The sequence below is a fragment of the Leeuwenhoekiella sp. W20_SRS_FM14 genome, assembly GCF_052119605.1.
GTDB lineage: Bacteria > Bacteroidota > Bacteroidia > Flavobacteriales > Flavobacteriaceae > Leeuwenhoekiella.
Genome location: NZ_JBGQOK010000009.1, coordinates 1 through 115,343 on the forward strand (window position 1 = coordinate 1; position 115,343 = coordinate 115,343).

The 115,343-nt window shown below is 35.7% G+C and carries 97 protein-coding genes, 1 other RNA gene and 2 pseudogenes (1 of these 100 running past the window's edge); 60 read left to right on the forward strand and 40 right to left on the reverse strand.

Translation table 11 applies throughout. The features are described from left to right. A pseudogene (locus ACEN25_RS14420) lies at positions 1–751 on the reverse strand (transposase); the annotation flags it as partial. A gap of 277 nt (positions 752–1,028) precedes the next feature. Between ACEN25_RS14420 and ACEN25_RS14425 the strand changes: the two are divergent. From ACEN25_RS14425 to ACEN25_RS14440, 4 genes are all read left to right on the forward strand, one after another. Next, the gene (locus ACEN25_RS14425; protein ID WP_200881130.1) at positions 1,029–1,793 is read left to right on the forward strand and encodes an SDR family oxidoreductase; all 765 of its coding nucleotides are present in this window, start codon (positions 1,029–1,031) and stop codon (positions 1,791–1,793) included. 27 nt (positions 1,794–1,820) lie between these two features. After that, positions 1,821–2,735: a helix-turn-helix domain-containing protein gene (locus tag ACEN25_RS14430; protein ID WP_034669016.1), complete on the forward strand. Its 915-nt coding sequence runs from the start codon at positions 1,821–1,823 to the stop codon at positions 2,733–2,735. A gap of 402 nt (positions 2,736–3,137) precedes the next feature. Continuing rightward, positions 3,138–3,761 carry a hypothetical protein gene (locus ACEN25_RS14435; protein ID WP_441803521.1) on the forward strand — a complete coding sequence of 208 codons (624 nt, stop codon included), beginning with the start codon at positions 3,138–3,140 and terminating at the stop codon, positions 3,759–3,761. 170 nt (positions 3,762–3,931) lie between these two features. Then, on the forward strand, positions 3,932–6,562 hold the full coding sequence (locus ACEN25_RS14440) for an alpha-L-rhamnosidase-related protein (RefSeq protein ID WP_441803522.1): 2,631 nt from the start codon (positions 3,932–3,934) through the stop codon (positions 6,560–6,562). 65 nt (positions 6,563–6,627) lie between these two features. Here ACEN25_RS14440 and ACEN25_RS14445 read toward each other — a convergent pair whose 3' ends face one another. The 3 genes from ACEN25_RS14445 to ACEN25_RS14455 all read right to left on the reverse strand — a co-directional run bounded on the left by ACEN25_RS14445 (position 6,628) and on the right by ACEN25_RS14455 (position 9,174). Next, entirely contained in the window at positions 6,628–7,107 is a 480-nt protein-coding gene (locus ACEN25_RS14445) for a ferritin-like domain-containing protein (protein WP_028375068.1), read from the reverse strand. A gap of 42 nt (positions 7,108–7,149) precedes the next feature. Beyond that, positions 7,150–7,281: a hypothetical protein gene (locus ACEN25_RS14450; RefSeq protein ID WP_441803523.1), complete on the reverse strand. Its 132-nt coding sequence runs from the start codon at positions 7,279–7,281 to the stop codon at positions 7,150–7,152. A 105-nt stretch (positions 7,282–7,386) separates the two neighbouring features. Further along, positions 7,387–9,174, reverse strand: coding sequence for an alpha-amylase family glycosyl hydrolase (locus tag ACEN25_RS14455; RefSeq protein WP_441803524.1), 1,788 nt, complete (start codon positions 9,172–9,174; stop codon positions 7,387–7,389). A 189-nt stretch (positions 9,175–9,363) separates the two neighbouring features. Between ACEN25_RS14455 and ACEN25_RS14460 the strand changes: the two genes are divergently transcribed. Beyond that, positions 9,364–9,825, forward strand: coding sequence for an FKBP-type peptidyl-prolyl cis-trans isomerase (locus ACEN25_RS14460; protein ID WP_441803525.1), 462 nt, complete (start codon positions 9,364–9,366; stop codon positions 9,823–9,825). Between the two features lie 104 nt (positions 9,826–9,929). On the opposite strand, the gene rocD is transcribed toward ACEN25_RS14460, so the two are convergent. Beyond that, the gene (gene rocD, locus ACEN25_RS14465) at positions 9,930–11,210 is read right to left on the reverse strand and encodes an ornithine--oxo-acid transaminase (RefSeq protein WP_441803526.1); all 1,281 of its coding nucleotides are present in this window, start codon (positions 11,208–11,210) and stop codon (positions 9,930–9,932) included. A gap of 266 nt (positions 11,211–11,476) precedes the next feature. On the opposite strand from rocD, the gene rlmD reads away from it, so the two are divergent. The 19 genes from rlmD to ACEN25_RS14560 all read left to right on the forward strand — a co-directional run bounded on the left by rlmD (position 11,477) and on the right by ACEN25_RS14560 (position 33,238). After that, positions 11,477–12,889, forward strand: coding sequence for a 23S rRNA (uracil(1939)-C(5))-methyltransferase RlmD (rlmD, locus tag ACEN25_RS14470; RefSeq protein WP_441803527.1), 1,413 nt, complete (start codon positions 11,477–11,479; stop codon positions 12,887–12,889). Between the two features lie 10 nt (positions 12,890–12,899). Next, the gene (locus tag ACEN25_RS14475) at positions 12,900–13,397 is read left to right on the forward strand and encodes a DUF6452 family protein (protein ID WP_441803528.1); all 498 of its coding nucleotides are present in this window, start codon (positions 12,900–12,902) and stop codon (positions 13,395–13,397) included. Then, positions 13,363–14,103 carry a DUF6048 family protein gene (locus tag ACEN25_RS14480; protein WP_441803529.1) on the forward strand — a complete coding sequence of 247 codons (741 nt, stop codon included), beginning with the start codon at positions 13,363–13,365 and terminating at the stop codon, positions 14,101–14,103. The genes ACEN25_RS14475 and ACEN25_RS14480 overlap by 35 nt, the downstream gene beginning before the upstream one ends. 16 nt (positions 14,104–14,119) lie before the next feature. Beyond that, complete coding sequence (locus ACEN25_RS14485) at positions 14,120–15,037, forward strand: CPBP family intramembrane glutamic endopeptidase (RefSeq protein ID WP_441803530.1); 918 nt, start codon at positions 14,120–14,122, stop codon at positions 15,035–15,037. 21 nt (positions 15,038–15,058) lie between these two features. After that, positions 15,059–15,862, forward strand: a complete 804-nt coding sequence (locus ACEN25_RS14490; RefSeq protein ID WP_441803531.1) for a TrmH family RNA methyltransferase — start codon at positions 15,059–15,061, stop codon at positions 15,860–15,862. Positions 15,863–15,880: 18 nt separating this feature from the next. After that, positions 15,881–17,113: a M48 family metallopeptidase gene (locus ACEN25_RS14495; protein ID WP_441803532.1), complete on the forward strand. Its 1,233-nt coding sequence runs from the start codon at positions 15,881–15,883 to the stop codon at positions 17,111–17,113. Between the two features lie 104 nt (positions 17,114–17,217). Beyond that, the gene (locus ACEN25_RS14500) at positions 17,218–19,434 is read left to right on the forward strand and encodes a RelA/SpoT family protein (protein ID WP_441803533.1); all 2,217 of its coding nucleotides are present in this window, start codon (positions 17,218–17,220) and stop codon (positions 19,432–19,434) included. Between the two features lie 24 nt (positions 19,435–19,458). Further along, on the forward strand, positions 19,459–19,947 hold the full coding sequence (locus tag ACEN25_RS14505) for a Fur family transcriptional regulator (protein WP_441803534.1): 489 nt from the start codon (positions 19,459–19,461) through the stop codon (positions 19,945–19,947). Next, positions 19,948–21,219: an adenylosuccinate synthase gene (locus tag ACEN25_RS14510; protein WP_028375056.1), complete on the forward strand. Its 1,272-nt coding sequence runs from the start codon at positions 19,948–19,950 to the stop codon at positions 21,217–21,219. A 140-nt stretch (positions 21,220–21,359) separates the two neighbouring features. After that, positions 21,360–22,406: a zinc-binding metallopeptidase family protein gene (locus tag ACEN25_RS14515; protein ID WP_441803535.1), complete on the forward strand. Its 1,047-nt coding sequence runs from the start codon at positions 21,360–21,362 to the stop codon at positions 22,404–22,406. Between the two features lie 9 nt (positions 22,407–22,415). Next, complete coding sequence (gene cyaB / locus ACEN25_RS14520) at positions 22,416–22,988, forward strand: class IV adenylate cyclase (RefSeq protein WP_441803536.1); 573 nt, start codon at positions 22,416–22,418, stop codon at positions 22,986–22,988. 131 nt (positions 22,989–23,119) lie between these two features. Beyond that, complete coding sequence (locus tag ACEN25_RS14525; RefSeq protein ID WP_441803537.1) at positions 23,120–24,940, forward strand: OstA-like protein; 1,821 nt, start codon at positions 23,120–23,122, stop codon at positions 24,938–24,940. Then, a complete protein-coding gene (locus ACEN25_RS14530) occupies positions 24,941–26,131 on the forward strand; it encodes an aspartate aminotransferase family protein (RefSeq protein WP_441803538.1) in 1,191 nt (396 codons plus the stop codon). Between the two features lie 116 nt (positions 26,132–26,247). Then, positions 26,248–27,645, forward strand: a complete 1,398-nt coding sequence (locus tag ACEN25_RS14535) for a tetratricopeptide repeat protein (RefSeq protein ID WP_441803539.1) — start codon at positions 26,248–26,250, stop codon at positions 27,643–27,645. 37 nt (positions 27,646–27,682) lie between these two features. After that, positions 27,683–28,663, forward strand: coding sequence for a DUF368 domain-containing protein (locus ACEN25_RS14540; RefSeq protein ID WP_441803540.1), 981 nt, complete (start codon positions 27,683–27,685; stop codon positions 28,661–28,663). Then, positions 28,653–29,669 (forward strand): DUF368 domain-containing protein, encoded by a 1,017-nt coding sequence (locus tag ACEN25_RS14545; protein WP_441803541.1) that lies wholly within the window; start codon positions 28,653–28,655, stop codon positions 29,667–29,669. The genes ACEN25_RS14540 and ACEN25_RS14545 overlap by 11 nt, the downstream gene beginning before the upstream one ends. Positions 29,670–29,749: 80 nt before the next feature. Then, a complete protein-coding gene (locus tag ACEN25_RS14550) occupies positions 29,750–30,481 on the forward strand; it encodes a shikimate dehydrogenase family protein (protein ID WP_441803623.1) in 732 nt (243 codons plus the stop codon). Positions 30,482–30,566: 85 nt separating this feature from the next. Further along, a complete protein-coding gene (locus tag ACEN25_RS14555) occupies positions 30,567–32,597 on the forward strand; it encodes a DUF349 domain-containing protein (RefSeq protein ID WP_441803542.1) in 2,031 nt (676 codons plus the stop codon). A gap of 14 nt (positions 32,598–32,611) precedes the next feature. Next, positions 32,612–33,238 carry a class I SAM-dependent methyltransferase gene (locus ACEN25_RS14560; protein ID WP_441803543.1) on the forward strand — a complete coding sequence of 209 codons (627 nt, stop codon included), beginning with the start codon at positions 32,612–32,614 and terminating at the stop codon, positions 33,236–33,238. A gap of 51 nt (positions 33,239–33,289) precedes the next feature. Here ACEN25_RS14560 and ACEN25_RS14565 read toward each other — a convergent pair whose 3' ends face one another. The 6 genes from ACEN25_RS14565 to ACEN25_RS14590 all read right to left on the reverse strand — a co-directional run bounded on the left by ACEN25_RS14565 (position 33,290) and on the right by ACEN25_RS14590 (position 37,845). Further along, positions 33,290–34,258, reverse strand: a complete 969-nt coding sequence (locus ACEN25_RS14565) for a hypothetical protein (RefSeq protein ID WP_441803624.1) — start codon at positions 34,256–34,258, stop codon at positions 33,290–33,292. Beyond that, positions 34,248–34,313 carry a KxYKxGKxW signal peptide domain-containing protein gene (locus ACEN25_RS14570; RefSeq protein ID WP_441803625.1) on the reverse strand — a complete coding sequence of 22 codons (66 nt, stop codon included), beginning with the start codon at positions 34,311–34,313 and terminating at the stop codon, positions 34,248–34,250. Before ACEN25_RS14570 ends, ACEN25_RS14565 begins: the two co-directional genes overlap by 11 nt. Positions 34,314–34,543: 230 nt before the next feature. Further along, the gene (locus tag ACEN25_RS14575; protein WP_441803544.1) at positions 34,544–35,080 is read right to left on the reverse strand and encodes a 1-acyl-sn-glycerol-3-phosphate acyltransferase; all 537 of its coding nucleotides are present in this window, start codon (positions 35,078–35,080) and stop codon (positions 34,544–34,546) included. Next, positions 35,080–35,835: a 3-deoxy-manno-octulosonate cytidylyltransferase gene (kdsB, locus tag ACEN25_RS14580; RefSeq protein ID WP_441803545.1), complete on the reverse strand. Its 756-nt coding sequence runs from the start codon at positions 35,833–35,835 to the stop codon at positions 35,080–35,082. The genes ACEN25_RS14575 and kdsB overlap by 1 nt, the downstream gene beginning before the upstream one ends. Positions 35,836–35,843: 8 nt before the next feature. After that, complete coding sequence (locus ACEN25_RS14585) at positions 35,844–36,407, reverse strand: DUF4126 domain-containing protein (protein ID WP_441803546.1); 564 nt, start codon at positions 36,405–36,407, stop codon at positions 35,844–35,846. A 4-nt stretch (positions 36,408–36,411) separates the two neighbouring features. Continuing rightward, positions 36,412–37,845, reverse strand: coding sequence for an ATP-dependent DNA helicase (locus tag ACEN25_RS14590; protein ID WP_441803547.1), 1,434 nt, complete (start codon positions 37,843–37,845; stop codon positions 36,412–36,414). A gap of 116 nt (positions 37,846–37,961) precedes the next feature. On the opposite strand from ACEN25_RS14590, the gene ACEN25_RS14595 reads away from it, so the two are divergent. The 4 genes from ACEN25_RS14595 to ACEN25_RS14610 are packed head-to-tail and all read left to right on the forward strand — an operon-like array spanning position 37,962 to position 40,359. Beyond that, positions 37,962–38,609: a hypothetical protein gene (locus tag ACEN25_RS14595; protein ID WP_441803548.1), complete on the forward strand. Its 648-nt coding sequence runs from the start codon at positions 37,962–37,964 to the stop codon at positions 38,607–38,609. Next, entirely contained in the window at positions 38,599–39,396 is a 798-nt protein-coding gene (locus ACEN25_RS14600) for a DUF3822 family protein (RefSeq protein WP_441803549.1), read from the forward strand. The genes ACEN25_RS14595 and ACEN25_RS14600 overlap by 11 nt, the downstream gene beginning before the upstream one ends. Continuing rightward, positions 39,393–39,929 (forward strand): 16S rRNA (guanine(966)-N(2))-methyltransferase RsmD, encoded by a 537-nt coding sequence (gene rsmD / locus ACEN25_RS14605; RefSeq protein WP_028375041.1) that lies wholly within the window; start codon positions 39,393–39,395, stop codon positions 39,927–39,929. The genes ACEN25_RS14600 and rsmD overlap by 4 nt, the downstream gene beginning before the upstream one ends. 46 nt (positions 39,930–39,975) lie before the next feature. Beyond that, complete coding sequence (locus ACEN25_RS14610) at positions 39,976–40,359, forward strand: hypothetical protein (protein ID WP_441803550.1); 384 nt, start codon at positions 39,976–39,978, stop codon at positions 40,357–40,359. On the opposite strand, the gene rnpB is transcribed toward ACEN25_RS14610, so the two are convergent. After that, an RNA gene (rnpB, locus tag ACEN25_RS14615) (RNase P RNA component class A) lies at positions 40,358–40,681 on the reverse strand. The two genes, ACEN25_RS14610 and rnpB, sit on opposite strands and share 2 nt — an antisense overlap. A 182-nt stretch (positions 40,682–40,863) precedes the next feature. On the opposite strand from rnpB, the pseudogene ACEN25_RS14620 reads away from it, so the two are divergent. Beyond that, positions 40,864–42,608 (forward strand): annotated as a pseudogene (locus tag ACEN25_RS14620) (DNA polymerase III subunit gamma/tau). Further along, a complete protein-coding gene (locus ACEN25_RS14625) occupies positions 42,608–43,189 on the forward strand; it encodes a tRNA-(ms[2]io[6]A)-hydroxylase (RefSeq protein WP_441803551.1) in 582 nt (193 codons plus the stop codon). Before ACEN25_RS14620 ends, ACEN25_RS14625 begins: the two are co-directional and overlap by 1 nt. Positions 43,190–43,259: 70 nt before the next feature. Here ACEN25_RS14625 and ACEN25_RS14630 read toward each other — a convergent pair whose 3' ends face one another. From ACEN25_RS14630 to ACEN25_RS14675, 10 genes are all read right to left on the reverse strand, one after another. Further along, positions 43,260–43,799 carry a porin family protein gene (locus tag ACEN25_RS14630; protein ID WP_028375036.1) on the reverse strand — a complete coding sequence of 180 codons (540 nt, stop codon included), beginning with the start codon at positions 43,797–43,799 and terminating at the stop codon, positions 43,260–43,262. A 70-nt stretch (positions 43,800–43,869) separates the two neighbouring features. After that, positions 43,870–44,769, reverse strand: a complete 900-nt coding sequence (locus ACEN25_RS14635) for a Ppx/GppA phosphatase family protein (RefSeq protein WP_441803552.1) — start codon at positions 44,767–44,769, stop codon at positions 43,870–43,872. A 2-nt stretch (positions 44,770–44,771) separates the two neighbouring features. Further along, positions 44,772–46,856, reverse strand: coding sequence for a polyphosphate kinase 1 (gene ppk1 / locus ACEN25_RS14640; protein WP_441803553.1), 2,085 nt, complete (start codon positions 46,854–46,856; stop codon positions 44,772–44,774). Further along, positions 46,856–47,341, reverse strand: coding sequence for a SixA phosphatase family protein (locus tag ACEN25_RS14645; RefSeq protein ID WP_441803554.1), 486 nt, complete (start codon positions 47,339–47,341; stop codon positions 46,856–46,858). The genes ppk1 and ACEN25_RS14645 overlap by 1 nt, the downstream gene beginning before the upstream one ends. Before the next feature lie 11 nt (positions 47,342–47,352). Continuing rightward, on the reverse strand, positions 47,353–47,997 hold the full coding sequence (pdxH, locus tag ACEN25_RS14650) for a pyridoxamine 5'-phosphate oxidase (RefSeq protein WP_441803555.1): 645 nt from the start codon (positions 47,995–47,997) through the stop codon (positions 47,353–47,355). An 88-nt stretch (positions 47,998–48,085) separates the two neighbouring features. Continuing rightward, positions 48,086–49,012, reverse strand: a complete 927-nt coding sequence (locus ACEN25_RS14655) for a ribonuclease Z (protein WP_441803556.1) — start codon at positions 49,010–49,012, stop codon at positions 48,086–48,088. Between the two features lie 175 nt (positions 49,013–49,187). Further along, the gene (locus ACEN25_RS14660) at positions 49,188–49,523 is read right to left on the reverse strand and encodes a ribonuclease Z (protein WP_441803557.1); all 336 of its coding nucleotides are present in this window, start codon (positions 49,521–49,523) and stop codon (positions 49,188–49,190) included. Further along, positions 49,520–50,452: an aspartate carbamoyltransferase catalytic subunit gene (locus tag ACEN25_RS14665; RefSeq protein WP_028375029.1), complete on the reverse strand. Its 933-nt coding sequence runs from the start codon at positions 50,450–50,452 to the stop codon at positions 49,520–49,522. The genes ACEN25_RS14660 and ACEN25_RS14665 overlap by 4 nt, the downstream gene beginning before the upstream one ends. A 39-nt stretch (positions 50,453–50,491) precedes the next feature. Next, positions 50,492–51,031 carry a bifunctional pyr operon transcriptional regulator/uracil phosphoribosyltransferase PyrR gene (gene pyrR, locus ACEN25_RS14670; RefSeq protein ID WP_441803626.1) on the reverse strand — a complete coding sequence of 180 codons (540 nt, stop codon included), beginning with the start codon at positions 51,029–51,031 and terminating at the stop codon, positions 50,492–50,494. A gap of 217 nt (positions 51,032–51,248) precedes the next feature. Then, complete coding sequence (locus tag ACEN25_RS14675) at positions 51,249–51,947, reverse strand: DUF4294 domain-containing protein (RefSeq protein WP_441803558.1); 699 nt, start codon at positions 51,945–51,947, stop codon at positions 51,249–51,251. A 109-nt stretch (positions 51,948–52,056) separates the two neighbouring features. Between ACEN25_RS14675 and ACEN25_RS14680 the strand changes: the two genes are divergently transcribed. From ACEN25_RS14680 to ACEN25_RS14705, 6 genes are all read left to right on the forward strand, one after another. Then, a complete protein-coding gene (locus tag ACEN25_RS14680) occupies positions 52,057–53,142 on the forward strand; it encodes a M42 family metallopeptidase (protein WP_028375026.1) in 1,086 nt (361 codons plus the stop codon). Between the two features lie 138 nt (positions 53,143–53,280). Continuing rightward, the gene (locus ACEN25_RS14685) at positions 53,281–54,357 is read left to right on the forward strand and encodes a DNA topoisomerase IB (RefSeq protein ID WP_441803559.1); all 1,077 of its coding nucleotides are present in this window, start codon (positions 53,281–53,283) and stop codon (positions 54,355–54,357) included. A gap of 176 nt (positions 54,358–54,533) precedes the next feature. Further along, positions 54,534–57,365 carry an excinuclease ABC subunit UvrA gene (gene uvrA / locus ACEN25_RS14690; protein WP_441803560.1) on the forward strand — a complete coding sequence of 944 codons (2,832 nt, stop codon included), beginning with the start codon at positions 54,534–54,536 and terminating at the stop codon, positions 57,363–57,365. A 35-nt stretch (positions 57,366–57,400) separates the two neighbouring features. Then, on the forward strand, positions 57,401–58,090 hold the full coding sequence (locus ACEN25_RS14695) for a TIGR00730 family Rossman fold protein (protein WP_441803561.1): 690 nt from the start codon (positions 57,401–57,403) through the stop codon (positions 58,088–58,090). 118 nt (positions 58,091–58,208) lie between these two features. After that, positions 58,209–61,040 (forward strand): metalloprotease, encoded by a 2,832-nt coding sequence (locus tag ACEN25_RS14700; protein WP_441803562.1) that lies wholly within the window; start codon positions 58,209–58,211, stop codon positions 61,038–61,040. 185 nt (positions 61,041–61,225) lie between these two features. Beyond that, complete coding sequence (locus ACEN25_RS14705) at positions 61,226–63,637, forward strand: alpha-ketoacid dehydrogenase subunit alpha/beta (protein WP_441803563.1); 2,412 nt, start codon at positions 61,226–61,228, stop codon at positions 63,635–63,637. A 10-nt stretch (positions 63,638–63,647) separates the two neighbouring features. On the opposite strand, the gene ACEN25_RS14710 is transcribed toward ACEN25_RS14705, so the two are convergent. The 8 genes from ACEN25_RS14710 to ACEN25_RS14745 all read right to left on the reverse strand — a co-directional run bounded on the left by ACEN25_RS14710 (position 63,648) and on the right by ACEN25_RS14745 (position 71,342). Further along, positions 63,648–65,174 (reverse strand): PH domain-containing protein, encoded by a 1,527-nt coding sequence (locus tag ACEN25_RS14710; RefSeq protein ID WP_441803564.1) that lies wholly within the window; start codon positions 65,172–65,174, stop codon positions 63,648–63,650. Then, complete coding sequence (locus tag ACEN25_RS14715; RefSeq protein WP_441803565.1) at positions 65,167–65,685, reverse strand: PH domain-containing protein; 519 nt, start codon at positions 65,683–65,685, stop codon at positions 65,167–65,169. Before ACEN25_RS14715 ends, ACEN25_RS14710 begins: the two co-directional genes overlap by 8 nt. Before the next feature lie 54 nt (positions 65,686–65,739). Then, positions 65,740–66,579: a 1,4-dihydroxy-2-naphthoyl-CoA synthase gene (locus tag ACEN25_RS14720; RefSeq protein ID WP_441803566.1), complete on the reverse strand. Its 840-nt coding sequence runs from the start codon at positions 66,577–66,579 to the stop codon at positions 65,740–65,742. Between the two features lie 42 nt (positions 66,580–66,621). Further along, on the reverse strand, positions 66,622–67,464 hold the full coding sequence (locus tag ACEN25_RS14725) for a CvfB family protein (RefSeq protein ID WP_441803567.1): 843 nt from the start codon (positions 67,462–67,464) through the stop codon (positions 66,622–66,624). Between the two features lie 169 nt (positions 67,465–67,633). Continuing rightward, positions 67,634–67,975, reverse strand: coding sequence for a DUF2853 family protein (locus ACEN25_RS14730; protein ID WP_028375017.1), 342 nt, complete (start codon positions 67,973–67,975; stop codon positions 67,634–67,636). A 74-nt stretch (positions 67,976–68,049) separates the two neighbouring features. Continuing rightward, on the reverse strand, positions 68,050–69,765 hold the full coding sequence (menD, locus tag ACEN25_RS14735; protein WP_441803568.1) for a 2-succinyl-5-enolpyruvyl-6-hydroxy-3-cyclohexene-1-carboxylic-acid synthase: 1,716 nt from the start codon (positions 69,763–69,765) through the stop codon (positions 68,050–68,052). Positions 69,766–69,795: 30 nt separating this feature from the next. After that, complete coding sequence (locus ACEN25_RS14740) at positions 69,796–70,914, reverse strand: chorismate-binding protein (RefSeq protein WP_441803569.1); 1,119 nt, start codon at positions 70,912–70,914, stop codon at positions 69,796–69,798. Between the two features lie 2 nt (positions 70,915–70,916). Next, positions 70,917–71,342, reverse strand: a complete 426-nt coding sequence (locus ACEN25_RS14745) for a PaaI family thioesterase (protein WP_441803570.1) — start codon at positions 71,340–71,342, stop codon at positions 70,917–70,919. A 90-nt stretch (positions 71,343–71,432) separates the two neighbouring features. On the opposite strand from ACEN25_RS14745, the gene ACEN25_RS14750 reads away from it, so the two are divergent. Together ACEN25_RS14750 and ACEN25_RS14755 are read left to right on the forward strand one after the other, a co-directional pair. Continuing rightward, complete coding sequence (locus tag ACEN25_RS14750; RefSeq protein WP_441803571.1) at positions 71,433–72,083, forward strand: alpha/beta hydrolase; 651 nt, start codon at positions 71,433–71,435, stop codon at positions 72,081–72,083. Between the two features lie 267 nt (positions 72,084–72,350). Next, positions 72,351–73,082: a leucine-rich repeat domain-containing protein gene (locus ACEN25_RS14755; protein ID WP_441803572.1), complete on the forward strand. Its 732-nt coding sequence runs from the start codon at positions 72,351–72,353 to the stop codon at positions 73,080–73,082. A gap of 569 nt (positions 73,083–73,651) precedes the next feature. On the opposite strand, the gene ACEN25_RS14760 is transcribed toward ACEN25_RS14755, so the two are convergent. Beyond that, the gene (locus ACEN25_RS14760; protein WP_441803573.1) at positions 73,652–74,674 is read right to left on the reverse strand and encodes a hypothetical protein; all 1,023 of its coding nucleotides are present in this window, start codon (positions 74,672–74,674) and stop codon (positions 73,652–73,654) included. A 257-nt stretch (positions 74,675–74,931) separates the two neighbouring features. Here ACEN25_RS14760 and ACEN25_RS14765 point away from each other — a divergent pair, with 257 nt between their 5' ends. The 4 genes from ACEN25_RS14765 (at position 74,932) to ACEN25_RS14780 (ending at position 77,487) form a co-directional block, all read left to right on the forward strand. After that, on the forward strand, positions 74,932–75,435 hold the full coding sequence (locus ACEN25_RS14765; protein WP_441803574.1) for an OmpH family outer membrane protein: 504 nt from the start codon (positions 74,932–74,934) through the stop codon (positions 75,433–75,435). Between the two features lie 550 nt (positions 75,436–75,985). Continuing rightward, positions 75,986–76,504 (forward strand): RNA polymerase sigma factor, encoded by a 519-nt coding sequence (locus ACEN25_RS14770; RefSeq protein WP_441803575.1) that lies wholly within the window; start codon positions 75,986–75,988, stop codon positions 76,502–76,504. A 31-nt stretch (positions 76,505–76,535) separates the two neighbouring features. After that, positions 76,536–77,033 carry a hypothetical protein gene (locus ACEN25_RS14775; RefSeq protein WP_441803576.1) on the forward strand — a complete coding sequence of 166 codons (498 nt, stop codon included), beginning with the start codon at positions 76,536–76,538 and terminating at the stop codon, positions 77,031–77,033. A gap of 16 nt (positions 77,034–77,049) precedes the next feature. After that, positions 77,050–77,487 carry a hypothetical protein gene (locus ACEN25_RS14780; protein WP_441803577.1) on the forward strand — a complete coding sequence of 146 codons (438 nt, stop codon included), beginning with the start codon at positions 77,050–77,052 and terminating at the stop codon, positions 77,485–77,487. Positions 77,488–77,543: 56 nt separating this feature from the next. Here the strand turns inward: ACEN25_RS14780 and ACEN25_RS14785 are convergent, their stop codons facing one another. After that, positions 77,544–78,593, reverse strand: coding sequence for a WD40/YVTN/BNR-like repeat-containing protein (locus ACEN25_RS14785; protein ID WP_441803578.1), 1,050 nt, complete (start codon positions 78,591–78,593; stop codon positions 77,544–77,546). Between the two features lie 77 nt (positions 78,594–78,670). On the opposite strand from ACEN25_RS14785, the gene ACEN25_RS14790 reads away from it, so the two are divergent. The 18 genes from ACEN25_RS14790 (at position 78,671) to ACEN25_RS14875 (ending at position 100,847) form a co-directional block, all read left to right on the forward strand. After that, the gene (locus ACEN25_RS14790; RefSeq protein WP_441803627.1) at positions 78,671–79,888 is read left to right on the forward strand and encodes an RsmB/NOP family class I SAM-dependent RNA methyltransferase; all 1,218 of its coding nucleotides are present in this window, start codon (positions 78,671–78,673) and stop codon (positions 79,886–79,888) included. 187 nt (positions 79,889–80,075) lie between these two features. After that, positions 80,076–83,738, forward strand: coding sequence for a phosphoribosylformylglycinamidine synthase (gene purL / locus ACEN25_RS14795; protein ID WP_441803579.1), 3,663 nt, complete (start codon positions 80,076–80,078; stop codon positions 83,736–83,738). 132 nt (positions 83,739–83,870) lie between these two features. Then, on the forward strand, positions 83,871–84,125 hold the full coding sequence (locus ACEN25_RS14800) for a hypothetical protein (RefSeq protein ID WP_441803580.1): 255 nt from the start codon (positions 83,871–83,873) through the stop codon (positions 84,123–84,125). Positions 84,126–84,324: 199 nt separating this feature from the next. Further along, positions 84,325–84,618 carry a hypothetical protein gene (locus ACEN25_RS14805; protein WP_441803581.1) on the forward strand — a complete coding sequence of 98 codons (294 nt, stop codon included), beginning with the start codon at positions 84,325–84,327 and terminating at the stop codon, positions 84,616–84,618. A gap of 189 nt (positions 84,619–84,807) precedes the next feature. Continuing rightward, the gene (locus ACEN25_RS14810) at positions 84,808–85,290 is read left to right on the forward strand and encodes a hypothetical protein (protein WP_441803582.1); all 483 of its coding nucleotides are present in this window, start codon (positions 84,808–84,810) and stop codon (positions 85,288–85,290) included. An 862-nt stretch (positions 85,291–86,152) separates the two neighbouring features. Further along, complete coding sequence (locus tag ACEN25_RS14815; protein ID WP_441803583.1) at positions 86,153–86,482, forward strand: hypothetical protein; 330 nt, start codon at positions 86,153–86,155, stop codon at positions 86,480–86,482. A 13-nt stretch (positions 86,483–86,495) separates the two neighbouring features. Continuing rightward, positions 86,496–87,044, forward strand: coding sequence for a hypothetical protein (locus tag ACEN25_RS14820; RefSeq protein ID WP_441803584.1), 549 nt, complete (start codon positions 86,496–86,498; stop codon positions 87,042–87,044). Positions 87,045–87,247: 203 nt separating this feature from the next. Then, positions 87,248–89,017, forward strand: a complete 1,770-nt coding sequence (locus tag ACEN25_RS14825; protein ID WP_441803585.1) for an AMP-dependent synthetase/ligase — start codon at positions 87,248–87,250, stop codon at positions 89,015–89,017. A 134-nt stretch (positions 89,018–89,151) separates the two neighbouring features. After that, positions 89,152–89,616 carry a MarR family winged helix-turn-helix transcriptional regulator gene (locus ACEN25_RS14830; RefSeq protein WP_028375001.1) on the forward strand — a complete coding sequence of 155 codons (465 nt, stop codon included), beginning with the start codon at positions 89,152–89,154 and terminating at the stop codon, positions 89,614–89,616. Then, positions 89,613–92,021: a 3-hydroxyacyl-CoA dehydrogenase NAD-binding domain-containing protein gene (locus ACEN25_RS14835; protein WP_441803586.1), complete on the forward strand. Its 2,409-nt coding sequence runs from the start codon at positions 89,613–89,615 to the stop codon at positions 92,019–92,021. Before ACEN25_RS14830 ends, ACEN25_RS14835 begins: the two co-directional genes overlap by 4 nt. A 96-nt stretch (positions 92,022–92,117) precedes the next feature. Then, positions 92,118–93,311 carry an acetyl-CoA C-acyltransferase gene (locus ACEN25_RS14840; RefSeq protein ID WP_441803587.1) on the forward strand — a complete coding sequence of 398 codons (1,194 nt, stop codon included), beginning with the start codon at positions 92,118–92,120 and terminating at the stop codon, positions 93,309–93,311. A 48-nt stretch (positions 93,312–93,359) separates the two neighbouring features. After that, complete coding sequence (locus ACEN25_RS14845; protein ID WP_028374997.1) at positions 93,360–93,713, forward strand: four helix bundle protein; 354 nt, start codon at positions 93,360–93,362, stop codon at positions 93,711–93,713. Between the two features lie 51 nt (positions 93,714–93,764). Then, complete coding sequence (locus ACEN25_RS14850; RefSeq protein ID WP_441803588.1) at positions 93,765–95,573, forward strand: acyl-CoA dehydrogenase family protein; 1,809 nt, start codon at positions 93,765–93,767, stop codon at positions 95,571–95,573. Between the two features lie 282 nt (positions 95,574–95,855). Further along, positions 95,856–96,734: a TolB family protein gene (locus ACEN25_RS14855; RefSeq protein ID WP_441803589.1), complete on the forward strand. Its 879-nt coding sequence runs from the start codon at positions 95,856–95,858 to the stop codon at positions 96,732–96,734. Between the two features lie 14 nt (positions 96,735–96,748). After that, entirely contained in the window at positions 96,749–97,930 is a 1,182-nt protein-coding gene (locus tag ACEN25_RS14860; protein ID WP_441803590.1) for an MFS transporter, read from the forward strand. A 51-nt stretch (positions 97,931–97,981) separates the two neighbouring features. Further along, positions 97,982–98,737: a sugar-binding protein gene (locus tag ACEN25_RS14865; RefSeq protein WP_441803591.1), complete on the forward strand. Its 756-nt coding sequence runs from the start codon at positions 97,982–97,984 to the stop codon at positions 98,735–98,737. Between the two features lie 133 nt (positions 98,738–98,870). Then, positions 98,871–99,908: an L-dopachrome tautomerase-related protein gene (locus tag ACEN25_RS14870; RefSeq protein ID WP_441803592.1), complete on the forward strand. Its 1,038-nt coding sequence runs from the start codon at positions 98,871–98,873 to the stop codon at positions 99,906–99,908. Between the two features lie 33 nt (positions 99,909–99,941). Continuing rightward, on the forward strand, positions 99,942–100,847 hold the full coding sequence (locus ACEN25_RS14875) for an aldo/keto reductase (protein ID WP_441803593.1): 906 nt from the start codon (positions 99,942–99,944) through the stop codon (positions 100,845–100,847). Positions 100,848–100,908: 61 nt separating this feature from the next. Here ACEN25_RS14875 and ACEN25_RS14880 read toward each other — a convergent pair whose 3' ends face one another. The 8 genes from ACEN25_RS14880 to ACEN25_RS14915 all read right to left on the reverse strand — a co-directional run. After that, entirely contained in the window at positions 100,909–103,647 is a 2,739-nt protein-coding gene (locus tag ACEN25_RS14880; RefSeq protein ID WP_441803594.1) for an MG2 domain-containing protein, read from the reverse strand. 151 nt (positions 103,648–103,798) lie between these two features. After that, positions 103,799–105,817, reverse strand: a complete 2,019-nt coding sequence (locus tag ACEN25_RS14885; protein ID WP_441803595.1) for a DUF2264 domain-containing protein — start codon at positions 105,815–105,817, stop codon at positions 103,799–103,801. An 85-nt stretch (positions 105,818–105,902) separates the two neighbouring features. Next, positions 105,903–107,096, reverse strand: a complete 1,194-nt coding sequence (locus ACEN25_RS14890; protein WP_441803596.1) for a glycoside hydrolase family 88/105 protein — start codon at positions 107,094–107,096, stop codon at positions 105,903–105,905. Positions 107,097–107,127: 31 nt separating this feature from the next. Beyond that, positions 107,128–108,342 (reverse strand): DUF2264 domain-containing protein, encoded by a 1,215-nt coding sequence (locus ACEN25_RS14895; RefSeq protein ID WP_441803597.1) that lies wholly within the window; start codon positions 108,340–108,342, stop codon positions 107,128–107,130. Positions 108,343–108,354: 12 nt separating this feature from the next. Further along, a complete protein-coding gene (locus tag ACEN25_RS14900) occupies positions 108,355–109,221 on the reverse strand; it encodes a glycoside hydrolase family 16 protein (RefSeq protein WP_441803598.1) in 867 nt (288 codons plus the stop codon). A 3-nt stretch (positions 109,222–109,224) separates the two neighbouring features. After that, positions 109,225–112,599 (reverse strand): VCBS repeat-containing protein, encoded by a 3,375-nt coding sequence (locus ACEN25_RS14905; protein WP_441803599.1) that lies wholly within the window; start codon positions 112,597–112,599, stop codon positions 109,225–109,227. A gap of 41 nt (positions 112,600–112,640) precedes the next feature. Beyond that, entirely contained in the window at positions 112,641–114,557 is a 1,917-nt protein-coding gene (locus ACEN25_RS14910) for a glycoside hydrolase family 97 catalytic domain-containing protein (RefSeq protein WP_441803600.1), read from the reverse strand. A 38-nt stretch (positions 114,558–114,595) separates the two neighbouring features. Then, positions 114,596–115,343, reverse strand: the end of a protein-coding gene (locus tag ACEN25_RS14915; protein ID WP_441803601.1) for a glycoside hydrolase family 2 TIM barrel-domain containing protein. It continues 2,363 nt past the right edge of the window; 748 of the gene's 3,111 nt are visible here — the last part of the coding sequence; its start codon lies off the right edge, out of view — the gene reads right to left on this strand; the stop codon is at positions 114,596–114,598.

Here is a 115,343-nt window from a genome sequence, read left to right on the forward strand (position 1 = left end):
CACTGATGCGTGCATCATGATCGATAAGACTATAATGCGTTTTATTGCTAGTGTATTTACTTCCCTTATTTCCTGCTCCCGGACGCTGATCCTGATCTTTACTCCAACGCTTGTTGCGGGTAGTAATAGCATTCAGTTCCTGCTCATTGGCAGTTATACTTCGCTGGTTTTTATCTGATTTGTCACCTTTACTCTTACGAAAGGGCTGCTCTTTGTCCATCGTACTGATGTGACGAACCCTGCGCAGGTGAGACTCCAGTTCTTCTTCAGGCACTTTAAGTTCCAGAGTGTCCATCTAAGCGTTGGCTTTTACAGGAGCGCTGTCGATAGCCTGAGTATGCCCAATGACCATCCCAGCTTCTACACAAAGTGTAAACACTTTAGTAAAAACAGACTCAAAAACTGCTTCCGGAATCAATTGTCGCGTACGGCTTATGGTTGAATGCCAGGGCAGCTCTTCATCAATATCATAGCCTATAAAATACAGGATGTCAAGCCGCATACTGCAATGATCAATAAGCTTGCGATCGCTGATGATATTCTCTAAATAGCCCACTAAGCACAGCTTAAAAAACACAACAGGATCTATACTCTTTTGACCACTGCTGCCGTAAAAGTCACGAGTAAATTCATAGAGAAAATCCAGGTTCAGCGTATCCTTTAAACGCCGGTAGAAATTTGTGGAGGGTACGCCCTCACTCAACCGAAAACTGTTGAACAACTGCTCCTGATATACTTTTTTTCCTTGCATACCATGAAATTACAACACTTCTCTAAATTAATTATAAACCCTATGTTAGCTTTTTGCTAACTTGTGCAACAGGCACACCGGCTATAGTTCATTGCTTCTGACTTTCCTTTCGGAAAGTCCTCGCGGATTTTCAGTTTGGTGTGTACTTGCAAAGTTTAGTGCTAACCCACGCAACTACTCATAGCCGAGACCGTTAGCGGTAATACTGACCCGTCCTGAATAAAGGCTACATCATAAACCAATTTGACTACTTTTCTTTATTCTACTTATAAGACTTTTGCAGAAAGATAATTTAAAAGAAATGCAAAATAAAATTAAAGATAAAGTAGTTGTTGTCACTGGAGCTAGTAGTGGTATAGGGAAAGCAATTGCAAAAAAACTGGGAAAAAATGGAGTGAAAGTTGTTTTAGGTGCGCGTAGAAAAAATCAGCTAGAAAGCATTGTTAATGAAATTCACAATAATAATGGAGAAGGTGTTTTTTTAGAAACTGATGTAACTAAAAAAACTGATATGGTAGATTTGGTGGCTTTAGCTGTAGATACTTATGGACGTTTAGATGCAATAGTAAACAATGCAGGAATAAGTGAACTCTGTCGCATAGATGAATTAGATGTAGAGGGTTGGGAAAAAATGATAGATGTCAATCTAAAAGGAGTTTTGTACGGAATGGCAGCTGCAATACCTGTTTTTAAGCAACAAAACTCAGGGCATATCATCAACATTATTTCTACATCAGGAATCAAAATTGTACCTATGCAGGGTGTCTATGCAGCGACAAAAAATGCAGTTCGGACTATCTCAGAAGCTTTTCGCCAAGAATCAGATGGAGCTATTCGAATTACCGGAATTTCACCAGGTTTTGTAAAAACTGGATTAGTAGATGAAATGGAAAATCAAGAAATGAAAAAAGTAATATTGAAAAACATGGAGCAGTTTGCCATCAATCCAGAAGCGATTGCCAATGCGGTTATATATGCTATTAGTCAACCCAAAGCTGTGGAAGTTGGAGATATTATTATTCGTCCTTCAGCACAAAATTGATTAATATAAAACGTCAGATAGAAATCAATGAATCAGAAATCAAGCATAACAAATTTTAGCAGTATTTCACAGTTAATGCGTTATTTAGGTCAGTCCGCACCATTACATCCTTTGATAGCATTTGTGGATTATAACCAAACACCAATCAATTCATTTGAAGCAGGTGTAAAGATAAGTCTTGATTTTTACAAAATTTCTTTCAAAGATAAATTCAGCGGACAAGTAAAATACGGACAAGGGCATTACGATTTTGAAGAAGGCGGTTTGGCTTTTTTAAAACCCAAACAAGTAGTTACCATTTCTAATAATTTCGATACTTATGAAGGTTTTGCCTTATACTTTCATCCAGATTTTATTCGTAATTATTCATTAGGAAAAATAATGAATCGATATGGCTTTTTTTCATATGATGTTTCTGAAGCACTTTTTTTATCAGAAAAAGAAAAACACATTATCAGCGATTTGTTTAAAACAATGACTGTGGAATTGGATAATAATATTGACCCTTTTAGTCAGGATGTTTTGGTCTCTCAAATAGAGTTGCTTCTTAATTATAGTAATCGTTATTACAATCGGCAGTTCATTACCCGAAAAAATGTCAATCATAAAATTATGACCGCACTAGACAATTTATTAAACGAACATTTTAAAATGGACAACGGTTTAAAAAATGGTCTGCCGACAGTACAAATTGTAAGCGAAAAATTAAATGTATCGCCCCGTTATTTAAGTGATATGTTACGTTCCCTTACTGGACTTAATACTCAAAAATATATTCAGAATAAAGTAATCGAACAATCCAAAGATTTACTAAGTTCTACTACACTTTCTGTTGCAGAAATTGCTTATAAATTGGGGTTTGAGCACCCACAATCCTTTAATAAGTTATTTAAGACAAAAACTAACCTTTCACCTTTAGTTTATAGACAATCGTTTAATTGAAAAATACTACCGCTAGCATGGGTAACCGTTGCACAAGCCTTTAATTCTTAGAAAATCTCACGTATTTAAACCGCTTTTAAGCGGTTTTCTAGTTTTATATCGTTTGTAAATTAGAAGAATGAAGTCTCTTTAAAATGGACTTATACTCTTGATTTAACGTCATCGTGAACTTTAAAAACAAGCCGAGCATCCCTGCCCCACTTTTGGTGCGTTTTTCAATAAACTTCAGGTATTTCTTGAGGTTGTAGGCTATGGCAGAAAGCTGTAATCATTTATTTATTTATTTGCTTGTTTAATATTCAAATTATCAGAATAAAAACCATATGGCGTCTGTTCAATAAATATGATAATATTATATTTATAAAAATTAAACTTTTTCTAACTTAAAATATAAAGGCAGCTATGTACCGGCAAACTTTTAAATTTTCAAAACTTCTTTTTTTATTAGTGGCTGTAAGTGCTTCACTAACCTATTGCAAAAATAATACTGAAGATAAAGCCAAAATTGAGGAAGTCATAGAATATAAAGATGTTGAACAGACGAGTTCCGTTAAAGATTCTAAGCTCTATAGCTTAACTACAAGTTGCCCAGATATGATACATGCAATAGATTTTTCATCATTATGCTTTACAGATGAGAAAAACCCACCCTATACGACGGGTGACATGTCTTCTATGAATAATAGGTGCCAAATTACACTGGCAGATGGAGCACTCGAATTAGGTATCTTATTTAAAGATTATTCAGGATTAAATTCTGAAGAAATTCAAATGAGAAATGAAGCAGAAAAACAGGCATTCATGCAGATGAATAAGATGGAATTTAAAAATGCCAAATCAATAAAAAATTTAGGTGATTACGCAATTCTTAATGAAGCTTATTTAAATGATCCAGATTTAAAAAGGTTAAGTATTAGACTTAATAACATTTCTATAGTTATTGAATCAAACAAAAACTTTTGTGCAGGCTCTGATGAAGAACTAGAAAAAATGGGGAAATTAGTTTTAGCATCTATAACCAATTAGTTTTTAAAAATTAAAGTACAGTTAGAATAGAAAAGCAATTCAATAATAATAAGTGTGTCTCAATTATATGTTAAGTAAATATTTGAATACTAGTAATTGGGTTAATTTCATATCACTATTAAAAATATATAAGTTGAAATAATAACTACCTGTATTTTAAAACGTAACTCATGTCCACCAACTCTTTCTCCAAAAAAAGTGAACAAAAAATTTATGAGTGCGATGCATTCAGTATTTATAGTGACAGGGTCATACAGGGTCAAAATATAGCTGTTGCAGAATCACGCAAACACTTAACTTCAAATTATAATTCTAAAGCAAACGAGACGTACTCGCGTTTACTTGTATTTAAATTCAGTATTAACCAAAAAGACAATGAGTTACCTATAGGTGAAGATCACTGGTTTATTATAAATTCTGAAAGAGAATTACCTGTAGTTACCTTTGGTGAGCCTTCACCAGCTAAACCTAAACATTGCACTAATTATTTACCTGCTAATTACGAGTTTACTTTTAAGCTTGATGTTTCTCCTGTATTTGAACAGTTTAAAAAGAAAGGATATTATGAGGCATTTGATGGCTCGCGCATTGCTAAGTCAGATTTTAACGGCTTTTATTTAGCAGGAGACTCAAAACCATTAACCTGGGATTTTGTGAATCTTGAAAACAGAGGTTTACAAATGCAGCCCACTTCAGATCCTGCCATATATTCAATTACGGTGCTGCTCAACCCATTTAATGCTTCAAAATTTGAACGTAAAGACTGGCACCTGAAACTTGATAATGACAAAAAGCCACAGTACGAGTCAGATCAGATTCTTGTAGACACTCTTTATAACCTATCATTAGAAGAAGCACTTAAAGCTATAGAGCCTGATAAAACATTACGTACCGGTGCAAAATGGAGCGGAGTCTGGACCCGAGATGTGAGTTACAGTATACTTCTGGCGTTTGCCTTTCACGAACCTGAAATCTCTAAAATAAGTCTTCGGAAAAAAATAAAGAATAAACGCATCGTTCAGGATACGGGTTCTGGTGGTGCCTGGCCCGTTTCTTCAGATCGCACCACCTGGGTTCTCGCGGCCTGGGAAATATATAAAGTTACCGGTGATAAAAAATGGCTTAATGAGATTTACCCGGTTATTAAAAATACACTTGATGATGATTATAAAACACTTTATAATGCTGAAACGGGATTGTATTCTGGAGAATCTTCTTTTTTAGATTGGCGCGAGCAAACCTATCCTAAATGGATGTCTAACGCAGATATTTATGCCTCTCAGAATTTAGGAACTAATGCAGTTCATTACAGAGCACATTGCATTTTTATAGAAATTGCCAAATTAAAAAACAAGGATTTTGAGGTTTATGAGCGGCGCGCTCAAGGCATTAAAAAAGGAATAAACACGCATCTATGGCTTAAATTTAAAGGCTATTATGCGCATTGCCTGTATGGCAAAAATGAACTGATGCCTGCTCCGTTTTTTGAAGCCCTGGGAGAATCACTATCTGTATTATTTGAAATTGCAGATCAGAAAAAAGCCAAATCTATTATCGCGAAATCACCATTAACTCCTTTTGGCACTACATGCATTTATCCACAATTACCGGGTATACCGCCGTATCACAATAATGGGATTTGGCCTTTTGTACAGGCATATTGGAATTTAGCTGCCGCAAAAACAAAAAATGAATCGGTTCTCAATCACGGTCTGGCAAGTATATATAGAGCTTCGGCTTTATTTTTAAGCAATTATGAAAATATGGTTGCCGAAAATGGTGATTTTACCGGTACTGAAATCAATTCTGAACGTATGCTCTGGAGTATAGCAGGAAATCTGGCAATGGTTTACCGTGTGTTTCTGGGAATTCGCTTTGAGCTTGATGGTATTCATTTTAATCCGGTGGTGACAGAGGCGTATCAAGGAACCCGGAAGCTTTGTAATTTCAATTATCGCAAAGCCATCTTAAACGTCACAGTTTCGGGTTTTGGATCAAAAATTAAAAAGATATTACTTAACGGTAAAAAAATACCTAAAGCTTTTATACCTGCTCACGCTACCGGAGCGCAGCATTTAAATATTGAATTGGCAAACATTGCGTTAAGCAATCAACACATCAATAAAGTTGAAAACCACTTCTGCCCTCCTACGGTTCAAACCCATAGAACTACTACGGGTTTGCAATGGAATCCTGTAAGCGACTGCTCTCATTACCTCATCTACAAAAATGGAGTATTTCTTAAAAGTACTAAGAAAACTAAGTTTGACGTACCTGAAGAGTTGTATGCTAACTATCAGGTAAGCGCATATGATAAATTGAAAAATGAAGGCTTTGCAAGTGAACCTATTGTTTTCGCTAAAGCGGAAAAAATCATTCAACTTGAAAATTTTGCAGAAAAATCTGAATTGGCTTATACCAATTATAGCGGAGACGGCTTTGTAGAAATAAGCCATACTACAAACCGAAAGATAAAAGTTACAGTCTTTATGCAAAAAGCGGGTAGCTATTTACTCGATTTTAGATATAGTAACGGCAGCGGCCCTTGGAATACTGATAATAAATGTGCAATACGAAGTCTTAAAGTGAATAAAAAGTTTAAGGGTGTGATGGTCTTTCCACAACGCGGTACAGAAGAGTGGTCAGACTGGGGATTTTCTAATTCTAGGATTGTTAATCTCAATAAAGGAGAAAATGTTATTTGCTTAAAATTTGAAAAATTTAATGCTAATATGAATGGTGAAGTAAACAAAGCTATGCTCGATTTTATGAGACTGAGAGCTCTTGAGTATTGTGATTAAATCAAATAAAAAATAAAAAAGACCGCCGTAAAGGCGGTCTTTAATTTTTAATTGCTAAAAATGTTTTACATTAAGTTTTCCAGCTTTGCAATCGTATCTAATGACTTCTCCACTTCTAACATTTGATTTGTTATCATTGATGTAATTTCGGGAGTAAAGTGATTTTCATTTTCTTTAAGTACATTTTTGTATTCTTCTATACTTGCTTTTTCACCACGTATGCACTCTTCTAATATAGATTCGTCTGTATCTGAACTAAAAGCATCTTTTATATTCATCCAGGTTCTGTGAACAGCTCCTGTTGCGCTTCCAGATTCAATAGGCTTCTCATTTAAGTTAATAATTGCATCACTTAGTTCTGTTGCAAAACGATTTCTTAATGCAGCTCTAACCTTTAAATATTCTTTTAAATGGCCATTTTCTGCTTTAACCATCGCTTCTTTGTAACCGTGTTCTGCATCATAATTCTTTTCAAGTAAACCTTGTAAACTAGATACTAAATTTTCGTGTGATTTTTCGCGTGCTTCTTCTATTGTCGTTTTCATAATTTTTTGGATTTATAGTTAATAATTATATCATAAGAAAATTTAAAGAAGTTTCCGCTTCACTTTTTTAAGATTCGGAACAAACTCTTCTTTAAATGATCGTTTATTCTTAATCCAGTCGTAAGCGTAATATCCTACCTGGGCAAGCGTAATAAGTCTTAATAGCTTTCTCATAATTAATATTTTTAATAAAATTAATTTACTCAAACCACATTATTAATAATATTAATATATTTTAACTCGAAAGCGTTAAAATGTACTAATGCCCTAAGGCCTAATCTATAGCGAATAGATTAATGCAGCATAACCCGGAATATCGAGTTTACCCGTCCAATCGCGATTATCTGTCTCTCCTTCTTCTTTTCTAATGTTCTCAACATCTGTATCAGAGAAGTCATTGTCATAGCCTTTCCAAACACTATTGATTCTCAATTTCCAGTTGATACCATCGTCAATACCTATTCCGTAGTTGCCATATTCTGTATTGCTAAAATTGAGTATTACAAGTACAGGTTGCTCTCCTTCACCACCACGTATATAAGCCAATATTTTTGTTTCTAGATTAAAATGCACAATCGTTAGATTTTGCCCACGTAACCCGTCTGTACCTTCATAAGATCCGGTACGAAGTTTAATAACATCTCCTACTAATCTTGATATACCTTTAAGTCGTTCTTGCTTTTCCCAGTCAAGACCTTCGGTATCCTGAAAATATTCATCTTCAATAAATTCCTGACCCTGAAAAAGCATTGGGATTCCCGGAGCAGTCAATGTTAATACGATTCCTAATAGCGCACGTTTTTTAGCAAAACCACTTTCTGCATCTCCCGGTTGAATCTCTTCCGGAACGCGCGCCTTGCCATTTGCAACCTCATCGTGCGATTCGGTATAAATAATGCGTTTGAAAACATCTCCACTATAGGTATATTCTAATGCATCTACAATGGCCTGTAAATCGCGCGTATCGTCATTAATATCTGTGAGTACTTTACGTACGGGATGTACAAAATTCATATCCCACTGTGAACCGTAGCCAATACCGCCATCTGCTAGTGAATTAGTTACAATCTCCTGTCCTTTTAAATCTTCGGCAATCGTAATGATGTGAGGATACTTATCTTGAAGTTGTTGATTAATTTCACGCATCATCTGGTTTCCTTCTTCAATAACCACATCTTCGCCCAGACCGCCGCCTTCATAACGTATATAAGATGTTGCATCAAGCCTAAGACCATCACAATGGTATTTCTCAATCCACATTAAAGCATTATCTCTCAAATATTGACGTACTTCTTCTCTACCGTAATCGGGTCTTGTGTCTCCCCAGGGAGTCTCACTTCTGTGATCATTATAAAAATAGATCCCTCCCTTGTCATTTGCACTCCACCCGTCAAACTGCCACAGATCAACGTCAGATGGGCCAAAATGATTATATACGACATCCATAATAATAGCAATACCCACTTTATGAGCTTCTTTTACTAGTTTAGCTAAACCGTCTGGACCGCCATAGTCCTGCTCAATTGCAAAAGGATGAGCCGGGTTATACCCCCAGGAAATACCTCCTGCAAATTCTGCAACAGGAAGCAACTCTAAACAGTTAATACCTAAACCTTTTAAATACGGAAGCTTCTCAATTACATCTTCAAATGTGCCTACAGCGTCAGGATTTTTTCTATTAAACGTGCCTACGTGGAGTTCGTATATCACCAGACTATTCCAGGAAGGTATAATAAACTCATCATCTTCCCAGTCAAAATCTAGCGTACGTATTATTGAATTTCCATTACTATTTGTTAGTTCAAAAGCATAAGGATCGTTGCGATAAAGTTTTTGATCGCCATTATGAATTAAAAATTTATATTCATCACGTTCTTTAGCTTTATCTGTAGTTGCTGCCCAATATCCATTTTCTTCAAACTCCATTTCCAAAGCAGTATCACTCCAATCATTAAAGTCGCCGGTAACAAATAATTTATCTGCGTTAGGGGCCCAAACTCTAAAAGTAGTAACGCCATCAACAAGGACAGCTCCCATACCCGGAGATTTTTGTATAGTCGATTTCATATGTGTTAGTTTTTTTTCAAAAGTACCCGATTAATCAAACCTCATATTTTGTTTGTGAATTGATTAACGCCTAGAAAAAAGTTAAATTTTAAAGAAATAAAGGCCTATAGGCTTGCGTGAGATGCCTACATTTTTATTGTTCAGAACAGATTTAAGACTTAGTTTCGCTTCCCTAAATCATTTTATTTTATGAAAACCTTTATATCCCTTATTTGCGCCTTAACACTTTACGTAGGCTGTTCTAGTGATGATGGTGAATCTCAAGCTGAAGCTTTTGCTCGCAATGAAGCCGAAATCACTGCATATCTTGAAACAAATGAGTTAACCGCTACACGTACAAACTCTGGACTTAGATACATTACCAAAACCGAAGGTACCGGTGCGTCACCAACGGTTAATTCTGAAGTAAAAGTTATTTATAAAGGGTATTTTCTGGATGGTACAACCTTTGATCAATCAAAACCTGTAGCTGAGTTTAATGCCGGCGGATTGATTCCTGGTTTTACGGAAGGATTATTACTAATGAAAGAAGGCGGTGAGTCAACATTCTTACTTCCTGCACGTATCGGCTATGGTGCTAACGGAGCGGGATCTAGTATTCCGGGAAATACGGTAATTCTGTTTGATGTTACGTTAATAGAAGTGCTTTAAATGCTTTATATTTAAAGACTTTAAAGCTTGTAATGCAGTTACTAAAACAAAAAAACGGCGACTCTAAATGAGTCGCCGTTTTTTATTACATATTGATTGAGAATCTACTTCTCAAACTCTTTTAGTGTTTTAACAATAATTGAAACGCAATCTAGTAATTGCTCCTCATTCATAACAAGCGGTGGAGCAAAACGTATAATGTTACCGTGCGTGGGCTTTGCTAACAATCCGTTTTCTTTTAAAGCCATACAAATATCCCAGGCTGTGCTGCTTTCCTCGGTATCGTTAATTAAAATCGCATTCAGCAAGCCGCGTCCACGTACCAGATTTACGATAGAACTTTCAGCTATATATTCATTTAACTTAGAACGGAAAAGATCTCCTAAAACACGTGCGTTTTGTGCTAATTTTTCATCTTTAACCACATCAAGGGCAGCCATTGCTACAGCTGCAGCAACAGGATTTCCGCCAAAGGTAGAACCGTGCTGTCCCGGCTTAATAACATTCATTACCGCATTATCTGCAAGAACTGCAGAAACAGGATATGCCCCACCAGAAAGTGCTTTACCCAGTATTAAAATATCTGGACGCACATAGGTTTCCTGGCGCTCGCAGTGTCCTTCACAAGTACAGTTACCGCAAACTGCCAATAGTGCTCCCGTACGGGCGATACCGGTTTGAATCTCGTCTGCAATAAATAATACATTATGCGATTTACATAATGCCTGTGCTTGTTTAAGAAAATCATCAGACGGAGTAAAAACTCCGGCTTCACCTTGTATAGGCTCTACCAGAAAACCGGCTATATTTTTATTTTCTATTAAAGCGCGCTCTAATGCCTTAGGATCATCATACGGTATTTTTATAAATCCGGGTGTGTACGGACCAAAGTTTTTGCGTGCTCCCTCATCATTAGAAAATGAAATTATTGTGGTAGTTCTTCCATGAAAGTTATTTTCACATACAATAATTTGTGCTTCATGCTCCGCAACTCCTTTTTTCTCATAAGCCCATTTACGTGCAATTTTAATTGCGGTTTCAACAGCCTCTGCACCGGTGTTCATCGGTAACAATTTATCAAACTGAAAATAATCTGTAGCGTAAGCTTCATATTTACCCAGCATATCATTATGAAATGCTCGCGAAGTAAGCGTTAAAGTTTCGGCTTGCTTAGTCATTGCTCCTACTATTGCAGGATGACAATGGCCCTGATTAACCGCAGAGTAGGCAGATAAAAAATCATAATAGCGTTTATCTTCTATATCCCAAACATAAACACCTTCTCCACGTTTTAAAACCACAGGAAGTGGATGATAATTGTGCGCGCCGTGTTTTTCCTCAAGAGCAATAGTCTCTTGTGATGTAAGTTTTTGTGCAGTAGTCATTGTGTACTAATTTTATGGTAATCTCTTTACGATTCCTGCTTATGATGTTTTAAGTCTAGAACACCCTTAAAAGGAGAGAAATCATCCTCTTTAAGTTGTTGCAAAATACTAAAAATTAAGACACCTCTAAATAGTATCGCATCCATAGCAGTATATTCATTCAAGCTATGATTAATAAATTTCTCATTCTAAGTTTATAAATTTTATAGATTGAGACTATTAGCAATACAGATGGTAAATCTTCTTATTTATGCTATTTTTGCCCCGTGTCAAGAAAAAAGAACTCCAGAAAAATTTTCCCTAATGTACTCGTGACAGATGCCGGTGCAAAGGGTAAAGCAATAGCTAAAGCTCCAGACGGGCGTGTTATATTTATTAATAATGCCGTACCGGGAGATGTTATAGATGTGCAAACTACAAAACAACGCAAAGCGTATTTTGAAGGTACTGCCATTAAAATTCATGAATTTTCTCCTAAGCGTACAGAACCTGCCTGTAAGCATTTTGGTACGTGTGGCGGTTGTAAGTGGCAGAATATGCATTACGATTACCAGCTGGAGTATAAACAGCGTGAGGTTGTAAATAATTTACAACGTCTGGGTAAAATTGAACTTCCTGAAGTAACTCCTATTGCCGGTAGTAAAGAACAATACTTTTACCGTAATAAAATGGAATTTTCTTTTAGCGACAGCAAATGGCTTACGTTAAAACAAATTCAAAGTGACGAAATTATAGAAGATCGAAATGCTTTAGGTTTTCATATACCTGGAATGTGGGATAAGATTCTAGATATAGATAAATGCTGGTTACAGCGCGACCCTAGTAATGCTATACGAAACGGTGTAAAAGAATTTGCTAACGCAAATGATATTCCGTTTTTTAATACTCGTAATCAAGAGGGCTTACTGCGTACGTTAATGATACGCACCAGCAGTATAGGTGAGCTTATGGTTCTAGTACAGTTTTTTCATGATGAAGAAGCGCCACGCGAACTCGTGATGAATTATCTCAAAAATAACTTTCCTGAAATCACTTCCTTGCTATATGTTATTAATGAGAAAGGCAATGATACTATATATGATCAGGAGGTTATCTGCTTTGCAGGACGTGATCACATTTTTGAAGAGATGGAAGGACTCAAATTTAAAATTAATGCCAAGTCTTTTTATCAAACCAATTCTGAACAGGCCTACGAACTTTATAAAATAACACGTGATTTTGCGGGATTATCCGGAACCGAAAATGTGTATGATTTATATACCGGAACCGGTACGATTGCTCAATTTGTAGCGCGTAATGCTAAGAAAGTTATAGGTGTTGAGGCTGTGCCAGATGCCATTACTGCTGCAAAAGCTAATGCGCAATTAAACGGTATAGAAAACGTTGAGTTCTATGTGGGAGACATGAAAAACGTATTTAACGACACGTTTCTTAAAATGCACGGTCAGCCAGATGTGATTATCACAGATCCTCCTCGTGACGGTATGCATAAGGATGTTGTTGAACAGCTAATAAAAATAAAAGCAGATCGTATTGTTTATGTGAGTTGTAACAGCGCTACACAAGCCCGTGATCTTTCTTTGCTAGATCCTTATTACAAGGTAGAACGCGTACAACCTGTAGATATGTTTCCACAGACCCACCACGTAGAAAATGTAGTGTTACTTAAACTGAAATAACTGGGTTTTAATGATAAAAAAGTGGTTCCTTTTAATGATTTGCGTTTTGTTATTGTCACTATCTTGTGAACGTGATGATATTTGTGCTACCAGCACCCCTACTACACCGCAATTAACGATTGGCTTTTTTGATTCTGATAACGTCAATGAAGCTAAGCCTTTAAATATTACTATTTATAAGCAAGATCGTTCAGACAGCATTGTATACACAGGAGCTTCTACCATTCAAATTCCGTTGAGAACAGATACTACTGCAACGGTACTGGTTTTTGTTAAAAACCCAAATAACCTCGTTGCCGCAGAAGATCCTAATAATGCAGATACCGTTACATTTACCTACGTACCCGAAGAAACTTTTATAAGTAGAGCTTGTGGTTACAGAGTAGTATTTAACAATCTTACTATACAAACTAATCCCGGTCCTGATGGCCGCTGGATAGATGATTTAATTATAAACAACAGAACTATCGCAAATGAAGACACAACACAGGTTTTTATTCGTCATTAGTTTTGTGCTGTTTGGGCTTTCTGCAATGAATGCTCAGCAACAAGGGATTGAAGTAAAAGAGCCTCTAGAAAAAATAGAGTCAGACACATTAACTCCCAGAGTTAAGACAGATAAATATGGTTTACGCGTGGGTATAGATCTTAGTAAACCTCTTAGAACATTATTAGATGACACCTATCAGGGTTTTGAAATTGTAGGAGATTTTAGAATACGTGAGCGTTATTATCTCGCTGCAGAATTAGGTACTGAAACTAAAGAATACAATGAAGCTAACTTTAATGCTAAAACTAAGGGAAGTTATATAAAGGCTGGTTTTAACTACAACATTTACAACAACTGGGTTGGGATGTCTAATCTTATTTATGTGGGGGTACGCGGCGGGTTTTCAACATTTAGCCAGGATCTTTACAGTTACACCATCTATACTACAAACACTTTTTTTGAACCCGACTTACGTACAGATTCCCGTACATATAATAATCTTAATCTAATCTGGGTTGAACTCCAATTAGGAATGCAGGTAGAATTATTTAATAACCTCTATCTTGGTGTAAATGTTCAATTAAAACGAGCATTAACCCAGAAGGCACCAGATGATTTTGCTAATTTATTTGCGCCAGGATTTAATAAAGTAACGACAGATAATGTTTATGGCGCGGGCTACGGTTATTCTCTTTCTTACTTTATACCTATTTTCAAAAAGTAATAGATACTTGTAGACGATGGGATTAGGTTCACGTATTACGGTCATCAACTCATTTATTAAAAACCCAGATGATCTCGTACTACCTGTATCTGTTTGGGAAAAAATAAAGTTGTTACTTTCGGCTGTAATTTATGATTTTGGGATTGCTTTCCTATTTGTAATTTTAATGGGTGCGCTAAGTCCCGTGCTAGAGCCTTATGAAAATCTTTTAAATTCAGAAAGCTATACGATTTGGACTTCCATATTAATAATCTGCATACTCACACCGCTGCTTGAAGAAGGTATATTTCGATTTTCATTAAAATACAAACGCAATTACCCATTAAGAGCTTTAGGGTATTTGCTCAAAAAAGACTTTTCAGGATTCTGGAAACGTAATTTACGGGTTATTGTTTACTTATTTTCTGCTGTTTTTGGCTTTATCCATCTAAGTAACTATACTAATGTTGATCTAACTTTTTTCCTACTCGCTCCCATAATTGTAGGTGCTCAATTATTTGCCGGTATTATATTCAGTTTTTTAAGACTGAAACTCGGGTTTTTATGGGCTGTATTAGGACATTTCTTTCATAATTTTATCTTGATAATGCTTGCCTTTTTATTTTTTCATAACGTCGAACGCGTACTGGTTGACAATGAAAATGTAAATTTTAAAGCTACCGGCATAGCCTTTACCGTTGAGCGCGCATCAACTTTGAGTTTTGACACCCTTAATGACGGAAATATTTTATGTCTAGAAGCTCAAAATTGTAGTTTACAAAAGGTGGTAGACATACTATATCCTTCAGACTCTCTAAAAATTAGAGATAATGATCAGGTAGATTTCCACTTAATTAGTAAAACTTCAAAAGGCTATGCTAAAGAGGAGTTTCTTAAAGTTTTAAAAGAACATTACACCTTTAAGAAAACTAAAGATTCTACCCATACACGCTAAAACCTGTAGTAACTTTGTATTATGGTTAAAGAAATTAGCAGCATTCACAATCCCACGATTAAACAACTGGTAACCTTACAGGAAAAGGCTAAAGAACGTCGTAAAACAGGTGAGTTTTTAATTGAAGGTATACGCGAAGTTAATCTGGCTATACAAGCTGGCTTTGAGTTGACTCGTATTATTTTCTGTGAAAAAATTATTTGTTCTGAAGATTTAAAAGCCTTACAAGTACAACTTAATCAAAATGTTGAACAAATCGCTGTTACTGAAGAAGTTTATAAGAAAATTGCATACCGTTCTGGTACCGAAGGTTTAATCGCCTGCGCTCGATCTAAATCAAATAGTTTAAGTGATTTACAACTTCCCGATAATCCATTAATATTAGTAGCTGAAGCCCCCGAAAAGCCAGGTAATATAGGCGCCTTATTACGCACGGCAGATGCTGCAGGAGTAGATGCTTTTATACTTGCAAATCCTAAAACAGATTTATACAATCCTAATATTATACGTTCTAGTGTGGGCGGCGTGTTTACAGTAAATATCGCTACAGGAACAACACAAGAGGTTATTGATTTTTTGATTGAACATAATATTAACCGCTATACAGCTATTTTGCAGGAAGCTGTTTCTTATGAAACCCAGAATTTCACAAAACCCACTGCACTTGTTGTAGGTACCGAAGCAGATGGCCTTTCTGAATTATGGCGCGAGCAAACTACTCAAAATATTATTATACCTATGCAAGGCAGTCTCGATTCTATGAATGTATCTGTAGCTGCTGCAATTTTAGTTTTTGAAGCGCGCAGACAGCGTGGTTTCAATTAATTTTTTTATTTTTTTTTGATGACTCCTACGCTCGTATTTTATATAATCATTGCATTTATTATAATTAGTTTTCTAATAGATCAGGGTTTAGACTGGTTAAATGCCAGGCATTTTGATGATCCTGTTCCTGCAGAATTAGCTGATGTTTATGACTTAGAAACCTATAGAAAATCACAATCCTATAAAAAAGCAAATGCAAGATTCTCAGCGCTTACGTCTGGTTTTATGCTTCTTATAACCTTAGCTTTTTTTGTAATAGATGGCTTTGCTCATATAGACAAGATTGCCAGATCATTTAGTAATAATGAAATTGTAGTAGGTCTTATTTTCTTCGGAATAATTATGCTAGGCTCAGACCTGCTTACCACCCCTTTCAGTTATTATAAAACATTTATCATTGAAGAACGCTTCGGTTTTAACAAATCTACTCCGGCACTATTTTTCGCAGATAAATTAAAAGGCTGGATAATGACTATTCTCGTGGGTGGTGGATTATTAGCACTTATAATTTGGTTTTATCAAATAAGCGGTAGCCATTTCTGGCTTTATGCCTGGATTGTCTTTGCTCTTTTTGCATTGGTTATGAATATGTTCTATGCAAAACTTATCGTACCGCTTTTTAATAAACAAAAACCTTTAGAGCAAGGTTCTTTAAGAAATCATATAGAAGCCTACTCTGCAACTGTAGGTTTTAAGCTAGATAACATCTTTGTAATAGACGGTTCTAAACGCAGTACAAAAGCCAATGCTTACTTTTCAGGTTTTGGTTCAGAAAAAAGAATAACATTGTATGATACTTTAGTAAATGACCTTGAAGAAGAAGAAATTGTTGCTGTTTTAGCACACGAGGTGGGTCACTACAAAAAAAATCACATCATCATAAACTTAGTTACTTCAATCCTACTCACAGGCTTTACATTATGGCTCTTAGGAGTTTTTATAAGTCAGCCTTTATTTTCAGAAGCATTGGGCGTATCAAAACCCAGTTTTCACGTAAATTTAATAGCCTTCGGAATTTTATACACCCCTATTTCTGGAGTTACGGGATTTTTAATGAGCTTGCTTTCGAGAAAATTTGAATATCAGGCAGATGATTTTGCAAAAGATACATTTTCGGCAGCGCCACTTATTAGTTCTTTAAAAAAACTATCGCGCAATAGCTTAAGCAATTTGACACCGCATCCTTTATACGTTAAGTTTCAATATTCGCATCCTACCCTATTGCAACGCTATCGTAATCTTTCTAAATAATTACAAAAACTCATTTAAGAAAAGCACTCTTTTAAAAGCGTTTTCAGCATTTTTGGTAATGTTTTTGCGTTTGCATTTCTGTTATATAATTGTACTTTTAGAATATGACTCCTGAGGATATAGAAAAAGAAAATAAAGAACTTACCAGACGCTATAAAGAATTATTGCGCATAAGCTATCGCACCCTATCTGACGACGATAAAAAAATGATCAGGAAGGCGTTTGAGGTTGCTGTTGATGCGCATAAAGATCAACGCCGTAAGTCTGGAGAGGCTTATGTATTTCACCCGCTTGCAGTTGCACGTATAGTTGCCAGTGAGATAGGTATGGACGCTACTTCTATTGCTGCTGCCTTACTACACGATGTCGTTGAAGATACGTCTTATACGGTAGAAGATTTAGAAGAACTTTTTGGCCCTACCGTAGCCCGTATAGTAGATGGTCTTACAAAAATATCAAATTTAAAAAAGCATCACGATGCTTCCCTGCAGGCAGAGAATTTCAGAAAAATGCTGCTTACCATAAATGATGATGTACGCGTTATCATTATTAAAATAGCAGACCGTTTGCATAATATGCAAACTATGGACTCTATGCGACCAGACAAACAAGTCAAAATTGCAAGCGAGACGCTTTACATTTATGCTCCACTTGCCCATCGTATAGGTCTTTATAATATTAAAACCGAGCTTGAAGATCTGGGTCTTAAGTATACAGAACCCGAAATGTTTAGAAGCATTTCGCGGAAGATGAAAGAGACTAAAGAGCAACAGGATCAATATATAGAAGAGTTTACTCAGGCCGTTCAAAATTCTTTGGACAAAGAAGTATTAGATTACGAGATAAAAGGGAGACCCAAATCTATTTACAGCATACGTCGAAAAATGCTGAAACAGAATATTCCGTTTGATGAGGTGTATGATAAGTTTGCCATTCGTATTATCTATAAAGGTACTCCTGATAACGAGAAGTTTTTAGCGTGGAAAATTTATTCAATCGTTACAGATCATTTTAGACCCAACCCCACGCGACTACGCGACTGGATTTCTTCTCCAAAATCAACCGGTTATGAAGCGCTTCACATCACCGTAATGGGTTTAAAGGGGCGTTGGGTAGAAGTTCAAATACGATCTGATCGTATGAATGAGATTGCTGAAAAGGGTTATGCTGCACACTACAAATACAAACAAGGTCCTACTACAGAAACTGAAGAAGATCAGACCTTAGACCAGTGGTTAAACCGTTTGCAGGAAGCTTTAGAAAGTAACGAGACTAATGCAGTAGAATTTGTTGAACAGTTTAAACTGAATTTATACAACAAAGAGATATTTGTTTTTACCCCTCAAGGTGAATTAAAATCACTTCCTAAAGCGGCTACACCATTAGACTTTGCTTTTAGTATACATACCGAAATAGGAATGCATACCCGTGGAGCTCGTGTAAATGGTAAGTTAGTACCCTTAAGTCACGAACTTAAAAGTGGAGATCAAGTAGAGATTATTACCTCTGAACATGCCAGACCAAATAATAACTGGCTTGATTACGCAACCACAGCAAGAGCCCGTGCAAAAATAAAATCATCTTTAAAAGATGAGAAAAAAGTTATTGCAGAAGATGGTAAAGTAATTTTGAGTAGAAAATTAAGATCGCAAAAAATTACTTTAGATGAAAATATCATCAATGAGATGGTAATACACTTTAAGCTCAAGACGAGTCTTGATTTGTTTTACAGAGTAGGTATAGGAACCATAGATAATAAAATGATCAAAGAATATGCTGCATCCCGCAGTAATGCCTTTGTGAGTTATATTAAAAATAAAATACGTAAAGCTCCTGTAGCCGAGCACGTAGATAAAGATGAAATTACAGATAAGTACGACATGCTCGTATTTGGAAAAGATGAGCAAAAGCTTGATTATTCTTTAGCTAAATGTTGTAATCCTATACCGGGTGATAAAGTTTTTGGTTTCACTACGGTTTCTGAAGGTATTAAAGTACACAAACAAAATTGTCCTAATGCAATCGCTTTGCAAAGTAATTATGCCTACCGAATCATACCTGCAAAGTGGATAGACTCTTCTGCACAAGAATTTCAAGCAGATTTAGAACTATCAGGAATAGATACATTGGGACTGGTAAATGGCGTTACGCGTGAGATATCAGAACATATGCACGTGAATATGCGTAATTTAAATTTTACCACACACGACGGTATTTTTAAAGGAAATATCACTGTAATCGTTAAGAATAAAGAGCATTTGCGCAAGCTCATAGAAAACCTAAAAAAAATAAACGGTATCGACAAAGTCATACGCCTGTAAATACGTAACTTTGCACCTTCAATTATGGGACCTAAAGCAATAATAAATAAAGATCAGGAAGTCGTTAAAAACGTCTTTACTAAGTTTCTCGAAGACAACGGTCATCGTAAAACTCCAGAGCGCTATGCGATTCTGCAGGAGATTTACAATTATAAAGATCATTTTGACATCGAGACGCTATACATAAGTATGAAGAATAAAAAATATCGGGTAAGTAGAGCTACGCTTTACAATACGATAGAATTATTACTTGCTTGTGGTTTGGTGCGTAAGCATCAGTTTGGTCAAAATCAATCGCAATACGAGAAATCATATTTTGATAAGCAACATGATCACGTAATACTTACAGATACCGGTGAGGTTATAGAATTTTGTGACCCCCGTATTCAGTCTATTAAAAAAACAATTGAAGAGGTTTTTAATATAGATATTAACAAACACTCACTCTATTTTTACGGTACCCGTAAAAAAGAAATTATAACAGATAACACAACCGAAGACAACAACGCATAAATGGCAGTAGATTTACTTCTAGGTCTCCAATGGGGAGATGAAGGCAAGGGCAAAATTGTAGATGTTCTTACAAAAGATTACGATATTATAGCACGCTTTCAAGGCGGTCCTAATGCGGGACACACACTTGAGTTTGACGGTATAAAACATGTCTTACATACAATACCATCTGGTATCTTTCACGAAAATGCTATAAACCTTGTAGGTAATGGCGTTGTGATAGACCCTGTTATTTTCAAGAAAGAACTTGATAATTTAGCTCAGTTTAAGCTAAACATTAAAGAGAAGTTATTAATATCGCGTAAAGCGCACTTAATACTTCCTACCCACCGCTTACTTGATGCCGCTTCTGAAGCTTCAAAAGGTAAAGCAAAAATAGGTTCTACTCTTAAAGGTATAGGCCCTACGTATATGGATAAAACCGGTAGAAACGGTATACGTGTAGGAGATTTAGAATTAGCAGACTGGAAAGATCGTTATGCAACGCTTCGCGATAAGCATATAGATATGATTGATTTCTATGATGCTAAAATTGAATACGATTTAAAAGAATTAGAATCAGAATTTTTTAAAGCGGTAGAAGTTTTAAAATCACTTACATTCATAGATTCTGAAGAATATTTATATCAAGCTCAGGAAGCAGGAAAATCTATTCTTGCTGAAGGTGCTCAGGGTTCATTACTTGACATAGATTTTGGAACCTATCCGTATGTTACGTCATCTAATACTACTGCAGCAGGTGCTTGTACCGGTCTGGGTGTAGCTCCAGGTCAAATAGCAGAAGTATTTGGTATTTTTAAGGCCTATACAACACGTGTAGGATCTGGCCCCTTCCCTACCGAACTTTTTGACGAGGCAGGAGAGACTATGGGTCGCGTAGGTAATGAATTTGGCGCTACTACAGGTAGACCCAGACGTTGCGGATGGTTAGATCTTGTAGCTCTAAAATATGCAGTGCGTGTAAATGGAGTTACCCAATTAATGATGATGAAAGGTGACGTATTAAGTGGTTTTGATACTCTTAAAATATGTACGCAGTATAAATATAAAGGTGAAGTAATTGATCACCTACCTTATAATATCGAGCCTGAGAATGTTGAGCCTATTTATTTTGAGATGAAAGGTTGGGCAGAAGATCTTACTAAAATGAAAGGTGATGAGCAACTCCCGAAAGAGCTTACCGCATATATTGAATATTTAGAAAAAGAATTACGAGTACCTATTAAAATTGTTTCTGTAGGACCAGACAGAACACAAACAATTCACAGATAAATTTAAAAAATCCGAAGTTTGACTTCGGATTTTTTTTTTGCTCTAATTTTCTGAAAACCTTCACAGTAACGCAATTTACATTGCTTTACATTTGTTACCGAATTAATATTCCATTCGGTCAACTACAGAAACTCCAGCCTATGAAAATTTTTCAGTGTTCTAATTGCAATAATCCCATTTACTTTGAGAATACCTCTTGCGAAAAATGCGGAAATAGCCTAGGCTACTTAAATGAATCTGAAGAGATGCTTTCTTTTAATAAAGAAAAGAAACCTCATTTAAATGATACAGGACTAACATATTGCGCAAATTTTAATAATGATGCGTGTAACTGGCTAGTTGGCATTGATTCAGAAAGTGTGTATTGCGAAGCTTGTGCTACAAATCACATGATTCCTAATATTAGTATTCCTGAAAATAAACTCGACTGGCAAAAAATTGAGGCAGCAAAACGTCGTCTTTTTTACAGTTTGCATAAATTAAATTTACCTACTCAATTTGTAATTGAAGGAGAGCCTTTAAAATTGACTTTCGACTTTTTAGCGCCCTTAGCCAATGATCCTGACGCTGTAAAAACAGGTCATAGCAATGGTTTAATCACCCTTAACATACAAGAAGCAAATGCTGCACATAGAGAGTATATAAAAGAACAGTTGCAAGAGCGTTATCGCACACTTCTGGGGCATTTTAGACACGAGGTAGGGCATTTTTACTGGGATGTTTTAATTAAGCCTAATGAAGAGATTCTAAAAGAGTTTAGAACTCTTTTTGGTGACGACACTCAAGATTATGGAGAAGCATTACAAAAACATTACAAAAATGGTGCACCATCAAACTGGAGAGAACACTACATAAGTTCATACGCTACTATGCACGCCTGGGAAGACTGGGCAGAAACCTGGTCTCATTACATGCATATGATGGATATGCTGGAGACTTCATATAATTTTGGACTAGAAATAGATCCTGAACTTAAAAAAGTGTCTAGCTTAGATGTGAGTTGTGATTTTGATCCCTATGATGGAGCCAAAATGGATAAAATAATTAAGCATTATCTACCACTTACTTATGTTTTAAATTCGCTAAACAGAAGTATGGGACATGCAGATGCCTACCCTTTTATACTTTCAGAACCGGTAATTCAAAAACTTACATTCATTCATAAAGTGGTAAATCGTAAAAATTAAATAGCGCTTATGTACGAAGTTGAATTAAAGGCTAAGCTAAATAATTATGAGTTTACAAAAGCTGAACTCTTAAAGCAAAAACCCATTTCAACCTACCCTGTAGATTATTATGATCGGTATTTTGATACAAATAACGCCTTAAATAGTACCGAAAAAGAACTTAGACTACGTACAAAAACAACTATTGATACTGCAGAACCCAGACACTTTCTAACCTTTAAAGAAAGCCCTTTTGATGTAGAAAGTAAATCAAAACCAGAATTTGAAACTGAAGTCTTAGACCCTGAAGCTACAGAAACTATTCTAAACCAATTGGGGTATACTAAAACATTATCTTATACTAAGCATTGTGAAATTTTCAAGTTTACATATAAAGATTTACAATTGGAAGTTGCACTAGTGAGGCTTGATAAGCTAAAAGACACTTTTTTAGAAATTGAAACCCTGACACCTTATCAGGAGAAAACTGACGCTCTTTTTAAAATACTCTACGATTTTTTAGAAGGCATAAAAATTAAAAAAAACCAACTAACAACATCGTATTATGTTGATCTTATTAAAGAAACTGAAAACACAGCTTGATTTGAAACTCAGTTTCATTTTATAATTCTTTAAAGCTGAAAAGTAAATTAGCGTGTCATCTGTTATTCAATTATAATACCTGTGATACGATCTACAGCAGTTTTTCCGTTATATTTGCATCAAAATTAGCTATGCCCAATTTTTTTAAAAACACCATATTAACAATCGTATTTTTTATTACGATTAGTGCTTTTGCCCAGAAGGGAAAAGAGTTGAATATTCAATCTGATATTGAGCAGATTGACGAAGCAAAATACCCCGGAGCCATTGTCATGTATAAAAGTACTAAACAAGTTTATATTCAACATGAGGGTATTGAAATGTGGTGTGATCTTGCTTTTAATTATAAAGATGAAAACTTTGTAAGAGCTATTGGTAATGTGCGTATGAATCAAGGCGATACTATTACCATGCGCAGTAACTACGCAGAATACAACGGTAACACTCAATTTGCATGGGCTTCTGGCGGTGTAAATCTTAGAACACCTACTGCCACCTTAGATACAGACACATTGTACTTTGACCGAATAAAACAACAGGCATATTATCGAAATTCGGGTACCCTTAGAGATACTGCAAGTGTTATAAATAGCAAAATAGGCAGGTATTTTTTAGACCAGGATAAGTATTCCTTTGTTCAAAATGTGGTAGTTACAAATCCTGAATATGTAATTAATAGCGATCAACTCGATTTTTATTCAGAATCTGGTATCGCATACTTGTATGGGCCATCAACAATCACCAGTGATGCGAGCATAGTTTATTGTGAACGGGGCTATTACGACACGCGTAATGATAATGGTTATTTTGTAAAAAACTCGCGTATAGATTACGATAATCGTACGGTTTATGGGGATAGTTTATATTTTGACAGACCTACTAATTTTGCATCTGCGACTAATAATATTCGGGTAATAGATACCGCAAACAAAAGCATTATTAAAGGGCATTACGCCGAAGTCTATAAGGCTAAAGATTCTGTTTTTATAACTAAACGAGCAGTAGCAATTACTGTTCAAGATCAGGATTCTATATACGTTCACGGCGATAGGCTTGTCGTAACCGGTATTCCTGAAAAGCGAATCGTACGCGGTTATTACAATGTACGCCTTTTTAAAAGTGATCTCAGCGGAAAATCAGACTCGATACATATCAACCAGCAAACCGGTCTTACCCAAATGATAGGCAAACCTATTTTGTGGAGCGGTTTAAGCCAAATGACTGGTGATAGTATTCACCTAAGAAGCAATACTGTTACAGAAAAGCTAGATTCTCTACACGTTTTTAAAAATGCGTTTTTAGCCAAGCAGGATACGATACCACTATCTGACACCCCTTCTAAAAGAGGTTACAATCAAGTTAAGGGAGATGATTTATATGGTACCTTTTTAGATAATAAATTGCATCAGTTAGATATTATAAAAAATGCTGAAAGTATAAATTATATGCGCTCAGACGATGGAGTTTTGCAAGGAATTGATAAAAGTAAATCTGCTTCAATAACCGCTATCCTTGAAAATAATGAACTGGTAGAAATAACCAAATGGCGGCAGGTTGATGGTGATGTGTTTCCACTTTCAAAATTTGAAAAAGAAGCTCGTGAATTTCCCGGTTTGAACTGGAGAGGTGACGAACGCTTATTGACTAAAGAAGATATTTTTAAAGGTGAAGCACCATTTACCCTTACCAAAATTGAGGGCATACCTCTACCCGAGATTGAAGAAGACTTTTTTGACAACACAATACCAGATAATAAATTAGGCATTCCCAGCGCGTCTCAGTTAGACCCTTCAGATTTTAAAAATCGTGAAGAAGATTCACCTTCAATAGGGCTACCTGTAAATGATAAAGCGACAATAAAACAAGACTCTCTGGCTCCTAAAAACCCGGCAAAAATCTTAAAAGAACAGCCACCGGTTAAAGCAAAAGACTCTACTCAAACAGAAAATTAAATGAAAGCTGATTTTCTTAAATATCAGGCTCAAACGAGTCCGCACCCGCTTGCTCTAGAAGTTTCCCACGCGACGGGCTCTTACATTTACGATACATCTGGCAAGGCTTATCTTGATTTTGTCGCAGGTGTTTCCGCGGTAAGTGTTGGCCATTCTAACCCCGAAGTTATTAATGCTATAAAAGAGCAATGCGATAAGTATTTACACGTAATGGTCTATGGGGAATATGCACAGGATCCTGCTGTAAAACTAACGCGACTTCTAGCAGAGCATTTACCAGAACCTTTAGAACAAACCTATCTTGTAAATAGCGGGACTGAAGCTATAGATGGTGCCATAAAACTTGCGCGTCGGGTAACGGGCAGAACTGAAATTATAGCAGCTAAAAAGGCGTATCACGGTAATACTTTTGGCGCACTTAGCTTAATGGATTATGAAGAGCGCGTTGCTCCTTTTAGGCCGGTTATAGGCGATATTTCTTTTCTTAACTTCAATAGTTTTGAAGACTTAAACCTCATAACCGAGCGGACTGCCGGCGTGGTTTTAGAAACCATACAAGGTGGTGCCGGTTTTATTCAACCAAAAAGCGGCTGGCTTAAAGCCGTCAAAAATCGTTGTGAGCAAGTAGGCGCATTACTAATTTTAGATGAAATACAACCGGGTTTTGGCCGCACCGGTAAATTATTTGGTTTTGAGAATTTTGAGGTAATTCCTGATGTTGTGGTAATGGGTAAAGGTATGGGAGGCGGAATGCCTATAGGTGCCTTTACAGCCTCAAAAAAACATATGCAATTGTTATCAGACAATCCTAAAATGGGTCATATAACAACCTTTGGCGGTCATCCTGTCATTGCGGCAGCAGCATTAGCAACTCTAAAATTTATACTCGAAACATCTTTAATGAAAGAAGCTCTTGAAAAAGAGAAGCTGTTTCGATCTTTATTAAAACACAAACTCATTACTGAAGTGCGTGGTAAAGGATTAATGCTTGCGGCTATTACAACCTCTGAGGCTGTTGCAAATGACGCCGTGCTTATGGCTCAGGAGGAAGGTTTAATTTTATTTTGGCTTCTTTTTGAGGGAAAAGCAATACGCATTACGCCACCTTTAACAATCTCAAATCAGGAAATTGAAAAAGGATGTCATATATTACTTAAGGTCTTAGACAAAATAGGGACTAAAGAAGCCTAATTTTAAGTTTAGGCTCAATTGTTGATTATTTTGTTAACAACAATACTAAAATTGATTAGGGCTGTTGCTGTTCCTTTTTACTTTTATGTTGGCAGAAATTTTTAAAAAAACCGTGTATGAAGTTTAATCAAGAACACGAAGAAGATAATTTCCCACTCACCCGTTTTGAATCTATGTTAAAGACAAATGATGTTCTTTTCTTCGATTCGGATGATTTTGAAAATATTGTAAACCATTACCTCGAAAATGGTAAAATTGCTTTGGCAAAAAAAGCAGTTAAGCTTGGTCTTGACCAGCACCCCTCATCTTCAAACCTAAAATTATTTAAAATAGAAATTTTAATTTTTGAGGATAAGCTTGAAGATGCAGATCGATTATTGGCAGAATTATATGAATTAGAACCACAGAATGAAGAGGTTTATATTCAGAAAGCGAACATATATTCTAAACAGGATGATCACCTAAAAGCAATTGAGCTTTTAGAAATTGCGCTAGAACTTACCGATGACGATGCAGATATTTATTCCTTAATAGGTATGGAGTATCTGTTTATGGATGATTATCAAAATGCTAAACTCAACTTCATGAAATGTATTGAAGTTGATGAAGACGATTACTCTGCGCTTTATAATGTTATTTATTGCTTTGATTTTCTTGAGCAGCATCAAGAGGCAATAGACTACCTCAATATGTTTTTAGACAAGAATCCTTATTGTGAGGTGGCGTGGCATCAGGTAGGCAAGCAATATTTTGATTTAAAAAATTATCAAAAAGCGTTGGCAGCTTTTGACTTTGCAATTATTAGTGACGATACGTTTATTGGTGCTTATTTTGAAAAAGGTAAAGTACTTGAGAAATTAGGTAAATACAATGAAGCGATTGAAAATTACCAAATTACGCTAGGGCTAGACGATCCTACATCCTTTGCCTACTTACGTATGGGTAAATGTTACCAGAAGTTACACGCAGACGACCTTGCTATAACCTACTTTTTAAAAACCGTAAAGGAAGATCCACTTTTAGATAAAGGATGGATCGCTATTACAGATTTTTATACTAAAAAGATGGACTATCAAAATGCGCTGTATTACATCAACAAAGCCATTAATATAGATGAGGATAATGTATTGTACTGGAAACGATATGCTAAAATAAATAATCGCCTTAAGTTTTATGAAGAAGCAGAACGCGGTTACAGCAAAACATTAGAACTGGGTAATTATGAACTGGATACCTGGTTAACGCGTTGTGACATTTTAATCAATTTAGGAGAATTAGATACAGCCGTGCAAAATCTTATTGAAGCACAAGCTTTTTATGCCGAATCTCCAGAGATTGAATATAGACTTTCTGGTCTCTATTTTACTTTAGGAGAAGATGACAAAGGCCATTTTCACCTGGAAAATGCTTTAAAAATAGATACCGAGTTTGATATTATTCTAGAAGAGTTGTTTCCCTTTGCGTATGCTAAAAGATCTGTATTAGAAAAAATAAAGCGCGCCAAGAATTCTTAATTGTTTTCTTACATTTGAGGCATAACCAATACAACCAATGTCTCAAAACAGATCACTACTTAACTATGCGGTAGTTACTTTAAAAGGCTTAGCTATGGGTGCTGCAGATGTAGTTCCCGGGGTTTCAGGAGGTACTATAGCATTTATTGCCGGCATTTATGAAGAACTAATTGCCACTATAGATAAATTTGATATTTCTTTCTTTAAATATTGGAAGAAACACGGTTTTTCTAATGCGGCTGAAGAATATAACCTTAAATTCTTAGGTGCACTTTTTCTTGGCGTAGCCATAAGTATCTTATCGCTTGCAAAACTCATAACCTATTTACTAGAAGAACAACCACTTTTGCTGTGGGGCTACTTTTTTGGATTAATTGTAGCCAGTATTGTTTATATAGGAAAACAAATACAAAGCTATTCTATAGGTGTTTTTATAACTGGCATCCTAGGTATTGCGTTCTCATATTACATTACAATTGCAGAACCGTTAAGCGCAGGAGCCAGTAACTGGTTTATTTTTTTAAGTGGATTCATCGCAATTATTGCCATGATTTTACCGGGTATATCAGGATCTTTTATTCTTCTTCTATTAGGATCATATAGCATAGTATTAGGTACCGTTCGCAATTTTGTAGATGGCTTAATAGCAATGGACTTTGCGATGATCAAAGACGCAGCATTAAAATTACTTCTCTTCATGTTGGGATGTATAATTGGTTTAAAAGCATTTTCAAAAGTACTTACCTATTTATTTAAAAATCATCAGAATTTAACCCTTGCCCTACTAACCGGGTTTATGATAGGTGCGCTTAATAAAGTGTGGCCCTGGAAAGAAGTACTCTCTTACCGTACAAATTCTCACGGTAAAGAAGTGTCATTATTAGAGAAAAGCATTTTACCTCAGAATTTTGAAGGCAACCCACAAATTATTGCTGTAATTATCCTGGCTGTAATAGGCTTTTTGACTATTTTCTTATTAGAACGTTTTGCCAATTCTAAACAAAAGAATGGAATCTAAACACCGTACCCTATCAGATAAAATCTGGCTGGTTCTAAAAGGTCTCGCCATGGGCGCGGCTAATAAAGTGCCGGGCGTATCTGGAGGTGTGGTCGCTTATGTAGCTGGTTTTTATGAAGAATTTATTTACTCGCTTCAAAAAGTAAATAAAACAGCTTTTAAATTACTTCTGGGAGGTCGTATTAGAAGTTTTGCACGTTACGTTAATGGCAGGTTTCTATTCTTGCTGATTTTCGGAATGATTATTAGTTATTTTAGTGTTTCAAAAATCTTAGATATCGCAATTGAGCATTATCCACTCTATGTATGGAGTGCTTTTTTTGGGATGATTATAGGTAGTGTTTATATAATAGCTAAAGACTTCAATGAATGGTCGCGTGCTAATCTTATTATTTTATGTTTAGGTATTGTAGCAGGTATAGGTATAAGTTTATTAAAACCCGCTACACAGAATGATAATTTAATTTTTGTGTTCTTTTGTGGAATAATAGGTGTCTCAGGGATGACCTTGCCCGGCCTTTCGGGATCATTTATATTAATTTTACTAGGCAATTATGTCCTATTACTCGTAGACTCTGTAAATGCTTTATTTGATACCATTTCAGATCTTATACGCGGTGACTTTTCATTTATTAACAATCCTTTCAGAATACGTTTATTAAAAGTATTGGCAATATTCACTTTAGGTTCTGCAACAGGTTTAGTGACATTATCTAATTTTCTGGCTTTTCTTTTAATAAGATTTAAAAATCAAACAAATGCTGCTATTATTGGTTTTATTACCGGTTCTTTAGGAGTTGTTTGGCCCTGGAAAAAACCCATATTTGAAACAAATACTCTAGGCGAAATTAATTATGATCGCGTAGGCGATCCCATTCTTACCAATTATGATCGGTTTATACCAACACAGTTTTCTACTGAAAATATAATCGCGACAATTTTTATATTTATTGGTATAGTAAGTGTTATGGCGCTAGGTAAATACGGGGAAAACACCCGCGCCTAACCAAATAAAAAGGGTATCTTTGACATTTAATATTGTAATTAATTACTTGTAAAAAACAAGGTGTAATTCTAGTAATGCATATGATTAAATTGGGGCTAATAGGTAAGAATATTGATTATTCTTTTTCAAGAGTTTACTTTAATGAAAAATTCAAAAAAGAAACTATTGAGGGAACTTATTCTAATTTTGATTGTAAGTCTCCCGAAGAAATAAAAGAACTTTTTCAGAAAAGAAAAGATTGTATTGGGTTTAACGTAACGATACCCTACAAGCAAACTGTGGTCCCATTTCTTGATGAGATGAATAAACATGCTAGTGCAATAGGTGCTGTAAATACGATTAAGCGGCAGCAAAATGGAAAATTAAAAGGCTTTAATACAGATTATATTGGATTTAGAAAATCACTACAACCATTCTTAAATCAAAAAAATCACAATCACGCATTAATATTAGGCACAGGAGGCGCGTCAAAAGCAATTGCTTACGCCTTAGAATTAGAAGACATCTCCTATAAATTTGTATCACGTACGCCTAAAAAAGGACAATTTTCATACAACGAACTTAACGGTGCCATTTTATCAAAATACACACTTTTAATAAATACCACTCCGGTGGGAACACATCCTAATATTTCAGAATGTCCTAAACTTCCTTATCGAGTACTTACAAAAGATCATTTACTTTACGATTTGGTGTATAATCCTGCTGAAACGCAATTTTTAAAAAATGGTAGAGAGCAAGGTGCAAAAACAGCCAACGGACTAGAAATGTTGAAATTACAAGCCGAAGCTGCCTGGGAAATCTGGAATTAATCGCTATCAAATAAGGGGCTCTTGCTATTTGAACAGTTAATAGTATCTTTAACTCAATAAATTAAGCACCTTAACATTGAAAGAAATGTCTGAAGAAAACAAAGCATCTAAGACCGAAAAGCAAACCGAAGAGATTAAAGATAAAGCTTTGAAACCAGAGTCTTCTGAGAACGCTGTTCACACAAATGATGATCAACAAGACCACGCTGCTGAAAATCAAGATGATGCACTCACTACAGAGTCTATAGCTGTAATACAAGCTGCAAAAAGCACAGAAGAGGATGAAGACTTTGTAGTTGAAGATGAAGATGAAGATGAAGAAAATGAAGATCTCGAAACTGCACTTAGCAAAGATGTAGAAGACGAGAGCATTTCAGAACGTGATACTATTCCGCATAAGGATTATGATAGCTTAAGTAAAGAAGAGCTCATAAAAGAATTTAAAAACCTCCTCAATAAATACTACGTTCAAGCAATTAAAGAGCACGTAAATGACTTAAGAGCCTCTTTCATCGCAAAATTTGAAGAAGAGCAGGACGAGGCTAAAGACAAGTTTCTTGAAGAAGGTGGGAATATAATTGATTTCAGATATTATAATCCGTTAAAAAAAGACTTCAATTCCCTGTATTACGAATACCGTGATAAACGCAACCATTATTATCAAAATCTAAAGAAAGACCTTAACGCAAATTTAGAGACGCGTACAGCTCTTATTGAAGAATTAAAAGATTTAAAAAATGAATTAGGTGGTGAAGATAGCATCAACACAACCTTTGATAAATTTAAAGATATACAAGATCGCTGGCGTAATGCGGGCAATATTCCACGTGACCGCTACAATCTGGTTTGGAATAATTACCACCATCACGTAGAGAATTTTTACGATTTTTTACATCTTAATAGAGAGTTTAGAGATAAAGATTTTAAGGATAACTTAGATAAAAAATTAAAACTTATAGAGCAGGCAGAAGAACTTACTAAAGAGGCTGACGTAAACCGTGCCTTTAAAGAGTTACAGATGCTTCATAAAATCTGGAAAGAAGAAATAGGACCTGTTTCTAAAGAATATAGAGAAGAAATCTGGGAGAAATTTAGCAATGCCACTAAGAAAATTCATGATGCACGTCAGGAGTATTTTAGAAATATCGACAAAGTTTTTGAGGAGAATTTAGAAAAGAAAGAAGAAGTTATTTCTAAGATTGAAGCAATTGCTGCAAAACCACCTACTTCACACGGCGGTTGGCAAAAGCAGATGAAGGAAGTAAATTTATTGAGAGAATCCTTTTTTGAAATAGGTAAAGTTCCTAAAAAAGATAATGAACCTACCTGGAGGTCATTTAAAAAAGCCACCAGAGAGTTTAATCATAAAAAGAACGGATTCTACAAAGATCAAAAGAAAGAGCAATACGACAACCTTCAGAAGAAAATTGATCTAATACAATTAGCTGAAGACAATAAAGACAATGAAGATGTGCAAACAACCATTGACTTAATGAAACGTATTCAGGCAGATTGGAAAAAAATAGGACACGTACCTCGCAAAGACAGTGATAAAATATGGAAACGCTTTAAAAAAGCCTGCAACCATTTCTTTGATCGCCTCCACGCTGAGAAAAATGAAATTCTTGAAGAAGAGAAAGTTAATCTCGAAAAGAAAACCACCCTATTAGAGAAAACTAAAGCTATTAAACTTGAAGGTACTCCCGAAGAAAACCTTAAAGAAATTAAAGCCATTATAAAAGAATGGAAAGATACCGGTCGTGTACCCCATTCTAAGAAAAGTATAGATCAGGATTTTAATAAAGTGCTAGATGGCTTATTTAAAACTTTAGATCTCAGTAGAAAAGATGCAGAACTTATTAAATATGACAACCGTGTAGCATCACTGGCAGATCAAGATGGGGATCACGCATTAAATAAAGAGCGCTTTTTTATAACTAAGAAAATTGAAGAAAGCAAAGCTGAAATAAATCAATTAGAAAATAATCTTGGTTTCTTTCAACACGTGGCAGACGACAATCCTTTAGTTAAAGAAGTACATAAAAACATTGCTGAGCACAAAAAAACATTAGAAATCTGGAAAGCCAAATTAAAAAAACTAAAAACACTTTACTAATTTAAACCTAAGCGATGCAATGTCTACTATGTAATCACAGTGCTGATTTCTTGGGTAGCTTTCAAAATAGAAATTATAACAGATGCACGAATTGTGCATCTGTTTTTTTAGACCCCTCAGATTTTCCAACCTCTACTAAGGAAAAAGAGCGGTATGATAAGCACGAGAACACTTCAGATAATAGTGGATATTTAAATTTCCTAAAGCCACTTCTCGATGCCGTTCTTAAAGATCAGAATCCAGAAAATATTGGCTTAGATTATGGTTCGGGGCCTAATCCTGTACTTACCTCCTATTTACAAGAACAGAGCTATATTGTAAAGCCTTACGATCCGTTTTATTCAAACGACGCTTCACTTTTAGATACAACCTATGATTATATAATTTGTTGCGAGGTAATAGAGCATTTTCATAACCCCAATTTAGAATTCACTAAGCTGCGTACGCTCTTAAAACCTGACGCTAAATTATATTGTAAAACTAATTTGCTATCTGATTCTATTAATTTTGAAAACTGGTGGTACAAAAATGATTTTACCCATACTTTTTTCTATTCTGAAAAGACATTACAGTTTATAAAAGTCAAATTTGGGTTTAAAGAACTCAACATATTTAAAGAATATTTTGTGTTTAAAACATAAAAAAAGCGCGGTCGTTGACCGCGCTTTGAAATTTATTTAATCGATGATAATTTAATTCTTATATAGGTATAAAGACGATACACCAGAAAGCATATTATTTACCACCGGTGTAGCAGTACCAGATGTATTGCTAGATACTGAAGTAAAAGCTAATACTCTACCTCCACCATTAGCTAGTTCTGCAACATAAACTGCATCTGCATCTGCATCGTAAACAACATTTACAGGGTTACCCAGTAATGTAGAAGCACCCGCTATACGTATTTGATCTGTAAGTGCTAATGTACCACCATTAGCTACCGCATTAAACTTAGAGCTAAAGTTAGTTATTACGTGTATTGCACCATCTGTATCAAAACCTGCTGCTGTATTAGCTGCTTGTGCAATATCTGTCATTACCATAGTATCACCATCAAAATCAAGACCGTGCGTACGTACTATACCTTCTACAACTACTCTTTTAGAAGCAGTGATAGCCGCATCTGAAGTATTACTTGACAGAAAGTTGCTAAAAACTGCTAATTCATTTGTAGTATCAACTACCGCGTACAAATCATTGTTTACAAACTCAATACCCCAAAGTGGGAAATCAACGTTAAGTGTTCTACTTAAAGTAAAACCACTATTAGTACGTTCAAAAACAAATAATCTGTTATTGTTTGTTGTATTATCTGCAACTACATAAAAATTACCGCTTACTGCTAAATCTCTTGGACTTTGTAAGGCAGCAGGACCGGTAATATCAACGTTAAGTGACCCAGTTGCAGAAACAATGTCACTAATACTAATATAAGTTTGTAAAGATGTTTGAGTGGCTCCTCTAGATGCAATTGTAAAACTATCATCTTCTGGCGCGTAATAAATACCTTCTGCATCTGTAGCAGTTGTAGTATATAAAGTAGTTTCGTTAGTTAGTAGATTATACTTTGTAACATTCCCATCAGTGTGACTTGTAGCATATAAATCTGCTGTACCCGTATTCACATCTGTAGTATTATCATCATCATCACTACATGAAATAAATGCAAAAGCACCAAGTGCTCCCAGATAAATAAGTTTTGAAATTTTCATAAATTGAATTTTAGTTTAAAATAATTTTTTGTTCATTTTATAAACGCAGAATTATTTGAAATGGTTTCAATTGAATTTAAGCGAATCCTTAAATCTTTTAGATACTAAATTTCAAATTATTAGCTATCAATTATTTGTAATTACAACTATAATTTTCTTTAACTATTTTTTATGCTATACTTAAGATTGTTTAACGCTACTATCAAGCGTAAAAGCATTTTTATTTGAAAAATACTAACTTTTCTCAGGTATTTTGCCCTGTATATTTTTGAAAAAAAGGCGTAATTGTAACATATCTTTAGAAATATCACCTGTAGGGTAAAATAGTGAACCTATGTGGTGCTCTTTATCTTTAAAATTCATGGTGATTGGTAAAATAGGAACCTGTGCTTTTAAGGCGATATAATAAAATCCGGTTTTCCAGGTTTCTACCTTTTTGCGTGTACCTTCAGGCGAAAGCGCTAATCTAAATAGTTCTTGAGTATCAAATAGTGCTGCAATTTGCTCTACTTGATTTTGACCTTTTACACGGTTCAATGGGGTACCTCCCAGGCTTCTAAAAAACAACCCGAAAGGCCATTTAAAAAGTTCTTTTTTGCCAAGAAAATTAATACGTTCACCCAATGTTCCTCTAAATAAAATTCCCATATAAAAATCATGCCAGCTCGTATGAGGTGCGGCGATAACCACCATTTTATTGACTTCCGAAGGAAACCTACCCCGTATCTGCCAACCTAATGCTTTGTATATTTTCTTAAATAACCATCCCATTAAATCGCTTGTTGAGATTTTAATATAAGTCTTGCCTCTTCTAAATCTTGTGGAGTATCAATACCTATAGCCGGGGTTTCTGAAAAAATCATTTTAATTCTCTTGCCATATTCTAAATAACGTATAGCTTCAATCTTTTCTGCAGCTTCAAGATTACGCATAGGTAATGTATAAAAGTCTAGAACTGCCTGTTTTCTAAAGGCATAAATACCTTTATGCTTGTAATAGGTTACATCAATATCTCTATCTCGAGGAAATGGTATAGGTGCTCTTGAAAAATACAATGCAAAATTCTCGTGATCTACAATAACTTTTACATTATTAGGATTCTCAATTTCTGCTGTAACTGTAATTGGAGTCATCAAAGAGGCTAAATCTATATGTTCTGCTCCCTGCTCATAAAAAACCTGAAGTACATTACGCATATCTGCTTCATTTGTAAAGGGCTCATCACCTTGTACATTAACAACTATATCCACATCTAGATTCTCTACAGCTTCTGCAATACGATCACTGCCGCAGTTATGTTCTTTTTGACTCATTATAACTTTGCCACCATTTTGTAAAATGGTTTTGTAGATTAAGGCACTGTCTGTAACAACATACACATCGTCAAATAAACCTGTCTTAACAGCAGCTTCGTAAGTACGTATAATTACAGGTTTACCCTCAAGGTCTTGCATTAGTTTACCCGGGAAACGAGAGGCCTCATAGCGTGCAGGTATCATTGCTATTACTTTTAATTGTTCAGTCATTGTAAACGTTATATATTGACTTTAGTTTTTCGGTTAGAAAACCATTTTATGCATTTATAAATTAAATAAACCACAAGTATACCTGCAAACAGCGGAATAAAAATGGCTAGTATAGAAAGGAAGATGGAAACTATATTTTCAAATGTTGCAAATAAAGGATTAGCCATACCCAAAGTTGATGTTGAGGATACAGCTCTAACAGCGGCAGTAGAACCGGCAATTAAACCTGCTGTACCACCACCTCCGATAATCGCAAGAGACCACGAAACCCAAGGCTCAAAATCTCCTAAAGTGACAAAAAATAGTACAGTACCTGCAATGCCGGCAAGAGGTACCGCCACAGTGTCTAAAATAGTATCAAACCAAGGTATATAGTAGGCTAACAATTCTAATAAAGTAGCTACTCCTAATAAAATTAATGCCTGTAATGAGCCTAACCAAACCCAGCCTTCATTTAAATTGAGTACATCAAAATAAGCGGCAATGCTCAATGCTAAAAGGGGTAAAAAAATACGAAAACCGGCTGCAGCTGCCAGCCCTACTCCCAGGCAAATACTTATTAAAAAATCCATTCTCCTAATTTTCTATAAACATATCATCTTTAAAACCTATAAGATAAAGTTTTTTTCGAGCTCTGGTTACCGCTGTATAGAGCCATCTTAAATAATCTTTATCCATACCATTAGGAAGGTACGGTTGTTCGACCATAATAGTTTCCCATTGCCCACCCTGTGATTTATGACACGTAATGGCGTATGAGAATTTTACCTGTAGTGCATTAAAAAACTTGTTGTTTTTTACTTTAAGAAACTTCTTATACTTAGATGTCTCATCTGCATAATCTTTCATCACCTCTTGATATAATTGATTTCCCTCTTCATAAGATAGTGAAGGTGTTTCTGAAGTAAGAGTATCTAATAGTAAAACTGTTTCAAAAGGAGCAAGATTTGGGTAATCTGTCATTTTTATTTTTACTTCCGCAAAGCGGAACCCATAAATCTCTTTTATACTGAAAATCTCCAGAATTTCAATAATGTCGCCATTTGCTATAAAACCAGCATCACTTTTAATATCGAGCCAAAAATAATTATTCTTGACCACCATAAAATAATCTCCCGGGCTTACCTCTTCTTCTTTAAAGAGAATTCGAGAGCGTATTTGTTGATTATACAAATTGGCACGTTTATTAGATCTAACAATTATTGCTGTACCTTCATTACCATATTCTTGGTAAGAATCACCTAGAGAGTCCATAATCTCGTGACCATCTATAAGACGTACCACATCGCTCTGATCACTAAGGTCAAATCTAAAATCTTCATACAAGCCCTCATTAAGAAACTCACGCATGCGTGTGGCATTTTTGAGAATACCGCTCGTTTCTGCCTGGCGCATCACTTCATCAAGTTCGATACTAAGTACCTTTTTATTAAACTGAAGCTCTAAATGCCGGGCATCTAAAGCCGGACTCAAATCCATCTTAACGGGTGGTAACTGTGCATTATCACCTATTAAAAGAAGCTTGCACTGATGTCCACTATAAACGTAAGACATGAGATCTTCTAGTAAAGAGCCATTTTCAAATAACTTAGACTCTGATGCAGCATCAGAAATCATTGATGCCTCATCAACTATAAATAATGCATTGCGGTGTTTGTTTTTTTGTAATGTAAAAGATACTCCACCACCACTCTCTTTTTTAGGATAATATATTTTTCTATGTATAGTTTGAGCGGGTTCATCACTGTAATTAGAAATGACTTTTGCGGCCCTTCCTGTGGGTGCTAATTGTATAAAGGACATTTTTATTTTCCACAAGTTCTTAACAATAGTCCCTATTGCAGTCGTTTTACCGGTACCTGCATACCCTTTTAGAAGGTAAATTGTATCATTTTTAGGATCTAATAAAAACTTACTAAGTTGTTGTAAAAGAATGTCTTGCTTTAAAGTTGGGGCGAATGGGAAATCCTTTAGAAGTAGTTTGTAAAATGCTTGATAATCCAGCTCCATAGCTATTTATTGATTCGGGTAAAGATAGTAATGAATTTTTCGGGATATCCTTTAACGATTAAAAAAAAATTGTAGATTTGTCGGTAACCATTATTAAATCTAAAACCACACATCGAATGAAATTAGTATTTCAGTTAGTACTTTGGGTTGTTATCGGAGTATTAGGATACCTTCTTTTTAACTCAGTTTACGGCGAAGTTAAATTTAATGATCTTAAAGTTGTACGTTATCAAAAATCAGTTAACAAACTTAAAGACATTCAAAAAGGACAATTAGCGTTTAAACAACTTAATGGCAAATTTGCCGGTAGCTTTGATGAACTAATTAAATTTCTTGATACCGCAGAGTTTACACTTACTGAACGTCGCGATACGTTAGTTCTTGATGAAGAAGCTACAAAACGTTACCGTGTAGATACACGTAAAGAAATTACTATTATCGATACACTAGGTACAGCCTCTGTTAAAGATTCATTATACCAGGGAACAGATCGATACAAAACGATGATGAATGTTCCTGGAACAGATAAGCAATTTGAAATGGAAGCAGGAACTGTTCTTAAAAACGATGTTCAAATTCCTGTTTTTGAAGCTAAGGTTTCTAAAGATGTAATATTATTTGATCAACCAAAGGATTACGTTGCTAAAGAAAAACAAACAGTTTCTGTTGAAGGTGTAAATGGTGCTTATCTATCTGTAGGTTCTATGACCGAAGTAAGTACAGCTGGTAACTGGCCTCAAAGTTACGGCGACAGTGAAGACTAATTCTCTGGTAAATCCAGAACTTAATATATTATCCATCCAGGTTAGCCTGGATGGATTTTCGTTTTATATATATGATGATAGTTCTGCAAACAGTCCTCTTAGCAAACAATTTCCCTTTAAAAATGTTCATACTGCTGAGCATGCGTTAATAGAAATCCAAAAAATATTTGATCATACGCCAATTCTTCACAATAACTTTAAAAAAGTTGTTGTCATCTATGCAAATGAACTTTTTACAATAGTTCCCAAACATCTATTTGACTCTAAAAACCTAACTGATTATTTAAAGTTTAATACTAAAATTTTAAAGACAGATTTTATTGTTTATGATGAACTGGAAAGGTTGGGACTTATAAATGTATACGTACCTTACACAAACATAAATAATTTCTTTTTTGATCATTTCGGTACATTTACTTATTATCACAGTCAGACTGTTTTGATAAAAAATGTATTGGAGCGCGCAACAAACCTCGATGCATCAACATTTTTTGTTCAGGTTGGTTTAAAAACAATTGATGTAGTGGTTTATGAGGGCAATAAATTACTGCTGAGTAATCATTTTAGATTTGATACAGATATAGATTTTGTATATTATATTCTCTTTTGTTTTGAACAGTTAGGTTTAAATCCTGAAGAAACCACGTTAAAAATCAGCGGTAATATAAATGCAGAAGATTCTAAGTATTTAATACTTTATGATTACGTACGTAATGTACAAATAGCAGAATCTGTAGAACAGGATCAATTGAATTATTCTTTTTTAAAATACAATCTAAATTTATGAGAATTATCAGCGGCAGCTTTAAAGGCAGACGTATAACGGCTCCAAAAAAATTACCGGTACGACCTACTACAGATATGTCTAAAGAATCGCTCTTTAATATTTTACGTAATAGATACAGTCTCACCCGTGTAAATGTCTTAGATCTTTTCTCTGGGACAGGTAACATTAGCTATGAGTTTGCTTCAAGAGGAGCAGAAGCAGTTACCGCTGTCGATGGCAATGCCGGTTGCACAAAATTTATAGAAGAAACAGCAGCTTCGTTTGAAATGAATATTAAAGTGATTAAGTCTGATGTTTATACTTACTTATCACGGGAAACTAATCAATACGATATCATTTTTGCAGATCCTCCTTATGATTTTGAAAAGGAGCAATTTTCAAAAATCGTTGAATATGTAATAGATAATGATTTGCTATTACCAGAAGGCAGTCTAATAATTGAGCATAGTAAAAATACAGATCTACAAGATCACCCTTCATTTTTTGAAATACGCAAATACGGTGGTAGTGCTTTTAGTTTTTTTTCTAAGTAGTTTTTAGTTAACTTAATATAAAAAATAACTATTTAAGAAAATTAGAATGACCCAAAGTCTAAAAACAATTGATCTAAGTTTTTGCAAACTTACTTTCGCAGAAAACTATGTAATTTCTGAAATAAATCAGGGAGTTGTTCTTAATAAAGAGCTTTTTAAAGAAGCAGGCTCTGTTTTATTTGATCACTTTAAAGATGATCAAAACTATGTGTATATCGCTTATAGAAGAGCAGATTATAATGTTAATCCCGTAGATTATATTAATTGCTCAGACTACCCTAATATGCTGGCCGTTGCTGTTGTAACTAACACCGAAGCTAAGCGCAGTACTGCAACTTTTGAAAAGGCGTTTTTTCCTAAACCTTACGAGATTTTTAATACGCTAGAAGATGCGATTGATTGGGTAAAGAATAACTTTGAGAATTTATAAAAAAAGCAGACCTGTAAGCCGGATTCTGTTCTTATTGCAAGCAATAATACCTTATCATTTATCTAGACAAATAATTACTTATTTGTTCTATCTGCCTACCCTCCGGCATCGCACGAGACGCACTTAATTGCCGGTTTACATGGCATTGCACCGCATAGAGTTTACCTGGTTTCACTACAGCATTACCTGTACATACTTTCTGTTGCACTTGTCCTTAAGTTAATAATTACTTACTAACTTAGACGGCCGTTAGCCGCTATGCTTCCCTATGGTGTCCGGACTTTCCTCCCTAAATAATTAGAGCGATAAGGCGGTCTGCTTTGCGCAAAAATACACTTTTAAAACCTACGATAGTTGTTTTAAATAAATTTCACCGAAGACCCATTGTTAATAAGAAAATCGCAAAAAACACAAATCTGTACTGTATATTGACCTAGCTATTTTTATCTTTGAGCATCTATTAACCGAATCTCTTTTCGGTTTAAAAACCTATATTTTAAATCTGTGGAGCAATTCATCGTATCAGCCCGAAAATACAGACCCGCAACGTTTAAAGATGTCGTGGGACAACAGGCTATTACTAATACGTTAGAAAATGCCATTGCTAATAATCATCTCGCACAGGCCTTACTTTTTACAGGTCCCAGAGGTGTAGGTAAAACCACGTGCGCACGTATTTTAGCTAAAAAAATAAATCAGCAAGCAGATGAAGTAATAGATGAGCATGAAGATTACGCATTTAATATATTTGAATTAGATGCTGCTTCTAATAACTCTGTAGATGATATACGTAACCTTATTGATCAGGTACGTATTGCACCTCAGGTAGGTCAATACAAAGTATATATTATTGACGAGGTTCATATGCTCTCTTCCGCAGCATTTAATGCATTTCTAAAGACCTTAGAAGAGCCGCCTAAGCACGCTATATTTATTTTAGCAACTACTGAAAAACATAAAATAATACCCACTATTCTTTCTAGATGTCAAATATTTGATTTTAAAAGAATTACAGTAAAAGATATTCGCGAGCATCTTGCAGATATCGCTAAACTAGAAGGTATTACTGCAGATGAAGAAGCATTGCACATTATCGCTCAAAAAGCAGATGGAGCATTAAGAGATGCATTATCTACCTTTGACAGGGTTGTAAGTTTCTGCGGAAATGATCTGACAAGAGCTGCAGTTACCGAAAATCTAAACGTACTTGACTACGATACCTACTTTGAATCTACAGATCTTATTCTAGAAAATAACATTCCACAATTGTTATTAAACTTTAATGAGATTTTATCAAGAGGCTTTGACGGGCACCATTTTATAGCAGGTCTTGCATCTCACTACAGAGATTTGATGGTTTGTAAAAATGCAGCGACAATTACCCTTTTAGAAGTAGGTGATCAAACTAAGGCTAGATATCACGAGCAGGCAAAAAAAGCAGACTTTGATTTTTTATTGCAGGCTTTAGAAATCGCTAATGAATGTGATTTAAAATACCGTACAAGTCGCAACCCCAGGCTTCTTGTAGAACTTTGCCTAATGCAAATGGCCTCTATCACTTTTGATGGAGAAAAAAAAAAGCTTCTAACTTTATAATTCCTGCTTCGTATTTTCAAAATGCTCAACAAGGATTAACTAACCCTCAAACAGCAAAACAAACTGAAGCTTCTGTAATTGAGAGTGTATCTAAATCTACAGTAGCACCAGTACAAAATACTCAAGAAACTGTACAGACAACACCTACACCTACGGTCAAACCCGAAATAAGGCCACAAACCTCGGTAAACCCGGGTCATGTATCAAGTCTTTCATTAAAAGGGCTTAGGCGTAAGAAAGAAATTCTTGAAAAAAAGACGGTAAAAGAAGTTGACGTTAGTCAATTGCCAAAAGATCCTTTTACTGAGAATGCATTACTCGCTACCTGGAAAGAATATGTAGGCCGACTTCAAAAGAAAGGAGAGAAAATTTTGGCCTCAAATCTTGAGACAGATACGCCCACGTTAAAAGGAACTGTTATTCACTTAGAGTTTCCTAATGAAACGATGCGGGTTGAACTAGAACGAGCTCAGCATAGCTTATTAGAATATTTAAAGCGTAAACTCAACAATTACGATATTACCATAGAGATCACGGTTAATGAGGCTGCAGAACGCAAATATGCGTATTCGCCACGTGAAAAATATGAGAAACTAAAAGAAAAGAACCCAGATTTAGAAATTTTACGAACCACCTTTGATCTTGATATATAATGTTAGGCCTTAAACTTCCCACAGACCCAAGATGGGTTAATATAGTAGAAATGAATATTGATGATATTCTGTCTGATCACGCGTTTTGTGAGCAAAAAGCAGCATCAACAGCCATATCTCTTATCGTCTCATTTCCCGAATACACCGAGCTCGTACAAGAAATGATTGCTTTGGTTAAAGAAGAAATTAGTCATTTTAAACTGGTTCACGATAAGATAATTGCTCGCGGTAATGCTTTGGGTTATGATCGAAAAGATGAGTATGTAAATAAACTGCTTAAATTTTTTCCTAAAGGAGGTAGTCGTACTACGCAACTTGTTCACAGACTACTGTATGCTGCACTAATTGAAGCACGCAGTTGCGAACGCTTTAGGTTATTATCTCAAGAATTAAAAGATGCAGACCTTAGAACTTTTTATCACAATTTAATGGTAAGCGAGGCAAACCACTACACTATGTTTTTAAGATTTGCACGTAAATATGGTAATGAAGACGAGGTAAATTCAAAATGGCAGAATTTACTAGAATTTGAAGCTGAAATAATGAAAAATTTAAGTGTACAACAAAGCATACACGGCTAGAAAATTTATGACAATAAAAAACCAGTTCAATTGAACTGGTTTTTTTATTATTTTTCATTTCTCTTAATACCTATAATCTATATGCAGCTGATAGTGTAAAGTATCTATTTTTTCCTTCTTTAGCTGAATTCACAACATCTATAAAACCAAAGTTATAGCGAGCTTCTAAGGTAAGACCATCAATAATTTGATAACCTATTCCACCTACAGCAGCAACATCATAATTTTTATATTCATATCTGTTAAAAGAATTCCAGATAGCAAGACCTACCTGAGGCCCCACGTGCACATTAAATCGTTGTTTGCTGTATCTAAGCAATAATGGCAATTGAAGATAATCAAGTTCTGCACGTTCTGCATTAGCACTACCCGGTACAGAGTTAGGTTTATTTCCCTGCGCAGAGTATAATAATTCTGGCTGAAAACCTAAAGAGCCACTTAATGGAATATCTGCAAAGACACCGGCAACAAAACCATAACGGCTCAAAGCATCATCATAGTCACCACTCAATTCTGAAACATTTAATCCTAATTTTGCACCATATCTCACATTTTGCGCAAAAGAAGTTGCAGAAGCTGTAATTAATAAAACAAGTAATAATTTCTTCATAATAAATATTTTAATTGGTTTCATCGATAAATTGGGCTCTGCAATATTACTATAATTTTTATTTGATAGTCTAAACAACTTGATTTTTATCGTTATACAGCGATTTTATGATGCCATCTGACAGCCCTATTTTAGGAACGTGTATATTTTTTGACCTACTCCACTTCATTGCTGATAAATAAATACGGGTGGCCGGTATAATAACATCGGCTCTATCTATATTCAACCCTAATTCAGTAATGCGTTCTTCATAGTTATAGGATTGTAAAAATTCGTAAAAACTCACCATGTAGAAATAGGTTAAAGGCTTACCATCTTTCTTACCACTTAGTTTAAATATTTTATTAATGTTTCCGCCAGAACCTATTAAATCTATTTTGGCGTGTCCTTTTGTAACTTCTTTTATCCAGGTTTCTACATCTTCCCAAACAGTATGCCCAACTAATCCTTCTAACAGCCGTACAGTACCTAATTTAAATGATTTTGAGGCAACTACTTCTTTATTGCTGTATAATGTAAACTCGGTACTACCACCACCCACGTCAACATACAGATATGACCTATCTGTAGAGATTAATGATTGTAAGTCTGTATTTGCGATAATTGCAGCTTCATCATTGCCATCTATAATATTAATTTTTACTCCGGTCTTTTTAAATATTTGCCTAACAACATCTTCTCCATTTTCAGCTTCACGCATTGCAGAGGTAGCGCAGGCCTTATAATCTACTACTTTATGCGAACGCATTAAAAGTTTAAAAGCTTCCATCGTTTCTGTCATACGCACGATGTTTTCTTCAGAAATGCGCTTTTCTTTAAATACATCTCCTCCTAATCGGATAGGTACACGCACTAATGAACTTTTGCGAAATAGGGGTTCACGGCCTTCTATTTCAATCACATTAGCTACTAATAAACGAATGGCGTTAGATCCAATATCTATAGCCCCATATTTTTTAAACTGAATCATAATTAGTTTAATTTATTTAAGTAGTAATCGTATGTAGCAAACTGAGACCGTAAGGGGGCTTCATCATTTTTACGATACGCATTATCTTGTAATGCTGTAATCTCACGAGCTTTTACATTATCATTCCAACAAATTGAATAGGTCTCTATAATCTCTTTCTTCACATCTGCATCGTAAATAGGACAGGTGACTTCTACCCTATTATCAAGATTACGCGTCATCCAGTCTGACGATGATATATAAACTTTTTCTTCACCCTCTTCCCCAAAAATTAATACTCGAGGATGTTCTAAAAATTTATCTACAATGCTAATAAGACTAATGTTTTCACTCATTCCCTTAACTCCGGGAATTAAGCAGCAAACACCTCTGATAATCATATCTATCTTCACTCCTGCCTCACTTGCAGCGTATAATTTATCTATGATGGAATAGTTAGAAATACTATTTAATTTAAGCCTTATATATCCCTTTTTACCACTTTTTACTTTCTTGATTTCGTTATCAATTAATCTAAAAAATGTATTTTTTGCGTAATGCGGGGAAATTATTAAATGCTGATAGGTATTTACAATGTAATTTGTATCGAAGAAATTAAACAGTTTTATGAGATCTTTTAAAATCTGTTTGTTTGCAGTAAATAGTGTATAATCTGTATATATCTTAGCCGTCTTACCGTTAAAGTTACCCGTGCTTATAAAGCCATAACGCTTCAGTCTACCTGACTCAAGACGCTCAATCACACATACTTTGCTGTGTACTTTTAGTCCCGGAACGCCAAAAATGAGCTTAATACCTTCATCCTGCATTTGATTTGCATAGCGCATATTACTTTCCTCATCAAAACGTGCTCGCAATTCTATTTGTACCGTTACATCTTTACCATTTTTAGCTGCATTTATTAACGCACTGGCAATGTGACTCAATTTAGCCAAACGATAAATTGTTATTTTTATAGTTTTAACTTTAGGGTCTAAAGCAGCTTCACGCAGAAATTTAATTACATAAGCAAACGTATGATAAGGTGTGTATTGCAGAAAATCTTTTTCGGCTACCTTTTTAAACATACTGTCATTAAGACTGATATTTGTTATAGGTAAGGGCTTATGAGTGGCATATAATAAATCTGTACGTCCAAGACTAGGAAAACCCATATAATCTTTACGATTATGGTAACGACCTCCGGGTATTATACTGTCTGTATTTTCTATACCTAACTTTTCAAGCAGAAAATTTAACGTATCTTTATTAATCGCCTGATCGTGCACAAAACGAACAGGTTCTGCATCTTCTCTACCTTTTACACTTTTAGATAATTTCTCTATAAAACTCTTACCTAAGTCTGACTCTAAATCAAGTTCCGCATCGCGGGTAATTTTAATCATATGAGCAGAAATTTCATCATATTCAAAAATGCTAAATACAGATTCTAAGTTGTACCGAATAAGATCATCTAAAATCATTATATAATCTATCCCATCTACCTGTGGCAACACAACAAAGCGATCTAATTCACTTGGTATTTCTACTAAAGCATGGAGTATTTTCTTGGTAACCGAATTTTTCATCGTTACGGTGAGATATGCCTCTAAATCCTGAATACGCGGTAAATCAATATCTTCATTGAGCATTATTGTTACTAGCGCAGGACTTACTTTTTCCATAAAAAAGGTTTTAATAAATTCACTATGCTCTGGGTAGTGAACCTCATTTTCCTTTATTATATAAATACCCTGATCTTTAAGACGTGAGTGTATAGTATCTATTATACGTAAACTTTCTTCCTGCTGCTCAATTACTATACGTGTTATCTTTTCTAAAAGTTCGTCTGCAGCATATACTCCTAAAGCTTTACGGCCACGTTTACCGGCTTCAACAATTCGCTTAACTGTAGCATATCGTACTTTAAAAAACTCATCCAGATTGTTAGAAAAAATCCCAACAAAGCGTAGGCGCTCAATAAGTGGCACTGTCTCATCTGCTGACTCTTGCAATACCCGAGCATTAAATGACAACCAACTTATTTCCCTATTTATATAACGTGATTCGTCTGCTACTAAGGTCGCTGTATTCAATTTATTATCCATTAATTAAGTTGCTTAGGTTTAACATATAGAATAGTTTCACCTTTCTTAATGGCACTCCAGTCATTAACATCAAATGTAATTGCTGTAAATGCAGCGGTTGAAACATTGTCTATGCTTTTACTTCCATATTGATTTACCCAAAAGGTTAAGGCGTTGTTATGGCCAAAAATCATAAGACGATCAATACGCTTATCACACGATTTGATTACTGTATCTAGTTTATTACCTGTAAAATCATATAAACGTTTATCAAGCTCCAGTCGCTCCTCTGGGATGCCTAATTCTTTAAGATATAAAACAGCCGTACTTTTTGCACGTACCGCATCACTACTTATAATGCGCTGAGGAATTTTTATTTTCTCTCGTATAAAAACTCCCATCTTAGTGGCATCATCTAAGCCTCGTTGATTAAGAGGACGCAAATGATCTTCAAGATTAAACTCCCATGAGGATTTAGCATGTCGTACCAGATAAAGTGTTTTCATACATAGTAAAATTAAGGAGCAAGTCGTTCTAATTTCCAATGTACCCCTCCCGGAGTATACAACAACCTATCGTGTAATCGATTAGGTCTGCCTTGCCAGAATTCAAATGATACTGGTTTAATACAGTAACCTCCCCAATAATTTGGTTTCGGTATTTCTTTATTTTTAAATTTCTGCTCAAGATCGGCAAGTCTATTTTCTAAAAAATTGCGGTCTGCAATTACATCGCTTTGTGGTGATGTCCACGCACCAAGTTGACTACCACGTGGTCTTGAATGAAAATAAGTCGTAGAAACTTCTTCAGAAACACGCTCTGCAATACCCTTAATGATAACCTGTCGCTCTAGATTAGGCCAGAAAAAAGATATACATACGTGCGGATTATCAGCTAAAGCCTTTCCCTTTTCACTCTCATAATTTGTATAAAAAACAAAGCCATTTTCATCATAGCTTTTTAAAAGAACAATACGACTTTTAGGAAAGCCATCGCTTCCTACAGTTGCTACTGTCATTGCATTAACTTCCTCAACACCAGCAGCATCTTCTACTTCTTCAAACCACTTTTTAAATTGATTGAAAGGATTAGCATCACTTTGATCAATCGTTAATGCATTCTTATCGTAAGATTTTCTATAATCACTTAAATCGTGTGCCATATTGAGATTTTAGAGCAATTTACGCTAATGATTAATACTGTAAAAAGTCCGTTACTATCTTTTACATTTATTTAAATTAAAGTCATAACTAATTTGCACTTGATAATTCGTCAAAGTCAAAAATTTTACCGTCATCTGCCGTAAGTACATTCTCGAACTCAAGTTTAGCTTCGTTTGCAAAAAGTGTAAGATCTGGGTAGCGTGTACTGTAATGTCCTAAAATAAGATATTTAACATGTGCCTGTTTAGCCATAAGGCCTGCTTGCCGAGCTGTAGAATGGCCAGTAGGTTCCGCTAACTTGGCATGAGCCTCTAAAAATGTAGACTCATGATACATATACGTGACTCCCTGTAATTGTGGCAAGTTATCTGGTTTATAAACCGTATCACTGCAAAATGCATAACTTCTTGGCGGGTCTGGATCAAACGTTAATTCTTCGTTGGGTATGAGCGTACCATCATCGAGCAACATGTCTTTACCAGACTTAATTTTTTTATAATATAATACGTCTATCTCTTTTTTAAGAACAGCGCTCATATTCAGTTTACGCTCTCCTTCTTTCTCTTTAAATAAAAATCCATTAGTATAAATGCGATGTTTTAAAGGAATGGTTTCTACGGAAACTTTGTCGTCTTCAAACAGGATTTGCGGTTCTTTAGATTCTAATTCGTGAAAGTATAGTGGATAATTTGTCCAGCTATTAGACAATTTTAACTGAAGCGTAATAGCTTGTTTGATCCCTTTGGGACCGTAAACGTGCAGTTCTCCTTCTCTATTAAGCAATCGAAAAGTAGATATTAAACCTACTAAACCAAAGAAATGATCCCCATGCAAATGCGAAATAAAAATATGCTTGATTTTTGAAAACTTAACTTTATTTCTTCTTAGCTCAACCTGAGTTCCTTCTCCGCAGTCAATAAGAAAAAGGTGGTTTTTTATTTGTAATACTTGAGAAGTAGGATTTGTAAATGTACGTGGCGTGGCTGCATAGCAACCGAGTATAGTAAGCTTCATTAAATTTTGCTAACAAATTATTTAAACGTAAACAGTTTAAAATCGGTTAGAAATCAACTTTATACTGCATAACAAAAAGATTAAATGCGTAGATAAAACTTCTTACCGCATTAAGTCGTTAAGTTAAGCTTAATTAAGCAAAAAAAGAATGCTTTACTTAAAATAAGCTTATGATTTAGAACCCCAGATCGCGTTGAATTTCTTCAAGATCTATCACATCTTTTGCCTCTTCTAGTGTAGGCACAACCATTAATTCTTCGGGTACTCTATCTATCTGCGGGACTTTATTAACTAACACAAATGACTTTTGAGCAGCACGCTGGGTATTTGAAATATGTAGAAAACTCAAAAGCTCATCTAGGGTAATATTCTCATATTTAAGCAGATCTATAACAAGATTTACATCTGAATACGCTTTAGGAATTATAAATTCTAAAAAGGAAGCAAAATCCTTTACACCATCTTCTTCATCCTTGAGTATGGTAAACGTGTCCTTTTGTGTTATAATCATTGCTTTTTAATTTTTGAAGCCAAAAGATAAATCACAGCCATGCGTATTGCAACACCGTTTTCAACCTGATTTAAAATTATAGACTGGCCACTGTCTGCCACATCACTGGTTATTTCTACACCTCTATTTATAGGTCCCGGGTGCATTATCACAATCTCCTTGTTTAAAGAATCTAAGAGTTCTTTATCAAGACCATATTGTTGTGTATATTCTCTTGTAGACGGGAAATAACTAATATCCATACGTTCATTTTGCACGCGTAACATATTAGCAACATCGCACCATTCTAAAGCTTTTCTAAGATTAAGCTCTACCCCAACACCTAAAGATTCAATATATTTTGGCATTAAAGTTTTAGGGCCACAAACTTTTACTTCGGCACCTAAAAGTTTTAAAGCAAATATGTTTGAAAGCGCTACTCTACTGTGCAGTATATCTCCTACGATAACAACTTTCTTACCACCTACATCTCCTAATTTTTTAAGAATAGAATAACTATCTAATAATGCTTGTGTAGGATGCTCGTGAGCACCGTCACCGGCGTTCACGATACTTGCTTTAATATTTTTTGAAAGAAAAACGCCGGCACCAGGATTGGGATGACGCATAACAACCATATCTACTTTCATAGATAAAATGTTATTAACCGTATCTATAAGTGTTTCTCCCTTTTTTACTGAAGATGCACCTGCAGAAAAATTGATCACATCTGCACTTAAACGTTTCTCCGCCAGTTCAAAAGAAAGCTTTGTACGGGTACTGTTTTCAAAAAATAAATTCGCAATGGTAATATCTCGAAGGGAAGGAACTTTTTTAATAGGACGGTTAATGATTTCTTTAAAATGATCAGCCGTTTCAAAAATAAGATTGATATCTTTTTTTGTTATGTACTTAATCCCTAATAAGTGATCTACACTTAACTCGCTCATTTGCTACTTTAATTTGTGCGATTGTTATTCCCGTTAACTTTATTCTTCAATTAAATAAACACTGTCCTCACCACCATTTTCTACCCAGCTCACTTTTACTTTTTCAGCATTGATGGCATCTACCTGCCTACCTCTATAATTAGGTTGTATAGGTAAATGTCTGCTAAAACGGCGGTCTATAAGGGTAAGCAATTCTACTTCACGTGGTCTCCCAAAGCTTTGCACCGCTGTGAGGGCAGCATTTATGCTACGACCGGTGTATAAAACATCGTCTATAAAAACAACATTCTTGTCTTCTACAACAAACCCAATTTTTGTCTTATTTGCTTCGAGTGGTTTGTCTCCGCGTCTAAAATCATCTCTAAAAAAGGTGATATCAAGATATCCCATTTTTATGTTTTCAATCTTATAGTCGTCTTCCAGCAATTTTTTAATACGTTCTGCCACATAAACCCCTCTGGGCTGTATGCCTATAAGAACTGTATCTTTAAAGTCTCTATGATTTTCAATGAGTTGACAAGCCAGTCTATTCAATATAATATTTACTTCTTTTGCATTAAGTAAGACTTTCTGACTCATAGTGGGAGTTGCGCTTGTTTTGGTTAGCAAAGGTATCTATTTTTTTAAACAGAATATTTCAAAATACACTTTTACTTGTTCTTATTTCTTTTGAATATTGAAAAACCGAAAGGAATAACAAAAAACAAGAAGAAGTATTTCCCCGTTATTAAGCCTACTAGCGTGATTAGTGCTGCAATTACATAAATCCAATTGTAATTGTTAAACTTCATAACGACTATTTTATACCCTGAGTAGGTTTCGGTTTAACCCATTTATTTTTAAGTTCAAGAAAATTTATGTCAATGGCAGGATCTTGAGGCTCCAGCACTTTTGCCTGAAAAGAACGCTGTAGAATATCTTCAATTAGATAATCTTCCTGCACACTCTTAGGATCATAAATTTCTTTGAGAGAAATATCAAAAAAACTAGCCGTAGTATTTAAGAAAAAAGCCTTTAATCCGCTGCGGTAATCCTTAATTAATTCAAAAGTGGTTGAACCCGTTTGACGATACATCAGTTTTACTAAGATCTGACCTTCGGTTCTGGTAAGTTTTTTGAGCTGTGCACCAAATTCGTCTTCAACATAGCGTTGTATGATTTTTGTGTATTTTTTCTTAGCCCGCTTAGATTTCATAGAATCTAGCCGTTGATTTAATTCAACAAGACGCTCTCCTGCCAATTTTGCATAAGGCCAAACTTTACGGGTTTTTCTGCGTAAAATAAGATATCGGCGTCGTGCTTCATTATCACTAAATTTTACCTTACCTAAAACAATTACATCATCTAAAAAAATAGCTTTTCGGGCAATGCTGTCGCCTTCTACAATATAGAATTCAACATTAGAGGTATCTGTCTCGGTAGTTGGTTCTTCTGTAGTTTGTGCTAATAACGTACCACTCAAAATGAGTGTAAGTAGGATGACTAATTTATTCAAATTTTATTTTTCTTTTAATAGAGCGAAAACTGTTCCAAAAGTACGCAATCGTTCAGATTGCGTTGCGAAATTGCTATTAATATTCTTACTTTCGTAGAAAATTGAAATTATGTCAAAAAGCATTTTAAATAAAGAATCTCTTGATTTTCTAGAATCTTACCTAAATAACGCCGCTCCCACAGGATATGAGTGGGAAGGTCAAAAAATCTGGATGAATTATCTAAAACCTTATGTTGATACCTTTATCACAGATAATTACGGTACAGCAGTAGGTGTAATAAATCCTGACGCTAAATACAAAGTAGTAATTGAAGGTCACGCAGACGAGATTTCCTGGTATGTAAACTTTATTACAGACGATGGTTTAATTTATGTAATACGAAACGGCGGAAGTGATCATCAAATTGCACCCTCTAAACTGGTTAATATACACACTAAAAACGGTATCGTAAAGGGTGTCTTTGGATGGCCGGCAATACATACGCGGGATAAGAGTGATGAAAAAGCTCCAAAACTTGATAATATTTTTATTGACACCGGTTGCAAAAACAAAGAAGAGGTAGAGAAACTTGGTGTACACGTAGGTTGTGTTATAACCTATCCTGATACATTCACGATTCTTAATGGCGATAAATTTGTGTGTCGTGCATTAGATAATCGTATGGGTGGTTTTATGATTGCTGAAGTTGCTCGTTTGCTGAAAGAAAATAGTAAGAAATTAGATTTTGGTCTGTATATCGTAAACTCGGTACAGGAAGAAATAGGATTGCGTGGTGCCGAAATGATCACACATACCATTCAACCTAACGTAGCTATCGTAACCGATGTGACCCACGATACAACCACCCCTATGATTGAGATGAAAACAAACGGTCGCGCCGCTATAGGTGATGGTCCTGTAATCTCTTATGCACCGGCAATTCAACAAAAATTGCGTGATTTAATTATAGAAACAGCAGAAGAGAAAAATATACCTTTTCAACGATCTGCCTGCAGTCGTGCAACAGGTACAGATACAGATGCTTTTGCTTACAGCAATGGTGGCGTACCTTCTGCATTAATAAGCTTACCGCTTAGATATATGCATACTACTGTAGAAATGGTACACCGTGATGATGTTGAGAATGTTATTAAAATGATTTACGAAAGCGTATTAAAAATTAAAGATGGTCAAAGCTTTAGTTATTTTGACTAGTTAATTTTATAATATCTGAATTTAAATGTCTGGAAGCTGTGCTGCTTTCGGACATTTTTTTTGCTTTCAATTTTTTTGAATAGACATTTCACACTTTATTAGTACAAATCATACAAAATTGCTTTTAAATTTGAAAGCATGACCATCACCGAAACTAAACTAGAAACTCTTTTAAAGAGCCCCGAAGAGGCCGCTCGCATAGCAGATCTTATCTATGTGAAAGAACAACACCTTACAATTTGCCGTAAAAAACACGGTAAGGGGTTTACCTATTGTAAAAATGATAAAACCATAAAATCAAAACCTATTCTCAACCGTATAAAAAAACTGGTCATACCACCGGCCTGGGAAGACGTATTAATCGCTGAACCAGAGAATGGGCATTTGCAAGCTGTGGGTCGCGATGACAAAGACCGTAAAGTCTATCTCTATCACGACACGTGGAATAAATTGCGCAATGAGACCAAATTTCTAAAATTAGCTTCGTTTGCAAATGTGCTTCCGCAATTGCGAAAGCAAGTTGATGCAGATCTTGACGAAGAAAAAATGACCCGACGCAAAGTGCTTGCATTGGTACTGCGCCTTATGGAAGAAACCCATATACGCGTAGGAAATGCATGTTATGCAAAGCGCAATCAAACGTATGGGCTATCCACCTTACGCACGCGTCACGTTAAAACAACAGAAAGCGATATTCGATTTGAATTTATAGGAAAAAAAGGCAAAGAACATAAAATTAAAATCACAGATCCAGAACTAATTGATCTTGTAAATCAATGTGAAGAAATACCCGGTTGGGATTTATTTCAGTTCTACGATGCTGATGGAACCAAACATCATATTGACAGCGGTATGGTGAATGACTATATTCACGAACTGAGTGGCAATTTATTTTCGGCTAAAGATTTTAGAACCTGGGGAGCTACAAAAATATTTTTTGAGTCATTGCGTGACTCCGGTTATGTTGAAGAAGAAAAACAGAATGCTAAAAACATTTTGACCGCATACGACGCTGCCGCAAAAGGTCTGGGTAATACCAGGAGCGTTTGCAAAAGTTATTATGTACATCCCGTAATACCTGAAGCATATGCAGATGGCAGTATCACAGCATATTTTGATAAAGTTGATCAGGTTAAATTAAAACCTAACTCTTTTATTTCAAAAACTGAAACCGTTATTACCCAGATGCTGAGTAATTATGAGATTACGATTTAATTTAATTAAACACTTTAATGCTTTAATAAGGTTTTAGCGTTGGTCACTATTATTTTTTAAAAGTTATTTAAGTAACTAAATTGAGCACGGTATTGTGTTTTATTTAAGTCTTCTACAGCGGCTCTTTCTTCAATTTTTCACTCAATTACAGTACATTTGCACACTTGAAAAAGAAAATGGCAGAAATACAAGAATACATTGAAGTTTATGGCGCAAGAGCCCATAATCTTAAGAATATAGATGTTCAAATTCCCAGAGAAAAACTAGTTGTAATTACAGGGCTTTCGGGTAGCGGTAAGAGCTCTTTAGCTTTTGACACAATCTACGCAGAAGGGCAGCGACGTTATATTGAAACTTTTTCGGCATATGCCCGCCAGTTTTTAGGAGGTTTAGAGCGCCCTGATGTTGATCAAATACAAGGACTCTCTCCCGTAATCGCTATTGAGCAAAAAACTACAAGTAAAAGTCCGCGTTCTACCGTGGGTACGATTACAGAGATTTATGATTTTTTACGTCTTCTTTTTGCACGCGCTAGTGATGCGTACAGCTATGAGACGGGTGAAAAAATGGTTAGCTATAGCGATGATCAAATTAAAGATCTTATAAAATCTGAGTACCACGGAAAACGAGTTAATGTTTTAGCCCCTGTAATTAGAAGTCGTAAAGGACACTACCGCGAACTTTTTGAGCAAATTGCAAAGCAAGGATTTGTAAAAGTTAGAATTGATGGCGAAATAAAAGACATCGAAAAAGGGATGAAAATTGACCGGTACAAGGTTCACGATATAGAAATCGTAATCGACCGGTTAAAGATTGATGATGAGCAGGATTTAGATAAGCGCTTAATGGAAACTATTAACACCGCGATGTATCACGGTGAAGACGTGATGATGATTTTAGATCACGACACGAACGAGGCGCGTTATTTTAGCCGTAGTTTAATGTGTCCTACTTCAGGAATCTCGTATCCTAACCCAGAACCTAATAACTTCTCATTTAACTCACCTAAAGGAGCCTGCCCTAATTGTAATGGTATTGGCGAACTGCGCGTGGTTAATTTAGATAAAATAATTCCTGACCCTAAACTTTCTATTAAAGCTGGAGGTCTCGCACCTCACGGAACTCAGAAAAACAATTGGATATTTAAGCAATTAGAAATTATCGCACAACGCTTTAATTTTAAATTGACAGATCCTATTAAAGACATTCCGAAGGAGGCTATAGATATGATTATGTATGGTGGCAATGAGAAATTTACAGTAGATTCTAAAACTTTAGGAGTTAGCAGAAGCTACAAAATAGATTTTGAAGGTGTAGCTAAATTCATTGAAAGCACCTACGAGAATAATGATTCTGCTTCCCTAAAAAGATGGGCAAAAGAATACATGGAAAAGGTGGAGTGCCCTGTTTGTGAAGGTTCACGCTTACGCAAAGAGTCTTTATACTTTCGAGTAAATGAAAAAAACATTGCAGAACTATCTAATATGGATATTCTGGAACTCGCCGCATGGTTTAAAGAGGTGCCTCAGCATTTAAGTGAAAAACAAAAAGCAATTGCGACCGAAATTTTAAAAGAAATTAATGCCCGTCTTCAGTTTTTAGTTGATGTAGGTCTTACCTATTTAAGCTTAAACCGAAGCTCAAAATCCTTATCTGGTGGGGAAGCGCAACGTATACGCTTAGCAACTCAAATAGGGTCTCAGCTCGTAGGAGTTCTTTATATTCTTGATGAACCTAGTATAGGCTTGCATCAGCGTGACAATGAAAAACTAATTAATTCGCTGGTCGCTTTGCGCGATCTGGGTAATTCAGTTTTAGTGGTTGAGCACGATAAAGATATGATTGAGCGTGCAGATTATGTTATTGATATCGGGCCGTTTGCTGGTAAGCACGGCGGGGAGATCATTAGCGAGGGAACCCCTAAAGAACTTTTAAAGCAACATACCCTCACTGCACAGTACATTAATGGGGAAAAAGAAATTGCTGTACCTGAAAAACGTAGAAAAGGAAATGGCAAAAAAATAATATTAAAGGGAGCAACCGGTAATAATCTTAAGAACGTGAATGTTACGTTTCCGTTAGGAAAAATGATTGTGGTCACGGGTGTTTCCGGTAGCGGAAAATCTACACTTATTAATGAGACCCTCTACCCTATTATGAATGCACATTATTTCAACGGAGTTAAAAAACCGGCACCTTATAAAGGTATAAAAGGTCTTGACGAGTGTGATAAAGTAATAGACATTAATCAATCTCCCATAGGTCGTACCCCGCGTTCAAACCCGGCAACCTACACGGGAGTTTTTGGCGAAATACGCAGTTTATTTGCCAAGATGCCAGAATCATTAATACGTGGTTATAAACCGGGGCGTTTCAGCTTTAATGTTGCAGGTGGTCGTTGTGAGACCTGTAAAGGTGGTGGCTTGCGTGTTATTGAAATGAATTTCTTGCCAGATGTATATGTAGAATGTGAGACCTGCCAGGGCAAACGTTTCAATAGAGAAACTTTAGAAATTAGATATAAGGGAAAAAGTATTGCCGATGTTCTAGAAATGACCATTGATGAGGCGGTACCCTTCTTTGAACACATTCCGAAGATTTACCGAAAAGTAAAAACAATACAGGATGTAGGTCTGGGTTATATTTCGCTGGGTCAACAGTCTACTACGCTATCTGGTGGGGAAGCACAGCGTATTAAACTGGCAACTGAACTTTCTAAAAGAGATACCGGTAACACGTTTTACATACTCGACGAGCCTACAACTGGTTTGCACTTTGAGGATGTACGCATCTTAATGGATGTTTTAAATCGTTTGACAGATAAAGGAAATACGATGCTAATCATCGAGCATAATATGGATGTTATCAAACTGGCAGACCACATTATAGACATTGGTTATGAAGGTGGTAAGAACGGCGGACAGCTTGTTGCTAAAGGAACTCCAGAAGAAGTAGCAAAAGATAAGAAGAGTTATACAGCTCAATTCTTACAAAAAGAGCTAAATTAGAACGCTCTCCTAAACATTAAAATCAAACTCTTAATATGAGAAATGAAAATAAGCCTAAGGGCTGGAATGAAATAAAAACAAATGATTCTTGGGCCCTGTTTAAAATTATGGGCGAATTTGTAAGTGGTTTTGAGAAACTTAGCAGAATAGGACCTTGTGTTTCTATCTTCGGAAGTGCGCGTACAAAACCAGATCAAAAATATTACAAGCTAGCAGTCGAGATCGCAGAGAAAATCGTAGATAACGGTTATGGCGTAATTACAGGTGGAGGTCCCGGTATTATGGAAGCTGGTAACAAAGGTGCACACCTTGCAGGCGGTACCTCGGTAGGTCTTAATATAGATTTACCATTTGAACAACACGACAATCCGTATATAGATGGCGACAAGAGTATAGATTTTGATTACTTTTTTGTGCGCAAGGTAATGTTTGTAAAATATTCTCAAGGATTTGTAGTACTTCCCGGTGGTTTTGGCACGTTAGACGAATTGTTTGAGGCAATTACACTTATTCAAACTCATAAGATTGATAAATTTCCTATCATACTGGTAGGTACAGATTTCTGGAAAGACCTTATGGCGTGGATTAGAAATACGCTGTTAGACAGTTTTAAAAATATAAGTGATGCAGATGTAGATCTTATTTATTTAGTTGATACTGCAGACGAAGTTCTTGAAGTGCTTAATAATTTTTATAATGAGTATGAATTAAGTCCTAACTTTTAAAGTTATAAAACCAGTACCCGTGTAATTGCGTTAAGTATTGTGACAATACTTAACGCTAATCATTAAAAACCCCTGTGCTATTTCCCGTTTTGGTCAATTTGCATTTACACATAAATTTATGAAGACGTTTTTAAAAGCGCTTCTACTAGTGATTTTTATACTTCCCGCAACCGGCGAAGCGCAGAACCGTATTAATATATCTGCACGATTGTATGAAGACTCAAAAACACTTGTAATTCAACAGGAAGTTTTTTTTGTAAATACCGCTAAAGACACATTAACATCATTATATTTTAATGATTGGGCAAATAGTTTTGCGTCTAAGCAATCAAAATTAGGTAGACGCTTTGCAGAAAATTATGACCGAAGATTTCATTTAGCTTCAACAGAAGAGAGAGGTTATACTCAAGTCAATTCAATTACAGACGACACGTTTAAAATGTTAGATTTTAAACGTATTCCTAAAGCTGAAGATATTCTAGAAGTTAAACTTAATCATCCTTTAGCTCCGGGAGAAACACAAATGCTCAGGCTTAATTATGAAATACATATACCCGATTCTCGCTTTACAGGTTATGGTGCTTTAAATAATGGAGATTTCAATTTAAAATATTGGTTTATTGCTCCCGCTGTTTATGATGGTGAATGGCATTATTACAGCAATAAAGACCTGGATGATCTGTACATGGTTCCTACAGATTTTAAAATAGACTTCTCGTTTAAGAAAAATTATCTCCTTATAAATGAGTTGGTTCAAACTAAAAGTTCATTAGATGAAGAATCTTTATACCGAACCATACAACTCGAAGGAAAAAACCGAAACAATACCACTATTTATTTTCGGCAGAATTCAGATTTTTTAATTACTGAAACAGATCCTGTAACGGTAATTACAAATATTAGCGATACTAAGGTAATTCCAGAACGTGAAGCGCTTATCATTGATAAAATTACAAACTATCTTGATAAAGAGTTAGGAGATTATCCTTTTGAGAAACTGGTAATTTCTAATATTGATTATAAGGAAAATCCTGTTTATGGCTTAAATCAATTACCTGACTTCTTTAGTCCCTTCCCAGAAGATTTTAAGTACGAGCTTAAAATATTAAAAACTGCAATTAATAATTATGTAGACCGCACGCTTTTTATAAACCCACGAGAACATAAATGGGTTGCAGATGTTGTGAAAATGAATATGATGATGCGGTATATGGATACCTATTATCCCAATTTAAAAGTACTGGGAACTTTAAACCGTTACTGGGTCGCAAGACAGTTTAATATTTCAAACTTAGAATTTAATGAGCAATATAATTTGTTGTACTTGCATATGGCTCGGTTGAATCTTGATCAATCTTTAGCTACCCCTAAAGACTCCTTAATTAAGTTTAATGTAAACATTTCAAATTCATACAAAGCTGCTAGTGGTGTAAATTATCTTTCAGAATATTTATCAGACACGCTAATTCAAAAAAGCATTAAACAATTTTACAGCGAAAATCAATTAAAGCTTACCTCTCCTAAAGATTTTGAACAAATTGTACGCTCTAAAACCGATAAAAACCTAGACTGGTTTTTTCATGATTTTGTAACTACCCGAAAAAACATAGATTTTAAATTTAACGAAGTAAAGAAAAGAGGAGATTCAATAAATATAGAATTACGTAATAAAACAGGAATCTTAGTCCCGGTTCCAGTTTATGGGATGAAAGGAGATTCTATAGTTTCTAAAACCTGGGTTGAGGGTTTTAAAAAAGAAAAGCAAATCTCTATTTCAAATAAAGATATAGACCGGGTAGTTATTAATGCGGAAGGATTTGTCCCTGAATTTAACAGACGTAATAATTACAAAAAATTAAATCCTTTTTTAGGTGTTAATAAACCCTTTCAGTTTAAGCTCTTTCAGGATTTAGAAAATCCTTCAAAAAATCAGGTGTTTTTTATGCCTGTTGCAGAATATAACTTTTACGACGGTTTTAGATTAGGAGCTAAAATGTATAATAAGACTTTACTCTCTAAACCCTTTAATTATAAGATTGAACCACAATATGGTTTTAAATCAAATAAAATTACAGGAAGCGCGGGGTTTACCTATACTCAAAATCTTGATGAGGGAAATCTTTTTGCAATACGCTATGGTATAAGCGGCTCCTTATCTTCTTATGCGCCAGACGCACTTTATAAAAAATACTCTCCGTTTATAACATTTGCTTTTAGACCAGATGATTTTAGATCAGACAAACGCGAATATCTAAGTATACGCAACATTAATGTTTACCGCGATGAGTCTAATTTTATAAGCAATGATGATCCTAATTACAGTGTCTTTAATGTTCAATATTCAAATAATGATCCCGGAGTAATAAACTCATTAAGCTGGAATACCGATTTTCAACTCGCTCAAAAATTTAGTAAACTATCAGTAACCGCTAAATACCGAAAAGTTTTTCTTAACAACAGGCAATTTGATTTACGTTTCTTTGGTGGTACGTTTTTATACAACGATACCCGTTCTGATGGTGACTATTTTAGCTTTGCTACAGACCGTCCTACAGACTATTTATTTAATTACAATTACTACGGTCGTTCAGAAAGCAGTGGTTTGTTTAGTCAACAACTTATACTGGCTGAGGGTGGTTTTAAATCACAACTTGATACTCCCTTCGGAAATCAATGGCTCACTTCTATTAATACAAGTACAACCCTTTGGAACTTTATTCACGGCTACGTAGATGTAGGGCTTATAAAAAACCAGGGAGATCCTGCACGTTTTTTATACGATAGCGGTATACGCACCGTATTAGTTGAAGATTATTTTGAGCTGTTTTTCCCGGTATATTCTTCTAACGGCTGGGAAGTAGGTCAACAAAATTACGATCAGAAGATACGCTTTATCGTTACCTTAGATATAGGAACAATGTTAAGCCTCTTTACCCGCAAATGGTATTGAATTTTTTTTAATTATTTGATCATCAATAAATTTAAATAAATTCATTAAATACCCCTTTAAATTTCCATTTATTGAATAACCCGCAATTAAATAGGTTTTTATTAAAAAATTATCATTTTATTAGATAATTATTGAATTGTGTTTAACGGGTTTTTTACTTATTTTTGTGAAAACTCATTATACATATGCACACGCAATCTGAGCCTACTTCTGAAATATCTTTTCAAGATTTTAAATTAACCGTTCTAGAAGATTACAAAATAGCTGTTACCAGTAGAGAATGTAGTTTATTAGGACGTCGAGAAGTTTTAACAGGTAAGGCTAAGTTTGGTATTTTTGGCGACGGAAAAGAAGTACCCCAGCTGGCAATGGCAAAAGCCTTTAAAAAAGGTGATTGGCGGTCAGGATATTATCGTGATCAGACCTTTATGATGGCTATAGGCGAGTTTACTATAGCAAATTTCTTTGCGGGTCTCTATGCGCATACAAGTATAGAAAATGACCCTATGAGTGCCGGTAAACAAATGGGTGGTCATTTTGGTACACACAGTCTTGATGAAAACGGAGCATTAAAAAATCTTCTGCAGCAATACAATAGCAGTGCAGACATCTCTCCTACTGCAGGCCAAATGCCAAGACTATTAGGTCTTGCTCAGGCTTCAAAAATCTTTAGAAATGTTACTGAAACAGAAACCGATGGGTTATCTGATAAGGGTAATGAAGTAGCCTGGGGTACCATAGGTAATGCCAGCACTTCTGAAGGAATGTTTTTTGAAACTATAAATGCTGCAGGTGTATTACAGGTACCCATGGTTATTAGTGTTTGGGATGATGATTACGGTATTTCAGTGCATGCAAGACATCAAACAACAAAAGAAAGTATATCTGAAATCTTAAGCGGTTTTCAACGTACTGAAACCGAAAAAGGTTTTGAAATACTAAAAGTTAAAGGTTGGGATTATCCCGCCCTTGTGGAAACTTTTGAGAAAGCGGGAAATATTGCCCGTACAGAACATGTTCCCGTTATACTGCACGTGACTGAATTGACACAACCGCAAGGGCATTCAACATCAGGTTCTCACGAGCGTTATAAAAATAGTGATCGCTTACAATGGGAAAAAGACCATGATTGTATTGCAAAAATGCGTGAGTGGATGCTTAATAACCAAATCGCTACTGAAGAAGAACTAATTGATATCGAAAAAGATATTAAACGCAACGTTCGCGAAGGAAAACGTAAAGCATGGGATGCATTTTTAAACCCTATTAGGGACGAAAAGAAAAAGGTAGTTAGTCTACTCGAGACGCTTGTTTCAGAAAGCAGTAATGGTCAATTTATAAAGCCTATTCTTAAAGCACTAGTTAATGAAAAAGATGCCTTAAAATCAGATTTACTTACAGCATCTCGCAAAGCACTTCGATTTGTTGCTCAGGAGGAAAGCAAGGCGATAACATCGTTAAGAAATTGGGTTACTTCATATATCGAGAATGAGCAACCTAATTACAGTAAACATTTATACAGCGCTAACGAATCTAAGGCTATAAACGTAGCTGAAATTCTACCTGAATATGACGACAAGGCAAAAGATGTTGATGCACGAGTAGTTTTACGTGATAATTTTGATGCTATATTCAGTAAATATCCTAACAGCCTAGTTTTTGGTGAAGATGCTGGTACCATAGGTGATGTGAACCAGGGCCTTGAAGGTTTACAAGAGAAATATGGCGAGCTGCGCGTTGCTGATGTAGGTATACGAGAGACTACAATTATAGGTCAGGGAATAGGTCTTGCATTACGCGGCCTGCGACCTATTGCAGAAATTCAGTATCTTGATTATGTACTTTATGCAATTAGTACGCTAAGTGATGATCTTGCCACATTACGTTACAGAACCCATGGTAAACAAACAGCTCCTGTAATTGTTAGAACACGAGGACACAGACTTGAAGGTATCTGGCATAGCGGTTCTCAAATGGGTGCACTTTTAGGACTTTTACGAGGAATTTATATTCTTACACCACGTAATATGACTAAAGCAGCAGGATTCTACAACACGCTTTTAAAAAGTGATGAACCTGCAATCGTAATTGAGTGCCTTAACGGCTACCGTTTAAAAGAGCAATTACCGCTCAACTTAGGGGAATTTACTACGCCTATTGGTAAAGTTGAAGTCGTAAAAGAAGGTACAGATATAACCGTTTTATCTTACGGAAGTACCCTTAGACTGGTAATGCAGGCCGGTCAGGAATTGCAGGCTTCAGGAATAAATATTGAAGTTATTGATGCACAGTCGCTTTTACCCTTTGATTTAAAACACGATACCGTAAAAAGTATTGCAAAAACGAATCGTATTTTAGTTGTTGATGAAGATATGCCAGGTGGTGCTTCAGCATATTTAATGAGTCATATTTTAGACGAGCAAAAGGCATTTAAATACTTAGACAGTACACCACAAACCTTAACAGCAAAACCACACAGACCCGCATATGGCACAGATGGAGATTACTTTTCAAAGCCTTCTGCTGAAGATATATTTGAAAAAATCTACGCAATTATGAATGAGGTAAATACTAAAAAATATCCATCCATTCGATAAATTTTAACTGCTACATCCAGGGTTGATGATCTATCTCAACCCTGAATAAAGCATAATTTATCTGTTTTTGAACTAATTCTGAAGTAAGCGGAAAGCTTAAATCGCCACCCGCAGTGTGAAATGTATAATTAAATAGCTTTCGCTTTTTATACCATAAGGGCTGGTTTACAGTAATTGCCTGTAATTTAAACAGCTCAATTATTTCAACTTTTTGATTCCACACTCCCTTTTTTATAATTACAAATTCAGGAGTAATTTCTAACGACAAGGCGCGATACCAGAAATATTGATAGGGTATTACTATACCAACATAAATAATAGATAAAATACTGGTTATTTCAATCAAATAATTAGGGACTAAAAACGATGCCACTACACCGGTTAATAATAATGGCAATGCTGCTAATATTATTAATCTGAAATAAAGATATACCGCCGGCTTAAAAAGATTACCTGGTTTAACTTTATAGGTAAATAGAAATTTCTTTACTTTTTCTACTTGAATACGTTCTAATCCTGGAATTTGAATTTTTGTTTTTGTAAGATCATTTTGACTACTGGCAATGGCGATTTGAACCTCGTGAAGATTTAGCCTTTTTTGAATGGGGTTTGTAATTACCCTAAGCAATTGTACTCTTCTGGGTTTTAAACTGGTTTTGGTATTGGTTTTCAGACCCATTTCTAACTCGAGACTGTCATTAGTTTGTTGCAGTTTGAGATCAAAATATTTAATAAATATTTCTATACACGAGATTAAAAGTCCTAAAAGAAAAATAACAGTAAATACAATAGCTGTAAGTATAAAGAGCTCAATAGGCCTGCTATATGCCTCTAAATAACCCTGTACACTATCTGTATACATATCACTCTGTATAAATTCAAAATCACCTAATTGTTGATAGATAGTAACTCCAAAAATTAGAATTAACCAAACGCCTCTAAAATAGTTACTCGTAAGACCTAGTTTTATCAAAGTTGCCGGAGAAAGTTTGTGCTCCCACGCATTTGATGGGTTCGATACAAATTCCTTTATAAGTACATCATTTGTAGCTGGAGCGTCTTCCTCCACTTTTGCAACATCAATTAAAACCTGCTGAAGTTTTTTAGCATCTGCCTCTCGAAGTGCTTTTATACTTATTTCCTTACCACTACTTCCCGCTGTGTCAAGTACCAGACTATACACGCCTATAGCACGCTGCAATAAAGATCTTTTAAAATAAACCTGCTGAATTTTATTAAATGGCACATTAATCTTTTCAGTATTAAAAACTCCTTTCTCTAATACAAATTCAGAATTTGCATAATTAATATGAAATTTAAAACGCAAAAAAGCAATTACGCTATAAATAAGCAATAGAATTATAAAAACCGCTGCACCTAATAATACCTTATTTAAAATTTCAGAATTTATCCCTTTAACAAAAAAGTAAATTAAAGCAGCCCCAAAAGCTCTCAAAAATTTATAAAATTGAGCTAAAAAAATGAGAATTACACCTAGTTTTGATTGCGTTTGAGGTATAGAATAAAGCTTACTCATCTATATCGATTAAGTGATTAGCTATTGTATTCTTTAATCTAGACGCGATTTCTGGAGTTAAACCGGGAATATCTATATCGCTCCCAGAACCACCGGCGGTAAATATATTAAGGTTTGAGATTTTAAAAACTTTATCGAGCATACTTTCTGAAGTTGAAATATGCTGAATGCGGTTAAAAGGTATTATCGTTATCTTTTCAAATAAAAAACCGCGCTTATAGGCGATATCGTGCTCACGCAATGCATAGCCTATACGTTTCTGAAACATTATCTGAAAGAAGAATAATAGTCCAAAAATTACCAGTCCTGTAATCATAAGTCCCCAAATTAAACCGGGGACTTCTGTCACTTCTCGCAAGAAGTAAAGACCTATTGCAAAAGCAAGAACGAATAGTCCTAAAACAAGAAAAACCTTATACAATCTCTTTACAGAGACTTGTGTATAGGTTAATTCTTGATAATCTGGTAAGGAGTCAATGTCTACCGGGGCGTTTGTAAACTTTTGTTCCATAATATAGGTTTTGGTGCGTGTTTTAAAAATACTAGAACCTAACCAATATATGACCTATGGAATCCATTTTTTCTCAAAATTGGGCTTTCTTTTTTCTAAAAATGCATTTCTACCCTCTTTGGCTTCTTCGGTCATATATGCTAATCGGGTCGCCTCCCCTGCAAAAACTTGTTGTCCTACCATACCGTCATCGGTAAGGTTCATCGCAAATTTCAGCATTTTTATAGATGTAGGTGATTTTGCTAAAATCTCCTGAGCCCATTCAAAAGCTGTTGCTTCTAACTCTTCATGAGGTATTACGGCATTCACCATACCCATTTCAAAAGCCTCCTGGGCAGAGTAATTTCGACCTAAAAAGAAAATCTCACGAGCTCTTTTTTGACCTACCATTTTTGCTAAATAGGCAGAACCGTACCCACCATCAAAACTGGTCACATCTGCATCAGTTTGTTTAAAAATCGCATGTTCTTTAGATGCTAAGGTAAGATCGCAAACTACGTGCAAACTATGACCACCACCTACAGCCCAGCCGGGTACAACGGCAATTACCGCTTTAGGCATAAAACGTATTAAACGTTGAACATCTAATATATTTAATCGATGATACCCATCGTCACCTACATACCCCTGATCGCCACGTGCTTTCTGGTCTCCTCCACTACAAAAACTGTAAACACCATCTTTTGTAGAGGGTCCTTCAGCAGATAAAAGCACTACTCCTATAGAAGTATCTTCTTGTGCATTGTGAAAAGCATCTAATAATTCTGCAGTAGTTTTAGGTCTAAAAGCATTACGCACGTTAGGTCTGTTAAACGCAATTCGCGCGACCCCATCTACTTTTTTATAGGTTATATCCTGGTATTCTTTTACGGTTATCCAATCTGGTTCTTGCATTGCTATTCTTTTATTTTTCCGCCTGGGCGAACTAATACGTGTTTATTCTTCTAGATTTTTTAGAGTGATTCCCTTATCAGAAATGGTAATCATTCGGTCTTTATAAAGAGCACCTATTGCTTTTTTGAAAAGTTTTTTACTTATACCAAAATAGGCATTAATATCTTCTGGCGAACTTTTATCGTGTACCGGTAAGCTTCCGCCGTTACGCTTTAATTCTTCATAGATAAATTCTGCATTTGGTTCTACACTTCTATACCCTTCAGGCTGAAGCAAAACGTCTATTTTTTTATCTTCGCGTACTCGTTTTATATAACCCGGAAGACAGTCTCCTACACGTATATCTTCAAAAATCACATCTTTATGTACTAATCCCTGAAACTTTTCATTGATAATTACGTGCGCTCCAAATTCTGAAAAATGAGACACTAATAAATTTACCTTATCAAATTTTTCAACATCAATATCTTCATTTTTTAAGAATGTATTGAATTTTGAAGATCCTACAAGACGGTTTGTCTTCTCATCCAGATACATATAAATTAGATAAGAGCTGCCTTCGCGCATATCTGTAACCTGATTGGAAAATGGCACAAATAGTTCTTTGTCTATTCCCCAATCTACAAAAGCACCTATTTTTGAAACAGATGTACATTTTAGATAGGCAAAACCATTTTTTAATATATAAGGTTTAAGTGTAGTGGCGACTGGTCGCTCCTCGTTATCCAGATATACAAATACTTCAATTTCATCTTCTAACTGAAAACCTTCGGGAGCATATTTACCAGGTAATAACACCTCATTTTCTTCTTCATCACGCAGATACAAGCCGGGTGCTGTATCACGATCTATTATCATTTTATGGAATTCCCCGAGTGCGAGCATAATATTTTTTTTGTGTTTTCAAAATTAGGAAAGTAATAGGGATTATACTTCACTAATAGTAAAGAATAGTAATTTGAAATTACAGTACCTATATATAGAATCTCTGTTAAACAAGAAAGTCTGCTAACGCAATTATTAGCAGACTTTTACATTTTTAAGAAAGATATTTTTAACTGTATACCTCTTCTTTGCCAAAATGCTTAGTAAGTAAATAATAAACAACTGCGCGGTATTTATTACGATTAGATTTACCGTAATCTTCCATAACTTTATGAAGTCCTTCCATCAACTCGGGACCATCAGATAAGCCTAATTTTTTAATGAGAAAGTTGTTTTTAACGGTCTCAAGTTCTGATTCACTACCTGCAGAAACCGTTGATGAGTCTTTATTATATATAGACGGACCGCAACCTATTGTAACTTTGGTCAACAAATCCATATCTGCCTCGTGGTTTAGTTTTTCTTTTAAATCTGCTGCATACTTAGCGATCATTTCATCTCTTTTACTCATAAGATTCTATTGTGTTTAGTTATTTTTAATTAAGTTCTTTAAATATACATAAAAATAAAAACTAAAATAAGTTCCTAACGGATGTAACTAAAATAACCCAGTAGAATCTGATCATTCAACGTGCGAGGCGTTTTAATCTCAAGCAAACACGGAGCATCAGCTATGCTATAAAATTCTTCCTGAGCACGTTGCAGCTCTTCTTCTGAAGTAGCTGAAAAATAATGTATACCATACATCGCACATAAATGCGATGCATCAAGATTGTGTATGGTTTCAAAATACGTTTCAAATATAGCTGAAGTTTTATCTCCCGGTAATATTCTAAAAATACCGCCACCACTGTTATTGATAACAATAATCTTAAAATCCTTTGGCAGATAAGCATTCCACAACCCATTGCTATCATAAAAAAAACTGAGGTCGCCTGTGATTAAAGTTGTAGGTAGCTGGCTCCCTACTGCAGCTCCTACAGCTGTAGATGTGCTTCCATCTATACCACTGGTTCCTCTATTGCAATACACTTTTAGTGATTTATCTATATCAAATAATTGAACATAGCGCACGGTAGAGCTGTTGCCCAACTGCAATAAGCTATCTGGTCTCAATTTTGCCAGAAGTAGATCAAAAGCTTTAAAATCACACCAGCTCATTTCTTTAATATAATCTTGATGCAATACATCGCGGCGTGATCGTACTTGCAACCAGTCACTTTGATAGTTACTTTCGACAACTTGACTCTTATCTAAAAAATTAGCCCAAAAATAGTTTACAGGTACCTTAAAGTGTTTATTTAAACAGAAATAGGTGTCGTATGCTTTTTTAGGATCTACGTGCCAATGTTCTTTAGGTTGATAATTTCTAAGAAATGCCTTGATCTTTTTAGAGATGATCATTCCGCCCAGCGTGATTAATATCTCAGGCTGAAGATCTCTGAAACCCTCATCATCTAAAGATCCTATAATATTATCTGTACGCGTAAAGAAGTTAGGATGATGCGTATTTGAAGTTGTTTCAGTAAATACAAGTACGCTAGGGTCTGTACCCAGCTTGTCTAGAAACTGTTGTTCTATCGTATTAGGTTGTAAAACACCTATTAGTATGATTTTTCGCTTTGCGGCATTCCACTTGCTAATAAAAGGAGCTAGTTGATCCTGGCTGAGTACATCAGATTTAGACTCTGGTGCTACAATAATAGGATCTACCAGTTTTTGAGTTGTGGTATTATACAGTGGTTCATAAAATGGAACATTTATATGTACCGGACCTTGATTTACCAACGCTTCATTAAGTGCTTTATTTATTTCCTGCTGGTTATGCTTTGTGACTTCACGTTGTTTTTGAATAAGCTTTGGATCTGTAACTGCCTCATCAGGCACATATTCAGAATATAAATTTGCCGAATATAATATATGATTCTCAAAAACATTGCGCTGACGTATGGTTTGACCATCTCCTATATCTATACGCTCTATAGGACGATCTGCAGATATCACCACTAAAGGAATGTCACTATAATAGGCTTCAGAAATTGCCGGGTAATAATTAAGAACAGCACTACCAGACGAACAAACCACTGCTACAGGCTGTTGCAACTGCTGCGCTAATCCCAATGCAAAGAAGGCCGCAGAACGCTCATCAACTACACTATAGGTATGCATTTGAGGATGTTGTGTAAAGCCTATTGTTAGAGGCGCGTTACGCGAACCGGGGGATATTACAATATGATTCACGCCTTTTTCTAAACAAAGCAAAACCACAGATTGTGCGACGGGTATAGTAGAATAGTTCATTATATCAAAAATACAATAAAGGCTCAAGCCTTAAAGAATACTTGCAATGGTTTGTGCTTTATTTACCGTTTCTTCCCATTCATTAACTGCATCAGAATCTTTTGTAATACCACCACCTATATAAATTTCTGCGGTAGTATTTTTAAACTGCATACAACGCAAATTCACATACAGTTGTGTAGATTTAGTAAGCGTTTTATAGACCAGGTTTTCGACGTTTCGAGGATTTCTGCGTTTTGATTGATCTTTCAAAATATTTAATTCGCCTAAATAACCGGTATAAAACTCCCTATCGTAAGACTCTTGCTCTTTAATAAATTCTTTGGCTAAATCTCTAGGAAAACCACAAACTGCCGGTGTAGGATGCAATGCTGCAACAATATCTTTTATTGAAGTGTTTGTTGTGCTAAAGCTACCTGTAATACGTGTACGTAAATGCAATAAATTACCTGCACGATGATTCTCCCGCTCGTGTACTTTAAATTTCACCAGATTAAAAGGTTGTAATTTAGACACAATTTCATCGGTTACTAATTGTTGTTCATCTTGTTCTTTAGTACCCCATTCTACTTCTCTAGTGTCGTCTATGTAAGGCTGTGTTCCTGCAAGAGCCATAGTTTCAAAAGATCTTCCGTTTACAGAAACTAGCGTTTCTGGCGTAGCCCCCAACCAGGTTCCTACTTTAGGATGATGCCATAAATAAACGAAAGCGTTCTTATACGCTGCACCTAATTTTTTAAATAAAGTTAACGGTTCTAAATCTGGAGTTTCTATATTTTGCTTACGCGAAACCACAACTTTCTGAAGTTCGGTTTGTTTTATATATCTAATTGCAGCTGAAACTAAAGCGATATGTTCATTTTTTTCAAATTCTGAAGCTGTTTCCTTAATTGAAGCTTTTAAACTCATGTGACCAAAATCAAAATCAGCAACATAAATAGGTTCTCCAGGTATTAAAACAGTTGTTCTACTTGAATCAAAAGGAGCAAAAATAAAACCCTGCTCATCAAAATTAGTAACGGTATGTAGTGTATCATCATTTTGTAAGAGAACTCCTATATTATTAGTATTCGACTTTTTATATATAACAAAAGGAAGATTAGCAGTGTACTGATTTTCTACTAATTTTATAAGTTCAATTGCAGTCATACTTACTTTTTAGGCAGCGCAATGGTTGTAAGTTTAACAATAGAAATCAGTTGATCTGCTTCATTAGTAATACGTATTTCCCATAACTGAGTGGTGCGACCCTTATGTAAAAAGGTAGCTTTAGCATATACCATACCCTCAGCAATACTCTTAACATGATTCGCAGAAATTTCGATTCCCCTCACAAAAAAATTCTTGGCATCTAGAAACATAAAACTCGCCGCGCTTCCTACGCTTTCGGCCAGTGCTACCGAAGCACCGCCGTGTAAAACACCATCGGGCTGATGAACCTTAGCGGTTACTGGCATTGACGCAGTAAGAAAATTCTCTCCAATGTCTATGAATTTGATATCCATAGTTTCCATTAGCGTGTTTTTACAGATAGCATTGCATTTAGCAAGTGCTTCAGTCTTATCATTTAAATTCATGAACCTGTTCTATTTACTAGTGTCTGGCGCTCTAAAATCGTTTTTTAGATTTAGATTGATTTACTTTGTAAAGATACTTAAACCTCAAGGATGCACGAAGAAAAAACTGTAAGCTATACTACCCAAAACACCTATTACACGTTAAATACATTTACAGCAAAAACTAAAAAAATATGGCTTGTCTGTCACGGAATTGGCTATCTAAGCACCTATTTTTTAGATCATTTTAAACATCTTGATCCAGATGAGAATTATATAATTGCCCCGCAAGCACCTAGTAAATACTATCAGGATAAAAAGTATAAATATGTAGGTGCATCCTGGTTTACTCGTGTAAACACGCAACTAGAAATTCAGAATGTTACAAATTATCTTGATCAGGTTTACGTGCAGGAGATTAGTGATAAGTTACAAGGCCCTGTTAAACTTACCATTCTTGGATATTCTCAAGGAGTTTCTGCTGTAACCAGATGGTTAGCTCACGCTAAGGTTTACTGTGATAATCTAGTGCTACATTCGGGCTCTACTCCTAGGGAATTTCATTCAGAAACCTTCAAACACCTTAACCACACTAAAGTTTCCGTCATTTATGGTACAGAAGATATGTATTTATCATATTCTAAAATGATAGCTGAATTGAACTATCTAAAATCGATATTTAACAATAAACTCAACATAATACCTTTTAAAGGTAAGCACGAAGTTCACGAACCTACACTACTGCACTTATCTTTAACTTAGTACGAAGAGAACTCATTACAGATACAAAGTTCATGACAAAGTAGGAAAATACTTATTATTTAATTCGCATATAAATCTTTTTATGCTTTTCATCTGTTATAAAATATTTAGAATATGAATAAATCGGCACAACTTAGTGATTTTATACAAGTATATTATACATAAATATTATTGAATAAATTATTTTTGTGTATTTCATCGAATTATTGTGTACTTAAAAGATTAAGTGTAGTATATTTACGCTGTAGAACACAAAAAACCAAATATATGAAATCACTTATCACTTTTATTGCGGTTGCTTTTTTAAGTTTAAATGCTGTAGCTGAAGTAGCTACAACGCAAAAAGAAGCTTTGGTTGATTTGTATAATGCTACAAACGGTTCTGAATGGAACACTACATGGGATTTAACTGCAGATGTTTCTACCTGGTATGGTGTACGTGTAATAAATAATAATGTGGTAGGTCTTAACCTAAGTATGAATAACCTTAACGGTCAATTACCAGAATCTATAGGTAACCTTGAATCTCTAGTGACTTTAGAGTTATTCTTTAATAAAATTGATGGTACAATACCTAACTCTATAGGTAACCTTAAAAATCTTAAAGTATTAGTTCTTAACGGAAATATGCTTATTGGATCTTTACCAGATTCTTTATATAACCTGACTAAACTTGAGCAATTGATGTTAACCAGCAATAACTTAAGTGGTTCTATAAACAAAAATTTATCTAACCTTACTAATCTCCAGGTTTTAAATCTTTTTGATAATAATATTAATGGTCAATTTCCGGTTGCAGTTTTAAAATTGAATAATCTTAAAGAACTAAATCTTTCTAATAATAGTTTATACGGCGCTGTTCCTAAAGAACTATCTAAAATGAAAAATCTTACTTCTATCGCATTAGCTCAAAATAATTTTGATAAAAACACAGATGCTTTAGCTTATGATACTATTGGTGGCTCGACTACAAATTATAGTATTGCTTCTAACGAATAAATGATTTCCCCAAATCACAATTAGTTAAGTTGTTTAAAGCTCTGTCTATCGACAGGGCTTTTTTTATGTCTTTTTTAAAGCCCTCAACTACAATGCAGCCTTCCTCTTCTTTAATTAAACAATACTTAGCATACTAATCACAAGTAAAGAAACCTTGTAGAGTTCTAGCAAGAATTAATTGCTTTAGTAAAATTGCACTTTCAATATTTAAAGTTATAATAAGCCACAATGCTCAAACCTTTATCCTAGGATGCAAAGCAAGGTTATTACAAAGCTCTAAGTACGCTCTGAAGTTTTAAATCTAGATCCAGGCATAAATTTTAGCTATGTTATAATGCATCTTGTGCATCTAATTTAATAAACATAGATTTTAATATCTGCAAGGCTATAATTAGAAATCAGAAGTTTAACCTATTACTGGGTATGATAGGTTTTTTTGAAATAATACTAAATGAATCTTAAAGCTACCTGTTGGCGTCAAAAATATTCTTTGGTAATTTAGAAAAACCCGGCTCTAGTAGTAAAAAATTACCGGAAACACTTCGTTACATTCTTTTTTCAATAAGTCACTACTCTGCTACTTTCTGCTCTTTTATAGGTTTAACTACAAATGGCGTGAAAAAATCCCAGGTAAGTCCTATAGAAATTCGAGAGTAACTATCTACAAAGCGGTAATTATAATCATCATAACCAAAACTAAAGCGAGCCATAATTCCCAAATCTTTATCCCACGGATATAAAATAGCACTTGTCTCTGAGCGATAAATAGCTGCGGAAGGATGCACATCTGGGTGTAGCAGTATCTTTTGTCCCAGACTATAACGCATCCCTTTAAAATGATCTGTAAACTCATATTCGGCTTCTATTTGATGACGCCCATAAATTTTAATATCTTCAGGATTATAACCTCCAAACTGAAACATACCTAAAAAGCGGTTATGATATAATTGATAGGCCACTGTTAAGGAATGAGATTTTGAGGGGTAATTATTTTGATCAAATGTATTTATACGGTAGTTTAAAGAAAGTCGGGTTAGATTTGTTGAGAAATTACCCGATGATCGGTTTAAAAGCGCTGCCAGATCTGTATCGTCATCAATATTATCATACAATAATGCACTTTGTGGACTATTATCTTCAAATTCTGTACTAAATGCAGATTTACTCTGCCCGTTAGAATAATGACCAGACTCAATAGCTGCCGTTAAAAAATTATTTCGTTGTGTCTTAATGATAGATTGCCATCCTATAAATGCTTTATAAGAAGGCGTTTTAACGGGTTTAGAATTCTCATCATAAATTCTTAAATGCGGCTGTATACTTAAATAAATGGCATCACCTGCGACAATAGTATCTCTGTTTAAAGCTTCACGTATGTCATTATAAATACTATAATAAACAACAGGTTGTGCTTCAAGTAAAATTGTTTCATACGGATTATCGCCACTTCCCGCAGCTAAAAACGGGCGTTCAGATATAGGAAAGTAATCTTTAAAACCACTTCGCTCTTTAGTATTTTGTGCGTAATTAGTTTGTGTACTGCAACAGCTTATAAATACAATAAGCACGCTCAAGCGGAAATAAAAATTCATGATTTCTAGTTTAGGGATTTTAGATGGGGAAATATAAAATTAATTAACAGACTAATCAAAAGTAAATGAGTCTTATTAGAACCTCCAACCCTATTTTTATTGCATTAAATGAAATTTTAAGATAGAGATTGAAACAAAAGAATTCTAATAACGTCTTTGTGGTACAACTTGTGATTAATTAAAACCTTATAAAACCAATCACTTCAGAAGAAATACTTTAAATATCTGTATTTTTACTACATAATCAAGTTCCCCTTATGAAACATGCGTTTTTAATACTTTTAGTATTTACAGGCCTAACCGGCAGTATTTGTGCTCAGGGCACCGTTGCCCATATTAATATGGAAGAGCTCATAAAAATTATGCCCGAAAGTAAACAAGCCGAGGCAGAACTTAATCGCCTCAACCAGGCTTATCGCGCAGATTTTGAAACCTCATATAGAGAATATCAGGCAAAATATGTAAAATTTGAAGATGAGGCCTCTACTCTTTCTCCTACCGAAACAGCAAAGCGTAAAGGAGATCTTGAACTTATTGAACGTAACCTTGCACAATCTCAACAAAACATAGATAAACAACTTGCTGAAAAACGAGAACTATTGTTTGCACCTATTCGTGAAAAAGCAAAAGAATTAGTTACAAAACTTGCAGACAATCAAGGCTTTTTATATGTTTTAGATTCAGCAGCCTCAAACGGACTCATAATGGCAAAAGGTAAAGACTTAATGCCTGAAGTTAAAAAAGCAATAGGAGTAAAATAAAAATTCTAAACGAGACAAAGAAAAAACTTTTGTACTACTCTAGCTATGTAGCTAATCGATACCAAATTTTCAGAAATAAAAAAGCCATATTTTTAATTAAATATGGCTTTTTTTAATAATGTAATTAATCTAGTCGGGAAAAATAACAGAAACAATTAAATCAACTTTTATACTTGGGGCAAAAAAGGGATTTTAAACGGTTTAACTAATTACATTAATTGGAATTAACATTCTAAAACTACTTACTTTCTTACTCAAATATAAGATCAATTTATATACAAAACAATATTAAATTGCATTTTAACCTCAAATAAATGCACTTTAACGTGTTTTAATTACCGCAGTTTATCAATTATTAAATTCACAAACACTTCTTACGTATTCTAATTCACTAACAAATAAAGAATTACGCATAACAAAAAACATATTAAACAACCTTGACTTATAATTTTATCTTAATTTAAATTAAAGCGTTAAACCTTTTAAATAAAGTAAAGTCTTAATAAGAGCAAATACTAAGTTTAGTTTGCGAAACAAAGCTTAAGAGAAATTGAGTACCAAAACATTAAATCAAGTTTCGATCAAATTTGAAGATCTGGTCAGCGAATACAAAGAGCGTTTGTATTGGCATATAAGACGTATGGTTGTATCTCACGAAGATGCAGATGATGTTTTGCAGAATACATTTATCAAAGTATATAAAAACTTAGACACATTTAATGGTGATAGTCAGGTTTATACCTGGCTTTACCGCATTGCTACAAATGAGAGTTTGACATTTATAAATAAACGAAAGCGTACTACACATTTAAGTAGTGAAGATTTTCAGGAAAGTCTTATAACAAATCTTACGAGTGATCCTTATTTTAATGGTGATGAAGCTCAATTAAAATTACAACAAGCTATAGATACCTTACCTGCTAAGCAAAAACAGGTATTTATAATGAAATATTATGACGAATTACAATACAATGAGATTTCAGAAATTTTAGGCACTTCTGAAGGTGCATTAAAAGCCAGTTATCATCATGCTGTTAAAAAAATCACAGATTATGTAACTGGTATTTAAACCTTTTAATTCAATTAAAGTCTAAAAAACAATGAAAAGCAAGAGTAACCATAGCGAGCAATTTAGAGTCCCAGACGAATACTTCAAATCGTTTGATGATCGTCTATTTACAGAACTTAAATTTCAACAGCTTTTCCCTATTAAAGTAAATCCGTTCACGGTACCTCAGGGTTACTTTGAAGCTGTAGAATCAACCATTATAAATAAAAACAAGCCTCAGGGAAAACTAATCAATTACGATTTCCAAACCGTTACAAAAGCTTTTGTAGCACTTGCAGCCGTTGTTGCCTTAATTTTTTATGTGATAAACCCTATAACAACTAACGAAGATTTTGATTCACTTTCTGTTTCAAGTATTGAAAGTTATCTAATAGATCAGGATCAATTACCCTATTACTTTTCTGATGAAGAATTAACCAATATCGAAGATAACACTTCAATTTTTGACACACAGATTGAAAATGATGAAGTGATTTATGATTATGTAGATCAGGATATTATTGCAAATTCCTGGAATGCAGATCAGTAAACAAAAACCAATAACTATGAAGAATTTAATTGTAATAATAGGATTATTTATAGGCTTTGCAACCTTTGCTCAAAACGATCGCCATGATCGTATAAAAGCCTTAAAAGTCTCTTTTTTAACAGAAGAATTAGAACTTACTCCAGCTGAAGCAGAAAAATTCTGGCCTATTTACAATATTTACGACAAGAAGATGGATGATTTGCGTAATAGAGAGCGTGCATTGTTCAAACAAAAATATGGTTCTGCAGGGGCAAAAAACAATTTTTCTGAAGCTGAAGCAAATAAGTTAGTTATAGAATATAATGATATTATAGAAAAGCGTTATGAGCTAGATAGCAGATTAATGTCTGATTTAACCAAAAAGCTACCTGCGTCAAAAATGGTATTTCTACCTGAAGTTGAACATAAATTCGGTAAAAAACTCTGGGAAGAATATCGTAAAAGGAAAAAGTAAGATTAGAATCTAAGTTTAAAAAAGTCTGTTTACTTGAAGTAAACAGACTTTTTGTATTAGCGCTTAAATTTCAACTTGGCAACCCTATTTGTACCGGCTGCAAAAGCAGTGCTATCATTAACAAAACGTAGGGTAAAAAATCCTTCAGTACTCAAATTCTGCCAGGTCAGTCCTTGATCGCTGGTATAATCTATACCCTCAAAACCTATAGCAACAATCTCCTGCCCATTTGTATTGGGTACAAATTGCACGCAACTTCTATAACCGGGATCCTTTGAATCTGCGATTAAATTCCATGTTTTGCCTCCATCTTTTGTAAGTGCTTTATTTGCTGTATTACCCTTAGGATTGGTATAGTCACCTCCCATAATTATACCCGTATGTTCATCATAAAAATCTATTGAATATCCACCCGTAGTTGCAATACCCTGCACAATGGGAGTTTTAAATACCTCCCAGGTTTTACCTTTATCTGCAGTATGTATTACATTAGATTCAGTACCTCCCGTAATTATCCAGGCGTGATCCTTATAAACGGCGATATTGCTATTACTAGCTGCAAAAGCAGCTTCTCCTTCTGCTACACCGGGAAGCTCTGAGCAGTCAACTTTTGTCCAGCTGTTGCCACCATCTCGGGTTACTAGTATTGAAATACAATTTTGAGTAGGGTCACCCATTGCAATCCCCTCTTTATCGTTCCAGAAAATCATAGAATCATAGAAAGCTTTGGGATCATCTTCCCTATATACGACTTCCATACCCGTATCACCTGTTTTAAAAAGCAATGCAGGACTTTCAATACTCAACATAAAAAAGTCTTCCGCCGTATGTGCTACAGCTCTAAAATTAGGTATTAAACTATCTTGTTTTAGCACCCCGGTATTCCAGGTTTGGGTATTAAAATCATATAACCCGTATTTACCGTTAGAGCCTGCAAATGCAAGACTGCCATCATTAAGTATATCTATTGCGCGTATACTTACAGAGTCACTATAAATAGTCTCAATTTCAACATGTTTTATAGGGCTCAATTTTTCCGTTTTTTCTTCGGAATTCTTACAACTCGAAAGAATAATCAAAGTAAGAATTGTAATATAAAGTCTCATATTCTAAAATTTAGGGAAATTTAAAACTATTCGCCTTTAAACCTGTACCTTTGCCCACATTTTTAAATACACTTTTTATGCGTTTACACCGCAATCTGGTTTTCGCCGTCGTTGATGGTCTTATCGAAATTTTTAACGAAGGCAGCTATGCCGATAAAGTTATATCAAAACAACTTAAGCGTGATAAACGCTGGGGATCTCGTGATCGTAGTTTTGTAGCAGAAACAACTTATGATATCGTAAGATGGAAACGTCTCTACGCAGAAATTGCAGAAGTTAAGGAACCCATAGACCGAAAGGATATCTGGCGCATGTTTGCCGTATGGTGTACCCTAAAAGGTATTAAATTACCAGATTGGCCACAGTTTGAAGACACGCCTACCCGTCGTATAAAAGGTAGATTTGATGAACTTTCTAAAATTAGAAAACTGCGTGAGTCTATTCCAGATTGGTTAGATGAATTAGGTGAGAAAGAATTAGGCGATAAATGGGATGTTGAGATCGCTTCTTTAAATAAGCAAGCTCCTGTAGTGCTTCGCGCTAATCGTCTTAAAGGAGATATAGATACACTTAGAGCTGCTTTAGTTGAAGAAGGTCACGAGACCGAAACTCTTAAAGCCTATCCAGATGCTTTACAACTGCAGGAGCGCGGAAATGTATTTGCTACAGAAGCTTTTAAAAATGGCCTCTTTGAAGTTCAGGATGCATCTTCTCAACTGGTAGGACCCTATTTAGGGGTAGAACCGGGTATGCGTGTAGTAGACGCGTGCGCGGGTGCAGGTGGGAAAACACTACATCTAGCTGCTCAAATGGATAATAAAGGTCAATTAATTGCCTTAGATATCTACGCTAATAAATTAAAAGAATTAAAGCGCAGAGCACGTCGTGCCGGAGCTCATAATATAGAAACCCGCACTATAGACAGTACTAAAGTTATTAAAAAATTATACAACTCTGCAGATCGTTTACTTATAGATGCACCTTGTACAGGTCTTGGTGTTCTAAGTCGTAACCCGGATGCAAAATGGAAATTGCAACCAGATTTTGTTGCAAAAATTCAGGAAACACAACAGGCACTTCTAGTAGATTATTCAAGAATAGTAAAACCGGGTGGGAAAATGGTCTATGCGACCTGCTCAATTTTACCTTCTGAGAATCAAGAACAAGTAAAAAAATTCTTGAAAACTGAAGAAGGAAGAGAATTTAAAATTGAAAAGCAAAAAACAATCCTATCTAGCGAAAGCGGCTACGACGGATTTTATATGTGCTTAATGGTAAAGAAAGATAAAGCTTAATTTTAAGCAATGCTTAAACTTTAAAAGCCTCTTGGAAAAATCTAAGAGGCTTTTTGATTTTTAATTAAATAGAATACTTGTAGGTTATCAACATTAATCAATTAAATTCTGTTGAATTTCTTTAAAATCTTAGGCTAGTCTAAAGGTCAAAAATCACTAAATTTGTCGCTTCTTTAGCAAAAGCACTATGATTCATTTTTTCGGTTCACAAGAAACCAAAATTTTCGCAGTTCAAACTAATAATGAACTTTCTCAAGAAGATATAAACAAGCTTAACTGGCTTTTTGGCAACCAGCCTAAAATACAAGCGTCTACTTTAGACGCTTTTTTTATTGGTCCACGGGCTACAATGATAACCCCCTGGAGTACAAATGCAGTTGAGATTACTCAAAATATGGGTATTGAAGGCATCATACGTATTGAAGAGTTTGTTGCTGGTAAAGCAGATTTTGACCCTATGCTTTCTCAGGAATATGCAAGTCTGGGTCAGGATGTATTTACAATAAATATTGAACCCGAGTCTATATTGCATATTGAAGATATTGCAGCATTCAATCAGCAAGAGGGTCTTTCCTTAAATGAGGAAGAAGTAGCTTATCTTGAAGGTGTGGCAACGCGCATAGGTCGCCCTCTTACAGATTCTGAAGTTTTTGGCTTTAGCCAGGTAAATTCTGAGCATTGCCGTCACAAAATTTTTAACGGTACGTTTGTGATAGATGGTGAGGAGATGCCTACTTCGCTTTTTAAAATGATACGCAAGACTTCCGCAGAAAACCCTAACGAAATCGTTTCTGCTTACAAAGATAATGTCGCTTTTATTAGTGGTCCCAAAGCAACCCAATTTGCTCCTAATACCGCAGATAAACCCGATTATTATACCGAAAAAGAATTTGATAGTGTACTGTCACTAAAAGCAGAAACCCACAACTTCCCTACTACTGTAGAGCCTTTTAATGGTGCTGCAACCGGTGCCGGTGGAGAAATTCGGGATCGTCTGGCTGGTGGTCAGGGATCATTACCGCTGGCAGGAACTGCAGTTTATATGACTGCATATTCCCGATTAAAGGCAGAATCTCCACGCGATTGGGAAGATGGTATGCCAGCACGAAAATGGTTGTATCAAACACCTATTGATATTCTGATAAAAGCTTCTAACGGAGCTTCAGACTTCGGAAACAAATTTGGTCAACCCCTTATTGCAGGTTCTGTTTTAACTTTTGAACATGAAGAAGGTGGTCGAAGACTTGGTTATGATAAAGTGATTATGCAAGCCGGTGGAATAGGTTATGGTAAAAAGAATCAAGCTTTAAAAGAGAAACCGCAAACCGGAGATAAAATTGTAATTCTGGGTGGTGATAACTACCGTATAGGGATGGGCGGTGCCGCAGTTTCTTCTGCAGACACAGGTGCCTTTAGTTCAGGTATCGAATTGAATGCTATTCAGCGCTCTAATCCAGAAATGCAAAAACGAGCTGCAAATGCTATTCGTGGCATGGTAGAAAGTGATGAAAATACCATTGTTTCTATTCACGATCACGGTGCCGGTGGTCACTTAAACTGTCTTTCTGAACTGGTTGAAGAAACCGGTGGTTTAATTGATCTAGATAAACTTCCCGTGGGTGACCCTACTCTTTCAGCTAAAGAAATTATAGGTAATGAGTCGCAAGAACGTATGGGTCTTGTTATAGGTGCTCAAAATGCTGAAACATTAAAACGCATCGCAGATCGCGAACGTTCTCCTATGTATGAAGTAGGAGATGTAACCGGTGATCATCGCTTTACATTTAAATCTAAAACTACAGGTGAAAAACCTATGGATTTAGAAATGAATGATATGTTTGGAAGTTCGCCAAAAACTATAATGACCGATTCAAAAATCAGTCGGGTTTATGATGATGTTTCCTACTCGCTAGAGCATTTTCACGACTATTTAGAAAATGTATTGCAGCTGGAAGCTGTTGCTTGCAAAGACTGGTTAACGAATAAAGTTGATCGTTGTGTGGGTGGTAGAGTTGCAAAACAACAATGCGTAGGTAGTTTACAAATTCCACTGAATAATGTGGGAGTAATGGCCCTCGATTTTAACTCTAAAAATGGTGTAGCAACTTCAATAGGTCACTCGCCTGTAAGTGGTTTAATAAACCCCGTTGCAGGAAGTAAAAATAGTATTGCAGAAGCACTTACAAATATTATTTGGGCACCACTTGAAAAAGGTTTAAAATCGGTTTCACTATCTGCAAATTGGATGTGGCCGTGTAATAATGAAGGAGAAGATGCGCGTTTATATGAAGCGGTACAAGCTGTTTCTGAATTTGCCATAGACCTGGGAATTAATATTCCCACCGGTAAGGATTCGCTTTCTATGAAGCAGAAATATCCTGATGGTGATGTGATTGCTCCCGGAACAGTTATAATATCTGCAGCCGGAACTTGCAGTGATATAAATAAGGTTATCGAACCTGTTTTACAACACGGTGAAGGGGCTATCTACTACATCAATTTATCTCAGGATGATTTTAAATTAGGAGGATCTAGTTTTGCTCAAATTCAGAATAAAATTGGTACTCAGGCGCCATCTATTCAAGACAATCTAGCGTTCGCGAAAACATTTGATGTTATTCAGGATTTGATTAAAAAGGATCAGATCGTTGCCGGGCACGATGTTGCATCTGGCGGACTTATAACCACACTTTTAGAATTGTGTTTTGCTGAAAATAACTTAGGTGCATCTATAGACCTGACTGCTTTTGAAGAGAAAGATTTAATAAAAATACTTTTTGCTGAAAATGCAGGTATTGTATTTCAGGCAGCTAAAGATGCAGATGTTGAATCTATTTTGACTGAAAATAATATTGCTTTTTTCAATATAGGTACAACTACTGAAACTGCAGATTTAGAACTTAAAAAAGATACTATAGAACTAGGACTGAATATCCCTTCTTTACGTAGAAGATGGTTTCAAACTTCGTATCTATTAGATCAGCAACAAACTGCTAAGGGACTTGCAGGAGCGCGCTTTGCAAATTTTGACAGACAGGATTTAAAATATACATTCCCAAAACAATTCACAGGTAAAAAACCTGTAATCGATGCTACAAGACCGCGCCCCAAAGCAGCAATTTTGCGCGAGAAAGGATCGAATTCTGAACGCGAAATGGCTAACGCTATGTATCTCGCCGGTTTTGATGTAAAAGATGTACATATGACCGATTTGATTACCGGTCGTGAAACACTTGAAGACATTCAGTTTATAGGTGCTGTGGGTGGTTTCTCAAATTCAGATGTTTTAGGATCTGCTAAAGGCTGGGCTGGTGCATTTTTATACAACGAGAAAGCCAATACTGCTCTTAAGAATTTCTTTGCGCGACCAGATACCCTTTCGGTAGGTATTTGTAACGGTTGCCAGCTTTTTGTAGAGCTTGATTTATTAAATCCAGAGCACGTGCAAAAACCAGTTATGCAGCATAACGACTCTAATAAGCATGAAAGCGGTTTTACCAGTGTCACTATAGCAGAAAATGATTCGGTGATGTTATCTACGCTTTCTGGAGCTACATTGGGCGTATGGATTTCTCATGGTGAAGGAAAATTTAATTTACCACTTGATGAAGAGAACTATAAAATTGTAGGTAAATACGGGTACGATGCGTATCCTGCAAACCCTAACGGAAGTAGCTACAACACGGCAATGATGACTGATAAAACCGGTCGTCACTTAGTAACGATGCCACACATAGAACGTTCTATCTTTCAATGGAACTGGGCAAATTATCCAAAAGGACGTAAAGACGAAGTAAGCCCCTGGGTTGAAGCTTTTGTTAATGCACGCAAGTGGATTGAAAAGCAATAAAACATTAGTTAAATTGTTAAAAAAGGCTCTGGTAAAATTTTATCAGAGCCTTTTTTTTAAGCTTTTTCGTTATTTGTAATACTTTAAAACATCAAAACCCAATAAATTATAAAAGAAATTTATAATTTACTAATGACTACTGAATCTGAAACCAAATTTTATTTTGCAAAATTTAAATATTCAGAATCAGAAAATCTCGATTTAAATAAATTTTCAAGAACCTTAACTTATTACAATCAGGCAGGTAAAAAATTAACTTCCTCTTATTTTAATTCAGGCAATTTTTTAGCTGGAATTCATTACAATAATTTGAATACTAGTAAAGATGAATTAATTACATCTAAAGCCAATGCTCCCATGGAAGACTGTATATTAAAACCTATGTAAAATATACAGATTGGTATAAACTAATTGATGGTGAATATCGGTATACTCATACCACTTCTGATATTGCAAGTAGAAAAATCTGTTCAACAGCTGGATCACCAGGAGAACCTTTTTTTGAAGGTAGCGGCAGCGTAAGTAACAATGGCAATACTAATAACAGTACTTGTTATGAGAATTAAAAAATGAATGTGGAGGATGTATGGTAGAATTTAATGATGAAATTTATGATGATAAAACAGATAATCAACTGACTAGAAAAGCTGATTGTGTTTACCAAAAAATGGTTGACAATAAAAACAATATTAATTGGATTCTTGAAAACTTTAATGATGGAGATACTCCTTCTCAATTTAATTTAAGGCTTGTAATGTCAACAACGCTTGGCAATGAAACAAATGCCAGCACTATAAAATCTGGAAATACTTTCATACTTAAAATCAATGCAAATATTTTATCTAACAGAACTACGTGCGAAAGGCTTAAAGCAATTTGATAATGGACAACACACAGACCAATTTGATGATGATATGGCGTGGTAAGGTTTAGCGAATATTGTTGACGCAAATAATAGGCCTAATAAAATTTACACGGAAGCGTGGAAAAAATAAACAGATACTGAACAAAATAGTATTAAGAATACTATTGCAAATGAGAAAAGTAATGGAAATAACACCTGTGTAAAATGAGAAAATACATTTTTATAGTTACATCTCTTTTGTTCTTAAGTTCCTATTCTCAGTCTAGGAAAAATATTTATTTTTTAATTGATAGAAATGATACATTAATCAAAAAACAGATTGCTACTCAAACAAATGAATACGAAGGATATCGAATAATTGATGAGACGAGAATTGTAAAAACAAGTAGAAGATCTTTTAGAGAAAAACCAAAAGATAAAGTTTTAAAAAAAGGTGAAATTTGGATTTCAGAGGGTGATGATGTTGAATATGAAACATTTGCTTCTTATTCATTTTCTTTTAATAGAAAAGTGGATACTATCATCTCAAAAACGTATTTCGATAGTTTGTCAATAATTAATGACAGGAGAAAATTTTTAGATACTATTAAAATAGAAAATATATTTAATTTGAATTACATATTTATTGAACCAAAAAATTGCAACGAATTCATTATGAGACAAGCAGAGGTTTTAACCTTTGAATAAATGTAAGCCATAACAGTCTATAGGAATAGGATGTTCAAAAGTCCTAAACCATTTTTACTCTTTTTACTTTTAAGCTGCAATTTCTTTTAGTAAGAATCTGGAAAGAAATGGATGTCTATCGAGTATGTTAGTTGTTAAAAAATATAACAAATGAAAAAACTAAGGGTAGCAAGCTGTGTGAATAAGATAATCCTTTTAATGTTTTTTTTGGCCACACCTTTTTTTTCATACGGTCAAAAAAATCAATATTTGCTCTTCGACATTTGTAATGATAGTATTTTTACTAGCGGAGATATGAAATATTATAATATCGACGATAATCTTTTTAAAATAAACAGATATCAACAAATTGATACAATTTCTAGGGAAGAGTTTGGTAAATTTTACCACAGTTGACAACCTATGGGATAAGGGTAAAAAATTGTTTCTTGAAATTAGTATTAAGAAGAATAGAATGTTAGAAACTAAAAATCAAGCCTTTTGAACATATTTTTGTCATTGAGAAGCTTCAAAATAATAAATTCAAAAGAACCCGGGTTTGGTGGATAGATTATTAATAAACTTTTATAATACTAATGAATTTTAATTTAGCTACCTAACACAGAATAGGATCTATTTTATATTAAATAAGCGGAGTGTTCTAACAGAGCCTTTAATAAATAATGTAAATCACTTTACTGCTGGGCATCATTGTTTATGTCAAATACCTCTACAAAGAGTATATCGGCATAACAACTAGTTTATATACCTTTCGACAATAACGGGACAAGCTGATCCTGATTTTCCAGAACTATTTGATGCTTTTATAGATTATAATAGAACTTCCCCAACTGCTAATCTTAACAAAACTCAACACGAATTAATGAATGATTTTATCAATGAAATGGCCACATCATTATCTGCTTACGGTAATTTGGCAGGATATAATTTACCCTTTTCGTATTACAAAAAATTATGCTATTCTGGAGATATATTAGCTTCCTCAACTTTTAAAAATGCCTATCCTGAATATCTCAATTCTGCAGATCGGACAAATAATTCCTGGAATAGAAATCCTGAGTTTATAGAAATTCTTTATTCTGTTTTAAGCGAACAAAACAACACAACACAAACTTATACATTTCCTGATGCCACAACTTTCACAGCAACACCACAAGGCAAACCTGTTTCATTGGTATTTCCTTGTAATTAGTGTAATTTTCATATTGATCCAGACTTCTTGTGGCTCTATAAAAAACTCAAAAAGTAACAACTTCAATATTAGATTATTAATAGCTCTTGAGGTTGATTTTCATGAGGCAGACAATATTAAGTTTATTGATACTTTTTCTAATTCTAAAGAATTTAAAAGCTATTTGAAAGATAAAATGTTTGAGAAGGAACCGAAATTATCTTATCCAAATCCATTTTATTCCAAAAGTCAGGCTATAGCTTTGTTCAAAGGATCAAATGGTACTTATCTAATAAATCAACTCAATCAGTCAGATGGTTCTTTAGAAAAATATTTTCCTGAAGAAAAAATAAATTTACTTTTTAAGTATGATGATGATGATGGCGAAAATAATCAAAATAGGGATTTTGAATATAAGTCAAGTAAACAAATAAAAATCACAAAACCAGTCATTTCGATGGATGGGAAACTTGCGCTTATTTGGTATAGCACATACTTTATAGGTGATGGTCACACAGGTATTCATATGTTTGAAAAAATTGAAGGAAAATGGATGCTCTCGAACGTAAGAGAATTGTATTAATCTTGAAAAGCTGTTAGTATTTTTAAATGTATTGGATCAATAAATGCAGGGTACATAGATGCACAATATAATCCTATGAAGAGCTTAGTCTAAAAATCTATGCTATTTTGATATTCGTATTACAACGTTGTAATTTTTTTTAAAAACGTAGAATATAGTGGTCAAATTTCCTATTTTGCAAGATAAACCCTATAAGACAATTTATGGAACCTAAACGTCTCTTTGACTTCCCATACTACCAGCTTGAGAAGTATAAACTAGAAAAAGCTCTAGTAACTAAATACAATGGGGAGTGGGTAGCTACAACTACACAATCCTATATAGATCAGGCAAATGCGATAAGCCGTGGTCTTTTAAAACTAGGCGTAAAACCTAACGATAAAATTGCCGTAATCTCTTCTTCAAACCGTACTGAATGGAATATTATGGACATTGGTATTCTGCAATTAGGTGCTCAAAATGTACCAGTATATCCTACAATTTCAGAAGAAGAATATGAGTATGTACTCAATCACAGTGAATCGAGCTATTGTTTTGTTTCAGATAAAGAAGTTTTAGATAAACTTAATGCCATTAAAGATAATGTTCCCTCTTTGAAGGGTATTTATTGTTTTGATACCATTGAGGGATGTCCAAACTGGGAAGAAGTAAAAGAGGCAGATACCCAATTGCAACCGGAGGTAGAAAAATTGAAAGATGCTGTTAGTGAAGATGATCTTGCTACTTTAATATATACTTCAGGAACCACGGGTAAGCCTAAAGGGGTTATGTTGAGTCATAAAAACGTTGCTTCAAATGCGCTAAACAGTGCAAGCCGCTTTCCTATAATTCCTGGTAAAAGTCAGGCATTGAGCTTTCTTCCGGTATGTCATATTTATGAGCGTATGCTAATGTACCTTTACCAATATAGCGGTGTTAGTATCTATTTTGCAGAAAGTTTAGAAACTATAAGTGAAAACCTAAAAGAGGTTAAGCCAGAAGTAATGACGGCTGTACCACGCCTTTTAGAAAAGGTATATGATAAAATTATCGCAAAGGGAGCCGATTTAACAGGCGTTAAGAAAAAGCTGTTTTTCTGGGCTGTAGAACTTGGTTTAGAATATGAGCCTTATGGTCAAAATGGCTGGTGGTATGAGCAGAAGCTTGCCCTTGCCCGTAAATTAATTTTTAGCAAATGGCAGGAAGCATTAGGTGGAAACTTAAAAGTAATTGCTTCAGGTAGTGCTGCTTTACAACCCAGACTGGCGCGTGTATTTAATGCGGCAGACATTGCAGTTATGGAAGGTTACGGTCTAACCGAAACTTCTCCGGTAATTTCTGTAAACGATATGCGTAATGAAGGTTTTAAAATAGGAACCGTAGGAAAACCTATTCCGCAGACTGAAGTGAAAATCGCCGAGGATGGTGAGATTCTAATTAAAGGTCCGCAAGTAATGATAGGCTATTATAAAGACACTGAGAAAACAGATGAAGTTTTGATAAACGGTTATTTTCATACCGGTGATATAGGAGAAATTGACACTCAGGGTTTCTTAAAAATTACAGATCGTAAAAAGGAAATGTTTAAAACAAGCGGCGGTAAATATGTAGCACCACAACTCATTGAAAATGCAATGAAGCAATCTCGCTTTATCGAGCATATTATGGTTGTAGGTGAAGGCGAGAAAATGCCTGCTGCATTCATACAGCCTAACTTTGAATTTGTGACCGAATGGGCAAAAAAGAAAGGCATTGATATAGGTACTACTAAAAAAGACTTAGCTACAAATCCTGAAGTAATTAAACGTATTCAAGAAGATGTAGACTTATATAACGAGAAGTTTGGTAAATGGGAACGTATTAAGAAAATTGAACTTACTCCAGATGAATGGAGTATAGACTCAGGCCACCTTACTCCTACGATGAAACTTAAAAGACGTATTGTGAAACAAATGTATATTGATCAATACAACAAAATTTACGAACATAATTAATTGAAAAACTCCTTAGAAATAAGGAGTTTTTTTATGAATATACCGTTCTCCTAACATATGATATGTTAATCTCGTAAAATTTATTAGATTTATTATGCACGCATAGTATTATTTTTTTAACTTTACGCAAACGTATGAGTAAAAAAGATATTACAATAGATCACGCGCTAAGAGCAACTTGGCAGGCTATTACAAAGATGTATAACGAGCAGGCTGCTCAGTTAGATAGTACGATGGCTACAGGATTTGCTTTATTAAGCATAGATCCTGAAGAAGGTACACCTTCTACAGCATTGGGACCTAAGATGGGGATGGAAGCTACAAGCCTTTCAAGAACGTTAAAGTCTATGGAGGAGCGCGGTTTAATCGTACGCAAACCCAATCCTGCTGATGGTCGTGGAGTTCTTATTTTCTTAACCGAATTTGGAAAAGAAAATAGAGATTTTAGTAAAAATAGAGTCCTTCGGTTTAATGATGCTGTTAGAAATAATATAGACAGTCAAAAAATCGAACATTTTTTTGAAGTCATTCACGTCATCAATGATTTGATACAGAATAAAAAAATTTATAACACATCTGAAACTACTATAAAACAATGAGTAAAAGACGTATAAACAAAGTTGCAGTTATAGGCTCTGGTATTATGGGAAGCGGTATCGCTTGTCATTTTGCTAATATAGGAGTCGAAGTACTACTGCTCGATATAGTTCCCAGAGAACTTACCGATAAAGAAAAAGCAAAAGGACTTACTTTAGAAGATAAAGTGGTTCGCAATCGATTAGTAAACGATCACCTTACTAATTCTTTAAAATCAAAACCCTCTCCTATTTACCATCCAGATTTTGCTAAGCGCATTACCACCGGTAATATGGAAGATGATATTGCAAAGGTAAAGCACGTAGATTGGATTATTGAAGTGGTAATCGAACGCCTTGATATCAAGAAACAGGTTTTTGAAAATTTAGATAAACACCGCACTCCGGGAACCTTGATTACTTCAAACACATCAGGTATTCCTATACAATTTATGAGTGAAGGGCGTAGTGAAGATTTTCAGAAGCATTTTTGCGGAACGCATTTCTTCAACCCGGCTCGTTACTTAGATCTCTTTGAAATCATTCCGGGACCAAAAACAGATCCTGAAGTTCTTGATTTCTTAAATGCCTATGGCGAAAAATTTTTAGGTAAAACTTCGGTAGTTGCAAAAGATACTCCGGCGTTTATTGGAAACCGCGTGGGTACATTCAGTATTATGAGCTTATTTCATACGGTTGAAGAATTAGGAATGACCGTTGAAGAAGTTGATAAACTAACCGGTCCTGTGATAGGTCGCCCTAAATCAGCTACATTCCGTACAGTAGATGTCGTAGGTCTTGACACTTTAGTTCACGTTGCTAACGGTATACGTGAGAATGTAAAAGACGATGAGCGTAAAGAGCTTTTTACGTTGCCTAACTACATCGACTTGATGCACGATAAAAAATGGCTGGGTAGCAAAACCGGACAAGGGTTTTATAAAAAAGTAAGAAATGATGACGGCTCTAGCGAGATTCAAACCCTAGATTTAGGTACGATGGAATATCGTGCAAACAAACGCGCTTCATTTACCACGTTAGAACTTACAAAATCTATTGACAATGTTATAGATCGTTTTCCTGTTTTAATAAAAGGAAAAGATAAAGCAGGTGAATTTTTCCGTAAGAATTTTGCAGGATTATTTGCTTACGTACAAAATCGTATTCCAGAAATCACAGACGAACTTTACAAAATTGATGACGCGATGCGCGCCGGCTACGGCTGGGAACACGGTCCGTTTCAAATTTGGGATGCAATAGGTGTTCAAAAAGGAATTGAGTTGATGCAAGCTGAAGGATATGAGGTAGCTACTTGGGTTTCAGAACTGGTTTCTTCCGGCAAAAATTCATTTTATGCTGTAAAGGAAGGAAGTACTTTTTACTATGATATTCCGAAGAAAGAATACATCAAAAAACCAGGTCAGGACGGCTTTATCATTTTAGATAACATTCGTGAATCAAAACAAGTCTTTAAAAATAGCGGTGTTGTTGTTGAGGATCTTGGTGATGGCATTTTAAATCTGGAATTTCGTTCAAAAATGAACTCTATTGGAGGCGATGTACTTGCCGGTTTAAATAGAGCAATTGATATGGCTGAAAAAGATTTTGCCGGATTAGTAGTTTCTAATCAGGGTAAAAACTTCTCGGTAGGTGCAAACATTGGAATGATCTTTATGATGGCTGCAGAACAAGAGTATGATGAACTTAACGCGGCTGTAAAATATTTTCAAGATAGTTGTATGCGCTTGCGGTACTCTTCTATTCCTACTGTAGTTGCACCACACGCAATGACTTTAGGTGGTGGTTGTGAAATGACTTTACATGCAGACCGCGTAGTAGCAGCTGCAGAGAGCTATATAGGGCTAGTAGAATTTGGTGTTGGGGTAATTCCCGGCGGCGGCGGTTCTAAAGAAATGGCACTACGCGCTTCAGAAACTTTTCATAAAGACGATGTAGAGCTTAACAGGTTACGTGAATATTTCTTAGCAATAGGTATGGCTAAGGTTTCTACTTCGGCGTATGAGGCATATGATTTAGGTATTCTTAAACACGGTAAAGATATTGTCGTGGTTAATAAAAATCGCCAGATCGCAGCAGCTAAAGAGGTTGCTAAATTTATGGCAGATCAGGGATACACAAAACCGATCCCACGCACAGATATTAAAGTACTGGGTAAACAAGCGCTAGGTGCTTTCTATGTAGGTACAGACCAGATGAATGCCGGTAAATATATAAGTGATCACGATAAAAAAATCGCAAACAAGCTTGCTTATGTAATGGCAGGTGGCGATTTATCTGAAGCTTCTTATGTAAGTGAGCAATATCTGTTAGACCTCGAGCGTGAAGCATTTTTAAGTCTTTGTGGTGAACGCAAAACTTTAGAGCGTCTGCAGCATATGATTCAAAAAGGGAAACCACTAAGAAACTAAGTAGAAATTAGAAAAAAGATAATAGAACAGAGACGATAAAGAGATTCAAAATCTATTCTCTTTTATCTTTTCTCTTTACGCTTAAAAACACATAAAATGAGCAAAACAGCATATATAGTAAAAGCATACAGAACAGCTGTGGGGAAAGCTCCCCGCGGATTGTTCCGTTTTAAAAGACCAGACGAACTTGCAGCAGAAACCATCGAGTATATGATGAACGAGCTACCTAATTTCGACAAGACACGTATTGACGATGTTATGGTAGGTAATGCAATGCCCGAGGCTGAACAAGGTCTTAACGTAGCACGTTTAATCTCTTTAATGGGTTTAAAGGTTGAAGACGTTCCTGGTGTAACAGTTAATCGTTATTGTGCATCTGGGGTTGAGACAATCGCTATGGCATCTGCAAAAATACAGGCCGGTATGGCAAGTTGTATTATTGCCGGCGGTGCAGAAAGTATGAGCTACATACCTATGGGTGGTTACAAACCGGTACCAGATTACAAAGTAGCAAAAGCAGGTAATGAAGATTATTATTGGGGAATGGGATTAACTGCAGAAGCAGTTGCAAATCAATTTAATGTTTCTCGTGAAGATCAGGATGAGTTTGCCTTTAATTCTCACCAGAAAGCTTTAAAAGCACAGGCTGAGGGACGATTTGACGATCAGATTGTACCTATTGATGTAGAGCATACCTTCGTAAACGCTTCAGGCAAAAAAGAAACTAAAACCTATACGGTAAAAAAAGATGAAGGTCCGCGTGCAGATACTAAACTAGAGATTCTTGCAAAATTACGTCCTGTTTTCGCCGAAGGCGGTAGCGTAACCGCAGGTAACTCTTCTCAAATGAGTGATGGTGCAGCTTTTGTACTGGTTATGAGCGAAGAGATGGTTAAAGAGTTAAATCTAGAACCTATCGCACGTATGGTAAACTTTGCAGCCGTAGGTGTTGAGCCTCGTATAATGGGAATAGGTCCTGTAAAAGCTATTCCTAAAGCTTTAAAACAAGCAGGCCTAACTCAAAATGATATCAGTCTTATGGAACTTAATGAGGCATTCGCTTCACAATCTCTTGCAGTTATCAGAGAACTGGGCTTAAATCCGGATATCGTTAATGTAAATGGAGGTGCCATCGCACTAGGTCATCCATTAGGATGTACCGGAGCTAAACTTTCGGTTCAATTATTTGATGAGATGCGCAAACGCGAAATGAAAGGTAAATACGGCGTTGTTACCATGTGCGTAGGTACCGGCCAGGGAGCAGCAGGGGTTTATGAGTTTCTCAACTAGACTATAGATATTTAGAAGAAAGAGAAAAGACTAAAGAGTTTTATAATGATGAGAAAAAGACATAATTATAAAAATTTGAAAATTTGGTCTTTAGGGTTAGAAATAGCTTGTGATATTTCAGATTTAGTTGAAAAGTTTCCAAAGCATGAAAGATTTGACCTAACCTCACAAATAAGCCGATGTGCAACTTCAATCCCAAGTAATATTTCTGAAGGATCATCCAGAACGGATAAAGCTTTTAGCACGTTTATAGATTATGCGCTTGGATCATCTTTTGAATTGGGAACCCAGTTACTTATAGCTCGACATAAAAATTACATCAACGATAAAACATTAAACGAATTAGAAACTAAAATACAAGAATGGCAAAAAATGACGATGGGTTTTCAAAATGGTTTATAGCCATTAATCCATTCTCTTTTTTCTCTTTTCTTTATTCTTAAAAATAAAAAAATGGCAGAAACAGCAGACAAAAAAGAAATTTTACGTGGCGGACAGTTCTTAGTAAAAGAAACCGCGTGTGAAGATGTATTTACTCCCGAAGATTTTTCTGAGGAGCAAAAAATGATGAAAGAAACGGTTATCGAATTTGTAGACCGTGAGATTGTTCCTCATAAAGAACGTTTTGAGCACAAAGATTACGCACTTACTGAAGAGGTAATGCGTAAAGCCGGTGAACTTGGTCTTTTAGGTATAGCTGTTCCTGAAGAATATGATGGTCTTGGGATGGGCTTTGTTTCTACAATGCTTGTTTGCGATTACATTTCTGGAGCAACCGGTTCAATCGCTACTGCTTTTGGGGCACATACCGGTATTGGTACAATGCCTATCACACTTTACGGTACTGAAGAACAAAAGAAACAATACGTTCCTAAATTAGCTACCGGCGAGTGGTTTGGCGCATATTGCCTTACAGAACCGGGTGCAGGCTCTGATGCTAATAGTGGTAAGACTAAAGCAGAACTTTCTGCAGACGGAAAATCATACAAGATTAACGGTCAGAAAATGTGGATTTCAAACGCAGGTTTCTGTAATGTATTCATTGTTTTCGCTCGTATTGAAGACGATAAAAACATTACCGGGTTTATCGTAGAAAATGATCCTTCAAATGGTATTTCTCTAGGCGAGGAAGAAAAGAAATTGGGTATTCACTCCTCTTCTACCCGTCAGGTATTTTTTAACGATACTGTTGTTCCTGTAGAAAATATGCTTGCAGGTCGTGGCGAAGGTTTTAAAATCGCTATGAATGCCCTTAACGTAGGTCGTATAAAGCTTGCTGCAGCTTGTCTTGATGCTCAACGTCGTATAATTGATATGGGTGTAAAATATGCAAATGAGCGCGTTCAGTTTAATACTCCTATTGCAAAATTTGGTGCTATTAAATCTAAACTGGCTGAGATGGCTACTAATGCCTATGCGTGTGAAAGCGCCTCGTATCGAGCTGCAAAAAATATTGAAGATCGCATAGCCATGCGTACTGAAGCAGGCGCAAGCCATTCGGAAGCCGAACTTAAAGGTGTTGAAGAATACGCGATAGAATGTTCTATTCTTAAAGTAGCTGCTTCAGAAGATATGCAAAGCTGCGCAGATGAAGGGATACAGATTTATGGGGGTATGGGCTTTAGCGCAGATGCTCCTATGGAAGCTGCCTGGAGAGATGCACGTATTTCTCGTATCTATGAAGGTACTAACGAAATTAACCGTATGCTAGCGGTAGGCATGCTTGTTAAAAAAGCAATGAAAGGCCACGTAGATTTGCTAAATCCTGCGATGGCTGTTGGTGAAGAGCTTACAGGAATTCCTTCTTTTGACACCCCAGATTATTCTGAAGTGCTATCAGAAGAAAAAGCTATGGTTGCAAAACTTAAGAAAGTATTCTTAATGGTTGCCGGTAGTGCAATTCAAAAATACGGGCCCGATTTAGAATCTCATCAACAGTTATTAATGGCTGCTTCAGATATTCTAATTGAGGTTTATATAGCAGAAAGCACCATTTTACGTACCGAAAAGAATGTAAAACGTTTTGGCGAAGACACTCAAAAAGAGCAAATCGCTATGGCTCAATTGTACCTGTATCACGCAGTTGACACCATTAATTTAAAAGCAAAAGAAGGTATCGTTTCTTTTGCAGAAGGTGATGAGCAACGTATGATGCTTATGGGTCTTAAGCGCTTTACAAAATATCAAAATCAGCCTAACGTCGTTGCATTGCGTAACCTGATTGCTGAAAAAGTAACTTCAGAAAATACATATCCGTTTTAGTCTTTCACTCCTAAATTTTAAGATTAAAAAAATTAAACCTGTAACACGAGTTGCAGGTTTTTTTGTTTTTAAACGTTGGGCGTGCCCTTTGGGCCGGGCTTTTCGTTACAATCTTTAATCGCTTTAATGCTCTTAAAGGATTTACACTACAATCCCTCACGCGGTTTTAAATTCTATATTTTTAAATTCCAAGTTTTGTATTTTCAATTTTATCAAAACGGCTCAATCCTTGCATTTGTCTTTGCACAAACATCTGTATCTTTAAAACTTTATTGAACCACTATGCTAAAATTATCTTTATTAGGACTTCTGGGTTTTCTGGGCCTTGCCACATTTGCTCAATCAGATCCTGAAGTTTATCTGTTTGATATCAAAACAACTCCTACTACATTTGAAGTCACCGGTGGTGAGAATATATCTAAAAATAAAGGATACGATAGTCAACCTTCTTTTTATGATGATACTACCTTAATCTACAGCCGTACTGCAAACAGCCTGACGGCAATAGGTATTTATGAAATCAGCACACAGGAAACTTCTGTTTTAACTGACGAACCCAACAGCGGATTCTTCTCACCGCAACGCCTTCCAGAAACCGATCGCGTCGTGGCGGTGCGTCAAGATTCAGAAGGCAGACAACGACTTGCTGTATATGATTTTAAAACCAAAGCTTTTCAAAAGTTGCTAGACAGCAGTCAGGTAGGTTATTTTTCGTTTTACGATAAAGACACCTTTATAGCCTCCGTTCTAGTTCCTAATAAAATGGATTTATTCTTTAAAAATTCAAATAAAGACAGTCTTCAAAAAATCATAGGCAATGCCGGGAGATCGCTTCACAAAGTCCCTAACAGCCAGTCTATGAGTTACACCGTTGAAAATGATGATCAGAATATGGATTTATACATTCTTGATCTTTCAGGTGAAGAACCTACGAGTTATTTTGTTTGTGAGTTGCCAATAGGCAGACAGGATTATGCGTGGCTAGATGAAAACCGAATCATTTTAGGCAGCGGTGACAGTCTTTTTATTTATGACCTTTTTGGAGAACCTGCCTGGAAATTTGCTTTCAGTTTAAACAGCTATAAGCTTACAGGTATAACTCGAATTTCTATTAGCCCCGATGGTAAGCACCTCGCTCTCGCAGCAGAACCTGTCAATTAATTTAAGTTGTATTTGTGCCTCATAATTCCCGAATAATTCTATTTATCGTTTTCGCTCAATTTCTGGGAACATCGCTGTGGTTTGTGGGGAATATTGTGGTACCTCAATTGCCGTTTTCTCAATTGAATGAGACAAACAGCATTGGTGATATTCTAGCCGCTGTACAATTTGGTTTTATAGCCGGCACTTTAGTTTTTGCAATACTCGCCTTTGCAGACCGCTACTCCCCTTCAAGGGTTTTTATGCTATGTTCATTTTTGGGAGCACTTACAAATCTTACTTTAATCATTCCTGAGGTTTCTTTAAATATAATTTTAATATCCCGTTTTACAACGGGTTTGTTCTTAGCCGGTATTTATCCTGTAGGAATGAAAATAGCTTCAGATTATTTTGAAAAAGGCCTGGGTAAAGCATTGGGATATCTAGTGGGAGCACTTGTCTTAGGAACCGCTTTACCACATTTTTTAAACAGTTTAGGAGTTTCTATAAATTACAAAACTATTACTATGTTTACCAGTGGCCTAGCATTGTTAGGAGGTTTACTCATAGGCATTGGCGTTCCTGATGGCCCTTTTAGAAAAGTACAACAACGCCTGAATTTAAATGCAATTCCGCAACTTTTTAAAGGAGCGGCTTTTCGGTCGGCTGCTTTTGGTTACTGGGGCCATATGTGGGAATTATACGCCTTTTGGGGCTTTATACCACTCTTTATTACCTATTACGCAAACACTCAAAATTTGCTGATAAATGTTTCGCTAATTGCTTTTTTAACTTTGGCTATTGGTGCTATAGCGTGTGCATTAGGAGGACATATAAGTGCAAAAAGAGGGAGTGAGCGCGTCGCCCAGTTTTCACTCATCGCATCAGGATTATGCTGTTTGCTCTCGCCACTAAGTATATATCTTCCGTTCTGGCTTTTTATAGCGTTTCTATTATTTTGGGGAGCGATGGTGGTTGCAGACAGTCCGCAGTTTTCGACACTAGTAGCTAGCAATGCAATTGCAGCGTATCGCGGTACAGCGCTCACGCTAGTAAATTGTGTAGGTTTTGCGATAACCATTATCAGTATTCAATTGGTAGGTTATTTTGCAGTTCAATTCAATATGCAGTATATCTTTTTGGTTTTAGCTGTAGGTCCTATATTTGGCATTTTTAGTTTATTGAGAAAAAGGAGCCACAAGAATAAATCCAAATAAAAGTCGCTGTTTCTGTAGAAGATTCTGAGATTGTAGATATTACGTTAGTTTATGAAGTATTTTTTAGTTTTCGTTATACTCACAGTGATAATCAGTTCTTGCGAAAAAGATAAAACCCCTCCTCCACTTTTTGAAAAGTCTCAAGAAAATTTACAGGCGGTATCCCGATCAAAAATCTCACCCTATATAGACGGAAAACCAACTGACCCTGCCTGGAAAAAGGTTGCCTGGATTCCACTTGATAATACCTGGAAGGGTGATAACATAACATATGCTGCGCAATACAAACTTACGTGGACGCCTGATGCTCTTTTTATTTTGCTCGCTCTTGAAAATGAACAACTCAAACGTACATTTAATAATCCGCTGACTACGTTTAAAGATCAGAACCGTGTCATAGTCTATCTTGACGAAAATAATAGCGGCGGCAATCACGCTGCTAATCATAGTGCATTTGCCTATCAGGTACTTTCTGATGGTTTTATAATTGATTATAATGCAGAAAATAAACCCACTATTTACAACAATCACATAGACAGCGAACTTTCAAAAACTGACTCTAAATTGTATTGGGAAATTAAGGTTACTGTTTTTAAAGAGAGTTATTGTGACAATCAGCCTAATGAGGCCGTTAAACTTTCCGTAGATAAAAAATTAGGTTTTGCCCTCGCTTATGTTAGTGTTGATTCCCTAGAAACAACAAAAACAACAAATACGATCATAGGGTCTGTATCTATTCCTGAAGATTATGAAAATCGAATAGCCACCGATTCAGGACTTTTTGGTACAATTTTATTAAGCAAATAATTTTCTTTCAACCTATATTAAAGCGACGAATCAGGCTTAACTGACCCTCTTAAAATAAGAAAGTCTTAACGTAAGTCAACCTCCTGTAGCCTTTAGCTACTGTATCTTTGTAGTCAAATATTAAATTACAATCATGCATTTAAATACATTCAAAATAAGCCTGTTATTGAGCCTGCTTTTCCTGGTTTGTTCACCTGTTTTTAGTCAGAAAAAAGTCGCTTCTTTTAAAGGTGCTCAAGTAACCGGAATTACCATTTCTGAAACCGGAAGATTATTTGCCAATTTTCCCAGATGGAGAAAAGACATCCCATACTCTGTTGTTGAAGTGATGAAAGACGGCAGCGTAAAACCTTATCCTAATAGCGCCTGGAATACCTGGTCTCTAGATCAAAAACCGCAGGATGATCAATTTATAAGTGTGCAGGCCATGTGGGCCGATGCAGATAAACTGTATGTTATTGAAACAGCAAACCCGCAGTTTAAAGGGATCATAGCCACTCCTAAAGTTCAGGTTTTTGATTTAAAAACAAATACTCATTTAAAAACCTACACGCTTACTGAAGGCAGTTTTACAAATAACACCTATATTAATGATATGCGCATAGATCATAAACGCGATCTAATTTTTCTTACAGATTCCGGCGCAGGGGGCATCATAACTATAGATTTAAAAACCGGTATTTCTAAAGGATATTTAACCGACTCTAAAACGACAAAAGCCGAAGTAGAAACTTTGACGTTTGATAACGGAATCTGGAAGGGTACCGTAAATTCTGACGGTATAGCGCTAAATGAAAAACAAGATATTTTATATTTTCACGCACTTTCAGGATACACTTTATACGAAATAAATATTGACGATCTTCTCAATAATGACACCTCAAACATTAAGAGTTACACTACAGGAGCTCCAGATGGTATGCTTCTAGATGCGCACAACAGACTTTTTCTCGCAAATCTGGAGGAAAATAAAATTGAATATTTATCACCAGACCGCAATGAAACAAAAACCTTAGCACAAGGAAAAAAAGTAAATTGGGCAGATACCTTCAGTATTTATGATGGCTATTTTTACTATACAAATTCTAGAATTAACGAAGCTACAGGTGATATTAGTGATATGGAATTTGAGATTTATAAAATCAAATTACCTAAGTTTAAAAACGACTAATTTTTTCGCTTTTGCAAAAACCGATACAATACTATGGAAAATAAAATAGCACTCAACAATAACATAAGCCTATCAAGAATCATACACGGTTATTGGCGTTTAAGAGATTGGAATCTTAGTGACCAGGAACTTTTAACACGCATTGAGCAGGTTCTAGAATTGGGTATAACCTCCTTTGATCACGCAGATATTTACGGAAATTATACCTGCGAAGAATTCTTTGGGCGAGCGCTCGCATTGAAGCCTGAGTTGAGATCTAAAATGCAGCTTATAAGCAAGTGCGGTATTCGTTTGAATACAGATTTTAATCCACAATTAGATGTAAAAATTTACGACTATAGTGCGGCTTATATCATTCAGCAAGCTGAGGCATCCTTAAAAAACTTAGGTACAGACCGTCTTGATTTATTGTTATTACACAGACCGGCTCCGTTTTTTAACCCGGATGAAGTTGCCAAAGCATTTGATGAATTAAAGCAAAGTGGGAAGGTGCTTAATTTTGGGGTTTCGAACTTCTCTCCTATGCAATTTGATAGTTTACAGGCGTATTTAGATATGCCACTGGCGACCAATCAGGTTGAAATTTCGGTAGGATGTCTAGAGCATTTTGATAATGAAAATATCGAGTTTTTTCAAAAGCATAAAATTAAACCCATGGCGTGGTCTCCACTAGCCGGTGGTGGTTTATTTAAACCTAAAACCGAACAGGAACATCGCTTACATTCCGTTTTAAAAGCAATTGCATCAGAATTAAATGTTGATACGATAGATCAGGTGATGTACGCCTGGTTATTGAAGCATCCTGTGGGCATAATGCCTATTGTAGGCTCTCAACACATCAACCGTATTAAAAGTGCCGTAGATGCCCTTAAAATAGAATTAAGCCTCGAGCAGTGGTATAAAATTTATATCGCTTCTAAGGGGGAAGATTTACCTTAAATTTTAAAATGTCGGTTGCTATTAAAGTTAAATTACAACCGACATTTTTTTATTCTAAAAACTACTTTTCTAAAACGGTATATTCATAACGGGAATATCCTATTTTTCCTGAAGGTGACAGCGCTTCTATGAGTATGGTTTTTGTTCCCGGAAGGTCATTAGTATAAAATGAAAAATGCGTGGTACCTGCGTCATCTACTATAATATCGGGATTCCAATAAAGCGTAGTTTCCAGTTGATTTGTAGCGGTAGAATTCTCCCGATTTTGATATTTCGGAACATAAAATTCTTTTGAAGTAGCATAGACCGGTATGGTTGTTTTTAATATTCCTTTAGATTTGTACGCTGTAAAAATTCCGTTACCGCTATAAGTATAAATCGCTAAAATACTCCCCCAGGCAGGCACTGTATTAAAGTCTGAAAACGGATTTGCTTCTCTAAACAAATCCTGATAATTAGAGGAAGTCTCTTTAATTATTTCAACACTCTTAATATCTGCCGTTGACAAATTTTGCAGTAATTGATATTCATAATTACGCACAGTGATCCCATCTACCAGAATTAAGGTCTCATCTCCCGCCTGTATACGCGGTTTTAAGTACGTCCCGGTACTGTCTGTTACCGGTAAAAAGGTAATCTCATTGCCAAAAGCAGCCCGAAGTACACTAAACAACCCAAACGACCAGCTTTCTTGCTTATCGCGTATTTCTTCTCCGTCAAAAATAACATCTGGTTTACCGTATAAATCCTGAACCTTTTTGCGTTGGGGAGTCATCTCATAAGTATCTAAAACAACCTCATCTAACTGGTTTACGCTAGAATCAAAATCAAAAAATGAATCTGTAGGATTTTTAGCTATTTTATCTGAAAATTCCGCATTCGAGGCTAACGTAGTATTCACCTTATCCTGTGTTTTAAAATGGACCTCAGGCCTTTCAAATTTGTTTAGATTAAGGGTATAATCTCGTTGTCTACCGGCATCATTTTTAGTCTGAAGCACGGCGCGTAAACGATTTCCTGTAAATGGTGGAAGCGGAAAATAAAATCTTCCCAAACTATCTGTTTGTTGTTCATAAAAACTTTGCTGCTCCCCAAAAATCATAAGACTTACCTCGACATTTTCTTTCTTTTTATTTTCGGCAAGCAATGCGGCAACATCCCCTTTTACATACAAACCCAGTTCCGGCTCAAAATCAAAATCATCATTTAATTCTGAAATAAATTTATAGTTTCGGTAGCCTTGTGTTAGCATAAGAGCATCCAGGTCTCGTTGTCTGTGTGTATTAGATTTATCAAAATAAGAAGTCGCATTCTCTATAGTTCCTTTCAACTCAGAACTCAACAGCATATAGGTTTGAATAGATTTACCCATTTGTGCTGCAGAAAATAAAGAGTCTACAACAACTGCAGAAACCGTAGGAAGTGCCGTTTCTTTAGAAAAATTAGTAATATTTAATTGGGCACTTACTTCTTCTCCTGAGCGATAACTCAACTTATCTGTGCTGATGTTAAGGTCTAACAATTGCGTTTCTAAATCATTGTAATAAAGACGTTCTACAAGTGGTTTATCATTTACATCAAATAATGTAAAGACAATAATACCGGCGGGCAAATTACTTTTATCTACCGGTAGGGTAAGTTTTCCATTATTCAGTTTTTGATAAATTTTACCGTTAGAAATCCCGCGACTTGCAACCTGTATTGCAATAGAATCATTTATAAATTCGGTAGAAGTAATTGAGAGCAGTAATTTATCGCGAAGGAGCTTTACATTTAATAAAGTTCCCTGGTCAGAAACTTCGGGTAAATCAAAGAATGTCGTGGCTTTAGATTCATATAAAGCATCAGTCTTTGTAAGTCTGGCCTGATACTTTGTAGCTTTCTTCGGAATCAAAAAAAGTTGCCCCATTCCCAGACTATTACTTCTAAATTTACCTATAACAACTCCACTCTCATCAACAACTTCACCTTCGACCAAAACACCTTTACCGGTATGATCTAGTGCCTTAAAACCAACCAAATTGGTAATACCTGCAACAAAATTTCCGCCTTCAGGAAAAAATTGTAAATCAATATTTGGCTTTGCTAAATTATAAAATTCAGTATGCCGCGCGCCATTCGGTGTTTCTACAGCTAACTCGCCCCATTGTGCATCTTGAGGAATATCCTTTTTAAATACAAAATCTCCAGCTTCATTTTTTGCTACAGGGTATGTTTTAGTATTCCCGGCTACCTCAAAATGTACGTCAACAGTTGTTCCAGCTGTAGAATCTATAAACTCAGGTTTAATTAAAACTTCAAGCTGATTTCCGGCAACGGCTGTACCTGCATTAAGAATCTTAAAAACCTCTGTATTTTGTGAAGCTTTATCTTCTAAAATTTGAATTTGAGTTTTAAAAGTAAATGCATCTTTAAAATTACGATTCCACTCTGTATACCCTCTTAATTGATAAGCACCTGCTAAGTAGTAATACGGTAATTCAAAAGAATTTGAACCCACTCCCTGCTCTAACGGAATCTGCTTACTATCTATTATTTTATCATTGGCATCTATGAGTTCTACGTGCAACGTCTTACTTAATGGAGATGGCTGATGATCTTTTGCCTGAGTTACAATCACCTTAAACCATAAGGTTTCTCCTTTTTGATAAACGCTTTTATCGAGTTGCAAATACACCTTTTCTGCAAATGCTTCCTGAGCAATTTGTTCCTGCGCACGACTAAAAGTTGTAAAGAATAGAAAAGCACAAAGCACCAGTCTTAAAAAGGATTTTACAGAAAGTGATCGGTTTAAATTCATATTAATATAGGATTACAGATTTAACAATTTGTATAATTATTCTGTAGGGGCTATAATAAAACAAACTAAAAACCGCTTTTTAGATTAGATCCTTAAGTTGTTTTTAGGTTTCATAATTTCAGTATTGAGTAGCTCTAATGCTCAGTCGACATTAGAATTTAATGTTTTGTGTCTTTCCAGTTGTAAATGTTACTTCTGCTTTATCGTCTGTAACCTTTAAAGTAAGCGGTATCAATTCCTCTTCACTAAACGATTCTCCAGATTTTTTCCAAAGCATTAATGTGGCAAACACTGTATTTTTAGCCTTTGGCGAAAAGTCGGCAGTCACATTGATAACTTTGCTAATATCTGCTACAGGATGTAAACCTTCAGATTCTTTTATTTCGATGTTACTCCAGCCGCTTAACGGTACAAGTGCCAATACATACTCGCCATTATCAATGAGTGTCGCTTCGGTGTTACTTACTTTAATTTTAGATTCTGTAATTGCTTTACCGTCTAGTTTAGGTAATGCGTAATGTCCTAAACGCATTTTTACAGGCACCGTACTCAACTGTTTATCTACGCGTAAAATTCCGTTAGGTAGTGGCATTTCTGCGAGTTGCATTTTTACCTGATCGTTTGTTTCTAAAACTGCATCTCTGTAATACACGCCATTTTCATAATTTTTAAAGGTATACAACCTCCACGGCTCCCATTCATTTTTGGCATTTAAAAACACATAGTTCATAGAGATGGTACCATCTTCACCATCTGCCTGCCACGGAAACGCCGAGTTATACGATAACTTATTGTAATTTTCGCTAGAGCGGAATCCTTGCCAATCGTCTGCTTTTTTCTCGTGACACCAGGCTCTTACTTCAGCAGCACCTATGTTTGCATAATCTGTAATTAAAATATTTGATGCAGCTTGAAATTTATTATAGACCTTATCTTTTTTAAAGGTTGATTCCCACGGACCTTCATTTTCGGTGGCTGTCCAAAACGGATTATCCTCTGGCAATAGCAATCCTAGAAAGGCTTTACCCATCCAAAACACACTTCCACGTGTACTGTAGTTTTGCACTGCAGGTTCAAAATGATCATAAAACCCCAACGTAGGAATTCTATCTTTTAAAAATTCGGGGTTTTCTAAAAACTGAAGTAACGTACTGGATGAGATGTGACGCAACCAACCAAAATTAATCGTATCGTCATTTAATGTTCCCGAAAACGGAAACGGACTAATTGAAGCAATACGGTAACTGATGCTTCTTCCCCACATAATCATCTTACCATCTTCTGCAAACATATAGGGATAGTGATATACCAGATCCTGAAAATTAGTTTTAAACCCTTTTGCAAATTCCGGGTAATGCGTATCACCATAAACCGTTGCCCACATAGGACCGTATACCTGAAATGCCCACATACTGTAATAATCATAAGCGGGATTGTCATTATACCAACCCTGACCCCGGTAGTCGTCTAAGGATTTTTGTAAATATTCTTCAAGCAAAGGTTTATTAATTTCATAGCCTTGAGACTCGAAAAAACTCAGCACAAAAATGTTGAAGAATTTCCAGTTAGAATCTACTGTAGGACCATCACCATAACTCAACATAGAAGCTGCAAGACCATCTTTTACCTCCTGACTTAATGGTTCCCATAAAGTTTCGGGAGATATAAATAATGAAATTGCCAATGCTCCATATTCGACTAAGTTTTGACTAGGACCTCCATTGCCTCTCGGCTTTATAAAAGCAGGATCATTAGGGTCTATTAACTTAGGAATTTGGTGCTGGTAATAGTCTGCTACTTTAATTCCGTTTAAGGTAAGATTGGGTTCTTTTTTAAGCAGTGGTGCTGCTACAAACAGCGTACGTACCAAACCTTCTAATTTCTCGGTAGGAACCCGATCTATACTATGTGGATAACTCTTACCCGGAAGTTTAGGAAACTTCATAGGATCGTCTAGATTATCAATGTAGCTAAAGGCACCTTCAAGAATATAACGTGCCGCATCTTCCCAGTGTTTTCTGGTCATCCCCGTTACCGGACTCGTTGTAAAATCTGGATTCTCGACCTTAAAAAGTGGCATTTCGCCATTCACCTGTTTCGCCGGTTTTATTTCCTGAGCGAATGCACCGCCGGTAAGCAACAATAGACAAAGTACTTTTACTATTTTCATAACTGTTTTATATAAATGTAATAAACACATTTGCAAAATTTCGCATAGTTCCCCCCATATTTTGAGTAACTATGCCATTTATAACCTATTGTTGTTCTACAAAACGATACATTTCTGAAGCGGCTAGCAAATAGGCACCTACTCCAAAATCTGCTGTAGATTTTACGTCAACTACTTGTCCGGGAATAGCTTTTTCGCCGATAGGCTGTACATATCCTACACTTCCATCATCCTGTAATGCTACTTCACTTAAGTACGCCCAGCTTTTTTCAACAACCGGCACATACGTGTCTGTATCTAGAATACCATTATTAATTCCCCATAAATACCCGTAAGTAAAAAATGCTGTACCACTGGTTTCTGGTCCCGGAGCGTGCGCAGGATCAAGAATACTACGTGTCCAGTAGCCTTCGGGTTGTTGTGCACTTTTTAATGCAGCAGCCATCGTTTTAAAACGCGCTATATACTCATCACGATATTTTGCATCTTCGGGTAAATCCTGAATAACTTTTGCCAGACCAGCAAATACCCAACCGTCACCACGAGCCCAGAAATCTTTCTTTCCGTTAGCACTTTTGTGTTTTGGATATACATATTTAGCATCGCGGTAATACAACCCTGCTTCCTCATCAAACATAATACTGTCTGCATATGCCAGATATTCATGCAACTTTTCTAGGTAGAGCTCATTGCCTGTAACCTTATACAACTTGGTCATTACCGGCATTACCATATACAAACCATCTGCCCACCACCAGTAATCGTTTTGCGGAGTACTCATCTGGTATTCCATCACTTCACGGGCGCGTGCTATTTTTGAATCATCTGTAGAACCTTCAATCGTATATAAATCTATATAGGTTTGAAACGCAATTTGCCAGTCTCCAAATAATACATAGTCATCACTTTCCCCATAAGAATATTTCCAGTTTGATTTATCATCAGATTTGGCGCCTTTCCATTCATTTTTCTCTGCCCAGGCCGTAGAATAATCTAAAAAATCCTGATTCTTAGTAACCTTATAGGCTTCTATATTTCCGGTGTGATATGCAGCAGGATGCCAAAAAGCTCGCGCGTGTTCTGGATGTGTCTCCTGCCAGTGTGTATTTACCTTATTTATAATTGCAACTACTTCATTTTTATCTTGTGGCAAAGCCGAAATTTCAACGGTTTCTACTACTGCATCTGTACTTTTATCTGTGGTACTCTTGCAGCTTACTACAAGTAGGCCCAAGGTTATTCCCAATGCCATCTGGCTTGAATACTTTATTAATTTCATTATTATTAGGTTGTAAGATTTAATTTATAAGTTAGTAATGGTGGTCTATATTAATATTCTGACCACTCCATATTTTCTTTTGAGTCCACTCAGTCTCGGGATTACTCCATAACGGAGCGTCTGCAGGCAGCCCCAGTATTAAAAACACTTCAGAACAGAGGTATAAACTTCCTGTTGAGATGTAGCCTTCACCTATATTGTTTTGAGCTCCGTATAATCCTACTTTTAGCCATCCATTTTCATCAAAAGTTCCCGGAGCCTCAATTTGATTTTTAACCATGGTATGCAGCGCATCTCGTACTTGAGCGGGTGCTACATCTTTAGGCAATTCATCTCTTAGTGCAATTTGCGACAGCAATTGGAATGCTCCAAAACGATAAGCCAGAGATCTCCCTATAGGAGGATATGTACCTTGCGGACCAATTAAACGCTCTTGAATTGCTGCATAACGGGTTGCACGTTCTTTTGCTCTTTTATAATCTCTATCCTTAGCGTGACCGGTTTCTTCTAGTGTTTTATAAATATCAAGCAGCATAGGCTGAATCACAAAACTGTTGTAGTAATCCCAGTGAAAATCGGGTCCATCGCCATACATCCCATCTCCCAGATACCATTCTTTATGCTTATTTAATGCATAGTCTATACGTATTAAATCTCCACTACTATCAAACTTGAGCAAAGCGGCTTCTACCATAGCGGTAAAGAGTAACCAATTGCTGTAATAAGGTTCTATTTTACGTGATGATTTTAAAGCATTAATTACGTTTTCTTGCGTTTTCTTATCTAAACGATCCCAAGTTTGTGTAGGCGCTCTTAATAAACCTTGTGCTAAAAAAGCAGCATCAACCAGTGGCTGACGGTCGGTGCTAAAATTCATAAAATCATCAGCCTCGGGATTGGTACCGTTTTCTAAATCTTTTAAAACGAGTTTAATGTACTTTTCTCGCAATTTCCCTTCTTTAGTATCATCAGGACCTAACTCCAACCACGGTGCCATTCCAGAAAATAAACGCCCAAAACCTTCTAAATAGGTTACATGTTTACGATCATCCCAGGCTCCCGGAGAGCGCTCTACGGGCATTTTTTCTTTTAACTGGTCTTTACTTAGTGCCTCTAAAAGCGGATCGGCAATTTTTATCATGGTATTTACCATATATTCCCGCTTTTCTTGTGCTTGCAAAGCTTGCATTCCCGTGATTACACCAATACATAGCGCCAAAACATAAGTTAACTGTTGTTTATTCATCGTCTTATTATCTTATAATTTTTGAAATATTCGTACGTAATCAACCTCATAGGATCTTGGAAAGCTTGTGTCTTTTAGTTCTCCTCCATTAGAACCTAATGCCAGATTAAGCAATAGATAATGCGGCTGTTGAAACCCATTAAATTCGTCTACATTTTTAGTTTTACTTAAGTCTATTGTATTTAATAACTCATCATCCAGATAGAGTTTTATATAATCTTCGGTCCAGTCCATTTTCCAGATATGAAATTTATTGGGCCAGTCTGAATCTTTTTCTAAAAAGGCTGTAAAAGGAATTGCATTACTATCCCAGGAAACCCCTCGTTCTTTTCCTTTCCATCCGGCATTCGCCAAAATGTGAGGAACACCATCAATTTGGTAATATTCCATAATGTCTATCTCGCCATTTGAAGGCCATCCTTTTTCGATTCCCAATGTCCAGATTGCAGGCCACATTCCGCTTGCAGTATCAATTTTTGCGCGTACTTCTACAATACCGTATTTAAACGCATACTTACCACGCGTATTGATACTGGAAGATGTATAGTTTGCTACTTCTCTATTCTTTTTATAGTTGTTACTTTGCGCTTCATAATTGGGATTGTTAACTATTTCTCGCTTCCCGGTAATTACGAGATTACCACGTTCGATAGCCGCATTTTCTTCTTGATACCATTGTAGCTCATTATTACGTACAAAGCCCTGTTCATACGACCAAAACTCAGGATTAGGTTTTGATCCTTTATTAAATTCGTCATTCCAAACAAGCGTATATCCTTTAGGAACTTCAAGCTTATTAGTATTAGTCCGTGCGTCTGTAGACTTACAAGAAACCTGTATTAAAAAGAGTAAAATAAAAAGGTGCTTGATTGTATTCATCGTTTATTGAATTGCGTATAACTGGGCTTTATCATCGTTGCGAGTTACCAAAAGCTCTTTTTTACCCGAATTAAACTTCATTATATTTAAACCTTTAATATCTCCCGATAGCCACAATTGATTTTGTTTTTCTGAAATCTTAAACGCATTATTTTCAAATTTCATAAGCGTTCCAAAAGAAGCATCCATACGCCCTATTCCCACACGCAACGGAAATAAATTACCTGCCGCTAAAATTTCTTTTTTTCCATCGCCATCAAAATCTTCAAATACAAAGTCTTGTATTGCTGAATTTTGCGCAAGAAATGGTAAGGCTTTAAGTTCAAATTTACCATTGCCCAAATTTTCTATAAATGAAGATTTTAAATGAGAAATTTCTAAAGTAAAGCGGGGTTTTATAGCATTTTCAGTTAAAAAACTTTCAGTGTTTACATGAGCATAAGCTTCATAAGAACCGTACTTCTTTTTAAGCGTTGGCACCTGTCCCAGCAGTTCATCGCGTGTAGGTAATGGATAACTTACCCCATTGATGTAATACGTTAAAATAGGATCTATACGGCCATTATTATCTATATCTTGTATGTAATAGCGCATAGGCTCTGTCTCACTTGCTGAGAATTGCATATTGTCACCCATGTTTCCTGCAAGAAAATCAATATCACCATCTCCGTCAAAATCTCCTGCGGTAAGACTAAACCACCATCCGTTTGTATTATTTAGTCCAAAGAGTTCGGTTTCGTTTTTAAGCTGTCCTTCTGTGTTTTTTAAAACAGTAATTGGCATCCATTCTCCGGAAAGTATCAAATCTGGCCAGCTGTCATTATCGATATCTTCCCATACCGCATCTGTGACCATCCCCACTTGCTCTATATCGTAACTACGTACCGATGAAAAAATCACTTTTCCGTTACTGCTATCGTTACGCAATAAAACACTACGCGGAATCATCGGGTAATTACCGGCAGAGAGTCTTCCTCCCACAAAAAGATCTAGATCTCCATCCTTATCATAATCACTAGCTTTTACCACACCACCACTAAACTTCATATCGGGCAATGCATCTACTGCTTTAGTAAACATCCCTGAACCATCATTTAAATACAAACGATCCTGATAATACGCATCACCATTAAATTCTTCATTTCCTCCACTTACAACATATAGATCCAGGTCGCCATCTGCATCTGCATCAAAAAACAAAGCATCACTATCTTCATAATTTTGTTCTTCCGGTAATGTCCAGGCTTGATTATCATTATATTGTTTTAATGTACCATCGCCATTACCCAGATACAGTTGGGAGGCTTGCCCTTTAGCTCCTGCTATATATACATCATCATTACCATCATTATTTACATCTCCTACCGCTGCTTTACCGCCCAATCTTGATAACTGGTAGGGTATTAAACTCTCGTAATTAAAATCTACATAATCATTCTCTGTATGCGTAAAATCTAGCTGTGCCTGTTCTGTAATGTTGGTAAGTAAATTTTTACCGGTTTCTACTTTATAGGTATAGGTTGCAGTTGCATCGGTCTCATTTAAAACCAATTTTTGATTGTACGCAACTTCGTTAAGGGTTGTTTGCTTTTGTGAAGGCCAAATAACCTGCAATGTGCTTACTTTATCTTCCTTACCTAATCCTATGGTCATTTGAGGGTGTACCGAAGATTGATACCCCCTTACATAATACGCCTCCTGATAAATAGTTTTTCCGCTGGCTAGCGTCAAAATTACTTTTGCACCAAGCGCATTTGTATTTTTGTAAGCACCCTGTAATTGCAGCGTGATGTAATTATTTTTCTCCCGTTTTTCTTCGTTATTTTTATAAATAAGTAACGGCTGGTTGAGATTATTTACAATTAAATCGAGGTCTCCATCATTATCAAAATCTGCATATGCAGCGGCGTTAGAAACAGTTTTAATAGTTAGTCCCCAATCCTGAGTAGCATTTTCAAACGCTAATCCGTCTTTATTCTTAAATGCATAATTTGAAATTTTAGTTGCCGGAATTTTACTTATCAATAATCCTACATCTAGCGGAACACCTTTTTCCTGTGCGCTTTGCACTGCCTCATTTACAGTATAATTATTAAAGTCCAGATTGCTGTAATCTCTTAAATAACCATTAGTAACAAATATGTCTTTTAACCCATCGTTGTCATAGTCTGCAATTAAAGGTGCCCAACTCCAATCTGTATTTGAAATACCCGACAACTGCGCAATTTCTGAAAATTGCAGATTTCCTGCCGGGTCGTGCCCGCGGTTTATCTGAAGATTATTACGCATATACTGATGGTGATAACCACTATCTATGAGTGTTTGTGCACGGTTATAGTTATCTGCCCCTTTTAGTGCTTTTTGCCTGTAATTATCTTCTGGTAGCATATCTACTACAAAAAGATCGGGTTCTAAATCATTGTTTATATCAGCAATGTCAGATCCCATTGCGTACTTTGAAAAGTGTCCAAAAGATGCCTTTGATATTTCTTTAAATGTACCGTCTCCTTTATTTATATAGCAAAAATCCTGTTCAGAATAGTCGTTGGTTACAAAAATGTCTGGCAAGCCATCTTTATTTAAATCGCTTATTGCTGCGCTTAATCCAAAGTTGATTCCTGTACCATAAATACCTGCTTCTTCAGAAACTTCTACAAATTTTCCGTCTTGATTTTGATATAATTTATTGCCGTAATAAGGGTGACGTAAGTTCCTAAGGTGCTTAACATTAAAAAGTGTATTGTAAAATTTATTGGCGTGATTGAGTAGAAATAAATCAAGATCGCCATCTAAATCGTAGTCTAAGAAATAGGCTTGTGTTGTAAATGTTCCTAGCGCATCAACACCATATTCTTTTGCTTGTTCTAAAAATACGGGTATGCCGTTAGCATCATTACCCTGATTGATAAATAGCTGATTTGCACGTCCCGCATATTCTTTAACCACGGGTTGTGTAAATCCTTCTGAAGGAGCATTGCCCGAGTAACATAAATAAATATCCAGCAATCCATCACCATTGACATCTGCCATCGAGACTCCGGTTTTCCAACCTTCTTTTTCTTCAATTTTTGCTTTTGCAGTAATGTCTTCAAAATTAAAATCTCCTTTATTTAAGAACAATTTATTGTTTACCTGGTTGCCCGAAAGATACACATCTGCAAGGCCGTCATTATTTAAATCACCTACAGCTACGCCACCACCATTGTAGATATACTCATAAGTCATTACATTGTAATCTTCGGTTTCTACCAAAGTATTTTCAAAAACAAGACCTGTATCTTCTGCACTCATTTCTGTAAAAAGTGTGGTTGCTTCCTCTTTACAACTAGTAAATAGGAGTACCGCAAGTGCTAATAATTGAGTATTTCTAAAATTCATAAATGTATTGTAATCGCATTCTTAAACTTGATGAATTAGATTTATTGAGTAATTAGCAATGCTCCGCCTTCACCATATAGTTTTATTGTAAACGTTCCGTTTTTATTAATTGTAACTGGTTTTGTTGCTGCTGTACGGTCTTTAGAATCATAAATTAAAGTTGCTTTAGCTCCTTTAAACATCGGTATATTGAGTTCTAAAGTTTTGTCTTTTTTCTCTCCGTTAGTGACTGCGAGATACCAGACAGCTCCTTTGCGTCTTGCTAAGGCTGCGTAATCACCTGGCTCACCTCCTATATAAATGGTCTCATCCCAAACCGTAGGCATCTTTTTAAAGAAATCTATTACAAACTCAGGTTGCTCTTCCAGATTATTTGGTGTAAGTCCAAAATGCTGAATAGGGGAAAAATAAAGAACTGCTGTAGCTAACTCAAAAACGTCTGAAGTACTGCGTAGTGTTCCTTCTTTTTGATTCCTAGAAAGTCGCTTATTGAGAAATACAGGTGCAAAATCCATAGCACCTACTGTGTTTCGGCTAAAAGGTAAAACCGTGCTATAATAGGCGTGTTTATCTAAAGCATCTTGTCTGAAAACCAAATTTTCTGATGCCAGTACAGCTTCCGAAGTTACGTAATTGGGATACATTTTTTCCCAACCGCGCGGTAAAGTACACCCGTGAAAAGTTACTGCCAGTCCGTAATTATTAGCGTCAGTAAGAATATCTTCATACAATTGCATCGTAACCTGCTTATCGCCTCCAAAGAAATCAATCTTTAATCCTTTTACTCCTATTTTTTGCAGCCACGCCATTTCTTGTTGACGCTTATAGGCTGTATTCATAAGGTCTTGTGGCGTTTGAGGTGCGTTGTTCCAAAAACCATTAGAGTTGTACCATAATAAAACTTCTACATTTTTGGATTGTGCGTAAGCAACCAAATCTTCCATTTTATCATGTCCAATAGTTGCGTCCCACCAGTTATCAATAAGTACATACTCAAAATTAAGTGCTGCTGCCAGGTCTATATATTCTACCTGATCTTCATAATTAATACTGTTGTCCTGCCAGACAATCCAGCTCCATGTTGCTCTCCCCATTTTATATTCCTGAGAGGGAGCATATTTTTCTTCTACAAGGTCAAATGCTACTGTGGATTCTACTATAGGTTTTAAACTTTTACCAAGAGTAATTGTACGCCAGGGCGTTTGAGCCGGCATTGCCATTGCCGCATAGGTTTCGCCAATACTGTTATTTTCGCCTTCTTGTGGAAATATCAAAGGAAACAGACCTGCGGCATTAGACTCTCCCAAGCGTGCTCCCGGATAACTCCCGTCTACTCCGGTTTCAGATATTAAAATCCAACCTTTTTCAGCATTTTTAAATAATGCCGGAAACGTATAACCTACACCGTATTGTGAAGGGGTTCCTAATGCTTCATTAAAAGTATACTCTTCTTCATAAGAAGGTTTGGTTTGCTCCCAACCAGACATCGGTAATGCCTGAGGAGTAATAAATGAAGTAGCGTCATCCGGTAAATTAAACCCTGTCGCTTCCGCTAAAATTTTAACCTTAGTATTGCGGTCTTTAGCAGTTAGTTTATACGAAAAAGCAACATCTCTGTTGCTTACTCTAATGTGTATGGATAAGGTATCCCGGTTGAGATTTGTATAGTTTGTTATGAGCTCATTTGCCAAATAATCTGCGTGACTAACTTTGGCTTTTGGTAAGGTATATGAATTAGAAATAGTATTTACTTCTGAATGTTCAAATGTTAATCCCATACTAAAATCACCTATCGAAGTTTGTAAACCTAAGGGCGATTCTTCTAAAAAAATTTCCCCATTAAGTTTTACAGTATAAACAGGCTTACTATCTATAAGTGCAACTATAACTGTAACCTTACTATCCGGACTTGTAACTATTGCAGCCTTCTGACCCCATAAAAATGTAGCCAGAAGCATGCAACTTATATTTAAAAAGTTTTTTAGCATCTTCTTGTTTATTCTAATAATGAGATTGTATAGCTATAGGTGTATGAATTATCTTCTAATCTGTATTTTTCTAAAGGATATTCACCCCAACTGTTGAGACCTCCTAAACCACGTTGTTTTAGATCTAAATGAAGAAAAACCTTATCCTGTACCGTTAAATCTGTTGGGTGTCTTTGATCTTTAGTTAAACCGGGGTCAAGATCTTCTGTAGAAATATTGAGAGCACTAAACCCTAAAGGTTGAGCTCCAGAAATCTTCAAACCTTTACCAGTAGCATTGGTTAATGTTAACCAACGTGCATCTGTATGATATCCTGATTCTTGTGGTCTAATGTAAGTCCAGGTAAATTGATTTTCAACTTTATCACTATAAGTGCCTAAAAATGCAGACTCTTTACGGTCTGAATAATTTTCCCAGGGTCCGCGGCCGTAATACTTTAAATTATCAAAATCCCCATCTAGAATCATACGCATTCCAAAACGAGGCATTTCAGGTAATTCTTTACCGCTCATATCTATACTAGCTGTTACGGTGATTTCTCCTGTATTCGCAATTAAGTAACTAATCGTATATGGCACATCTACCCCTGCAAGTTGATACATTACGGTAACCGGCAAGCCATTTTCAGTAAGTTTCCCTACCTCTGCAGATATTAATTGTGCGTCTTTAGAAGCCGTTTTCCAGGCTTGTAATTTCTTCGGCATACCGTTACCAAAATCATTATCGGTAGGAGCTCTCCAAAAATAAGGCTGCGGA

What these genes read in the sequence shown, in the direction of transcription:
- ACEN25_RS14430 (WP_034669016.1), top strand. Translation starts at nt 1,821, where the DNA reads ATGAATCAGAAATCAAGCATAACAAATTTTAGCAGTATTTCACAGTTA.
- ACEN25_RS14435 (WP_441803521.1), top strand. Translation starts at nt 3,138, where the DNA reads ATGTACCGGCAAACTTTTAAATTTTCAAAACTTCTTTTTTTATTAGTG.
- ACEN25_RS14440 (WP_441803522.1), top strand. Translation starts at nt 3,932, where the DNA reads ATGTCCACCAACTCTTTCTCCAAAAAAAGTGAACAAAAAATTTATGAG.
- ACEN25_RS14445 (WP_028375068.1), bottom strand. Translation starts at nt 7,107, where the DNA reads ATGAAAACGACAATAGAAGAAGCACGCGAAAAATCACACGAAAATTTA.
- ACEN25_RS14450 (WP_441803523.1), bottom strand. Translation starts at nt 7,281, where the DNA reads ATGAGAAAGCTATTAAGACTTATTACGCTTGCCCAGGTAGGATATTAC.
- ACEN25_RS14455 (WP_441803524.1), bottom strand. Translation starts at nt 9,174, where the DNA reads ATGAAATCGACTATACAAAAATCTCCGGGTATGGGAGCTGTCCTTGTT.
- ACEN25_RS14460 (WP_441803525.1), top strand. Translation starts at nt 9,364, where the DNA reads ATGAAAACCTTTATATCCCTTATTTGCGCCTTAACACTTTACGTAGGC.
- rocD (WP_441803526.1), bottom strand. Translation starts at nt 11,210, where the DNA reads ATGACTACTGCACAAAAACTTACATCACAAGAGACTATTGCTCTTGAG.
- ACEN25_RS14475 (WP_441803528.1), top strand. Translation starts at nt 12,900, where the DNA reads ATGATAAAAAAGTGGTTCCTTTTAATGATTTGCGTTTTGTTATTGTCA.
- ACEN25_RS14480 (WP_441803529.1), top strand. Translation starts at nt 13,363, where the DNA reads ATGAAGACACAACACAGGTTTTTATTCGTCATTAGTTTTGTGCTGTTT.
- ACEN25_RS14485 (WP_441803530.1), top strand. Translation starts at nt 14,120, where the DNA reads ATGGGATTAGGTTCACGTATTACGGTCATCAACTCATTTATTAAAAAC.
- ACEN25_RS14490 (WP_441803531.1), top strand. Translation starts at nt 15,059, where the DNA reads ATGGTTAAAGAAATTAGCAGCATTCACAATCCCACGATTAAACAACTG.
- ACEN25_RS14495 (WP_441803532.1), top strand. Translation starts at nt 15,881, where the DNA reads ATGACTCCTACGCTCGTATTTTATATAATCATTGCATTTATTATAATT.
- ACEN25_RS14500 (WP_441803533.1), top strand. Translation starts at nt 17,218, where the DNA reads ATGACTCCTGAGGATATAGAAAAAGAAAATAAAGAACTTACCAGACGC.
- ACEN25_RS14505 (WP_441803534.1), top strand. Translation starts at nt 19,459, where the DNA reads ATGGGACCTAAAGCAATAATAAATAAAGATCAGGAAGTCGTTAAAAAC.
- ACEN25_RS14510 (WP_028375056.1), top strand. Translation starts at nt 19,948, where the DNA reads ATGGCAGTAGATTTACTTCTAGGTCTCCAATGGGGAGATGAAGGCAAG.
- ACEN25_RS14515 (WP_441803535.1), top strand. Translation starts at nt 21,360, where the DNA reads ATGAAAATTTTTCAGTGTTCTAATTGCAATAATCCCATTTACTTTGAG.
- cyaB (WP_441803536.1), top strand. Translation starts at nt 22,416, where the DNA reads ATGTACGAAGTTGAATTAAAGGCTAAGCTAAATAATTATGAGTTTACA.
- ACEN25_RS14525 (WP_441803537.1), top strand. Translation starts at nt 23,120, where the DNA reads ATGCCCAATTTTTTTAAAAACACCATATTAACAATCGTATTTTTTATT.
- ACEN25_RS14530 (WP_441803538.1), top strand. Translation starts at nt 24,941, where the DNA reads ATGAAAGCTGATTTTCTTAAATATCAGGCTCAAACGAGTCCGCACCCG.
- ACEN25_RS14535 (WP_441803539.1), top strand. Translation starts at nt 26,248, where the DNA reads ATGAAGTTTAATCAAGAACACGAAGAAGATAATTTCCCACTCACCCGT.
- ACEN25_RS14540 (WP_441803540.1), top strand. Translation starts at nt 27,683, where the DNA reads ATGTCTCAAAACAGATCACTACTTAACTATGCGGTAGTTACTTTAAAA.
- ACEN25_RS14545 (WP_441803541.1), top strand. Translation starts at nt 28,653, where the DNA reads ATGGAATCTAAACACCGTACCCTATCAGATAAAATCTGGCTGGTTCTA.
- ACEN25_RS14550 (WP_441803623.1), top strand. Translation starts at nt 29,750, where the DNA reads ATGATTAAATTGGGGCTAATAGGTAAGAATATTGATTATTCTTTTTCA.
- ACEN25_RS14555 (WP_441803542.1), top strand. Translation starts at nt 30,567, where the DNA reads ATGTCTGAAGAAAACAAAGCATCTAAGACCGAAAAGCAAACCGAAGAG.
- ACEN25_RS14560 (WP_441803543.1), top strand. Translation starts at nt 32,612, where the DNA reads ATGCAATGTCTACTATGTAATCACAGTGCTGATTTCTTGGGTAGCTTT.
- ACEN25_RS14575 (WP_441803544.1), bottom strand. Translation starts at nt 35,080, where the DNA reads ATGGGATGGTTATTTAAGAAAATATACAAAGCATTAGGTTGGCAGATA.
- kdsB (WP_441803545.1), bottom strand. Translation starts at nt 35,835, where the DNA reads ATGACTGAACAATTAAAAGTAATAGCAATGATACCTGCACGCTATGAG.
- ACEN25_RS14585 (WP_441803546.1), bottom strand. Translation starts at nt 36,407, where the DNA reads ATGGATTTTTTAATAAGTATTTGCCTGGGAGTAGGGCTGGCAGCTGCA.
- ACEN25_RS14590 (WP_441803547.1), bottom strand. Translation starts at nt 37,845, where the DNA reads ATGGAGCTGGATTATCAAGCATTTTACAAACTACTTCTAAAGGATTTC.
- ACEN25_RS14595 (WP_441803548.1), top strand. Translation starts at nt 37,962, where the DNA reads ATGAAATTAGTATTTCAGTTAGTACTTTGGGTTGTTATCGGAGTATTA.
- rsmD (WP_028375041.1), top strand. Translation starts at nt 39,393, where the DNA reads ATGAGAATTATCAGCGGCAGCTTTAAAGGCAGACGTATAACGGCTCCA.
- ACEN25_RS14610 (WP_441803550.1), top strand. Translation starts at nt 39,976, where the DNA reads ATGACCCAAAGTCTAAAAACAATTGATCTAAGTTTTTGCAAACTTACT.
- ACEN25_RS14625 (WP_441803551.1), top strand. Translation starts at nt 42,608, where the DNA reads ATGTTAGGCCTTAAACTTCCCACAGACCCAAGATGGGTTAATATAGTA.
- ACEN25_RS14630 (WP_028375036.1), bottom strand. Translation starts at nt 43,799, where the DNA reads ATGAAGAAATTATTACTTGTTTTATTAATTACAGCTTCTGCAACTTCT.
- ACEN25_RS14635 (WP_441803552.1), bottom strand. Translation starts at nt 44,769, where the DNA reads ATGATTCAGTTTAAAAAATATGGGGCTATAGATATTGGATCTAACGCC.
- ppk1 (WP_441803553.1), bottom strand. Translation starts at nt 46,856, where the DNA reads ATGGATAATAAATTGAATACAGCGACCTTAGTAGCAGACGAATCACGT.
- ACEN25_RS14645 (WP_441803554.1), bottom strand. Translation starts at nt 47,341, where the DNA reads ATGAAAACACTTTATCTGGTACGACATGCTAAATCCTCATGGGAGTTT.
- pdxH (WP_441803555.1), bottom strand. Translation starts at nt 47,997, where the DNA reads ATGGCACACGATTTAAGTGATTATAGAAAATCTTACGATAAGAATGCA.
- ACEN25_RS14655 (WP_441803556.1), bottom strand. Translation starts at nt 49,012, where the DNA reads ATGAAGCTTACTATACTCGGTTGCTATGCAGCCACGCCACGTACATTT.
- ACEN25_RS14660 (WP_441803557.1), bottom strand. Translation starts at nt 49,523, where the DNA reads ATGATTATAACACAAAAGGACACGTTTACCATACTCAAGGATGAAGAA.
- ACEN25_RS14665 (WP_028375029.1), bottom strand. Translation starts at nt 50,452, where the DNA reads ATGAGCGAGTTAAGTGTAGATCACTTATTAGGGATTAAGTACATAACA.
- pyrR (WP_441803626.1), bottom strand. Translation starts at nt 51,031, where the DNA reads ATGAGTCAGAAAGTCTTACTTAATGCAAAAGAAGTAAATATTATATTG.
- ACEN25_RS14680 (WP_028375026.1), top strand. Translation starts at nt 52,057, where the DNA reads ATGTCAAAAAGCATTTTAAATAAAGAATCTCTTGATTTTCTAGAATCT.
- ACEN25_RS14685 (WP_441803559.1), top strand. Translation starts at nt 53,281, where the DNA reads ATGACCATCACCGAAACTAAACTAGAAACTCTTTTAAAGAGCCCCGAA.
- uvrA (WP_441803560.1), top strand. Translation starts at nt 54,534, where the DNA reads ATGGCAGAAATACAAGAATACATTGAAGTTTATGGCGCAAGAGCCCAT.
- ACEN25_RS14695 (WP_441803561.1), top strand. Translation starts at nt 57,401, where the DNA reads ATGAGAAATGAAAATAAGCCTAAGGGCTGGAATGAAATAAAAACAAAT.
- ACEN25_RS14700 (WP_441803562.1), top strand. Translation starts at nt 58,209, where the DNA reads ATGAAGACGTTTTTAAAAGCGCTTCTACTAGTGATTTTTATACTTCCC.
- ACEN25_RS14705 (WP_441803563.1), top strand. Translation starts at nt 61,226, where the DNA reads ATGCACACGCAATCTGAGCCTACTTCTGAAATATCTTTTCAAGATTTT.
- ACEN25_RS14710 (WP_441803564.1), bottom strand. Translation starts at nt 65,174, where the DNA reads ATGAGTAAGCTTTATTCTATACCTCAAACGCAATCAAAACTAGGTGTA.
- ACEN25_RS14715 (WP_441803565.1), bottom strand. Translation starts at nt 65,685, where the DNA reads ATGGAACAAAAGTTTACAAACGCCCCGGTAGACATTGACTCCTTACCA.
- ACEN25_RS14720 (WP_441803566.1), bottom strand. Translation starts at nt 66,579, where the DNA reads ATGCAAGAACCAGATTGGATAACCGTAAAAGAATACCAGGATATAACC.
- ACEN25_RS14725 (WP_441803567.1), bottom strand. Translation starts at nt 67,464, where the DNA reads ATGCTCGCACTCGGGGAATTCCATAAAATGATAATAGATCGTGATACA.
- ACEN25_RS14730 (WP_028375017.1), bottom strand. Translation starts at nt 67,975, where the DNA reads ATGAGTAAAAGAGATGAAATGATCGCTAAGTATGCAGCAGATTTAAAA.
- menD (WP_441803568.1), bottom strand. Translation starts at nt 69,765, where the DNA reads ATGAACTATTCTACTATACCCGTCGCACAATCTGTGGTTTTGCTTTGT.
- ACEN25_RS14740 (WP_441803569.1), bottom strand. Translation starts at nt 70,914, where the DNA reads ATGACTGCAATTGAACTTATAAAATTAGTAGAAAATCAGTACACTGCT.
- ACEN25_RS14745 (WP_441803570.1), bottom strand. Translation starts at nt 71,342, where the DNA reads ATGAATTTAAATGATAAGACTGAAGCACTTGCTAAATGCAATGCTATC.
- ACEN25_RS14750 (WP_441803571.1), top strand. Translation starts at nt 71,433, where the DNA reads ATGCACGAAGAAAAAACTGTAAGCTATACTACCCAAAACACCTATTAC.
- ACEN25_RS14755 (WP_441803572.1), top strand. Translation starts at nt 72,351, where the DNA reads ATGAAATCACTTATCACTTTTATTGCGGTTGCTTTTTTAAGTTTAAAT.
- ACEN25_RS14760 (WP_441803573.1), bottom strand. Translation starts at nt 74,674, where the DNA reads ATGAATTTTTATTTCCGCTTGAGCGTGCTTATTGTATTTATAAGCTGT.
- ACEN25_RS14765 (WP_441803574.1), top strand. Translation starts at nt 74,932, where the DNA reads ATGAAACATGCGTTTTTAATACTTTTAGTATTTACAGGCCTAACCGGC.
- ACEN25_RS14775 (WP_441803576.1), top strand. Translation starts at nt 76,536, where the DNA reads ATGAAAAGCAAGAGTAACCATAGCGAGCAATTTAGAGTCCCAGACGAA.
- ACEN25_RS14780 (WP_441803577.1), top strand. Translation starts at nt 77,050, where the DNA reads ATGAAGAATTTAATTGTAATAATAGGATTATTTATAGGCTTTGCAACC.
- ACEN25_RS14785 (WP_441803578.1), bottom strand. Translation starts at nt 78,593, where the DNA reads ATGAGACTTTATATTACAATTCTTACTTTGATTATTCTTTCGAGTTGT.
- ACEN25_RS14790 (WP_441803627.1), top strand. Translation starts at nt 78,671, where the DNA reads ATGCGTTTACACCGCAATCTGGTTTTCGCCGTCGTTGATGGTCTTATC.
- purL (WP_441803579.1), top strand. Translation starts at nt 80,076, where the DNA reads ATGATTCATTTTTTCGGTTCACAAGAAACCAAAATTTTCGCAGTTCAA.
- ACEN25_RS14800 (WP_441803580.1), top strand. Translation starts at nt 83,871, where the DNA reads ATGACTACTGAATCTGAAACCAAATTTTATTTTGCAAAATTTAAATAT.
- ACEN25_RS14805 (WP_441803581.1), top strand. Translation starts at nt 84,325, where the DNA reads ATGGTAGAATTTAATGATGAAATTTATGATGATAAAACAGATAATCAA.
- ACEN25_RS14810 (WP_441803582.1), top strand. Translation starts at nt 84,808, where the DNA reads ATGAGAAAATACATTTTTATAGTTACATCTCTTTTGTTCTTAAGTTCC.
- ACEN25_RS14815 (WP_441803583.1), top strand. Translation starts at nt 86,153, where the DNA reads ATGAATGATTTTATCAATGAAATGGCCACATCATTATCTGCTTACGGT.
- ACEN25_RS14825 (WP_441803585.1), top strand. Translation starts at nt 87,248, where the DNA reads ATGGAACCTAAACGTCTCTTTGACTTCCCATACTACCAGCTTGAGAAG.
- ACEN25_RS14830 (WP_028375001.1), top strand. Translation starts at nt 89,152, where the DNA reads ATGAGTAAAAAAGATATTACAATAGATCACGCGCTAAGAGCAACTTGG.
- ACEN25_RS14835 (WP_441803586.1), top strand. Translation starts at nt 89,613, where the DNA reads ATGAGTAAAAGACGTATAAACAAAGTTGCAGTTATAGGCTCTGGTATT.
- ACEN25_RS14840 (WP_441803587.1), top strand. Translation starts at nt 92,118, where the DNA reads ATGAGCAAAACAGCATATATAGTAAAAGCATACAGAACAGCTGTGGGG.
- ACEN25_RS14845 (WP_028374997.1), top strand. Translation starts at nt 93,360, where the DNA reads ATGAGAAAAAGACATAATTATAAAAATTTGAAAATTTGGTCTTTAGGG.
- ACEN25_RS14850 (WP_441803588.1), top strand. Translation starts at nt 93,765, where the DNA reads ATGGCAGAAACAGCAGACAAAAAAGAAATTTTACGTGGCGGACAGTTC.
- ACEN25_RS14855 (WP_441803589.1), top strand. Translation starts at nt 95,856, where the DNA reads ATGCTAAAATTATCTTTATTAGGACTTCTGGGTTTTCTGGGCCTTGCC.
- ACEN25_RS14865 (WP_441803591.1), top strand. Translation starts at nt 97,982, where the DNA reads ATGAAGTATTTTTTAGTTTTCGTTATACTCACAGTGATAATCAGTTCT.
- ACEN25_RS14870 (WP_441803592.1), top strand. Translation starts at nt 98,871, where the DNA reads ATGCATTTAAATACATTCAAAATAAGCCTGTTATTGAGCCTGCTTTTC.
- ACEN25_RS14875 (WP_441803593.1), top strand. Translation starts at nt 99,942, where the DNA reads ATGGAAAATAAAATAGCACTCAACAATAACATAAGCCTATCAAGAATC.
- ACEN25_RS14880 (WP_441803594.1), bottom strand. Translation starts at nt 103,647, where the DNA reads ATGAATTTAAACCGATCACTTTCTGTAAAATCCTTTTTAAGACTGGTG.
- ACEN25_RS14885 (WP_441803595.1), bottom strand. Translation starts at nt 105,817, where the DNA reads ATGAAAATAGTAAAAGTACTTTGTCTATTGTTGCTTACCGGCGGTGCA.
- ACEN25_RS14890 (WP_441803596.1), bottom strand. Translation starts at nt 107,096, where the DNA reads ATGAAATTAATAAAGTATTCAAGCCAGATGGCATTGGGAATAACCTTG.
- ACEN25_RS14895 (WP_441803597.1), bottom strand. Translation starts at nt 108,342, where the DNA reads ATGAATAAACAACAGTTAACTTATGTTTTGGCGCTATGTATTGGTGTA.
- ACEN25_RS14900 (WP_441803598.1), bottom strand. Translation starts at nt 109,221, where the DNA reads ATGAATACAATCAAGCACCTTTTTATTTTACTCTTTTTAATACAGGTT.
- ACEN25_RS14905 (WP_441803599.1), bottom strand. Translation starts at nt 112,599, where the DNA reads ATGAATTTTAGAAATACTCAATTATTAGCACTTGCGGTACTCCTATTT.
- ACEN25_RS14910 (WP_441803600.1), bottom strand. Translation starts at nt 114,557, where the DNA reads ATGCTTCTGGCTACATTTTTATGGGGTCAGAAGGCTGCAATAGTTACA.